Origin of the sequence: Pseudomonas sp. BRM28, from assembly GCF_002939405.1 — a bacterium.
GTDB lineage: Bacteria > Pseudomonadota > Gammaproteobacteria > Pseudomonadales > Pseudomonadaceae > Aquipseudomonas > Aquipseudomonas palmensis.
Window position 1 is genome coordinate 4,997,833 of record NZ_PEFV01000001.1, and the last position, 115,343, is coordinate 5,113,175.

97 protein-coding genes, 3 tRNA genes, 2 rRNA genes and 3 pseudogenes (1 of these 105 running past the window's edge) are annotated in these 115,343 nt (G+C 65.7%); 51 read left to right on the top strand and 54 right to left on the bottom strand.

Annotated features, from left to right (window positions below; all coding sequences use genetic code 11):
• From CR917_RS23085 to CR917_RS23140, 13 genes and pseudogenes are all read right to left on the bottom strand, one after another.
• Positions 1-710, bottom strand: the 5' portion of a protein-coding gene (locus CR917_RS23085) for a pantothenate kinase (RefSeq protein ID WP_043861943.1). 37 nt of this gene lie to the left of the window's left edge; the window shows 710 of its 747 coding nt (coding positions 1-710); it begins with the start codon at positions 708-710; its stop codon lies off the left edge, out of view.
• On the bottom strand, positions 700-1,659 hold the full coding sequence (birA, locus tag CR917_RS23090) for a bifunctional biotin--[acetyl-CoA-carboxylase] ligase/biotin operon repressor BirA (protein WP_043861944.1): 960 nt from the start codon (positions 1,657-1,659) through the stop codon (positions 700-702). The genes CR917_RS23085 and birA (CR917_RS23090) overlap by 11 nt, the downstream gene beginning before the upstream one ends.
• 167 nt (positions 1,660-1,826) lie before the next feature.
• A 5S ribosomal RNA gene (gene rrf, locus CR917_RS23095) occupies positions 1,827-1,942 on the bottom strand.
• Positions 1,943-2,050: 108 nt separating this feature from the next.
• Positions 2,051-2,218 carry a hypothetical protein gene (locus CR917_RS27330; protein ID WP_158255603.1) on the bottom strand — a complete coding sequence of 56 codons (168 nt, stop codon included), beginning with the start codon at positions 2,216-2,218 and terminating at the stop codon, positions 2,051-2,053.
• Positions 2,219-2,410: 192 nt separating this feature from the next.
• Positions 2,411-3,553 (bottom strand): annotated as a pseudogene (tuf, locus tag CR917_RS23100) (elongation factor Tu); the annotation flags it as partial.
• Positions 3,554-3,638: 85 nt separating this feature from the next.
• A tRNA-Thr gene (locus CR917_RS23105) sits at positions 3,639-3,714 on the bottom strand.
• A 26-nt stretch (positions 3,715-3,740) separates the two neighbouring features.
• Positions 3,741-3,814, bottom strand: a tRNA-Gly gene (locus CR917_RS23110).
• Positions 3,815-3,837: 23 nt separating this feature from the next.
• Positions 3,838-3,922 (bottom strand) — tRNA-Tyr (locus CR917_RS23115).
• 143 nt (positions 3,923-4,065) lie between these two features.
• Positions 4,066-4,488 carry a hypothetical protein gene (locus CR917_RS23120; protein WP_043861942.1) on the bottom strand — a complete coding sequence of 141 codons (423 nt, stop codon included), beginning with the start codon at positions 4,486-4,488 and terminating at the stop codon, positions 4,066-4,068.
• Positions 4,489-4,495: 7 nt separating this feature from the next.
• Positions 4,496-5,242, bottom strand: a complete 747-nt coding sequence (locus CR917_RS23125) for a pantothenate kinase (RefSeq protein WP_043861943.1) — start codon at positions 5,240-5,242, stop codon at positions 4,496-4,498.
• A complete protein-coding gene (gene birA / locus CR917_RS23130; RefSeq protein WP_043861944.1) occupies positions 5,232-6,191 on the bottom strand; it encodes a bifunctional biotin--[acetyl-CoA-carboxylase] ligase/biotin operon repressor BirA in 960 nt (319 codons plus the stop codon). Before birA (CR917_RS23130) ends, CR917_RS23125 begins: the two co-directional genes overlap by 11 nt.
• 167 nt (positions 6,192-6,358) lie before the next feature.
• A 5S ribosomal RNA gene (gene rrf, locus CR917_RS23135) occupies positions 6,359-6,474 on the bottom strand.
• Positions 6,475-6,826: 352 nt separating this feature from the next.
• A pseudogene (locus CR917_RS23140) lies at positions 6,827-7,682 on the bottom strand (IS5 family transposase); the annotation flags it as partial.
• A gap of 1,570 nt (positions 7,683-9,252) precedes the next feature.
• Here CR917_RS23140 and CR917_RS23150 point away from each other — a divergent pair.
• A complete protein-coding gene (locus CR917_RS23150; RefSeq protein ID WP_043861030.1) occupies positions 9,253-10,053 on the top strand; it encodes a class I SAM-dependent methyltransferase in 801 nt (266 codons plus the stop codon).
• Positions 10,054-10,918: 865 nt separating this feature from the next.
• On the opposite strand, the gene CR917_RS23160 is transcribed toward CR917_RS23150, so the two are convergent.
• The 4 genes from CR917_RS23160 to CR917_RS23175 all read right to left on the bottom strand — a co-directional run bounded on the left by CR917_RS23160 (position 10,919) and on the right by CR917_RS23175 (position 13,475).
• The gene (locus CR917_RS23160; protein ID WP_043861032.1) at positions 10,919-11,218 is read right to left on the bottom strand and encodes a hypothetical protein; all 300 of its coding nucleotides are present in this window, start codon (positions 11,216-11,218) and stop codon (positions 10,919-10,921) included.
• A gap of 300 nt (positions 11,219-11,518) precedes the next feature.
• Positions 11,519-11,797 (bottom strand): hypothetical protein, encoded by a 279-nt coding sequence (locus tag CR917_RS23165; protein WP_146095037.1) that lies wholly within the window; start codon positions 11,795-11,797, stop codon positions 11,519-11,521.
• Between the two features lie 207 nt (positions 11,798-12,004).
• The gene (locus tag CR917_RS23170) at positions 12,005-12,673 is read right to left on the bottom strand and encodes a GntR family transcriptional regulator (RefSeq protein ID WP_088515149.1); all 669 of its coding nucleotides are present in this window, start codon (positions 12,671-12,673) and stop codon (positions 12,005-12,007) included.
• A 67-nt stretch (positions 12,674-12,740) separates the two neighbouring features.
• A complete protein-coding gene (locus CR917_RS23175; protein ID WP_043861035.1) occupies positions 12,741-13,475 on the bottom strand; it encodes an SDR family NAD(P)-dependent oxidoreductase in 735 nt (244 codons plus the stop codon).
• A 185-nt stretch (positions 13,476-13,660) separates the two neighbouring features.
• Between CR917_RS23175 and CR917_RS23180 the strand changes: the two genes are divergently transcribed.
• The 3 genes from CR917_RS23180 to CR917_RS23190 are packed head-to-tail and all read left to right on the top strand — an operon-like array spanning position 13,661 to position 17,133.
• On the top strand, positions 13,661-14,692 hold the full coding sequence (locus tag CR917_RS23180; RefSeq protein ID WP_054916130.1) for an ABC transporter substrate-binding protein: 1,032 nt from the start codon (positions 13,661-13,663) through the stop codon (positions 14,690-14,692).
• Between the two features lie 57 nt (positions 14,693-14,749).
• Positions 14,750-15,817 (top strand): phosphotransferase, encoded by a 1,068-nt coding sequence (locus tag CR917_RS23185; protein WP_104573015.1) that lies wholly within the window; start codon positions 14,750-14,752, stop codon positions 15,815-15,817.
• Positions 15,814-17,133, top strand: coding sequence for an aspartate aminotransferase family protein (locus tag CR917_RS23190; RefSeq protein ID WP_104573016.1), 1,320 nt, complete (start codon positions 15,814-15,816; stop codon positions 17,131-17,133). Before CR917_RS23185 ends, CR917_RS23190 begins: the two co-directional genes overlap by 4 nt.
• 20 nt (positions 17,134-17,153) lie before the next feature.
• Here CR917_RS23190 and CR917_RS23195 read toward each other — a convergent pair whose 3' ends face one another.
• The 3 genes from CR917_RS23195 to CR917_RS23205 form a co-directional block, all read right to left on the bottom strand.
• On the bottom strand, positions 17,154-17,663 hold the full coding sequence (locus CR917_RS23195; RefSeq protein WP_054916127.1) for a flavin reductase family protein: 510 nt from the start codon (positions 17,661-17,663) through the stop codon (positions 17,154-17,156).
• Between the two features lie 85 nt (positions 17,664-17,748).
• Entirely contained in the window at positions 17,749-18,780 is a 1,032-nt protein-coding gene (locus tag CR917_RS23200) for a methionine synthase (RefSeq protein ID WP_043861040.1), read from the bottom strand.
• Positions 18,781-18,808: 28 nt separating this feature from the next.
• Entirely contained in the window at positions 18,809-19,792 is a 984-nt protein-coding gene (locus CR917_RS23205) for a DUF1852 domain-containing protein (RefSeq protein ID WP_104573017.1), read from the bottom strand.
• A 335-nt stretch (positions 19,793-20,127) separates the two neighbouring features.
• Between CR917_RS23205 and CR917_RS23210 the strand changes: the two genes are divergently transcribed.
• Positions 20,128-20,310: a hypothetical protein gene (locus CR917_RS23210; RefSeq protein WP_043861042.1), complete on the top strand. Its 183-nt coding sequence runs from the start codon at positions 20,128-20,130 to the stop codon at positions 20,308-20,310.
• A 90-nt stretch (positions 20,311-20,400) separates the two neighbouring features.
• On the opposite strand, the gene CR917_RS27830 is transcribed toward CR917_RS23210, so the two are convergent.
• Together CR917_RS27830 and CR917_RS23220 are read right to left on the bottom strand one after the other, a co-directional pair.
• Positions 20,401-20,865 carry a hypothetical protein gene (locus tag CR917_RS27830; protein ID WP_235384191.1) on the bottom strand — a complete coding sequence of 155 codons (465 nt, stop codon included), beginning with the start codon at positions 20,863-20,865 and terminating at the stop codon, positions 20,401-20,403.
• 36 nt (positions 20,866-20,901) lie between these two features.
• Positions 20,902-22,089: an MFS transporter gene (locus tag CR917_RS23220; RefSeq protein ID WP_043861043.1), complete on the bottom strand. Its 1,188-nt coding sequence runs from the start codon at positions 22,087-22,089 to the stop codon at positions 20,902-20,904.
• A 234-nt stretch (positions 22,090-22,323) separates the two neighbouring features.
• Here CR917_RS23220 and ggt point away from each other — a divergent pair, with 234 nt between their 5' ends.
• Both ggt and CR917_RS23230 read left to right on the top strand, forming a co-directional pair.
• Entirely contained in the window at positions 22,324-24,102 is a 1,779-nt protein-coding gene (gene ggt / locus CR917_RS23225) for a gamma-glutamyltransferase (RefSeq protein ID WP_104573212.1), read from the top strand.
• 76 nt (positions 24,103-24,178) lie between these two features.
• The gene (locus CR917_RS23230; protein ID WP_043861044.1) at positions 24,179-24,646 is read left to right on the top strand and encodes a YbaK/EbsC family protein; all 468 of its coding nucleotides are present in this window, start codon (positions 24,179-24,181) and stop codon (positions 24,644-24,646) included.
• Positions 24,647-24,743: 97 nt separating this feature from the next.
• On the opposite strand, the gene CR917_RS23235 is transcribed toward CR917_RS23230, so the two are convergent.
• Positions 24,744-25,058, bottom strand: a complete 315-nt coding sequence (locus CR917_RS23235) for a hypothetical protein (protein ID WP_043861086.1) — start codon at positions 25,056-25,058, stop codon at positions 24,744-24,746.
• 96 nt (positions 25,059-25,154) lie between these two features.
• Between CR917_RS23235 and CR917_RS23240 the strand changes: the two genes are divergently transcribed.
• Both CR917_RS23240 and CR917_RS23245 read left to right on the top strand, forming a co-directional pair.
• Positions 25,155-25,532, top strand: coding sequence for an SH3 domain-containing protein (locus CR917_RS23240; protein WP_104573018.1), 378 nt, complete (start codon positions 25,155-25,157; stop codon positions 25,530-25,532).
• Positions 25,533-25,649: 117 nt separating this feature from the next.
• Positions 25,650-25,955, top strand: coding sequence for an NIPSNAP family protein (locus CR917_RS23245; protein ID WP_043861047.1), 306 nt, complete (start codon positions 25,650-25,652; stop codon positions 25,953-25,955).
• Between the two features lie 78 nt (positions 25,956-26,033).
• On the opposite strand, the gene CR917_RS23250 is transcribed toward CR917_RS23245, so the two are convergent.
• A complete protein-coding gene (locus CR917_RS23250) occupies positions 26,034-27,524 on the bottom strand; it encodes an aldehyde dehydrogenase (RefSeq protein WP_043861048.1) in 1,491 nt (496 codons plus the stop codon).
• A 358-nt stretch (positions 27,525-27,882) separates the two neighbouring features.
• Here CR917_RS23250 and CR917_RS23255 point away from each other — a divergent pair, with 358 nt between their 5' ends.
• From CR917_RS23255 to CR917_RS23270, 4 genes are all read left to right on the top strand, one after another.
• Complete coding sequence (locus tag CR917_RS23255; protein WP_052504233.1) at positions 27,883-28,806, top strand: transporter; 924 nt, start codon at positions 27,883-27,885, stop codon at positions 28,804-28,806.
• A gap of 34 nt (positions 28,807-28,840) precedes the next feature.
• On the top strand, positions 28,841-30,913 hold the full coding sequence (locus CR917_RS23260; RefSeq protein ID WP_058541185.1) for a PQQ-dependent dehydrogenase, methanol/ethanol family: 2,073 nt from the start codon (positions 28,841-28,843) through the stop codon (positions 30,911-30,913).
• 149 nt (positions 30,914-31,062) lie between these two features.
• Complete coding sequence (locus tag CR917_RS23265; protein WP_104573019.1) at positions 31,063-32,898, top strand: NAD(P)/FAD-dependent oxidoreductase; 1,836 nt, start codon at positions 31,063-31,065, stop codon at positions 32,896-32,898.
• A 218-nt stretch (positions 32,899-33,116) separates the two neighbouring features.
• Entirely contained in the window at positions 33,117-34,124 is a 1,008-nt protein-coding gene (locus tag CR917_RS23270; RefSeq protein ID WP_104573020.1) for an Ldh family oxidoreductase, read from the top strand.
• Between the two features lie 58 nt (positions 34,125-34,182).
• On the opposite strand, the gene CR917_RS23275 is transcribed toward CR917_RS23270, so the two are convergent.
• The 16 genes from CR917_RS23275 to CR917_RS23350 form a co-directional block, all read right to left on the bottom strand.
• Positions 34,183-35,769 carry an aldehyde dehydrogenase (NADP(+)) gene (locus CR917_RS23275; RefSeq protein WP_104573021.1) on the bottom strand — a complete coding sequence of 529 codons (1,587 nt, stop codon included), beginning with the start codon at positions 35,767-35,769 and terminating at the stop codon, positions 34,183-34,185.
• 27 nt (positions 35,770-35,796) lie between these two features.
• Positions 35,797-37,188, bottom strand: a complete 1,392-nt coding sequence (gene abaF / locus CR917_RS23280) for a fosfomycin efflux MFS transporter AbaF (protein WP_078480790.1) — start codon at positions 37,186-37,188, stop codon at positions 35,797-35,799.
• Positions 37,189-37,269: 81 nt separating this feature from the next.
• Entirely contained in the window at positions 37,270-38,187 is a 918-nt protein-coding gene (locus CR917_RS23285) for a dihydrodipicolinate synthase family protein (protein ID WP_043861054.1), read from the bottom strand.
• A 124-nt stretch (positions 38,188-38,311) separates the two neighbouring features.
• Positions 38,312-39,340 (bottom strand): proline racemase family protein, encoded by a 1,029-nt coding sequence (locus CR917_RS23290; RefSeq protein WP_104573022.1) that lies wholly within the window; start codon positions 39,338-39,340, stop codon positions 38,312-38,314.
• Positions 39,341-39,456: 116 nt separating this feature from the next.
• Positions 39,457-40,179: an amino acid ABC transporter ATP-binding protein gene (locus tag CR917_RS23295; protein ID WP_054916116.1), complete on the bottom strand. Its 723-nt coding sequence runs from the start codon at positions 40,177-40,179 to the stop codon at positions 39,457-39,459.
• The gene (locus CR917_RS23300; protein ID WP_043861057.1) at positions 40,172-40,822 is read right to left on the bottom strand and encodes an amino acid ABC transporter permease; all 651 of its coding nucleotides are present in this window, start codon (positions 40,820-40,822) and stop codon (positions 40,172-40,174) included. The genes CR917_RS23295 and CR917_RS23300 overlap by 8 nt, the downstream gene beginning before the upstream one ends.
• Positions 40,823-40,832: 10 nt before the next feature.
• Positions 40,833-41,498, bottom strand: coding sequence for an amino acid ABC transporter permease (locus tag CR917_RS23305; RefSeq protein WP_043861058.1), 666 nt, complete (start codon positions 41,496-41,498; stop codon positions 40,833-40,835).
• Positions 41,491-43,272: an aconitase X gene (locus CR917_RS23310; RefSeq protein WP_078480793.1), complete on the bottom strand. Its 1,782-nt coding sequence runs from the start codon at positions 43,270-43,272 to the stop codon at positions 41,491-41,493. Before CR917_RS23310 ends, CR917_RS23305 begins: the two co-directional genes overlap by 8 nt.
• Before the next feature lie 10 nt (positions 43,273-43,282).
• On the bottom strand, positions 43,283-44,101 hold the full coding sequence (locus CR917_RS23315) for a transporter substrate-binding domain-containing protein (RefSeq protein WP_043861060.1): 819 nt from the start codon (positions 44,099-44,101) through the stop codon (positions 43,283-43,285).
• Between the two features lie 248 nt (positions 44,102-44,349).
• Positions 44,350-45,099, bottom strand: a complete 750-nt coding sequence (locus tag CR917_RS23320; protein ID WP_043861061.1) for an AraC family transcriptional regulator — start codon at positions 45,097-45,099, stop codon at positions 44,350-44,352.
• A gap of 74 nt (positions 45,100-45,173) precedes the next feature.
• Positions 45,174-46,430 (bottom strand): FAD/NAD(P)-binding oxidoreductase, encoded by a 1,257-nt coding sequence (locus CR917_RS23325; protein ID WP_104573023.1) that lies wholly within the window; start codon positions 46,428-46,430, stop codon positions 45,174-45,176.
• A complete protein-coding gene (locus tag CR917_RS23330; protein WP_088515459.1) occupies positions 46,427-46,663 on the bottom strand; it encodes a 2Fe-2S iron-sulfur cluster-binding protein in 237 nt (78 codons plus the stop codon). The genes CR917_RS23325 and CR917_RS23330 overlap by 4 nt, the downstream gene beginning before the upstream one ends.
• Positions 46,656-47,771, bottom strand: a complete 1,116-nt coding sequence (locus CR917_RS23335; RefSeq protein WP_104573024.1) for an FAD-binding oxidoreductase — start codon at positions 47,769-47,771, stop codon at positions 46,656-46,658. Before CR917_RS23335 ends, CR917_RS23330 begins: the two co-directional genes overlap by 8 nt.
• Complete coding sequence (locus CR917_RS23340) at positions 47,768-48,700, bottom strand: 4-hydroxyproline epimerase (protein ID WP_054916112.1); 933 nt, start codon at positions 48,698-48,700, stop codon at positions 47,768-47,770. Before CR917_RS23340 ends, CR917_RS23335 begins: the two co-directional genes overlap by 4 nt.
• Before the next feature lie 152 nt (positions 48,701-48,852).
• Entirely contained in the window at positions 48,853-49,557 is a 705-nt protein-coding gene (locus CR917_RS23345; RefSeq protein WP_058541363.1) for a GntR family transcriptional regulator, read from the bottom strand.
• Between the two features lie 42 nt (positions 49,558-49,599).
• Positions 49,600-50,577 (bottom strand): LysR family transcriptional regulator, encoded by a 978-nt coding sequence (locus CR917_RS23350; protein WP_088515457.1) that lies wholly within the window; start codon positions 50,575-50,577, stop codon positions 49,600-49,602.
• A 113-nt stretch (positions 50,578-50,690) separates the two neighbouring features.
• Here CR917_RS23350 and CR917_RS23355 point away from each other — a divergent pair, with 113 nt between their 5' ends.
• The 3 genes and pseudogenes from CR917_RS23355 (at position 50,691) to CR917_RS28250 (ending at position 53,361) form a co-directional block, all read left to right on the top strand.
• Positions 50,691-51,578, top strand: coding sequence for an SDR family oxidoreductase (locus tag CR917_RS23355; protein WP_104573025.1), 888 nt, complete (start codon positions 50,691-50,693; stop codon positions 51,576-51,578).
• A 274-nt stretch (positions 51,579-51,852) separates the two neighbouring features.
• Positions 51,853-52,497: pseudogene (locus CR917_RS28245) on the top strand (cache domain-containing protein); the annotation flags it as partial.
• A gap of 105 nt (positions 52,498-52,602) precedes the next feature.
• Positions 52,603-53,361, top strand: a complete 759-nt coding sequence (locus tag CR917_RS28250; RefSeq protein ID WP_370409121.1) for a methyl-accepting chemotaxis protein — start codon at positions 52,603-52,605, stop codon at positions 53,359-53,361.
• Between the two features lie 215 nt (positions 53,362-53,576).
• Here CR917_RS28250 and CR917_RS23365 read toward each other — a convergent pair whose 3' ends face one another.
• The 6 genes from CR917_RS23365 to CR917_RS23390 all read right to left on the bottom strand — a co-directional run bounded on the left by CR917_RS23365 (position 53,577) and on the right by CR917_RS23390 (position 60,671).
• Entirely contained in the window at positions 53,577-54,857 is a 1,281-nt protein-coding gene (locus CR917_RS23365) for an OprD family porin (protein WP_054916110.1), read from the bottom strand.
• A 32-nt stretch (positions 54,858-54,889) separates the two neighbouring features.
• Positions 54,890-56,026, bottom strand: a complete 1,137-nt coding sequence (locus tag CR917_RS23370; RefSeq protein ID WP_043861069.1) for an ABC transporter substrate-binding protein — start codon at positions 56,024-56,026, stop codon at positions 54,890-54,892.
• Between the two features lie 48 nt (positions 56,027-56,074).
• The gene (locus CR917_RS23375) at positions 56,075-56,833 is read right to left on the bottom strand and encodes an ABC transporter ATP-binding protein (RefSeq protein WP_229589366.1); all 759 of its coding nucleotides are present in this window, start codon (positions 56,831-56,833) and stop codon (positions 56,075-56,077) included.
• Positions 56,834-56,838: 5 nt separating this feature from the next.
• Complete coding sequence (locus CR917_RS23380) at positions 56,839-58,605, bottom strand: ATP-binding cassette domain-containing protein (RefSeq protein WP_052504234.1); 1,767 nt, start codon at positions 58,603-58,605, stop codon at positions 56,839-56,841.
• On the bottom strand, positions 58,605-59,642 hold the full coding sequence (locus CR917_RS23385; protein WP_043861071.1) for a branched-chain amino acid ABC transporter permease: 1,038 nt from the start codon (positions 59,640-59,642) through the stop codon (positions 58,605-58,607). Before CR917_RS23385 ends, CR917_RS23380 begins: the two co-directional genes overlap by 1 nt.
• A 447-nt stretch (positions 59,643-60,089) precedes the next feature.
• On the bottom strand, positions 60,090-60,671 hold the full coding sequence (locus CR917_RS23390; protein ID WP_043861072.1) for a TetR/AcrR family transcriptional regulator: 582 nt from the start codon (positions 60,669-60,671) through the stop codon (positions 60,090-60,092).
• A gap of 294 nt (positions 60,672-60,965) precedes the next feature.
• Here CR917_RS23390 and CR917_RS23395 point away from each other — a divergent pair, with 294 nt between their 5' ends.
• The 19 genes from CR917_RS23395 to CR917_RS23485 all read left to right on the top strand — a co-directional run bounded on the left by CR917_RS23395 (position 60,966) and on the right by CR917_RS23485 (position 79,530).
• Positions 60,966-61,781 carry an alpha/beta fold hydrolase gene (locus tag CR917_RS23395; protein WP_054916107.1) on the top strand — a complete coding sequence of 272 codons (816 nt, stop codon included), beginning with the start codon at positions 60,966-60,968 and terminating at the stop codon, positions 61,779-61,781.
• A 6-nt stretch (positions 61,782-61,787) separates the two neighbouring features.
• Positions 61,788-62,084, top strand: a complete 297-nt coding sequence (locus tag CR917_RS23400) for an extradiol ring-cleavage dioxygenase (RefSeq protein WP_104573026.1) — start codon at positions 61,788-61,790, stop codon at positions 62,082-62,084.
• A 4-nt stretch (positions 62,085-62,088) separates the two neighbouring features.
• A complete protein-coding gene (locus CR917_RS23405) occupies positions 62,089-62,940 on the top strand; it encodes a protocatechuate 3,4-dioxygenase (protein WP_104573027.1) in 852 nt (283 codons plus the stop codon).
• Positions 62,937-63,290, top strand: coding sequence for a non-heme iron oxygenase ferredoxin subunit (locus CR917_RS23410; RefSeq protein WP_043861076.1), 354 nt, complete (start codon positions 62,937-62,939; stop codon positions 63,288-63,290). The genes CR917_RS23405 and CR917_RS23410 overlap by 4 nt, the downstream gene beginning before the upstream one ends.
• 38 nt (positions 63,291-63,328) lie before the next feature.
• Positions 63,329-64,678, top strand: coding sequence for an SRPBCC family protein (locus tag CR917_RS23415; protein WP_043861077.1), 1,350 nt, complete (start codon positions 63,329-63,331; stop codon positions 64,676-64,678).
• A gap of 10 nt (positions 64,679-64,688) precedes the next feature.
• Complete coding sequence (locus tag CR917_RS23420) at positions 64,689-65,219, top strand: 3-phenylpropionate/cinnamic acid dioxygenase subunit beta (protein WP_043861078.1); 531 nt, start codon at positions 64,689-64,691, stop codon at positions 65,217-65,219.
• Positions 65,220-65,229: 10 nt separating this feature from the next.
• On the top strand, positions 65,230-66,042 hold the full coding sequence (hcaB, locus tag CR917_RS23425) for a 3-(cis-5,6-dihydroxycyclohexa-1,3-dien-1-yl)propanoate dehydrogenase (RefSeq protein ID WP_104573028.1): 813 nt from the start codon (positions 65,230-65,232) through the stop codon (positions 66,040-66,042).
• A gap of 31 nt (positions 66,043-66,073) precedes the next feature.
• On the top strand, positions 66,074-67,045 hold the full coding sequence (locus tag CR917_RS23430; RefSeq protein WP_043861080.1) for a nitronate monooxygenase family protein: 972 nt from the start codon (positions 66,074-66,076) through the stop codon (positions 67,043-67,045).
• A gap of 29 nt (positions 67,046-67,074) precedes the next feature.
• Entirely contained in the window at positions 67,075-67,857 is a 783-nt protein-coding gene (locus CR917_RS23435) for a 2-keto-4-pentenoate hydratase (RefSeq protein ID WP_058541174.1), read from the top strand.
• Between the two features lie 104 nt (positions 67,858-67,961).
• Complete coding sequence (locus CR917_RS23440) at positions 67,962-69,821, top strand: feruloyl-CoA synthase (protein WP_088515453.1); 1,860 nt, start codon at positions 67,962-67,964, stop codon at positions 69,819-69,821.
• Complete coding sequence (locus tag CR917_RS23445; protein ID WP_043859792.1) at positions 69,818-70,759, top strand: acetaldehyde dehydrogenase (acetylating); 942 nt, start codon at positions 69,818-69,820, stop codon at positions 70,757-70,759. The genes CR917_RS23440 and CR917_RS23445 overlap by 4 nt, the downstream gene beginning before the upstream one ends.
• Positions 70,760-70,769: 10 nt before the next feature.
• Complete coding sequence (gene dmpG, locus CR917_RS23450; protein ID WP_054916102.1) at positions 70,770-71,804, top strand: 4-hydroxy-2-oxovalerate aldolase; 1,035 nt, start codon at positions 70,770-70,772, stop codon at positions 71,802-71,804.
• A gap of 14 nt (positions 71,805-71,818) precedes the next feature.
• Positions 71,819-72,823 (top strand): CDP-6-deoxy-delta-3,4-glucoseen reductase, encoded by a 1,005-nt coding sequence (locus CR917_RS23455; RefSeq protein ID WP_043859794.1) that lies wholly within the window; start codon positions 71,819-71,821, stop codon positions 72,821-72,823.
• A 319-nt stretch (positions 72,824-73,142) separates the two neighbouring features.
• Positions 73,143-73,589, top strand: a complete 447-nt coding sequence (locus tag CR917_RS23460) for an HIT family protein (protein ID WP_043859795.1) — start codon at positions 73,143-73,145, stop codon at positions 73,587-73,589.
• A 335-nt stretch (positions 73,590-73,924) separates the two neighbouring features.
• The gene (locus CR917_RS23465; protein WP_229589306.1) at positions 73,925-74,554 is read left to right on the top strand and encodes a hypothetical protein; all 630 of its coding nucleotides are present in this window, start codon (positions 73,925-73,927) and stop codon (positions 74,552-74,554) included.
• Between the two features lie 38 nt (positions 74,555-74,592).
• Entirely contained in the window at positions 74,593-74,991 is a 399-nt protein-coding gene (locus tag CR917_RS23470; protein ID WP_043859797.1) for an ester cyclase, read from the top strand.
• 69 nt (positions 74,992-75,060) lie between these two features.
• A complete protein-coding gene (locus tag CR917_RS23475) occupies positions 75,061-75,723 on the top strand; it encodes an iron-containing redox enzyme family protein (RefSeq protein WP_043859798.1) in 663 nt (220 codons plus the stop codon).
• Between the two features lie 139 nt (positions 75,724-75,862).
• The gene (locus CR917_RS23480) at positions 75,863-77,695 is read left to right on the top strand and encodes a long-chain-acyl-CoA synthetase (RefSeq protein ID WP_043859799.1); all 1,833 of its coding nucleotides are present in this window, start codon (positions 75,863-75,865) and stop codon (positions 77,693-77,695) included.
• Positions 77,696-77,952: 257 nt separating this feature from the next.
• Positions 77,953-79,530: a diguanylate cyclase gene (locus CR917_RS23485; protein ID WP_104573213.1), complete on the top strand. Its 1,578-nt coding sequence runs from the start codon at positions 77,953-77,955 to the stop codon at positions 79,528-79,530.
• 63 nt (positions 79,531-79,593) lie between these two features.
• On the opposite strand, the gene mobA is transcribed toward CR917_RS23485, so the two are convergent.
• From mobA to CR917_RS23500, 3 genes are read right to left on the bottom strand one after another with little or no spacing between them, the layout of a single operon-like run.
• Positions 79,594-80,172 carry a molybdenum cofactor guanylyltransferase MobA gene (gene mobA, locus CR917_RS23490; RefSeq protein ID WP_043859686.1) on the bottom strand — a complete coding sequence of 193 codons (579 nt, stop codon included), beginning with the start codon at positions 80,170-80,172 and terminating at the stop codon, positions 79,594-79,596.
• Between the two features lie 60 nt (positions 80,173-80,232).
• On the bottom strand, positions 80,233-83,361 hold the full coding sequence (locus tag CR917_RS23495) for an efflux RND transporter permease subunit (RefSeq protein ID WP_043859687.1): 3,129 nt from the start codon (positions 83,359-83,361) through the stop codon (positions 80,233-80,235).
• Between the two features lie 11 nt (positions 83,362-83,372).
• Complete coding sequence (locus CR917_RS23500) at positions 83,373-84,551, bottom strand: efflux RND transporter periplasmic adaptor subunit (protein WP_043859688.1); 1,179 nt, start codon at positions 84,549-84,551, stop codon at positions 83,373-83,375.
• A 155-nt stretch (positions 84,552-84,706) separates the two neighbouring features.
• Between CR917_RS23500 and CR917_RS23505 the strand changes: the two genes are divergently transcribed.
• Together CR917_RS23505 and CR917_RS23510 are read left to right on the top strand one after the other, a co-directional pair.
• Positions 84,707-85,408, top strand: a complete 702-nt coding sequence (locus CR917_RS23505) for a response regulator transcription factor (RefSeq protein WP_043859689.1) — start codon at positions 84,707-84,709, stop codon at positions 85,406-85,408.
• Positions 85,409-85,423: 15 nt separating this feature from the next.
• Entirely contained in the window at positions 85,424-86,722 is a 1,299-nt protein-coding gene (locus CR917_RS23510; RefSeq protein WP_054916096.1) for an ATP-binding protein, read from the top strand.
• 359 nt (positions 86,723-87,081) lie between these two features.
• On the opposite strand, the gene CR917_RS23515 is transcribed toward CR917_RS23510, so the two are convergent.
• Complete coding sequence (locus CR917_RS23515) at positions 87,082-87,402, bottom strand: hypothetical protein (protein WP_054916095.1); 321 nt, start codon at positions 87,400-87,402, stop codon at positions 87,082-87,084.
• Between the two features lie 138 nt (positions 87,403-87,540).
• Between CR917_RS23515 and CR917_RS23520 the strand changes: the two genes are divergently transcribed.
• From CR917_RS23520 to CR917_RS23530, 3 genes are read left to right on the top strand one after another with little or no spacing between them, the layout of a single operon-like run.
• On the top strand, positions 87,541-88,170 hold the full coding sequence (locus CR917_RS23520; RefSeq protein WP_229589303.1) for an STN domain-containing protein: 630 nt from the start codon (positions 87,541-87,543) through the stop codon (positions 88,168-88,170).
• A 20-nt stretch (positions 88,171-88,190) separates the two neighbouring features.
• Positions 88,191-88,721, top strand: coding sequence for a sigma-70 family RNA polymerase sigma factor (locus tag CR917_RS23525; RefSeq protein ID WP_043860351.1), 531 nt, complete (start codon positions 88,191-88,193; stop codon positions 88,719-88,721).
• 39 nt (positions 88,722-88,760) lie between these two features.
• Positions 88,761-89,672 (top strand): DUF4880 domain-containing protein, encoded by a 912-nt coding sequence (locus CR917_RS23530; RefSeq protein WP_196932333.1) that lies wholly within the window; start codon positions 88,761-88,763, stop codon positions 89,670-89,672.
• Here the strand turns inward: CR917_RS23530 and CR917_RS23535 are convergent.
• Positions 89,665-90,276 carry a type II secretion system protein J gene (locus CR917_RS23535; RefSeq protein WP_043860349.1) on the bottom strand — a complete coding sequence of 204 codons (612 nt, stop codon included), beginning with the start codon at positions 90,274-90,276 and terminating at the stop codon, positions 89,665-89,667. The genes CR917_RS23530 and CR917_RS23535 overlap by 8 nt on opposite strands.
• Positions 90,273-90,716, bottom strand: a complete 444-nt coding sequence (locus CR917_RS23540) for a GspH/FimT family pseudopilin (protein WP_104573029.1) — start codon at positions 90,714-90,716, stop codon at positions 90,273-90,275. Before CR917_RS23540 ends, CR917_RS23535 begins: the two co-directional genes overlap by 4 nt.
• 118 nt (positions 90,717-90,834) lie before the next feature.
• Here CR917_RS23540 and CR917_RS23545 point away from each other — a divergent pair, with 118 nt between their 5' ends.
• The gene (locus CR917_RS23545; RefSeq protein WP_104573030.1) at positions 90,835-91,266 is read left to right on the top strand and encodes a type II secretion system protein N; all 432 of its coding nucleotides are present in this window, start codon (positions 90,835-90,837) and stop codon (positions 91,264-91,266) included.
• Here CR917_RS23545 and gspI read toward each other — a convergent pair.
• Positions 91,253-91,636 (bottom strand): type II secretion system minor pseudopilin GspI, encoded by a 384-nt coding sequence (gene gspI / locus CR917_RS23550; protein WP_058541165.1) that lies wholly within the window; start codon positions 91,634-91,636, stop codon positions 91,253-91,255. The genes CR917_RS23545 and gspI overlap by 14 nt on opposite strands.
• Before the next feature lie 139 nt (positions 91,637-91,775).
• Here gspI and gspG point away from each other — a divergent pair, with 139 nt between their 5' ends.
• From gspG to CR917_RS23595, 9 genes are all read left to right on the top strand, one after another.
• Complete coding sequence (gene gspG, locus CR917_RS23555) at positions 91,776-92,219, top strand: type II secretion system major pseudopilin GspG (protein WP_054916090.1); 444 nt, start codon at positions 91,776-91,778, stop codon at positions 92,217-92,219.
• 35 nt (positions 92,220-92,254) lie between these two features.
• Entirely contained in the window at positions 92,255-93,187 is a 933-nt protein-coding gene (gspK, locus tag CR917_RS23560; RefSeq protein ID WP_100633789.1) for a type II secretion system minor pseudopilin GspK, read from the top strand.
• Positions 93,184-94,131 (top strand): type II secretion system protein GspL, encoded by a 948-nt coding sequence (gene gspL / locus CR917_RS23565; RefSeq protein ID WP_104573031.1) that lies wholly within the window; start codon positions 93,184-93,186, stop codon positions 94,129-94,131. Before gspK ends, gspL begins: the two co-directional genes overlap by 4 nt.
• Positions 94,121-94,639 carry a type II secretion system protein GspM gene (gene gspM, locus CR917_RS23570; protein WP_104573128.1) on the top strand — a complete coding sequence of 173 codons (519 nt, stop codon included), beginning with the start codon at positions 94,121-94,123 and terminating at the stop codon, positions 94,637-94,639. Before gspL ends, gspM begins: the two co-directional genes overlap by 11 nt.
• Positions 94,636-96,987 (top strand): type II secretion system secretin GspD, encoded by a 2,352-nt coding sequence (gene gspD, locus CR917_RS23575; RefSeq protein ID WP_058541160.1) that lies wholly within the window; start codon positions 94,636-94,638, stop codon positions 96,985-96,987. Before gspM ends, gspD begins: the two co-directional genes overlap by 4 nt.
• Complete coding sequence (gspE, locus tag CR917_RS23580; RefSeq protein ID WP_058541159.1) at positions 96,984-98,402, top strand: type II secretion system ATPase GspE; 1,419 nt, start codon at positions 96,984-96,986, stop codon at positions 98,400-98,402. The genes gspD and gspE overlap by 4 nt, the downstream gene beginning before the upstream one ends.
• Positions 98,402-99,607, top strand: a complete 1,206-nt coding sequence (gene gspF, locus CR917_RS23585; protein WP_054916085.1) for a type II secretion system inner membrane protein GspF — start codon at positions 98,402-98,404, stop codon at positions 99,605-99,607. Before gspE ends, gspF begins: the two co-directional genes overlap by 1 nt.
• Before the next feature lie 349 nt (positions 99,608-99,956).
• Positions 99,957-101,099 (top strand): substrate-binding domain-containing protein, encoded by a 1,143-nt coding sequence (locus tag CR917_RS23590; protein WP_043860338.1) that lies wholly within the window; start codon positions 99,957-99,959, stop codon positions 101,097-101,099.
• A 205-nt stretch (positions 101,100-101,304) separates the two neighbouring features.
• Positions 101,305-113,937, top strand: a complete 12,633-nt coding sequence (locus CR917_RS23595) for a filamentous hemagglutinin family protein (protein WP_256589751.1) — start codon at positions 101,305-101,307, stop codon at positions 113,935-113,937.
• Between the two features lie 48 nt (positions 113,938-113,985).
• On the opposite strand, the gene CR917_RS23600 is transcribed toward CR917_RS23595, so the two are convergent.
• Entirely contained in the window at positions 113,986-114,483 is a 498-nt protein-coding gene (locus CR917_RS23600; protein WP_058541157.1) for an Lrp/AsnC family transcriptional regulator, read from the bottom strand.
• Positions 114,484-114,618: 135 nt separating this feature from the next.
• On the opposite strand from CR917_RS23600, the gene CR917_RS23605 reads away from it, so the two are divergent.
• A complete protein-coding gene (locus tag CR917_RS23605) occupies positions 114,619-115,245 on the top strand; it encodes a LysE family translocator (protein WP_078481895.1) in 627 nt (208 codons plus the stop codon).
• The last annotated feature ends 98 nt before the right edge of the window (positions 115,246-115,343 follow it).

Below are 115,343 nucleotides of genomic sequence, written 5' to 3' on the forward strand. Positions count from 1 at the left end.
ACCAGGTCGGGAACGATTCGGGCTTGCGGTACCACCTGGTGCAACAGGCCTGCGTCGCCACCGGTAATGAACAGGGTAAAATCCTCACCCCACAATGAGCGCGCCTGCTCGAGCTGAGTCAACACAAATCCATGCAGCATGAGCGTACAGCCGCGCTCTACCGCCTCGACGGTAGAGCGCCCAGGCTGCAGACTCGACAATGCACGCTCGGCGGACTCGTCGTCATAGCGGATACGCCGGGTATGGGTACGCAATTGATTGCGCATCAATGGCATCCCAGGGCAGATGAAACCTCCCAGGTGTTCCCCCTGCGCCGATACGAAATCCGATGTGACAGCAGTCCCCAGATCAATGACCACGCATGCCCTTCTGGCCAGATGGTACCCACCAAGCAAAGCCAGCCACCGATCGAGCCCAAGACGCTCGTAATCGTCATAGCCATTGGTAACCCCGGCCAATGCAGTTGCCGAGCGCGCGCGCACTATCGACAGCCCGAACGCCTTCACCAGGGCATCACCAAGATGATCGGTCTCTTCTTCTGTACGCACACTGACCAGGCGGCAACGGGCCGGGGTATCGCCCGCAAGCGCCTCAACAGCCTCGATCAGCGCCTGGTTGGTATCGACGATGCCGCCGCCAACAACCGATGCGTCGGTGCGGATAACCCGCCACTTGATAAAACTGTTACCGCAATCGAGCTCAAGAATCATCGCGTAACCTCAAACTGAGCTCACCACCACTAAAGCTCTTCTCAACACCTTCGACCTGAAGACGCAGCGCGCCCTGACGATCGATACCGAGCACAACGCCGTCGACCCTGGTGACGCCGGCTATCAACGATACTGCACACCCCTGCCACAGGTGCCCTTGCTCCCACTCCGCCTGCAAGTCGGTAAAACCCGACTGACGATGTCGCTCCAGGTAAACCTGCAGATTCTCATTGAGCAGCGCAACCAGCTGGTTGCGATCAACCTGCTGCCCTGTTTCGAGCCGGACGGATGTCCATGCCTGATCGACCTCGCTGTTGGTCTGCATATTCACGTTCACACCAATACCCAGCACCACATGACAGACATCAGCGGGATCCCCCACAAGCTCAAGAAGAATACCTGCGATCTTGCGACCGTTGGCCAGCACATCATTTGGCCACTTCAAGCCCGCAGCATTCACTCCGACGGACTGAAGGGTACGCATGACCGCCAAACCCACCACAAGGCTCAGGCCTTCCAGTTGCCGCATGCCACCGTCGATACGCAGCACCAGGCTGTAATAGAGATTCTGCGCAAAGGGGCTTGACCAGTTTCTGCCACGGCGACCGCGCCCTGCGCTCTGATGCTCAGCCAGAACCAGAAAGGGTGCCTGGCGACCGGCACTGATCGCGCGCAACGCTTCGGCATTTGTCGAGTCAATCTCTTCATGGATGTGCATTGGCCAGAGCCGGCCTGTACCGGCACTCTCGATGGCGCTGACGTCCAACAGCGACAAAGGCGCAGCCAGCCTGTAGCCCCGCCCTCGCACCTTGTACACCGGCAGACTCAATTCAGCCTCGAGATGCTGCAATTGCTTCCACACGGCGCTGCGGCTGATGCCCAGGGCAGCACCCAAGGCCTCGCCGGAATGGAATCGACCATCCTTGAGGAGTTTCAACAACTTCAGCATGCCAATCTCGACTCACAATGAGGCACGCATGATAGCTATGCGCTGAAGGATTGCATACCTGTTGTAGGACGCGTCCTTACGGAGAAATAGCTGCGTGATCGCAGCTTTTTCGGCCCACAAAGACAAAACCCCTACCTGCAGATGCAGATAGGGGTTTCGGAATTTAATCTTGACGATGACCTACTCTCACATGGGGAAACCCCACACTACCATCGGCGATGCATCGTTTCACTACTGAGTTCGGGATGGGATCAGGTGGTTCCAATGCTCTATGGTCGTCAAGAAATTCTGTTGCCAGAAGGGCCCGCTCCCACAGGTACAGCGCCGTTCTCGAAACCAGCGCCGTACCTGTGGGAGCGGGCTTGACCCGCGAAGTTTTTCAGGCCGGCAACTACCCCAGCAGGTACACCCGTAGCCGCTCGATACTCTCGCGCCACGCACTGCCCACCGGCCACACCAGGTAGTAGGCATCCCCCGTTGCCACCGCCTGCTCGAACGGTAACGCCAGGTCACCGATCGGAACGCCACGCGGTTCTGAGGTCGGGCTTGAGGGCCTCATCGCGGGTCAAGCCCGCTCCCACAGGTACAGCGCCGTTCTCGAAACCAGCGCCGTACCTGTGNAATTCTGTTGCCAGAAGGTCTTGTTCAGACACTCCAGCGAATCGGGTATGTGATGTTTGTGAGCTACAAATCTTCGGCTTACTGTGTCTTCACAACACCGCAATCTGGTCGTTCGACGCAAATTGCTNTCACGGATAGCGAAGCGCAGACCGTCTTCCATCGCGATGGTCTTGATCAGAGTGACAGTCATCTGGATGTTGTCACCTGGCATTACCATTTCAACGCCTTCTGGCAGCTCGCAGTTACCAGTCACGTCAGTAGTACGGAAGTAGAACTGTGGACGGTAGCCTTTGAAGAACGGAGTGTGACGGCCGCCTTCTTCCTTGCTCAGAACATAGACTTCTGCGGTGAACTTGGTGTGCGGTTTGACCGAACCCGGCTTGACCAGAACCTGGCCACGCTCAACGTCGTCACGCTTGGTGCCGCGCAGCAGCACGCCGCAGTTCTCGCCAGCACGACCTTCGTCCAGCAGCTTGCGGAACATCTCAACACCGGTGCAGGTGGTGGTGGTGGTGTCACGCAGACCAACGATTTCCAGGGCGTCTTGAACGCGGACGATGCCACGCTCGATACGACCGGTAACAACGGTACCACGACCCGAGATCGAGAATACGTCTTCGATTGGCATCAGGAACGGCTTGTCGATAGCGCGCTCAGGCTCTGGAATGTAGCTATCCAGGGTTTCGACCAGACGCTTGACAGCGGTGGTGCCCATTTCGTTATCGTCTTTGCCTTCCAGCGCCATACGAGCCGAACCAATGATGATCGGGGTATCGTCGCCTGGGAAATCATAGGTGGACAGCAGGTCGCGAACTTCCATCTCGACCAGCTCCAGCAGCTCAGCGTCGTCTACCAGGTCAGCCTTGTTCAGGAAGACCACGATGTACGGAACGCCAACCTGACGGGACAGCAGGATGTGCTCACGGGTTTGCGGCATCGGACCATCAGCGGCCGAGCAAACCAGGATAGCGCCATCCATCTGAGCAGCACCGGTAATCATGTTTTTTACATAGTCGGCGTGACCCGGGCAGTCAACGTGCGCATAGTGACGAATGTTCGAGTCATACTCGACGTGCGCAGTATTGATGGTGATGCCACGTGCTTTTTCTTCCGGGGCGCTGTCGATCTTGTCGAAGTCAACCTTGGCAGAACCGAAAACCTCGGAGCAAACGCGAGTCAGCGCGGCGGTCAACGTCGTCTTACCATGGTCAACGTGACCAATGGTGCCGACGTTCACGTGCGGCTTGTTACGTTCGAACTTTTCCTTAGCCATCGAGACTGTCCCCCGGTAGAAGTAATAAGCAGATCAAACCGACCATTAAAACAAAGGCAGATATTTTCATATCTGCCTTGTCATATGGAGCTCTTGAGCGGATTTGAACCGCTGACCTCACCCTTACCAAGGGTGTGCTCTACCAACTGAGCTACAAGAGCGTAACACTGTGCAACAACAGCAAACCTGGAGCGGGTAGCGGGAATCGAACCCGCATCATCAGCTTGGAAGGCTGAGGTTCTACCACTAAACTATACCCGCGGAGCTTGCAGCTCTCGCTAAACTGGTGGAGGGAGAAGGATTCGAACCTTCGAAGTCGTAGACGTCAGATTTACAGTCTGATCCCTTTGGCCGCTCGGGAACCCCTCCAATGTGGCCGGCATTTTCTACTCTTGCCGTCCTGCTGTCAAGCTTTTTCTCATTAAAATCTTGAGGTTAGCTACTTTGACAACTGCTTCACTGCGTTACCACCTAGTGGTCATCGCTGTGGAGCGGGCGCCATTCTATGCAAACTATTCGATAGTTGCAACGCCTTCGCACAACATTATTTTATCTTTTAAGTCTTTGAAATCATGGGAAAGTCCGGCGAGCACCGTTGCGTCCAGCAAGCGACGGCTTTCAGGCGCTATCTGCAGCCACCACCCCTGACTGTCGGGCAGCCTCCCCACTACCTTGCGCGCCCGGATATCCAGGCTGATCAGACGCTGACGAAGGCTATTCAGTAGCTCGGGGCTAGCCAATGCCCCAAGGTAGAGACACTCATCGTCCTTCTGCGATGGCGCCTCGCGAGACTCGCTGAGTAGACGAATACCCTGCTGACTTCCCTTGTAGAGCGACAGCGATGTCACCTCTTTCGCCCTCAACGGTGCCTCCTGCTGGTGCCAGACGTAGTAGACGACATTGAGGACCAGCAATAACAGAAACAACCAGCGCATACACACCTCACTCCAGCGGACAGGCCATCGCCAGGCCTACGAACACCAGGTCGGGAACGATTCGGGCTTGCGGTACCACCTGGTGCAACAGGCCTGCGTCGCCACCGGTAATGAACAGGGTAAAATCCTCACCCCACAATGAGCGCGCCTGCTCGAGCTGAGTCAACACAAATCCATGCAGCATGAGCGTACAGCCGCGCTCTACCGCCTCGACGGTAGAGCGCCCAGGCTGCAGACTCGACAATGCACGCTCGGCGGACTCGTCGTCATAGCGGATACGCCGGGTATGGGTACGCAATTGATTGCGCATCAATGGCATCCCAGGGCAGATGAAACCTCCCAGGTGTTCCCCCTGCGCCGATACGAAATCCGATGTGACAGCAGTCCCCAGATCAATGACCACGCATGCCCTTCTGGCCAGATGGTACCCACCAAGCAAAGCCAGCCACCGATCGAGCCCAAGACGCTCGTAATCGTCATAGCCATTGGTAACCCCGGCCAATGCAGTTGCCGAGCGCGCGCGCACTATCGACAGCCCGAACGCCTTCACCAGGGCATCACCAAGATGATCGGTCTCTTCTTCTGTACGCACACTGACCAGGCGGCAACGGGCCGGGGTATCGCCCGCAAGCGCCTCAACAGCCTCGATCAGCGCCTGGTTGGTATCGACGATGCCGCCGCCAACAACCGATGCGTCGGTGCGGATAACCCGCCACTTGATAAAACTGTTACCGCAATCGAGCTCAAGAATCATCGCGTAACCTCAAACTGAGCTCACCACCACTAAAGCTCTTCTCAACACCTTCGACCTGAAGACGCAGCGCGCCCTGACGATCGATACCGAGCACAACGCCGTCGACCCTGGTGACGCCGGCTATCAACGATACTGCACACCCCTGCCACAGGTGCCCTTGCTCCCACTCCGCCTGCAAGTCGGTAAAACCCGACTGACGATGTCGCTCCAGGTAAACCTGCAGATTCTCATTGAGCAGCGCAACCAGCTGGTTGCGATCAACCTGCTGCCCTGTTTCGAGCCGGACGGATGTCCATGCCTGATCGACCTCGCTGTTGGTCTGCATATTCACGTTCACACCAATACCCAGCACCACATGACAGACATCAGCGGGATCCCCCACAAGCTCAAGAAGAATACCTGCGATCTTGCGACCGTTGGCCAGCACATCATTTGGCCACTTCAAGCCCGCAGCATTCACTCCGACGGACTGAAGGGTACGCATGACCGCCAAACCCACCACAAGGCTCAGGCCTTCCAGTTGCCGCATGCCACCGTCGATACGCAGCACCAGGCTGTAATAGAGATTCTGCGCAAAGGGGCTTGACCAGTTTCTGCCACGGCGACCGCGCCCTGCGCTCTGATGCTCAGCCAGAACCAGAAAGGGTGCCTGGCGACCGGCACTGATCGCGCGCAACGCTTCGGCATTTGTCGAGTCAATCTCTTCATGGATGTGCATTGGCCAGAGCCGGCCTGTACCGGCACTCTCGATGGCGCTGACGTCCAACAGCGACAAAGGCGCAGCCAGCCTGTAGCCCCGCCCTCGCACCTTGTACACCGGCAGACTCAATTCAGCCTCGAGATGCTGCAATTGCTTCCACACGGCGCTGCGGCTGATGCCCAGGGCAGCACCCAAGGCCTCGCCGGAATGGAATCGACCATCCTTGAGGAGTTTCAACAACTTCAGCATGCCAATCTCGACTCACAATGAGGCACGCATGATAGCTATGCGCTGAAGGATTGCATACCTGTTGTAGGACGCGTCCTTACGGAGAAATAGCTGCGTGATCGCAGCTTTTTCGGCCCACAAAGACAAAACCCCTACCTGCAGATGCAGATAGGGGTTTCGGAATTTAATCTTGACGATGACCTACTCTCACATGGGGAAACCCCACACTACCATCGGCGATGCATCGTTTCACTACTGAGTTCGGGATGGGATCAGGTGGTTCCAATGCTCTATGGTCGTCAAGAAATTCTGTTGCCAGAAGGGCCCGCTCCCACAGGTACAGCGCCGTTCTCGAAACCAGCGCCGTACCTGTGGGAGCGGGCTTGACCCGCGAAGTTTTTCAGGCCGGCAACTACCCCAGCAGGTACACCCGTAGCCGCTCGATACTCTCGCGCCACGCACTGCCCACCGGCCACACCAGGTAGTAGGCATCCCCCGTTGCCACCGCCTGCTCGAACGGTAACGCCAGGTCACCGATCGGAACGCCACGCGGTTCTGAGGTCGGGCTTGAGGGCCTCATCGCGGGTCAAGCCCGCTCCCACAGGTACAGCGCCGTTCTCGAAACCAGCGCCGTACCTGTGGGAGCGGGCTTGNTAGGTTCTGTACGAAAAGAGATGTCGCAAACACCGCATGGAACAAGCCAGCGAGACCATAGCGGCATAGCTTTTCGCGAGCTTGTCGAAGTGCGTCACGATGCGTCGGTTCTCTTTCAGCCAGTCAAACATGCGCTCGATGATGTTGCGCTGTCGGTACTTGGGCCGATCAAACAGCCTTGGTAAGCCAGGCTTGGGTTTGCGCTTCATCGAGCGCAGCGGGATGACGGGTTGCATTCGATATCGGTCGCAATAACGGCGTAGCGCTTCGGCATCGTAGCCCTTGTCGGCAAGCAACCATTTACAGCGTTTACGCGGGCGGCCACGTTGGCTCAATGGAATGCTGACCTCGTCCAACAGGGGTTGGGCGTAGCTGATGTCACTGGCTTGACCGCCAGAGAGGAGGAAGCACAACGGTGTCCCGTTGGCGTCGCAGAGCATGTGGATTTTGGTTGTCAGGCCACCGCGACTGCGGCCTAGAGCGTGATCGGCAGGCTCGTCAGGCCCCCTTTTTTTTTCCGGCGCCTGATGAGGCTCGGGTTGCGCGTACAGCAGTTGAGTCGATCATCCAGGTCTGTAGATCAATCAAACCTTGCTCATTGAACCTCAGGTGCAAGCGTATGAGCATCTGATCGAACGTGCCTTGTTTTCGCCAAACCCGAAACCGTTGATACACCGTTGACCACGGGCCAAAGCGCTCCGGCATATCTCGCCACGCAGCACCTGAGCGGAGCACCCAGAGCACGCCATCGAGCATCAGGCGGTCGCTCAGGCGGGGCCGCCCCCGGCCATGGGTTTCGGTGAAGAGATCAGCAACCACAGCCCAAGCCTCATCCGAAAGTTCGTAACGCTTTGCCATCACAGGATTCCTTTCCGTAGATGGTTGGAAACCTTACAAAAAATCAGCTTCCGAGGGACGCCGATTAGGTTTCTCGGGATTTCGTACAGAGCCTAGCTTGATTTCAGCCCATGGCAGCCCCAATGAGTGCCCTGAGAGTGGGATCCTCGGCTGAGGAGGGGAGGATCTATAAGAAAGCCGTGACAAGACATCTCTCCCTGTTGTCTGGGGTGGGGGAGGGGTAGCCGGGTTGGTGGTTTAACCCCGATGGAGTCCACACTTAATGGATCGCGGCCTCAACCAACTGGGTGTAGCAGCCGAGAGCAGTACGTCTTATCGCGATGGAACGCTACTGAGAATAGATTAGGAGCGTTTCCTTTGAGAGGTGCGCGATTGGGCTGGCAACGAGGTGATGACCTGATGGGCAGATGTCCAGATGTCCAGCCAAGACCATCATCTCGCGCTCCGTTAATGCCGAGGGGCGCAGTCAAGCGTTTAGCCGTTCGGTAAGATGCAACACCCTAAGCTGCAACTAGTTGCGTCTTTCTGGGCGAGAAAATGAAAAAGCTTGAAAGGCCCGGTTTTATTGGGTTAAGCTTGTTTTCAAGGTGAGCAGTGAAAAGAGCGAACCACCCGTATAAGGGGGCTCTCCTTAGAGAAGGGTTCGAATCTCTACGCTTCCGCCACTTCTAAAGCCCTGATTATTCAGGGCTTTTTGCGTTTCTGAGGGTAGGGAAAAAGGCCTTGGAAACATACTTGGGAATTCTTTTCTTTCGCATTGTCCCCCCTATTGTTCATTCTGAGCCAGGATGATGCTGATCATGGCCACTAAACTGCGCTCTAATCCGTAACCTCAAGCAGGGCCCGCAGCTTTTTGTGTGTCTTCTGCTGCTTCACGCCCAGGGCAACGCCCTCGATGTAGTTCCTCCTCAGCACCCGCACGTCCGCAGGACGCTGTCCTGTCAGATACGCCAGATCCATGGACAGCATGGCTTGAAGCGTTATACCCAGTTTCATTCGGGCGTACTGGCTGCCAACCAATAGTCATCTGCTGCGGCGTTCGGTGAAGTGCCAATGGAGCTCTTCAAGCCAGCCGCGCTGGTAGCTACCTTCTAGCCGGTCAGCTCAGCCAGCTCGTTGTCCAGGAGTATTTCGATTTACGTGGGATAAGCCCCACGTCGCAAATGGTGGCGGAGGCGGGGAGGAGGTAGTCGCAGCTGAAGCTCGAACCGCTATCACTTGAGCTGGATGAGGTGCAGTTGGCGCTGGAGTAACCGCTGTGTGTGCGTATGATCTCGTAGCTGCCGACCTGGTTTCTATCTAGAGTCCATCTTGTATCCGAAATGTGATACTTGCATGAATCGGCTTGGGCAGTTATGTTCAAAAGTCTTCATTGAATTAATCTTGCATCGAGATTCTCCCGAAATGAATAATTAATGCGTATTTGCTTTTTGCGGATTTGCCAAAAGTCAAAGCACGTAATTGTTTGAGTTGATATGGCCTGTTACCTTGAATTGATCGATGGTGACGGCTAATAAAGCCTTCTTGCTTTACTGTTTGGCGTTGTTCTCTTCTGTAGGGATAAGTAACGATGACTGCCCGATTCTCCTCAAAAGATGTTTATGATCATAATCAGAATGTCTGGAATCGACTTGCTCGCGAAGGTTGTGATTGGTCGAAGCCAGTTTCTGCCGAAGTTATTCAAGCTGCTCGAAGAGGGGAGTGGAAAATACAACTTATCCCCGCAGAGCTCCCGACAGCGTGGCTTAACGATGTGCAAGGGAAGCGCATTTTGTGCCTAGCTGCTTCCGGAGGGCAGCAAGCCCCCGTGTTGGCGGCTGCGGGGGCTGAAGTGGTTGTGATGGATGCCTCTCGCGATCAGCTGGCATTGGATGATATGGTTGCAAAGCGAGACGATCTTTCTCTACGCACGGTCTTGGGAGATATGCAGGACTTGTCTGAATTTGATGATGAGTCATTTGACCTGATTTTTCATCCGATCTCGAATCTGTATGTGCCCGATATTCGTAAAGTATGGGCTGAATGTTATCGCGTACTCGGTAAGGGAGGAAAGCTGCTCAGCAGCTTTTACAATCCGGTAGTATTCATTTTCGACCGCTCTACTGACCTGGCTAAAAGCGGTTTGATGAAACCGCGCTTCACACTGCCTTACGCAGACATAACCGATCTGAATGCTGACGAAATTGAGGGTAAGATAGCGAGAGGTGAGGCATTCGTATTTGGTCACACGTTAGCGGAGCAAATAAGCGGGCAGCTGGAGGCGGGCTTGCTGCTAACAGGCTTCGAAGAAGCTTTTCAGCCGGTGCCCCGATTTCTGATCGACAACTACATGCCAACATTCATCGCAACGTGTTCCGTCAAGCCGGGGTAGCTTTTGTCTGGCCCCGCTAAAAGTGCGGAGCCAGCAACATCCGGTCTTTGCAATGACATTCGATACGTTCAAATCTCTCTGGCCACGCCCTTGGCCCTGATACCGAGGTCGTGGCACCTGCCTGTCTTCCGCAAGCTCCATGAGCTGCTCAGCGCACAGCGGTGCGTCGAGCATCTGGCGCGAGGCGGAATCATTGAATAGGGGTGATATGCTTTGCCGCTGACCAAACAGGGAGCGTGGCAATGGGGTGGAGAAGCAAGCTGGTAGCGCTCAGGCAGAGGTTCACGCGTCGGCAGCGGTTAGTTGTTGGTGGCGGCGTGTTTGTGGTCGCCCAAGTGGGCTCTTTCTCGTACCCGAGCCAATACTGGCTGTACCTGGTGATCTTCGGGGTTATCGTCCTGAGCAGCGCCTGGTCACCCGAACTGCACCGGAAGCGTTGATGCTCTGACGGGCAGCGTCGTCATTGAAGCACTCGCCAGCTCTTGGTAGGCCCGCTAATTGGTCTGGCTACGAGTGCCAGCCCGCCCGCACCGAACATCGCTGTCGAGGATGCTGGCCTCACTGTAAGCGATGACCCGGCGCACAACCAGTAGTGCTGCCTGGTAGATAGACACTTATTTTCTCTCTGAAAAAAGTTAGCCGCGCAAAATAATCGGGCTGTTTCGTGCACTATTTTTTCAAGGCGCTCAGGTGCGTGACGAGTGAACGACGATTGGCGGGTGGGCTGATCAGGGCCTAAAAAGAAAAACTTGCGAGCAGGCCATGGCGGCCTGCTGCAATAACAGTCAGGAGTAGCGAGTGCAATAGTGTTTTTTACTTTACAGCTTTTCTGGAGGGCTACTCTTTTTACGGTGCTTTCTGGCTTTTAAGATGCACTCCGGCAGCTTTCGCAGCGCCATCCCTTGTAACTTTCGGCTTTTTCAAGCGCTGCAACCAGATCACGACCGGCTATCGTGTTTTGGCAGTTGTTGTGTTTTTCGTTTGGTTTTCTCATCCCCTCGCATTGTTTCTTCAGGAAGGGGCTCACCACCGCCTGCTGCCTTGACGTAAGCGCTCTGAACCCCTTGTCTACGGCTAGCTGGGCGTAGCTTTGTACGCTCGGCTTTTCACCTTGGAATGCGTTCTGCGCGATAAGGGCCGAGAAAATCTCTCGCTCGATAGTCATTCGTTAATCCTTTATTCAACCAACAAGTTTGCTCATGTTTTTTATTATTCTGAGCAATGCGAAAGCATACGTTACCATCGGGTGAGGTTTTATTGAACTGGGTTTCCATCCAGCTATAAAAACGCACGGCTTCACATTTTTTGGTCAATAAAGGTTGGGTTCCTGGTATTTAAAATATTTCAATAGGTCATTGTTACAATTTATTTCTTGTTCAAAAAAAGTTTCGCTCTCACTTTAATGGGTTCGTGCACCGTGTAAGTTTCCTGCCTTTCCCGCTAAGTTTTACGGTGACGACACGCCTTATGAGTTTTTATGAAGTTCCGCGATTTCCTGTGCCGGGCTGCCACTGAGTGCGCAGCTCGTGGGGAGCACTCGCCCTGTCGATTTCAGTTGCAGGTCGTGCAGGTCCTTCGTCAGCCCCTGGTTCATCGCCACAAGCTTGGCAATGTTCCTGCGCGCCTTGCCCAGCTCTCGGGTCAGGTATTCGGCCTCATTCGTAATGAGCACCACCTGGTGCTTCCACATCTCCAGCTCAGTGGGCGCTCCGAAGCCGTCAAAGTCTTCAATGTCTTGGGTCATTTCCGCCACCATATGGGTACTGTTTGTATATACAGTAATCCAGTCGAGCGAGCGCGGCGAGCCGAGGCGACGAATTGCACGGGGAGGGGGATTTTTTCGGTCGGCAGGACGCCGGAACAGGGGTGAGAATCGGTTTCAGAACGCCAGCGGCGCCACTTGCAGCATGCGGCCTGTCGCATGCCGAGTTATCGCCAGCACCACGCCCCTTCAGTCATGCTCCATCTGAACATACTCCAGCATCTTCTGGCTCCCATCCAAAATGTCACTGCAGATCGCCAGGCGAGCCGCCGCACCATCGCGCTGCTTCAACGCCTCCAGCACATCCCAGTGATGATCAATCGCCATGCGCTCGTTGAACCCGCCGTAGGCCCGGGCAATCAGCGGCCCGGTACGCATCCACAACCCATCCAGCAGGCTGACCAGCACCGGCATATCGGCGATTTCCGCCAAACTGAAGTGAAACTCGTGGTTGAAGGTCAGCGCGGACCTCAAGTCATTGTCCTTGATCGCCACCAGGTTGTTCTGAATGCAGGTTTGCAGCCGCGCCACTTGCTCCTCGGTCGCCAGCGATGCAGCTGTTTCGGCCGCCAACCCCTCGAGCGAGAGCCGGATGCTCCTGATCTCCAGGTACTGCTTGGAAGTCAGTACCGGCACACGAATGTCCCGCGGTGTCTTCAGAACCAGCGCCTGCTCCTTTGCCAGTTGAAGAATCGCGTCCCGCACTGGTGTGACACTCGTACCCAGCTGTTCGGCAAGGTCGCGTATGCGCAGCCGGTCGTTAGGCTGGAAGCGCCCTGTAATCAGGGCTTCGCGCAGCAGGCCATAGATACCGCTGCCAAGGTAGGAGTGTTTCAGGTGCTCAATCGGATAATTCATCGCGTACTCGTGTGCGGCGCAGGCCCGGCGGGAGAGGGGAGGCTACCGGCAGCGATTATCGAGTAACTCAAACATGTTGCCCACCGTTTACATGGATTTCTGCGCCATTGACGTACGAAGCGCCCTGCGTGCAGAGAAAATGCACCAACGCCGCGACTTCCTCGGGCTTGCCCATGCGTTTCATCGGGATCGATCGCTCCACGATCAGCTCGGTGCCAGCGGACAGGATGGAGGTGTCGATCTCCCCCGGGGCGATCGCGTTCACCCGAACCCCATAGGGCCCGAAGTCGTGCGCCATCTCGCGCGTCAGCGCCGACAGCGCCGCTTTGGAGCAGGCATACGCCACCCCTGCGAACGGGTGCACCCGCGAACCGGCAATGGAGGTGACGTTGATCACCGAGCCCTTTGCCGCCTTGAGCTCCTCGAACAACCCCCGCGCCAGCAGGGCCGTCGAGAAGATGTTCACGTTGAACACGTTCAGCCAGGTCGAGTAGTCGGACTCCAGCACCCCCAGTCGCTCCCCATCCGGGCCTTTGGGTGAAACGCCGGCGTTGTTGACCAACGCATCCAGCCGCCCCCCGAGTTTTTCCCGGATTTCCGGAAGCCTGCGCTGTATGTCCTCCACGCTCCCCAGGTCGAGGTGAATGTGGTTGGCGATGCCTTCGGCCCAGGGGCAGCCTTCGCCCAGGTCCTGCCTCGAGGCGGTAAACACGCGCCAACCCGCAGCACTGAAATGTTTCACGGTGGCGTGGCCGATGCCCCGGCTGGCACCGGTGAGAAGCAGCGTACGTTGATCGGTCATGGCGGGTTCCCTGTTCATTGGTGAGGGCAAGTGTAGCGTAAAATATGATGCATCATATTTATTATGTGTTTTAATGCGTCCCGTCCCCACCGGGGAAGCGTCACGTTCGATCGATTGCTGCCACTACAAGAAAACTGCCATCCCTTTAAAGCTGCCCACGACCCGTAGCTGACCTGGAGAGACGCATGAATAAGAAAATCGCAGCTGTACTTTTGCTCGCAACCATCGCAAGCCCGCTGTATGCCGCTGAAAAGCTGACCGTGGTGTCCTTCGGCGGCAACAACCGCCAGGCGCAGGAGAAGGCGTTCTACAAACCCTTCACCGCCCAGACCGGCGTGGCCATCACCGCCGACGACTACAACGGCGAAATGGCCAAGATCAAGGTGATGGCCGACACCGGCAAAACCAGCTGGGATGTGGTGGAGGTCGAATCGCCCGAGCTCATCCGTGGTTGCAGCGAAGGGGTGTTCGAACCGCTGGACTGGAGCCGGATAGGCAACAAGGAAGACTTCATTCCTGCGGCCGTCAGCGACTGTGGTGTCGGCATCTTCATCTGGTCCACCGTGCTGACCTACGACCCCAAGAAGCTCGCCTCCAGCCCGCAAGGCTGGGCCGACTTCTGGGACCTGAAGAAGTACCCCGGCAAGCGCGGCCTGCGCCGCGGCGCGAAGTTCACGCTGGAGTTCGCGCTGCTCGCCGATGGGGTAGACAACAAGGACCTCTACACGCTGCTGGGTACTGAAGAGGGTGTCAAACGTGCGTTCAAGAAGCTCGATGAAATCAAGTCCAGCATCCAGTGGTGGGACTCCGGCGCGCAGCCGCTGCAATGGCTGATCGCCGGTGACGTGGTCATGACCTCCGCCTACAACGGCCGTGTCACCTCTGCCCAGGAGGAAGGCCAGTCGTTTGCGATGCAATGGAATGGCAGCCTCTACGATCTCGATCACTGGGCCATCGTGAAAGGGGCGCCGAAAAAGGAACTGGCCGAGCGCTTCATCGCGTTCGCCAGCGAGCCCATGCAACAGAAGAACTTCGTCGAGGCCATCCCCTACGGGCCCAGCAACACCGGCGCGATGGACCTGCTGGACAAGCGCGTGGGCGAAAAACTGCCCACCGCCCCGCAAAACCTGAAAAACGCCCGTGCCACCGACGCCGAGTTCTGGATCGACCACGGTGAGGATCTGGAGGAACGCTTCAACGCCTGGGTCAACAAGTGATGCATGGCGCCCCTGAAACCGGGGGCGCCATTCAAAGGCCGTATAAGGATGCGAGTCATGCCCCTTGAAAATCTGGCTGTCGATGACAGCCTGCTCGAAGCTGCTCCGGCACGGGTCACCGATGCGCAGGCGTGTGCAGTGCTGCGCCAGCAATTCGGTTTGAGCGGCACGCTCGAAAAACTGGGCGGCGAGCGCGACCTCAATTTCCGCGTGATGCTCGAAGACGGCTCATCCCGGTTGTTCAAGCTCTCCCACCCGCTTGAAAACCCCGATGTGGTCGACTTCCACAACCAGGCGATGCGAAGAATCGAGCTTCGCGATCCCGGGCTTGCGGTTCAGCGCGTGCACCCCTCGCTTGAGGGCCAGTACGCCACCTTCGTCGAGATCGACGGGCAGCGCATGCTGGCGCGGCTGCTGTCCTTCGAAGATGGCATGCCCCTTCACTGCGTGAGTCACCCCACACCGACGTTTCGCCGGGTCATCGGGCAGTCCATCGCCCGGCTTGACGTGGCGCTGCAAGGGTTTGCCCACCCCGCCGCCGGGCATGCGCTGCTGTGGGACATGCAGCACGCCGCGCACCTTCGACCGCTGCTGGTGCACATCGAACCCGGCCCCGGACGAAGCCTGGTGCAGCGCAGCCTCGAACAGTATGCGTCGGTGGTGGTGCCCAGCATCCCCGGGCTGCGCAAGCAGGTCATTCACAATGACACCAACCCGCACAACATCATCGTGGATGCCCACAACCCCGATGTGCTGCGCAGCATCCTCGATTTCGGTGACATGGTGCATGCGCCCCTGGTCAACGAGGTCGCGGTTGCCGCTTCCTACCACCTTGGGCAGGTAGGCGATGTACTGGAGCCGGCCCTGGATGTGATTGTCGGCTACCACCAGTGCAACCCCCTGAACCAGCAGGAGCTGGCGCTGCTGCCCGAGCTGCTGGCCACGCGCCTGGCGTTGGCCCTGTGCATCAACTCCTGGCGCGCCGAACTGCATCCGGACAATCGCCAGTACATCCTTCGAAACACCCAGCGTGCCTGGGCAAACCTGAAGGCACTGTCGGCGCTGCCTCGCGCTGAAACAGAAGACCGAATTGCTTCGGCCTGCCTGCGAGCAAATCGAGCATGAGCATGATCAACGGCTTCACGTCAGCTGACGCCACCCGGCTTTCGGCATCGCAGCGACGCCTGATCGAGCGCCGCGAGCGGCTACTGGGCCCGGCATACCGCCTGTTCTACGAGCGACCGCTGCACACCGTTCGAGGGGAGGGCGTATGGCTCTTCGACGAGCAGGGCCGTCGTTACCTGGACGCCTACAACAACGTTGCCTCCATCGGTCACTGCCATCCCCGGGTGGTCGAGGCGATGCATCGGCAGTCGCAGGTGCTGAACACGCACACCCGTTACCTGCAGGAGGGCATTCTCGACTATGCCGAGCAGTTGCTCGGTACCTTCACCGATGACCTGGATCGCGTCATGTTCACCTGCTCCGGGAGCGAGGCGAATGATCTGGCGCTGCGTATCGCCAGGCACTGCACCGGTGGCACCGGCGTCATCATCACCCGGTTCGCCTACCACGGCGTCACCGCAGACATCGCCGAGCTTTCACCATCGCTTGGCAGCGCCATGGTGCTCCCGGTGCATGTGCGCACCGTTCGCGCACCTGACGCTTACCGTCTGGGGGCCGAAAACGTGGCGTCGATGTTCGCCGCAGAAGTGCGCGCCGCAATCGATGACCTCAAGGCGCACGGCATCCGCCCGGCGGCAATCCTGCTGGATGGCATCTTCTCCAGCGACGGCGTGCTGCCCGGGCCGGCGGGCTGTATCGCCGAGGGTGTGGCGCTGGCCCAGGCCGAAGGCCTGCTGTACATCGCCGATGAGGTACAGCCGGGTTTTGCGCGTACCGGCCTTAACATGTGGGGGTATACCAGGCACAACGTGCGCCCGGACCTCGTCACCCTCGGCAAGCCCATGGGCAATGGCCAGCCCATTGCCGGCATCGTCGGGCGCTCCCAGGTGGTCGATCACTTCGGCAGGAGCATGCGCTACTTCAATACCTTTGGCGGCAACCCGGTCTCGTGCGCGGCAGGCCAGGCGGTGCTGGACGTCATCCGCGAAGAACACCTGCAGCAGAGGGCCCATCACATTGGCAGCTATCTGCTGGACGGCCTGACACGGCTTGCCCGGCGCCATGAACTGATCGGCGACGTCAGGGGGGCCGGCATGTTCCTTGGGGTTGAGCTGGTCACCGACCGCGCCACCAGGGCACCCGCAGCCAGGCAGGCCCGCCAGGTGGTCAACGCGATGCGCGAGCAGGGCGTACTGATCAGCGCCGCTGGTCCGCACCAGAACGTGCTCAAAATCCGTCCGCTGCTGGCGTTTACCGAAGAGCATGCGCAGATGCTTGTGGAAGCGGTCGATACCGCGATGCAAGGGGCTTGTTGAGAAGGCCAGGCCCCTGTTCCTCAGCCTGCACCGTGGGCGGCGAGGTTGCAGTATTGCCCCTTGAAGTACAGCAAGGGCTGTGTGGCGGCAGTTTGCTGCAGGTTCAGCGCCTTCACTTCGCCAATCACGATCAGGTGATCACCGGCGACGTGTTCGGCGTGGATCTCGCAATCGAGCCAGTGCAGGCTGCCGGCAATGATCGGGTTGCCCAGTGGCGATGCCTGCCATTGCACGCCCTGCCACTTGTCGGTACCTCGTCGGGCGAACTGGTTGGAGATCCCGACCTGTTCACCGGACAGGATATTGACCGCGAAGCGGCCTGCCTGGCGGATCCTGGGGTAGCTGGCCGAACCGGCCATCACGCTGAACGACACCAGCGGCGGGCTCATCGACACGCTATAGAACGACTGGCAGGTAAAGCCGACCGGCTCCTCCTCGATCTGCGACGTGATCACCGTGATACCGGATGCGTAGTGCCCGAGCGCTTCGCGAAAGCGCAATGGCTCGATGGCAGTACTGGAACGTGACATGGTAGGTCCTGGCTGAAGGGGCGGATCCAAAGGCGGTGGGGAGGGGGCAAGCCGCTCGATCAGCGCTGCAACCCCTCCTGCACCCTTATCGGTTCAAGAGCTCTCTGCGCACGATGTCCGCGCCGGCGCTCAAGGCGTTCAGCTTGCCGCGCGCCACCTCGCGGGGCAGAGGGGCCATGCCGCAGTTGGTGCACGGGTAGAGCTTGTCGGCGTCCACGAACTGCAGCGCTTTGCGCAGGGTGTTGGCCACTTCCTCGGGGGTTTCGATGGCGTGGTTCGCCACATCGATGGCCCCCACCATCACTTTCTTGCCGCGAATCAGCTCGATCAGGTCCATCGGGACATGGGAGTTGTGGCACTCCAGCGAGATGATATCGATGCCGGATTTCTGCAGCTTGGGGAAGGCTTCCTCATACTGGCGCCACTCCGAACCAAGCGTCTTTTTCCAGTCGGTATTGGCCTTGATGCCGTAGCCGTAGCAAATATGCACGGCCGTTTCACATTTGAGCCCTTCGATCGCCCGTTCCAGGGTGGCCACGCCCCAGTCATTCACCTCGTCGAAGAACACGTTGAAGGCAGGCTCGTCGAACTGGATGATGTCCACGCCCGCCGCCTCCAGCTCTCGGGCTTCCTGATTGAGGATCTTGGCAAATTCCCAAGCCAGCTTTTCCCGGCTTTTGTAGTGGCTGTCATACAGCGTGTCGATCATGGTCATGGGGCCGGGCAGGGCCCATTTGATGGGCTGGCTGGTCTGCTGGCGCAGAAACCTGGCATCTTCGACAAACACCGGTTTTTGCCTGGCAACAGCACCCACAACGGTCGGCACGCTTGCGTCATAGCGGTCACGAATTCTGACGGTTTCGCGCTTTTCGAAATCCACTCCGCTCAGGTGCTCGATAAAGGTGGTAACGAAATGCTGGCGGGTCTGTTCGCCGTCGCTGACGATATCAATGCCTGCGTGTTGCTGTTCCTGCAGGGCCAGGCGCAAGGCGTCCTGCTTGCCTTCGAGCAGCTCCTCGCCGTGCAGCTTCCAGGGCGACCAGAGCGTCTCGGGTTGTGCAAGCCAGGACGGTTTGGGCAGGCTGCCAGCAGTGGAGGTGGGTAGCAGTTTTTTCACGATAGATGACCTTGTATGTTCTGAATGATCAAAGCGCGTATTGGGCGGACCACTGCTCAAGCACGGTCTGGTAGGGCTTGATGAAGTGCTCTTCAACAAACCTGCCCTGTTCGATGGCCAAGTGACTGCGCTCTTCTCGATCGTAGACAATGCGGGTCAACGAGTAATCCTGGTGATTCAAGCTCGGCTGATAGGATCGACCTGCTGCTGAATTCGCGTTGTAGATTTCAGGGCGATAGATCTTCTGGAAGGTATCCATCGTGCTGATGGTGCTGATCAGTTCAAGGTTGGTGTAATCCCCAAGCAGGTCCCCCGCAAAGTAGAACGCCAGCGGTGCCACGCTGTTGGCAGGCATGAAGTAGCGAACCTTCAGGCCCATCTTCCGGAAGTACTCATCGGTCAGGGAATATTCGTCCTGCTGGTATTCGGTGCCCAATACCGGGTGCTGGTTTTCGGTGCGCTGATAAGTCTTGCTGCTTGAAACACTCAGGCAGATGACCGGTGGTTTTTTGAAGTGTTCTTTATAAGTGCTCGAGTTTACAAAATGCTTGAACAGCTTGCCGTGCAGCTCGCCGAAATCATCCGGCGTGCTGAACCCCTGCTGGTTCTTGTTGTGCCCCAGCAACAGCACGCTGAAGTCATAATCGCGCACGTACGAGGAGAAGTTGTTGCCTACGATACCCTCGATGCGTTCGCGTGTTTTGCGATCCACAATGGTGGTCTGCAGTATTTCAATCAGCGGCAGGGCGGTGTCCCTGTGCTCGACATCCATGTTCATTTCCACGGAAATGATTTCAAGTTCGACGCTGTAGCGGTCGCCTTTCGGGTTGTCCCAGTGCGCCAGGGCATTGAAACGATTGTCGATCATCGTCAGGGTGTTGCGCAGGTTTTCCTGGCGACGCTGCCCCCTCGCCAGGTTTGCGAAGTTGGTGGTCGTGCGGGTGTTTTCAGCGGGGCGATAATGTTCGTCGAAACGAATACGCTTGATCGAGAATGTAAATGCTGTGCTCATTTTAATCGGGTGCCCTGATGGTCCGAGATAAAAACCGAATCTACATTTGCCCTCTTCGGCAAGTTTGATTCGTTGTAGGTTTTTTTGCTCGGGCGTCTTGAAGTGTTCCTTAATTGGGGCGTATTTTATGTCCGGGCATCGAACGAGTTAAATTGAATTGATTTCATGGGAACGTTAGCCACCCTCATGATGCTCATCTGCAGGGCTTTTGATTATTATTTTCCACCTTGGCCAATAAGCGGCAGGTTCGCTTTTTCAAGATGCGCGCAGGCCATGGTGACCATTGAGGCCTCAAGGCGCTGAAGGCCACGGCGTCACTTGTTGCGGATATATAAATGAAACCACTGATCACGGCCCTTGCGCTGTTCATCCTCGCCGGCTGTACCTCCAGCGGCGCTCCCACGGCTGAGCAGCAAACCCGGGAATGCATGAACTATCACGCCATGGTGACCGCGCCCATGGCGCCCGATGCCATGCAGCGCCTCAAGGCTGCATGCGAACAGTCCAGGCTTCGATAGCGGCCTAGGCTCTGTACGAAAAGCCTTGATACTCGATGATGCTGCGTTGAAAACAGCCTGACCTTCGTCTCAAGACTTTTCATACAGACCCTAGTCCCAGGCCATCACCACGCCTTCCAGCCGGCGAAATTCATCCAGTGTGCGGTGGAATTCGGCGCGTTCAAAGGTGGCGGTGCAAGCGGCCTCGAACCAGCTGACGCGGGGCTGCTCCAGGGTGATCACCTCGTGCAGCAGGCCGAAGCGCCGCCAGTGGATGTGGTCCTCATGGGCGTGTTGCTCCACGACGATGACCGTGCAGCTAAGGTCCAGGTCATCGGAGCACACCAGCAGCGGCACCAGGGTGGTCCACCCAGGGGCAGTGGAGTAGCTGCGGTCCCACACCAGTTCATTATCGTCTTCGCCGTAGAGGCCGGCATGCGCTGCCACCAGATGAAGCTGTGCAGCGGGGTCTCGTGTTGGCAGCCAGACTTCCAGCGGCGCGCCATCGATGGCGAAGGTCGAGTAGAAGCCCTGGCTGTACTTCGATTTGAAGCTGGCGATTGAAAGCTGGTTCACGTTGGTTTCTTTCCTTTGGCAAAACCTGGCAGGCCCTCAGTGCCCGCCCTTCATCCGCCGCGCTACCAGGTAGATCCCCAACCCCACCAGCGCAGTCGCCGCGCCAATGTAGCCGGTACTGGTCCAGCCGAACCCCGCAGTAATCGCCATGCCGCCAAACCATGGCCCCAGCGCATTGGCCAGGTTGAACGCCGCATGGTTCGATGCCGCCGCCAGGCTCGGCGCTTCATGTGCAATGTCCATCAGGCGAATCTGCAAGGGGGCGGCCAGTGCGATCATGGTGCCGACCAGCCCGCAGCCCAGCAGCACGCCCCACGGCGAACTGGCCGCGAAGGGGAACAGGCTCAGCACGAGAATCGACCATACCAGCACCAACCCCACCGCGCGAAACTGCAGGCGGTCGAACAGCTTGCCGCCCGCGATGTTGCCGATGATGCCGCCCACCCCGAACGCCGCCAGCCCGAATGGAATCCACTGTGGCGACACCTTGGTCACCTGCAGCATGGTCGGCGCCAGGTAACTGAACACGCAGAACATGCCGGCAAAACCGATCGAGGCGATAGCCAGCGCCATCCACACCTGCGGCAGGCGAAACGCCTGGAGCTCCTTGCGCGGGTCGCTGCGTACTTCATCGTGACGCTGCGGCACGTAGCGCCACACCAGCCCGATGGTGCACAGCGCAATCGCGCCCACCAGCACGAACGCCGCACGCCAGCCGAAGAACTGCCCCAGGAAGGTCGCCACCGGGTTGCCCAGCAGCATCGCCAGGGTGAGCCCCATCATCACCCGTGCCACCGCGCCCGCGCGCTGGTCGGTGGCCACCATGCTCGAGGCCACCACCGCCGCGATGCCGAAGTAGGCGCCGTGGGGCAGGCCGCTGATAAAGCGAAACGCCACCAGCCCGGCGAAGGAGGGCGTGAAGGCCGTGGCCAGGTTGCCGATCGCATACAGCGCCATCAGCAACAGCAGCATGTGCTTGCGCAGCAGCTTGGCGCCCAGAATCGCCAGGGCCGGCGCACCCACCATCACGCCCAGGGCATAAGCGCTGATGGCATGGCCCACCTGGGGCTCGCTCAGGTGCAGGTTGCTGGCGATGTCGGGCATCAGCCCCATGATCGCGAACTCGCCGGTACCGATGGCAAAACTTCCCAGGGCCATGGCGGCTTCCATCTTGCCGACGGTGGCTCTGGAATAGGCGAGTGGCGGCGCTTGCTGAATGGTCATCTGAATCCTTGAAACAAACTGAAACGTTAAAGCGGGAAGCTTAATCAATCTGCACCCTACGCGTCGAGAATCAGGGCACGCGCATTGGAATCGCCGCACAAGCCGCGGTGAGTACCGGGCCTGCTCGCGTCAATCACGCTACCATTGCCCGCGTTCCCCAAACGCTCAATGGAGTTGGTCTTGACCGGTTACCCAACCACCCGCAAACACCTGATGCACGCCCTCGGCTTCTCGATGGCAGCGTTGCTGCTCGGCGCCTGTACCAGCGCAACCCCGCCTGCGCCATCCAGCACCGCCTTGCCCGCCGCCCCGGAAGTCGCCTCGGGCTACCGCACAGGCATGGCCCCGGTACAGGCACAGCACCACATGGCCGCGGCAGCCAACCCCCTGGCAAGCGCCGCCGGCCAGGCGATGTTGCGCAAGGGCGGGTCTGCGATCGATGCCGCCATTGCCATGCAGGCGGTGTTGACCCTGGTGGAGCCGCAGTCCAGCGGCATCGGCGGCGGCGCCTTCATCCTGTACTGGGATGGCAAGCAGGTGCAGGCGTTCGATGGGCGGGAGACGGCGCCCCAAGGGGCCGACAGCCGCCTGTTCCTGAAGCCGGACGGTACGCCGATGGGATTCAAGGACGCCCAGATCGGCGGTCGCTCGGTGGGCGTGCCCGGTGTACTCAGGGCTCTGGAGATGGCGCACCAGCAACACGGCAAGCTGCCCTGGCGCGCGCTTTTCCAGCCGGCCATCGACCTGGCCCGCGACGGCTTCCCCGTGTCTGCGCGGCTGCACGCCCTGATTGCCGCCTCCACCTCGATACCGCAGTCGCCTGCACTGGCCCGCTACCTGCTCACGCCCCAGGGCCAGCCCTTGCCCGTGGGCACGCTGCTGAAGAACCCCGAGCTGGCGCAAACCCTGGAGGCCATCGCCAACCAGGGCCCGGACGCCTTCTACCACGGGCCCATCGCCGAGGCGATGGTGCAGCAGGTCAATACCCACAGTAACCCCGGCACGTTGTCGCTGAGCGACATTGCAGGCTATCGGGCCAAGGTGCGCGCGCCGGTATGCGGGCCGTACAAGCAGTGGACGGTATGCGGCATGCCGCCACCGTCGTCCGGTGGCGTCGCGGTACTGCAGACGCTGGGCATTCTGGAGGCGCTGCAGCGCCAGAAACCGGCACTGGACCTGGCCGCGATGGCGCCCGAAAAAGCTCGCCCCGGGGGCGTCATGCAACCCTCCGCCCAGGCCGTGCACCTGATTGCCGAAGCCGAGCGCCTGGCCTATGCCGACCGCGCCCTGTACCTGGCCGACAGCGACCAGGTGCCGGTCAATGTGCCAGGGCTCACCAGCAAGGCTTACCTGGCCCAGCGCGCCACGCTGATCGGTGATCGGAGCATGGGCGTCGCCACTGCCGGTGTGCCGCCCGGCATGCCCCTGGCGTGGGCGCCTGACCGCTCGCCATTGCGCATTTCCACCTCGCAGATCGTCGCGGTGGACGATCAGGGCGGCGCGCTGTCGATGACCACCTCGGTCGAGGCGGCGTTCGGCTCTCATGTGCTGGTCAAGGGCTTTCTGCTCAACAACCAGATGACCGACTTTTCGTTCATCCCCGAGGAGAACGGCAAGCCGGTGGCCAACCGCATCGCACCGGGCAAGCGGCCGCGCTCCTCGATGGCGCCGACCCTGGTGTTCGACCAGGCCAGCGGCCAGTTGGTGGCTGCCCTCGGCTCGCCCGGCGGCTCGCAGATCATCGAGTACGTGAACAAGGCGCTGATCGGCTTGCTGGACTGGAAGCTCGACCCGCAGCAGGCCGTCGACCTGCCCAACTTCGGCAGCCGCAACGTCGGCACCGAAGTGGAGGCCGGGCTGGTCGGCCCTGCCCTGATCGAGCAGCTCAAGGCCCGCGGGCATGCGGTATCGCCCATCGAGATGACCAGCGGCACGCAGGTCATCGTGCGTGATGGGCAGGGCTGGTCGGCCGGTGCCGACCCACGTCGCGAGGGCGTAGCGTTGGGCGACTGAGTTTTTTGCCTGCCCAAGCTGGTAGGGTACGCAACGGTATCCCGCCAGGGCTGTTTTTTCAGAGGATCAAGCGAAGATGAGTCTGCAGTCAGTCAAAGCGTTTTTCTCCCACCATTCACCCGACCTGCAGGTGCTGGAACTGGCGTCCAGCACCGCCACCGTCGCCCTGGCCGCCGAGGCGCTGGCGGTCGAGCCGGGGCAGATCGCCAAGTCGCTCTCGCTGCGCGTGGGCGAGGAGGTGATCGTGCTGGTGGTACGCGGCGATGCGCGCCTGTGCAACCGCAAGTACAAGCAGCAGTTCGGCGTCAAGGCACGCATGCTCGAGGCCGAGCAGGTCGAGCAGCACACCGGCCACCCCATCGGCGGCGTGTGCCCCTTCGGCCTGAGCCAGCCGCTGCGGGTGTACTGCGACGAGTCGCTGAAGGACTTCGAGGTGGTCTTCCCCGCCGGCGGTGCGGTCAATGCGGCGGTGCGCATCGAGCCCGAGCGCCTGGCCACCCTGGTCAACGCGCAGTGGGTCGACGTGATCCAGCCACTGGCCTGAAGTCGTCAGGCGCGCGGTTATGAAAACCGCTCGATTATCCGTTGCAGGGCAGCGGCGGGCAGGCCGACTTGCCACAGCAAGCCGGCCTGCCCGGGGGTCACACGCAGATCTGCTTGCGCGCACCGCGTGGCAGGCGGCAACGGTCGGCCTGGCTGCTCAGGCGGGCCTGCCAGCTGGCCTTGACGCTGAACGCGGGCACCGGCGCCGGCGCGGCCTGTTGCTGGCGCTGCTTGCGCAGTTCGGCCAGCGAAGGGGTCTTGGCCTTGGCGGCCACGGCTGCCGAGTCGGGGGCAGCCAGCGAGCGCAGGCAGGACTTGCACGACACCTGATCCGCTGCCTGAGTGCTGTTGAGGGTCTGACTGGTACGCCCGCAGGCGGCATTGGCGCCGTTCGCCGAATAGTGTGTAACCAAACCGTACATCTCCAACCTGTTGATAACAAAGGCGCTATTTTCGCACAGCCGCGCCGCTGGGTGGGCACCGGCTTCAGTTCACCAAGGAGAAGACACATGCAATACCGCGTGATTAAAGCGCACCGCAGCGAATTCCCTCAGCCCATCACCTTTGCCAAGGGGGCCGTGCTGGAGGTGGGGGAGGTGTACCAGGGCGATGAAGGATGGAACAACTGGTACTTCTGCACCACGCCCGGCCAGCAGGGTGGCTGGGTGCCGGCGCAGGTGATCGAAAGGCTGGGCGAGCAGGCAGGCCGCGCGCGCGAGGACTACACCGCCAGGGAGCTGGACGTGGACATTGGCGATGAAGTGCTCTGCGTGAGGTCGCTCAACGGCTGGTCCTGGTGCACAAGGCCGCGCGACGCGCAGGCCGGCTGGGTGCCTTCAAGCCATCTGCGCCACATCGAACAGGCGCCGGCGGCACCGACCCGCTGAAGGGCTGCACGCGGGTTCAACGGTGCGAGCGCTGATGCTCGCTGCACCTGTCGCGTATTGACGCCCGCCCGTGACGCCCACTAGGCTCGCTGCCGGTCCCTTTCATGGAGTGCTGCAATGGTTACCTGCTACCTGCGCTACATCGTCGATGCCTACAAGCTGCAAGAGTTCGAAGCCTACGGGCGCATGTGGATACCGTTGGTAGAGAAATTCGGCGGCCAGCACCATGGCTACTTCCTGCCCAGCGAAGGCGCCAACAACGTCGCCCTGGCGATGTTCTCGTTCCCGAGCCTGGCAGCGTACGAACGTTACCGCGAACAATCGAAAACCGACGCCGAGTGCATCGCCGCGTTCAAGTACGCCGAAGACACCCGGTGCATCATCAGCTACGAGCGCAGTTTCTTCCGCCCTGTACTGGGCTGACCCCATCACGGCGCAAGCCCCCTCCTGTGGGAGCGGGCTTGACCCGCGATCGGGCCGCAGAGCGGCCCCAACTGCCGCCTACAGCTTCATTACCACCGACTTCAGCTCGGTGTAATGCTCGATGGCCGCCGCGCCCATCTCGCGCCCCACGCCCGACAGCTTGTAGCCGCCAAACGGCAGCGCCGGGTCCAGCGCACTGTGACAGTTGACCCACACCGAGCCCGACTTGATGCGCGGCACCATGCGGTGCACCTGCGCCAGGTCGTTGGACCAGATGCTCGCGCCCAGGCCATAGGCACTGTCGTTGGCCAGGCGAATCGCCTCGTCCATGTCGTCGAACGGAATCGCCACCAGCACCGGCCCGAAAATCTCCTCCTGCACCAGCGGGCACTGCTGGTCGACGTCGGCAATCACCGTCGGCTGCACGAAATACCCTGGCCCGTAGTACTCGCCGCCACACGCCACCTTGGCACCCAGCTCGCGGCCCATGTCGATGTAGCGGCCCACCCGTGCCTGCTGCTTGGCCGAGATCAACGGGCCCATGTCGATGCTCGGGTCCAGGCCATTGCCCAGCTTCATGCCGTTGGCGATGCCGGCAATATCGGCCACCACGCGGTCGAAATGCTTGCGGTGCACATACAGGCGCGACCCCGCGCAGCACACTTGCCCCTGGTTGAAGAAGATCGCGCTGGCGGCACCGGCAGCGGCCACCTCAAGGTCGGCGTCGGCCAGGATGATGGTCGGCGATTTGCCGCCCAGCTCCAGCGTCACCCGCGTCATCGAATCCATCGCCGCCTTGCCGATCAGCTTGCCCACCTCGGTCGAGCCGGTGAAGGTCACCTTGTCCAGCAGCGGGTGCGCCGACAGCGCCGCACCGGCCACCGCGCCCACGCCGGTGACCACGTTGAACACGCCCGCCGGGTAGCCGGCCTCCAGTACCAGTTCGGCCAGCTTGAGCGCACTCAGCGGGGTCTCGTCCGCCGGCTTGAGCACCACGCTGCACCCGGTGGCCAGCGCCGGCCCCAGCTTCCAGCAGGCCAGCAGCAGGGGGAAGTTCCACGCCACGATGGCACCCACCACACCCACCGCCTCGCGGCGCACATAGGCATGGAACTCGCCGTCGAACAGCGGCAGCGACGGGTCGACCGTGGTGCCTTCGATCTTGGTTGCCCAGCCGGCCATGTAGCGCAGCGAGTCGATGGCCATCTGCACGTCCATCACCCGCGCCACCTGCGCGCTCTTGCCGTTGTTCAGGCATTCGAGCTCGGCGAACACCTGGGCATCGCGCTCGATCAGGTCGGCCAGCTTCCACAGCAGGTTCTGGCGCTCGCGCGGGCGCATGCGGCTCCAGGGCGAGTCATCGAACGCCTGGCGCGCGGCACGTACCGCCTGGTCGACATCCTCGACCGTGGCGGCAGGCACCTGGGCCAGCGCCTGGCCGTTGGCCGGGTTGAGCAGTTGCAGCGTGGCGCCATCGCTGGCGCCGCGCCAGTCGGCACCGATCAGCATGCGGTGCTGGCGCTGCACGAACGCCTGGGTATCACTGTGAACCGGGAAGGCATGGGTCATGGGTGTGGCTCTCTTGTTATTGAAAGGAACCCGAGGCATTCAGCAACCCTTGTGCCAGCTTTTTTCTACTACCAAAGTACTTGTTTTTCAGGGGTTTGGAGGGCTTTCGCCGGTTCTGTGCGTATTAGGTCGAGACAAACGGTGAGACACATGAGACGCCCCTGAGAAATCCCGCAAAGCCTTGCAAACCGGGCCTGCAACGGGGCAGGTGGCAGCCGGGCACTTCACCGCAGGTTGACGCCCTCAAAGCGCAACCAATTGATATCAATGGATTAATTTCGTTGGCACGAAGCCTGCTACGGCCTGTGTGCCGCCCATTGGGTGGCTCATCCGACAAAAACAATAAACAGGTGACTCGATGAGCAAGACCGTACTGTCAAGCGTGCCGGCACACCGCCGTCGTACTGCATTGGGCTGGGCACAGGCCTGGACGCTGGGCCTCGCCGGCTGCCTGGGCAGCCAGGCGCACGCCGTGGATGTGGACGCCGGGGACTACACCGCGTTGCCCGAAGGCACCAACCTGGGCATGGTCTACTACCAGCATGCCGAACGTCGCTCGCTGTACTCCGGTGGCCACAAGCAGCCGGTGCGTGCCGGGCTGAACTCCGACATCGGCATTCTCAGGGGCGTGCACTTCATGAAGCTGGGCGGGTTCACCATCGACCCGCAGTTCCTGCTGCCCTTCGGCCAGCTCGAAGGCAAGCGCGACACCTCGGGCCTGGGCAAGAGCGATGGCGGCATCGGCGACCTGATCCTGGCCTCCACCGTGTGGCTGGTGGAGCGCCCGGAAGAAAAGACCTATTTCGGCATCACCCCGTTCCTCTACGTGCCCACCGGCCGCTACGACCGCGACGACGCGCTCAACATCGGCGAGAACCGCTGGAAGTTCGCGCTGCAGGCCGGCTACATCCAGGGCCTGGGCGACAAGTGGTGGCTGGACCTGATCGGCGACGTCACCTGGTTCGGCAAGAACGACGACGCCACCTCCGCCGGCCTGACCCTGCGCCAGTCCGCGCTGTACCAGGGCCAGGCGTTCCTGCGCTACCAGCTCACCCCGAGCCTGGACCTGCGCGTGGGCTACTCCAGGTTGTGGGGCGGCGAAACCCGCCTGGACGGCGTCGACCAGCACGACAAACCCGACACCGCCAAGTTTCTGGTGGGCGCAGGCTGGTTCGTCACGCCCAAGACCCAGCTGCTGTTCAACTATGGCCGTGACCAGTCGGTGGAAAACGGTTTCAAGGAAGGCGACCGCTTCAACGTACGCCTGATGCAGGTGTTCTGACCCGCACCTGCAGCCATCACCGAGGACACCGAACATGAAAAAACCTTTGCGTACTTCATTGCTGATGCTGTGCCTGGCCACCCCGCTGGCAGCCCTTGCCGCCGGGGTGGACGAGGCCGCCATCCGCGCCACCGAACAGGCCGGCGGCGAGTGGCTCAGCCACGGCCGCACCTATGCCGAACAACGCTTCAGCCCGCTCAAACAGATCGACGCCAGCAACGTCAGGTCACTGGGCCTGGCCTGGTACATGGACCTGGACAACACCCGCGGCCTGGAGGCGACGCCGCTGTTCCACGACGGGGTGATCTACACCTCGATGTCCTGGAGCCGGGTGATCGCGGTCGACGCCGCCAGCGGCAAGGAGCTGTGGCGCTACGACCCCGAGGTGGCCAAGGTCAAGGCCCGTACCTCGTGCTGCGACGCGGTCAACCGCGGCGTGGCCCTGTGGGGCGACAAGGTCTACGTCGGCACCCTGGACGGGCGTCTGATCGCCCTCGACGCCAAGACCGGCAAGGCCATCTGGAGCCAGCAGACCACCGACCCGGCCAAGCCCTACAGCATCACCGGCGCGCCACGGGTGGTCAAAGGCAAGGTCATCATCGGCAACGGCGGCGCCGAATACGGCGTGCGCGGCTTCGTCTCGGCCTATGACGCCGACACCGGCAAACTGGCCTGGCGCTTCTACACCGTACCGGGCGACCCGGCGCTGCCCTACGAGCACCCCGAACTGCGCGAAGCGGCCAAGACCTGGCAGGGCGACCAGTACTGGAAGCTCGGCGGTGGCGGCACGGTGTGGGACAGCATGGCCTACGACCCCGAGCTGGACCTGCTCTACGTCGGCACCGGCAACGGTTCGCCGTGGAACCGCGAGGTGCGCAGCCCGGGCGGTGGCGACAACCTGTACCTGTCGTCGATCCTCGCCATCCGCCCCGACACCGGCAAGCTGGCCTGGCACTACCAGGTCACCCCGGGCGACAGCTGGGACTTCACCGCCACCCAGCAGATCACCCTGGCCGAGCTGAACATCGACGGCAAACCGCGCAAGGTCCTGATGCAGGCGCCTAAAAACGGCTTCTTCTACGTGCTCGACCGCACCAACGGCAAGCTGATCTCGGCCGAGAAGTTCGGCAAGGTCACCTGGGCCGAGAAGGTCGACCTCGCCACCGGCCGGCCGGTCGAGGCCCCTGGGGTGCGCTACGAAAAAGAGCCCATCGTGATGTGGCCCAGCCCCTTCGGCGCGCACAACTGGCATTCGATGTCGTTCAACCCCGGCACCGGCCTGGTGTACATCCCCTACCAGGAAGTGCCCGGTGTGTACCGCAACGAAGGCAAGGACTTCGTCACCCGCAAGGCATTCAACACCGCCGCCGGCTTTGCCGACGCCACCGACGTGCCGGCCGCCGTGGTCAGCGGCGCCTTGCTGGCCTGGGACCCGGTCAAACAGAAGGCCGCCTGGAAGGTGCCATACCCCACGCACTGGAACGGCGGCACCCTGAGCACCGCCGGCAACCTGGTGTTCCAGGGCACTGCGGCGGGGCAGATGCATGCCTATTCCGCCGACAAGGGCGAGGCGCTGTGGCAGTTCGAGGCGCAAAGCGGCATCGTTGCCGCGCCCATGACCTTCGAACTGGCCGGGCGTCAGTACGTGGCGATCATGGCCGGCTGGGGCGGCGTGGCCACCCTGACCGGCGGCGAGTCGATGAACCTGCCGGGCATGAAGAACCGCAGCCGCCTGCTGGTGTTCGCCCTCGATGGCAAGGCGCAGTTGCCGCCACCGGCCCCGGCGCCCGCCAAGGTCGAGCGCGTGCCCCAGCCCGTCACCGCAGCACCCGAGCAGGTGCAGGCCGGCAAGCAGTTGTATGGCCAGTTCTGCAGCGTGTGCCACGGCATGGGCACCATCAGCGGCGGTTTGATCCCCGACCTGCGCCAGTCCAGCGACGCCACCCGCGAGCACTTCCAGCAGATCGTCCTGCAGGGCGCGCTCAAGCCACTGGGCATGCCGTCGTTCGACGATTCGCTCAAGCCCGAGGAGGTCGAGCAGATCAAGCTCTACGTGATGTCGCGCGAGTACGAGGACTACATGGCGCGCCACAAAGCCGCACCTTGAATCGCGCCGGCGGCCTGTGTACGTCACAGGCCGCCGGTCGGGTGCGTGTTGGTGCTCCGGGTCGATCTGGTCTTTTCTGAAAGTAGTCACATCGCTGGCAGTCTTTGTGACTTCAACGGAAGAACCCGACTACCTCAGGAGCCACTGCCATGTCCGCCATCCCTTCGCGCAGCCCCCGCAGGACGCCACTTGCCCGCAACAAGGACGTGACCGCGCTGGTCCCGGACTTCCCGTTCCACTACGCCGACTACCTCGCCGCCGCTCGTGCCGCCGGCCAGCCGCTGTGCCGCGTGCCGCCCGAGTGCTGGGGCCGCAAGGTGCTGGTGGTCGGCGCCGGTATCGCCGGCCTGGTGGCGGCCTACGAACTGCTGAAGATGGGCCTGCACCCGGTGGTGCTGGAGGCCGGCGAGCGCATCGGCGGGCGGCTGTATTCCAGGGTCATGGGCGACCCCGGCGCCGAGGTTATCTGCGAGCTGGGCGCCATGCGCTTTCCGGTATCCGGCAAGGCGCTGTTCCACTACTTCGACAAGGTGGGCATGACCGCGCAGTCGGCGGACTTTCCCAACCCCGGCACAGCGGCCGCAGTCAGCACCGTGGTCGACTACCAGGGCCGCGTGAAGTACTACGAGCACGACAGCCCGGTGTTCCCCGTGCCACCGGAGTACCTGCAGCTCGAAGAGCAGTTCTTCGACACCTTTCTGGCGGGCGCGCCGTTCCACTTCCATGAACTGGAAACCGCCATGACCGAAGGCAGCATCGACCAGAAAGCCATCAAGCGCCTGTGGAATGCCATCGTCCACTGCGGCGCCGGCCGCAGCTGGGACGACGTCAGTTTCTATCAGGCGCTGCTGCAGGAGTCGGGGTGGAGCCGCGAGCAGATCAACCTGTTCGGCCAGATCGGCTTCGGCACCGGTGGCTGGAACACCGACTACCCCAACAGCATCCTCGAAGTGCTGCGGGTGCTGTACACCGGGCTGGATGCCAGCCACCGGCTCATGTACCAGGGCGCCGATGCACTGCCCAGGGCGCTGTGGACGCAATCGCCCACTGCGTTGGGCGACCCCTGCGCCAACGGCCAGGGCGACAGCAGCGTCGAGTCGATGACCCGCCAGGTATTCGCCGAGCCGTTCAACCAGGAAGTCCGGCATATCAGCCCGCTGGCGAACGGTGAGTTCTCGGTACTGGTCCACGACCTCAAGCGCGATACCAGTGCCTGGCTGACCATCGGCCACGTGGTCTACACCCCGCACCTGCGGGTGCTCGACAAGCTGCGCGCCAGCGGCAACGTGCAACAACTTAAGGCCATGGACGCGCTGCTGCCCAGCGCGACCTGGGAGGCCGTCAAATACACTCACTACATGCAGTCGGCAAAGATCTTCGCGGCCACCCGGCGGCCCTTCTGGCACGAACGACCGGGGCCGATGCAGGAACGCACGCTGAGCGTGACGCTGTCCGATGGCCTCACCCGTGGCACCTACCTGGTCGATTACGCGCAGGCGCCAAGCGGCTACCGCGGCAGCGGCATCTTCCTGTCGTACACCTGGAACGACGATGCGCTGAAGTTCCTGGGCGACCGCGCCAGGCCGGCGCCGCAGCATGCCCAGCTGTGCACCACGTTGCTGCAGGCCATCTACCCCAACGTGGACCTCGCCGCGCACTACAGTGCCAGCAACACCTTCGTCGAGTTCAACTGGGAGGACCAGCCGCACTATCTGGGCGCCTTCAAGATGAACCTGCCCGGGCAGTACGCCTACCAGCGCAGGCTCTTCGCGCAGTTCATGACCGGGGTGGGCGATGCCACGCCCTACGGCTTCGTGCTGGCCGGCGACGACGTGTCCTGGACCGGTGGCTGGGCCGAGGGCGCGGTCACCAGCGCACTCAATGCCGTGAACAAGATTGCCGTGTGCCTGGGCGGCGCGAGCGACCCGCGCAACCCCGGCCCGGTGGAATCCTGGGCCGACCTGCAACCGGTCGAACTGCGCTGAAGCTATCCACAAAAAAAGTGGGTAGCTCTGTGGATAAAGCGCTACACGCTGCGTACCACAAGGGCTGCGTCAGTTTGATTACAAACTGAACAGCTTCCCTGGGTATGCGTCGGGGGCTGTTGGCCACTGTGCCAAGTTCGTCATGCCCGTGGTCCGAATCGATCAAGCCCGGCCCCGGTCGATGGGGCACGATGGACGGTCTGTCCAAGGAGCTGACCATGATTCGACTGACCCTTACCCAAGCCCATGAACTGGCAGAGTCGATCCTGCTGCACAACGGTTTCAACGCGGCGCACGCCGCAGCGGTGACGGCCACGGTGGTCGCCGGGGAGCGCGATGGCTGCGCCTCCCATGGGCTGTACCGGGTGATCGGCTGTGTGAACTCGCTCAAGGCCGGCAAGGTGTCGGCGGCGGCCGAGCCGCAGGTGATCGACCAGGTGCCCTCGATCGTGCGTGTGGATGCTGCTGGCGGCTTCTCGCAGCTGGCGTTCCAGGCCGGCTTGCCGATGCTGCAGGCCAAGGCCCGCAGCAACGGCATCGCGGCCCTGGCCATCAACCACTGCGTGCACTTTTCGGCGTTGTGGGTCGAGATCGAACAACTGACCGAGGCCGGCCTGGTGGCGCTGGCGTGCAACCCCAGCCATGCCTGGGTGGCGCCGGCCGGGGGCAGCCAGCCGGTGTTTGGCACCAACCCCATCGCGTTCGGCTGGCCGCGTGCGGGCACCAACCCGTTCGTGTTCGACTTTGCCACCAGCGCGATTGCGCGCGGCGACATCGAGCTGCATCGGCGCGCCGGCAAGGCCATCCCCGAAGGCTGGGGCGTGGATGCCCAGGGGCAGCCGAGCACCGACCCGAACGTGGTGCTCGACAGTGGCGCCATGCTGACCTTTGGCGGGCACAAGGGCTCGGCGCTGGCGGCGATGGTCGAGCTGATTGCCGGGCCGCTGATCGGCGACCTGACCAGTGCCGAGTCGCTGGCCTATGACGCGGGCAGCAAGTCCTCGCCGTACCATGGCGAGCTGATCCTCGCGCTGGACCCGCAGCGGTTTCTGGGGGCGGGCGCCGAGGCGCACCTGGCGCGGGCGGAGGCGGTGTTTGCGGGCATCGAGGGGCAGGGTGCGCGGCTGCCGTCACAGCGCCGCTTCGAGGCGCGCAAGCGCAGCCTGGAGGAGGGCGTGCAGATCCCCGAGGCGCTGTACAACGACCTCAAGGCATTGCTGAACTGATCCTTTCGCCGGCAACGCCAGCTCCTGTAGGAGCCGGCGTTGCCGGCGAAGAGGCCCGTCAGCCTGCCACTGCCTCCCGGCTCTGCACCCCCTCCACCAACCGCACAATCCCCAACGGGTTGCCATCCTGCAACGCCGCCGGCAGCAGATCATCCGGGCAGTTCTGGTAACACACCGGCCGCAGGAACCGATCGATCGCCAGGCTCCCCACCGATGTCCCCCGCGCATCCGAGGTGGCCGGGTAGGGCCCGCCATGCACCATCGCATCGCACACTTCAACACCGGTCGGGTAGCCGTTGAACAGCACCCGCCCAACCTTCTGCTCCAGCAGCGGCAGCACCTGGGCAAACTGCGCCAGGTCGTCGGCTTCTGCAATCAGGGTGGCGGTCAACTGCCCATGCAGGCTCGCCAGCGCGCTGTGCAACTGGTCCGCATCGGCCACTTCCACCACCACCGTGGTCGGCCCGAACACCTCCTCCTGCAACAGCGCATCACCGTCGAGCAGCAAGCTCACTTCTGCCTTGAACAGCTGCGGCTGCGCCTGGTTGCCCTGTTGTTCACTGCCCGCCAGATGGCTCACCCCAGGGTGCGCCTGCAACGCCTGTACGCCCTTGGCATAACTGCGCAGGGTGCCGGCATTGAGCATGGTCTGCGCCGGCTGCTCGCCCAGCGTCGCCGCCAATTGCGCCACAAACGCCGAAAACTGCGGCGAGCGCAGCCCGATCACCAGCCCGGGGTTGGTACAGAACTGCCCGCAGCCCATCACCACCGACGCCGCCAGCTCCGTGGCGATTTTCTCGCTGCGCACCTGCAGCGCCTGCGGCAGCACCAGCACCGGGTTGATGCTGCTCATTTCGGCAAACACCGGGATCGGCTGCGCCCGCGCCGCCGCCATGTCGCACAGCGCGCGCCCGCCCTTGAGCGAACCGGTAAAGCCCACGGCCTGGATCGCCGGGTGCTTGACCAGCGCCTCGCCCACCCCGGCGCCATAGATCATGTTGAACACGCCCTCGGGCATGCCGGTGCGCTCGGCGGCGCGAATGATCGCGTTGGCCACGTGCTCGGCCGTGGCCATGTGCCCGCTGTGGGCCTTGAACACCACCGGGCAGCCGGCCGCCAGCGCCGCTGCGGTATCGCCCCCGGCGGTGGAGAACGCCAGCGGAAAGTTGCTGGCGCCGAACACCGCCACCGGCCCCACGCCGATACGGTACTGGCGCAGGTCCACCCGTGGCAGCGGCTGGCGCTCGGGCAATGCGCGGTCGATGCGCGCACCGTAGAAGTCGCCCCGGCGCAGCACCTGGGCAAACAGGCGCATCTGCCCGCTGGTGCGGCCGCGCTCGCCCTTGATCCGTGCCGTGGGCAAGGCTGTTTCGCGGGTTACCAGCGCGACGAAGTCATCGTCCAGCGCGTCCAGCTGCTCGGCTATGGCCTCCAGAAACTCCGCCCGGCGCCCGGCCGGCAGGTTGCGAAACGTCGGGTAGGCCGCCGCTGCGGCGCGGGCGGCAGCGTCCACTTCCTCGGCGGTGGCCTGGGTGAAACGGTACGGCAGGGCGTCGCCGGTGGTGGCGTCATGGCTGTGCAGGGTGATGCTGCCGGCCGCGCTGCGCGCACCGCCGATGTAGTTGTGGCCGATGATCTCGGTCATGCAGACCTCCTGTTGAAAGGGTTGGGCTCAGGCCAGCGAGTTGCCGCGAGCGCTGGCGGTGTCGGTGCTGGCGGCAACCCGCTCGGCCGACTCGGCGTCGACCAGGTGCAGCGACTTGCCACGGGTTTCACGGGTCAGGCCGACGGCGACGATGGAGATCGCCGCGGCGCCCACCAGGTACCAGGCAATCGGCGTCGAGCTGTTGTACTTGTTGAGCAGGGTGATGGCGATCAGCGGTGCCAGGGAGCCGGCGAAAATCGGCGCCACCTGATAGCACAGCGACAAGGCGGTGTAGCGCACATGGGTGGGGAACATCTCGGCCATCAGCGCCGAGTAGGGCGCATAGGTCATCGACTCGATGGCCAGGCCCAGGGTGATCGCCGCCATGATCAGCCAGTTGTTGCCGGTGTCCATCATCGGGAAGCCGACGAAGCCCCAGAACGCGGTCAGCACCGCACCGGTCAGGTACACCGGCTTGCGCCCCACCAGGTCCGACAGGTAGCCCATCAGCGGGATCAGGAAGAAGTGCAGCAGGTGCGCGCCGAACATCAGCAGCAGAATCTGCGAGGTGTCCTTGTGCACCACCAGCTTGAGGTAGGTGATCGAGAAGGTCACCACGGTGTAGTACAGGATGTTCTCGGCAAACCGGGCGCCGATGCCCACCAGTACCGAACGCCAGTGATGGCGCAGCACTTCCACCACACCCAGCTGCTGCACCTTGTGCTGCGCCTGGCGGGCCTGGGCCTGCTTGAAGATCGGGGCATCATCCACGCTGGTGCGGATCCAGTAGCCGATCAGCACCACCAGTGCCGACAGCCAGAACGCCACGCGCCAGCCCCAGGCCAGGAACTGCTCCTCGTTCAGGGTGCTCGACAGCGCCAGCAGCGCCACCGTGGCCAGCAGGTTGCCGGCCGGTACGCCGGCCTGCGGCCAGCTGGCCCAGAAGCCGCGACGGTTGTCCGGGCAGTGCTCGGACACCAGCAGGATCGCGCCGCCCCATTCGCCGCCAAAGGCGAACCCCTGGATCAGGCGCAGCAGCACCAGCAGGATGGGCGCGGCGTAGCCGATGCTGTCGAAACCGGGCAGGCAGCCCATCAGAAAGGTGGTGATGCCGACCACCACCAGGCTCAGTTGCAGCAGGCGCTTGCGCCCGAACTTGTCGCCATAGTGGCCGAACACCAGGCCGCCCAGCGGGCGGGCCAGAAAACCTACGGCGTAAAGGGCGAAGGCGGCGATGATGCCGTCGATGGGGCTGTCGGTCTGGCGAAAGAACAACTGGCCGAACACCAGTGCCGAGGCCGTACCGTAGAGAAAGAATTCATACCATTCGGCGACGGTACCGGCCATGGCGGCCGCTACCACACGCTTGAGGCCCGCCGGGGCGGTGGTTGCGCGGGGAGAGGGGTGTGCAGTGCTCATGCTGGCGTTTCCTGTGCAGGCGCAAGACAGAAAAACAGGCGCGCCGGGTGGGCCCCGCAGAGAGGCCCGCCCGGCACTCACTCAGAGGCCGACATCCGGCAGTTCAGGGCGGTTGGCCAGGGCCTTGGCCATGATCTGCTCGACGAACTCGCGGTCGTCCTTTGGCAGGGCCAGGCGCGGTGGACGGGTCAGCGCGCTGCCGCGACCGGCAATGGCTTCACACAGCTTGATGCACTGCACCAGGTCGGCGCGGGCATCCAGGTGCAGGATCGGCATCAGCCACTCGTAGATCGGCATGGCCTCGGCAAAGCGTCCGGCCTTGGCCAGGCGGAAGATCGTCTCGCCCTCCTTGGGGAACACGTTGGACATGCCCGACACCCAGCCCTCGGCGCCCACCGCGATGCTTTCGAGCACCACGTCGTCGAGGCCGGCGAACAGCACGAAGCGGTCACCCACCTCGTTGCGCACGTCGATGAAGCGGCGGGTGTCGCCGGAGGAATCCTTGAAGCACACCACGTTGTCGCAGTCGGCCAGGGAAATCAGGATGTCCGGGGTCACGTCGTTTTTGTAGATCGGCGGGTTGTTGTAGACCATCAGCGGCACGTCGGCATGCTTGGCCACGTAACGGTAGTGCTCGGCGGTCTCGAACGGCTTGGAGCCGTACACCAGCGCCGGCATCAGCATCACCCCGTCCACGCCCACCTTGCGCACCGCGTTGGCCACCTTGGCGGCCTGCACGCTGGTGAACTCGGCCACGCCGCAGATCACCGGCACACGCCCACGCGAGGCATCCACCGCCACTTCGGTCACGGCAATCTTTTCTTCGGCCGTCAGCGAGGTGTTCTCGCCCACCGAGCCGCACACCACCAGGCCCGACACGCCGTCGCGGATCACGTTGGAAATCACCTGGTGGGTTTTTTCCAGGTTGATGGAGAAGTCGTCGTTGAATTGGGTGGTGACCGCAGGGAACACGCCACTCCAGTTGATGCGCTTGCTCATTGGTTGTCTCCGGTGGTTGTTAGTATTTCGTATACGATATTTTATGTGTGTGAAGCAGACCAGCGTTATTTCGGGGTTTTTGCTGGTCTTTTTGCTTAGGGTTTGTGAATCAAGGGCTTAGCGATCAGGCGCCGGGCCAGGTGTCCGACAGTCGGTAGCCTTGTGGCCACGGGTCGGCGGGGTCGAGCAGCAACTGATGGGTACCGGTGATCCAGGCACGCCCCGAAATGCACGGGTAGATGGCGGCGCGCCCGGCCACTTCGGTCAGCGAATCGATGCGACAGTGGAACTCCGAGCCCAGGATCGAGCGGCCGATGAAGCGTTCGCCCACCTGCATCAGGCCCTTGGCCTGCAACACGGCCATGCGCGCCGAACAGCCGGTGCCGGTGGGGGAGCGGTCGATCTTGCCGGGCTGGATCACCACCGCGTTGGCACCGGTGGCCACGCCATTCTCCATCACGACGGGCGCGGCGATCTGGCAGAACGAGATATGCGACCAGCCGGGGTTGAGCGGGTGCACAAAACCCAGTTGTTCGTTGGCGGCGCGGGTGATCTTCAGGCCCACCTCCACCAGGTCGGCGGCCTCGTCGGGGCGAATGGCGAAGCCCAGGCGCTGGGCATCGACAATCGCGAAACTGTCGCCGCCATAGGCGGTGTCGACCTGCAGCGAGCCCACGCCCTCGACCTCGATCCAGGCGTCCAGGCGGTCGGCGAAGGAGGGCACGTTCCTGACCTCCACGCGCTGCACCTTGCCGTCCCGGCATTCGGCCACGGCCTCGATCAGGCCGCCGGGGGCTTCGAGCACCAGGCGGGTCTGCGGCTCGGTCATCGGCAGGATGCCGCTGTCGAGCAGCACCGTGGCCACGCACAGCGAGTTGGAGCCGGACATCGGCGGGGTGTCGGCCGGCTCCATGATGATCCAGCCCATCTGCGCGGCCGGGTTCTTGGGCGGCACCAGCAGGTTGACGTGACGGAACACGCCGCCACGCGGTTCGTTGAGCACGAAATTGCGCAGGGTGTCGTCCTGCGCGATCCAGCGCGACTGTTCCCACAGGGTGTCGCCCGGTGGCGGCGCGACGCCACCGACAATCACATCGCCGACCTCGCCTTCGGCGTGGCAGCTGATTACATGTATCACCTTTGATGAACGCATTGCCTGGCTCCTGATTGATTGGGGCTGCTGCGCAGCCCATCGCGGGTCAAGCCCGCTCCCACAGGGTATGGGCTGATCTGTGTGGGAGCGGGCTTGACCCGCGATGAGGCCCCTGGTTACTTCACTGACTTGAGAAACGCCGCCGTCTCCGGCTGCTGCGGGTTGCCGATCACCTGGTCCGGCGAGCCGATCTCGTGCACCAGCCCGTTGCGAAAGAACGCCACCCGGTCCGACACATCCCGCGCAAAGCGGATCTCGTGGGTCACCAGCACCATGGTCATGCCGTCTTCGGCAAGCATGCGCATGGTGTCCAGCACTTCACCCACCAGTTGCGGATCGAGCGCCGAGGTGGCCTCGTCGAACAGCATGTAGTCCGGCGACATCGCCAGCGCCCGGGCAATCGCCATGCGCTGCTGCTGGCCACCGGACAACTTGCCGGGGAAGGTCTTGAACTTGTCGCCCAGCCCCACGTGGGTCAGCTGCTGGATCGCCAGAGCCTCGGCTTCCTCGCGGCTCTTGCCCAGTACCTTGCGCGGCGCCAGCATCACGTTCTCCAGCACCGTCAGGTGCGGGAAGGCATTCCACTGCTGGAACACGATGCCGATCTTCTGGCGCAGGCGGTTGAGGTCGGTGGCGCGGTTGTGCACTTCGATGCCATCCACGCGAATGCTGCCCTTCTGGATCGGCTCCAGGCCGTTGATGCACATCAGCAGGGTCGACTTGCCCGAGCCCGAACCGCCGATGATCGACACCACCTCGCCCTTGTTCACCGTCAGGCTCACGCCCTTGACCACTTCCAGGTCGCCGAAGGATTTGTGTACGTTGTCGATCTCAATCATTTTCTTGCCACCTTCTTTCCAGTCGGGCGCCCAGGCGTGCGACCACCAGGCTCATGACGTAATAGATGAGGCCCGCGATGCACAGCACCAGCAGGGGTTCCTGAATCCGTGTGACGATGGTCTGGGAGGCGCGCAGCAATTCGACGATGCCGATCCACATCACCAGCGCGGTGTCCTTCATCACGCTCAGCACCAGGTTCAGCCAGCCCGGAAAGGCCACCCGCGAGGCCATCGGCAGCACGATCCAGCGCAGGTCCTGCAGGTAGCTCAGGCCCAGCGACCGACTGGCCCGGCGCACGCTGGGCGGTACCGCCAGCACACCGCTGCGCACGATCTCGGTGAAGTACGCCGCGGCGTACACCCCCAGCACGATGCAGCCCACGCTGAAGGCGCTGATGTTCAGGCCCACGATGCTCTTGAACGAGTTGAACAGCACGAACTGGATCAGCAGTGGCACGCTGCGAAACACATCCAGCACCCAGGCCAGCGGCAGGCTGGCGCGTGGCAGCAGCGCACGCAGCAGGCCGAACACCAGCCCGGCCACCGAGCCCAGCATGATCGACCAGAAGGTCAGTTGCAGGGTGACCCAGGCCCCGTCGAGCAGGAACAGCATGTCGTTCCAGGTAAAGCTTGTAGAAAACATGGACAGCTCCTCAGTAACGGAACAGCCGCCAGGCCATCAGCCGGGCCACCGCGACGATCAGCTTGGCGATCAGGTAATACAGCACCGCTGCAATGGCGAAGTACTCGAAGGTGCGGAAGGTCTTGACGTTGTAGTCCTGGGTCACGCCGGTGAGGTCGTTGTTGAGCCCCACGATCACCCCCAGCGAGGTCATCAGCACCGCCCACACCATCTGGTTGCTCAAGGGGTAGAACACCACCCGCAGCAGCTGCGGCACGATGATCATGCGGTAGGCCTGGAACGCGCTCATGCCCAGCGAGCGTGCCGCGCGCATCTGCGTGGTCGGCACTGCCTTGAGCCCGCCGCGAAAGTTCTCCGCCAGGTACCCGGCGTTGTTGAAGGTGATGCCGGCCAGCAGCGCGAACCACGAACTCACGTGCAGCCCCAGCGAGCCAAGCCCGAAGTACAGGATGTAGATCTGGAACAGCGAAGGGGTGTTGCGCGCAATCGATACCCAGGCATTGCCGATGCCGCGCAACACCGGCTGCTGCGCTTCACGCATCACGGTCAAGGCCAGGGCGATCAGCACGCCGAAGATCATCGACAGCGCGGCGGTCTCGAAGGTGACCCAGGCGCCGGCCAGCATGTCGGGCAGGGCGCGCAGGGCCGAGCGCCATTGGAAGGTGTAGTCAAACATGCGCGGGGCTCTCCTGTGGGGCGGCCGGCTGCAGCCAGGCCGGCAGGCGACCGCTGGCGCTGCCGGTGCAGGCGGCCTCGACGCACTCGCCAAGGCTGGCGAAATGCACCGCCCGGCCCGCCAGCCCGGGGGCGTAGTGGGCGTATTTGCCCGAGTTGGTCATCAGTGTGCGGGCGGCGGGCGGGATCACCGGCTCGCCGAGCATGCACCAGCAGGTGTCGGTCACCAGCACCGCGCCGAAGGCTTCGATCGGGGCAAGGTGGCCGGCGTCACGGGCCTGCTCCAGCACCGCACGGCCGCAGGTGATCACCAGGCTGACCGCCGGGTTGCGCGTGCGCCCGCGGCACAGCTGTGCCAGGTGCGCGAACTCGCCCAGGGAGAAGTGCGGGTTGCCCAGCGACACCAGGTCCACCTGGCTGTCACGGGCACTGTTCAGCTCGCGCCAGCTCACCAGCAGGTCGGCCAGGGCAATGCGTTTTACCGGCAGCACCTCGCCCGCGCTGACCGCCTGGGCTGGGTCCAGCGCTTCGGGTGTGACCCCGGCGATATGGAACAGCGGCGCCGCCGAGGTGGTGGCGAACGCGGCGCCGAAGGCCTTGAGGTCGTCGTGGGTCGGGGCAAAACGCTCCAGGCCTGTCACCAGCGGGATCCGGCTGCCGACCATGGCGCCGATGTGATAGCCCAGCAGCGGGTAGAACGCATCGTCCAGGTGGGTCAGCGCCGGCAGGTCGATCTGCACCCGCGCCTTGCGCTGGGCCTCCAGGTGGCAGCCGATCAGCGGCGCGCGGCCGGTCAGGGCGATGCAGATATCCAGGTAGTCGGGGTACTTCAGGGTACGCGCGCCGAGCACGCTGTTGGCGTACACCACGGCGTTGGACTCGGCCCACACGATCTGCTCGCCGAGCTTCGGCGCGCTGTCTAGCAGGTAGGGGGCGCAGGTAAAGCTCATCTGCGCGCCCATCGCCATGTAGGCATCGCCCAGCGCACTGGCAGGTTCGCCCAGCGCCGCGTCGATACCCAGTTCGCGCCAGCGGCGCTGGTCCACGGAAATCGAGTTGAGGGTGGTCGGCACCCGCACCCTGGCGCCCCACTGCACCAGCTGCTGCGCAAAGCGCAGGCTGGCGGGGCCGGTGTAGATGCAGCCGTCGATATGCGCCTGGCTGATGTCCACCAGGCTGTGTGCGCCCTGCAGCTCGGCCATGCGCAGCACGATCTGCATCGCCACCTGCGCGGCCTTGCCCAGGTCGCCCGCGAGCAAGGCCTGGTCGTGGTCGGTAAGGGTGAGGGTGGTCGGGCGCGTCGCCGCCGGCGGGCTGGCGGGGGCTGCCGGCAGCGCCTCGGCGGGGGCCTGGTCGAACAGCACCAGGCGCTCGCCCTGCACCTGCGCAAAGGCCTTGCCGCGCAGGGCGGCAAAGGCCTGCTGGCCGATGCACAGCACCGGCAGCGAGCGCCCGAACAGCAACTGCGCCACCAGCACGCCCAGGGTCAGGATCTCATCCGGCTCGGCCAGCACCAGTGCCGCCGGTGCATGGCCGTTGCTGATCAGCTCCATCATCACACTGCTGCCGGTACACGAGCCGCGCCCGCTGGGAATGGCCAGCACGCGGCCGGCCAGGTGTGCGCCGCTGAGCGGGTGATGGCGGTCGATGACCTCGCCGCTGAAGGCGTCGACACCGCCCCAGAAACTCAGGCCGATGTCGGCGAACAGCAACTCGCCACTGGCCGCGCCATCGACCAGGCTACGCCCGTTCAGGGCAGTGGAAGGGCTGGGCATGCCGGGCACCTCAGTAGTAGACCTTCGGCACGGTCAGGTCGGTCGGCGGGATATCGGTGCCTACCCATTTGACGAACAGCTCGTTGTAGCGGCCGCTACGTACCTGCTGGTTGACGAACAGGTTGAGGTAGTTGAGCAGGCCGTACTCGTTGCGCTTGGCTCCCAGCGACACGTAGTCGATCACGTAGGGTGCGTTGCCGGCGATCTTCAGGTTCTTGTACTTGCCCGACTTGAGCGTGGCGGCGGCCACGGTGTTGGTCACCACGGTGGCATCGATGTGCCCCTGGGCCACGGCCAGGATGGTGTCGTTCTGCGACTGGTAGGCGCGGAAACTGCCGCTGCCCCACTGCTTCACGTCCTTCTCCAGCGCGATGGCTTCATAGGTGCCGCTGGTGTTGCCCAGGGCCTTGCCCTTGATGTCGTCGAAGCTGTTGATGCCGGTGTTGTCGCGGGTCAGCACGACCATCTGGAAGGCAAAGTAGGGCACCGTGAGGCCGACCGTCTTGGCCCGCTCCAGGGTGTCGGAGGTGGACGCCACGATCACGTCGGCCCGCCCCGAGACCAGCGCCGGGATACGGTCCGGGAACGGCGTCTCGACGATCTCGGCATCAACCCCGAGGACCTTCGCCAGGTCGTTGCAGTAGTCGACGTCGAAGCCGGCCGGCTTGTTGGCGTCGTCGCGAAAGCCCATGGGCGGGAAGTCCAGGGTCACGGCGCAGCGCAGCTTGCCGGAGCCGATGATGTCATCGAGCTTGTCGGCCTGGGCGGTGGCGATGAAGGAGGTACTGAGCACAGCGCTGAGAGCTACAACAAAAGCGGGGTTTTTCATGGAAGCCTCGTTTGTCGGAAGGTGCTGGTAGCGGGCGTATTGTGAATTTCGTATACGATATTTTTATAGCAATGCGCGTGCCTGTTTTTGCCCGGGCGATGCAATTGCTTTGCGGCCCTTGAGCCAGAGGACTTGCGTTGAATCCGGCAGGGCAGGCGGGCGGTGCGCAGGAAACGCTGCCCGGTGCCGGCGGTGTTACATATGGGAGCAGTGGGCGCGGCGGCGCACCCTAAAGGAACACACTGCGTCTAGCGGCGGGTATCGCGGTACTGGCTTGGCGACAGGCTGGTGAGGGCGCGGAACTGGCGGCTGAACGCGCTGTGGTCGGTGTAGCCGCAGCGCAGGGCGATCTCGGTGATCGGCAGGTCGCTGTGGTGCAGCAGCCGCGAGGCTTCTTCAAGGCGCACCTTGTGGATCATCTGGCGCGGGGTGAGCTGGAACACGCGCTTGCAGTTGCGCTCCAGCTGCGCGGCAGACAACCCGGCAATCGCGGTCAGCTCGGCCAGGCTCACGGGCCGTGCGAAGTGCTCGCGAATGTGCGCATCCACCGCCGCCAGGCGATCGAAGCCGGGGTGGCTGGCCTGGGGCGCCTGCAGGTCGCGGGAGATGCCGGCCAGGCCGACGATCTGGCCCTGGGTGTCGAACAGTGCCAGCTTGTGGGTCAGGCACCACACCGGCTGGTTGCCGAAGTACAGGTGCAGTTCGAGCTGGTCGGCCAGCTCGCGGCCGCTGTCGAGCACGCGGCGGTCCTGCGCGGTGTACAGCGGGCCGAAGCGCTCGGGGAACACGCTGTCGGCGGTCAGCCCCAGCAGCTCGTGGCTGTGCCTGAAGCCGCAGCGCCGCGCCAGGGTGTGGTTGACGAAGGCGTAGCGGGCCTGGGTGTCCTTGATGAAGAACACCACGTCGCTCAGCGTATCGAGCAGCGGCGCGATCGGCTGCAGGCTGCTCAGCAGGCTGGGCAGGTCGCAGGGCTGGAAGCTGTTGAGCGATACGTACATGGCGCTGGCGGTCTGGTGGGCACCTTCGGGATCATAGAGATCCGGCGCCCGCCTCGAAAGCCCCGGGCTGCGTTTCATGCGGGCGGGGTGTCGTCCAGGCACAGCAGGGTCTCGATGCGTGCCGGGCTGAACGGCGGGCGCGGCGCCGAGGGCTGCCAGCCGAACAGGTGCTGCGCTGCGGCGCCGCACACCCGGCCCTGGCAGGCGCCCATGCCGCAGCGGCTGCTCAGCTTGGCCTCGCGCCAGTCACGCTGGCCGGCGAGCTTGCTGTAGGGCACGTCCTCGCAGCGGCATACCAGGGTGTCGGGGCGCGCCAGTTGCTTGAGCTGCGGGGCAAGGGCGAAGGCGTGGTTGAGCGCCTTGGCGAAGCCCTGCCAGCGCGCTCGCTGCGGCCAGTGGCGGGCGGCGCCCTGGCGGTCGCCCACGGCCGCCAGCCCGGCAATGGTGCCTTCCACCAGCGCCAGTTCGCTGCCCCCAAAACCGGTGCATTCCCCCGCCGCGAACAGGCCCGGCGCGCTGGTGGCCTGCCACGCATCCACGGCCAGCGCCTGGCCGTGGAGTGTGCAGCCCAGGGCCTGGCCGAGCTGGCTGTTGGGAATCAGGCCGAAGCCGCAGGCCAGGCGCTCGCAGGCCAGCTCGACCAGCTTGCCGTGCTGGCGCAGGCGCACGCCTTCGAGGCGCTCGCTGCCGAGTGCCTCCACCACATGGCTGTCGGTGCGGTAGTGGCGGTCGAACAGGCCGAACGCTTGCAGCAGCTTGTTTGGCCAGCGCGGCAGTTGTGCGGCAAAACCCGCCACCGCGCCGCGGGTTGCCTGTTCGGCGACGCCTACCACCTGCGCGCCGTTGTGCCGCGCCGTGGCAGCGCTGGCTAGCAGCAGCGGGCCGCTGCCGGCGATCACCACGCGCTGGTCGCGTACCGGCAGGCCGCCCTTGATCAGTGCCTGCAGGCCACCGGCACCGGTCACGCCGGGCAGGGTCCAGCCGGGGAAGGGCAGCAGCAGTTCGCGTGCGCCGGTGCACAGGATCAGCGTGTCGTAGTCGATCACCCAGCCGCGCTCGGCGTCTTCCACCAGCAACTGGCGCGGGCCGGTGGCGGCGATCACGCGGGTCTGCAGGTGGTGCTGCACATTGTTCAAGGCGCCCACGTGCTCGCGCAGGCGCTGTGCCTGCGTCGGCACGCTGGCCTGCGGGCCGTCGCGCCAGATCTGCCCGCCGGGCCATGGGTTGTCGTCCAGCAGCACGATGCGTGCACCGCTGGGGGCAGCGGCCAGTGCGGCATTGAGGCCGGCCGGGCCGGCGCCGATGATCAGTACGTCGGCATGGGCGCTCATGCGTGGGTCTCCACCTGCATGCCGTCGCGGCACAGGGTCTGGCAGGCCAGGCGGCGCCGGCCGTCGATGCTCACCCGGCATTCCTGGCAGATGCCCATGCCGCACAGCGGTGCGCGGCGCTGGCCGCTCACCGAGGTACGCGTGCAGCCGTCGCCAGCCAGGGCCAGTGCAGCGGCCACGCTGGTGCCTTCGGCCACGCGCAGGGCACGTCCGTCCAGGGTCAGTTCAGGCATGGGTCGGTTCTCCGAGAAAACGCTGTGGCAGGTAGGCCTGTGCGGCCAGGGGCGGGTGTTCGTCGAACAGTTGCGCCACCAGCAGGTCGGCGGTGGCCGGGGCCGTGGTCACGCCCAGCCCTTCATGCCCCACCGCCAGCCACAGGCCGGGGCGTTGCGGGTGCTGGCCCACCAGCGGCAGGCCGTCGGGGCTGGCGGCGCGAAAGCCGGTCCAGGCGCGAATCGCATTGAGCTGGGCCAGCGCCGGCACGTATTCGGTGGCGCGCTTGAGCATCCTGGCAAGCATCCAGCCTTCCACCTGCGGGTCGGTGGTGCCGAACTGGCGTGAGGCACCGATGAACAGCTGGCCGGTAGGGCGCGGCTGGATATTGCACGCGGCCGACGGGCCGCTGGCGTTGTGCGCACTGGTCACGTAGCCCAGTTCCACCAGGGTGTGGGTGACCTGGCCGGGGTAGCGGTCGGTGATCAGCAGGTGGCCCTTCTTGGGTTGTATCGGCAGTTCGGGGCACAGTTCGGTGGCCTGGATACCGTTGGCCAGCACCACGGCCGTGGCGGCCAGCCACTGGCCGTCGTCCAGGCGCACGCGGGCGTCATCCACCTCGGCGACCCGTGCCTGGCGCTGGCGAATGCGCGGCTGGTCGAGCATCCAGCGTGCGGTGGCCGGGGCATACAGAATGCCGTCGTCCTCGATCAGCAGGCCGCCCTCCAGCCCTTCGCGCAGCAGCGGTTCGCGTTCGCGCAATCGAGGTGCGCCGACCAGCTGGCAGATCACCCCATGGGCGCGCAGGTTGGCATGCTTGTGCTCGGCCACGGCCATTTCTTCAGCGTTGGCGGCCAGCCACAGGGTGCCGTTGCTGCGGTAGGCGCAGCCTTCTGGCAGGTTGCGCGCAATGTCGCGCCAGCGTTGCAGCGAGTATTGGCTCAGGGCCAGTTCGGCGGGGTTGTCGTCCAGCACCAGCAGGTGGCCCATGCCGGCGGCGGTGGCGCCGGGCAGCCCGGCATCCAGCACCAGCACGTCGAGGCCGCGCCGGGCCAGGGCCTGGGCGCAGGCCGCGCCGATGATGCCGGCGCCCACCACGATCACATCGGCGGCCAGGCCCTGGGTCACAGGCGGATGCCCCAGGCGAACGGGTCGTCCTGCTCGATGATCAGCGTGGCTTCGGCGCTGATATGCGCGCGGCCGCGAATGGTCGGCACGATGCGATCGCCGGCGGTTTCGAACGAGCCTTCGAACTGGCTGCCGATCACGCTGGCCTGGCGCCAGATCTGGCCCGGTTGCAGCTTGCCGTCGGCGGCCAGGCACGCCAGCTTGGCGCTGGTGCCGGTGCCGCAGGGCGAGCGGTCATAGGCCTTGCCGGGGCACAGCACGAAGTTGCGGCTGTCGGCGTCGGGGTCGTCGGCGAACAGCTCGACGTGATCGATCAGGCCGCCGTCCTCGCCGCGCAGGCCCTGATCTTCCAGGGCCTGCTGCACGGCCACGGTGTAGGCGGTGAGCGCGTCGAGGTTGTCGCCGCTGATACGCAGGCCGTGCTCGGCCACCAGGAAGAACCAGTTGCCGCCCCAGGCGATATCGCCGGTCACTTCGCCGATGCCGGGCACCTGCACGCTGACGGCGTGACGATAGCGGTAGGCGGGTACATTGCGCACGCTGACCGAGTGGTCGTCGTGCAGGGTGGCTTGCACGTTGCCCACGGGGGTTTCGAGGGTGTGGGTGCCGGGGCCGATCCTGCCCAGGTGGGCCAGCGAGATCACCAGGCCGATGGTGCCGTGGCCGCACATGCCCAGGTAGCCGGTGTTGTTGAAGAAGATCACCCCGGCGCAGGCGCTGGGGTCGACCGGTTCGCAGAGCAGTGCGCCCACCAGCACATCATTGCCGCGGGGTTCGAGCATGCAGGCGGCGCGCCACTGATCGTGGTGTTCGGCCAGCTGTTGCCTGCGTTCGGCCATGCTGCCGTGGCCCAGGTCGGGGAAGCCTGCGGTGACCAGGCGCGTGGGTTCGCCGCCGGTGTGGGAGTCGATCACGGTGATGCGTTTCATGGGGCGCGTCCGTTGGGGGTATGGACGCAAGGGTGGCGGTTGGTGGGGGGTGGCGTCTTGATGGAATTGCGCGGTGTGGATGACGAAATCGGCATAGGGCCATGACATGTCCGAACTGTTGCAACGCGCCATGGCCTGGGGGTTTTGAGAGGTCAGCCCTGTTGGCCCGGCTCCAGACCGGGGTGGGGCTTGGCCATCGGCAAGTGCTCCAGCAAGGTCTCGCACACCCCCGCAATATGCTCATCCAGCAAGCCCACCGCGCGCTCCACATCACCCGCCCGGCATGCATCGAGGATCTCGCGGTGTTCGTGGTCGGCACGCTCCTTGCCCGCCGACAGGCTCATCTGCATGCGCAGGTACCGCTCCAGCTTGTCGTTCACCGAACGGATCATGCTCACCAGAAACGGTCGCTGCGCCGGCTCGTACAGGCACGCATGCAACTCCCAGTTCAACTGCGCCCAGCGCCCCACGTCGTTCTCGCCAATGAACTCCTGGCAGATGCGCTCGGCCTGTTCGAACGTGGCCTCGGTCATGTTCGGGATGGCCAGGCGCAACACCTTGTCCTCCAGCAACATGCGCACCTCGAACATCTGCGCCAACTCGAAGTCCGACAAGCGCGTGACCATCGCCCCCCGGTTGCGCTGGAACATCACCAACCCCTCGGCCTCAAGCCGCTTGAGCGCCTCGCGCACCGGGATCTTGCTGACGTTGAACTGACGCGCGATGTCGTCCTGGCGAATCGGCTCGTCTTCGTCGAAGTGCCCGGCCACGATGGCATCGCGCAGGTGCCGGGTGATGATCTCGGACGTGGAGGGCGTGTTGCCCAGGTCCGGCGCGTTGAGTTTGGGTAGGTTCACGGTGGCAATCATTCGAGGGGATTTAGGGATATGGTATACGAATTATCTGGAAACGTTCGCCCGGGAGCGCGACGCGTTGCCACACGATGACGGCGACGGCGGCTCGAAACCGTCCCCCGACAGGCACTGGCGCAGGTGCGTCAGCAGCGTCGCGACCTTGGGCTGCGCCTGCCGGCTCTTGAGCCACGCCAGGTGAATCGGCAGGCCGTCGGTGGCCAGCGGCGCCAGCACCTGCACCAGGCTGCCGTCTTCCAGCTGACGACGAATCAGCCAGGTCGGCAGCTGTGCGATGCCATGCCCGGCCAGCACTGCGGCCACCTGGCCCTCGGCATCGCCCACCGCCATGCGTGCCGGCATGATCCGACGCTCGGTATGCCCGGGGCGGGCGGTAGGGAAGTGCCACGGGCCGACCATGCCGTCATTGAGCCCGTACACGATGCAGCTGTGGCGTTCCAGTTCGAGCTCGTTGCCGGGCTCGCCATGACGCTCCAGGTACGCGGGGGCGGCGCAGAACACCACGCGCTGCGAGCCCAGGTAATGGTGCCCCACCGCCGCCGGCCAGCTTTGCGGCCCGCCGATGCGCACGAACAGGTCGATGCCGGCCTCGACCGGGTCCACGAAGCGGTCGGAGAAGGTCACGTGCGGCATCAGCAGCGCATGCTCGCGCACGCAGGCCAGAATCGCCGGCAGCCCGTGCAGGCGCCCGAAGGCCGCCGGCAGGTCGATGCGTACCCGGCCGCGTGGCTCGGCGTCTTGGGTGCTCAGCGCCAGCTCCGCCTCTTCCAGCTCGGCCAGCACGCCGGTGCAGGTGCGATAGAACGCCGCCCCGGCTTCGGTCAGCGCCACGCGCCGTGTTGTGCGTGCCAACAGGCGCGTGTGCAGCCGCGCCTCGAGCCGCGCGACGCTCTTGCTGACTGCCGAGCCGGTCAGGTTAAGGCGCTCGGCCGCGGCCTTGAAGCTGCCCAGGTCGGCCACGCAGACGAACACGTCGATGCCCTTGAGGCGTTCCGAAGAATACATGTGCCCACCCCATTGATGAATTGCAGTCACTTTACCCGGTAAAACATATCGCCAATACGCCGTTTGTTCCCGAGTAGCCTGATTCAACCTCTACTGCACAACAGGTTGCGACCATGCACGACACCAAGCCCACCGTCCTCATCACCGGCGCCACCGGCCAGATCGGCGGCGACACCCTGCGCTTTCTGCAAGGCGACGACACCATCGAACTGGTGGCCGCCGTGCGTTCGCCGGCCAAGGCGCAGCCCTTCGAGGCCCGTGGCATCCGCACGGTGATCATGGACTTCGACCACGAGCACACCCTGGCGCCGGCCCTGCAGGGTGTCGACCGGGTGCTGCTGGTGACCGGCTACAGCGTCGACATGCTGCGCCAGAGCAAGGCCTTTCTCGACCGCGCACGCCACGCCGGGGTGCAGCACGTGGTGCACCTGGGGGCCTGTGGCGACGACCACGCCACCATCGGCCACTGGGCCTGGCACCAGTTCGTGGAGCGCTATGTGCAATGGTGCGGCTTCAGCTTCACCCACCTGCGCCCGGAGTGCTTCATGCAGAACCTGCTCAGCTACGACGGCACCCAGGCCGTGCGCAACGGCGTGATCGAACAGTACACCGGCCACACGCGGTTCAGCTGGGTCGACGGCGAAGACGTGGCGCGGGTGGCGGCGCAGGCCCTGCTGCACCCGCAGCGCCATGCCGGGCAGACCTACCGCCTGGGCTACGACGTGAAGTCCTACGACGAGGTGGCACAGGTGATGAGCGAGGTACTCGGCCAGCCGTTTCGCTATGACGCGCAATCACCCGACGTGTTTCTCGAAAACATGCGCGCCGCCGGCGCCGAGATGGCCTACATGAGCTGCGTGCACGACAACTTCACGCGCATGGCCGCCGGCACCATCCCCGGGGTCGACCAGGTGTTCGACAACTTCCAGGCCATCACCGGCCGCGAGCCGGTGCGCTGGGTGGATTTCGTGCGCAAGCACCGGGCTGCATTCGCCTACTGATAGAATACATTTCTGAATCTTTTTGTAAGAGGTAAATGCCAGATTAGAGGCGGGTCAATCTTCATTTTAAAATACAATAGTGTATGTTTGTGCGCGGTGCGCCTTGCGCCGTCGTGCATAACAATAAAATGAGGTATTGCCCCCTATGATCGGGTTGAGACATCTGCGTATCAGCACCCGCATCACCGTGCTGGTGATCGGTATCACCCTGTTTGTCGTGTTGCTCAGTGGCTGGCTGGGGCTGACCCTGCAACGCAGCCTGCTGCAGGAGAAGATGGCCGGTGTCGGCACTGCGCTGGACACCGCATCCACCCTGCTGGCGCATTATGAGAAGCAGGCCGAGGAAGGCCACCTGAGCCGCGCCGAGGCGCAGCGCCAGGCGGCAGAAATGGTCAGCCGCATTCGCTACCTGGGCGACAACTACCTGCTGATTCTCGACCTGCAGCACCGCATGCTCATGCACCCCAAGGCACCCGCCCTGGTGGGCAAGTCGCAGGCCGATTTCAAGGACGTCAACGGCAAGCCGTTCGCCCGTGAAATGATCGACCGGGCCGTGGCCCAGGGGCGCGGCACGGTCGAGTACTGGTTCCCGCGGGCAGCCGGGCAGGCGCCGGAATTCAAGGTGTCCGAGGTGGTGCTGTTCAAGCCCTGGGGCTGGGTGCTGGCCAGCGGCATCCACCCGCAGGACGTGCGCCACGAAGTGAACACGGTGCTGCGCATGCCGGCGTTGCTGGTGCTGGTGGCGTTGCTCGGCATGGCGCTGTGCGCCTGGCTGCTGATTCGCAGCATCACTCGGCCGCTCAACCACACCGTGCAGGCGCTGGCCCGCGCCACCGATGGCCACACCGACCTGACCTTGCGCCTGCCCACCGACGGCTTCGACGAGCTGACCCAGGTGGCGCACAGCTTCAACCGCCTGGTGGAGGCTGCGCACCGCGTCACCCGCAGCATGGCCAAGGCCAGCCAGCGCATCTCCAGCACCAGCGACAGCCTGGGGCAGATCACCGAGGCGGCGCAGCGCAGCATGCAGGCCCAGCAACTGGAGACCGACAGCGTGGTCACGGCCATGAGCGAGATGGTCAGCACCGTGCAGGACGTGGCGCACAACGCCAGCGTCGCCGCCAGCGCCACCCGCGATGCCGAGCAACAGGCCACGGCCGGCAGCGCCACGGTGCGCGATGCCGGTGAGGCGATTGGTGCGCTGGCCGAGGCGCTGGAGCACAGCCGCAGCGTGGTGGACCAACTGGCCACCGACTCGGGCAGTGTCGGGCGCGTACTGGACGTGATCACCGCGATTGCCGAGCAGACCAACCTGCTGGCGTTGAATGCTGCCATCGAGGCGGCGCGTGCAGGTGAGCACGGGCGTGGCTTTGCGGTGGTGGCGGACGAGGTGCGCACGTTGGCGCGGCGTACGCAGCAGTCGACGCTGGAGATCCAGCAGATCATCAACCGCGTGCAGGCCGGTGCCAGCCAGGCGGCGGCGCAGATCGGCGCCAACGTCGAGTCGGCGCAGCAGCCGGTGGCCGCCTCGGCGCGGGCCGGGCAGGCGCTGGCGTTGATCGATGCGTCGGCGTCCACGGTGAGCCAGATGACCTTGCAGATTGCCAGTGCGGCGGAGCAGCAGGCGGCCACGGCAGACGGTATCAACCGCAGCGTCACGCGCATCCACGACGCCTCGACGGTGAGCGCGCGCACCATCGAGCAGACGCGCCAGTCGTGTGATGAGCTGAGGGCGTTGGCGCAGCAGCTGGAGGAGCAGGTGGGGCAGGTGGTTACGGGGTAGGGCGCGGCAACGGACGTGTAGGAGCGGGCCTTGCCCCGCGAACTGGTGCGAAGCACCAGCAGGACCGGCACAGGCGGCCTGACTGCCCCGCGAGCGCAGCGCGCCCGTTCGCCGGCAAGGCCGGCTCCTACAGGTACCGCGGTGATTCGACGCTGCCAACGCAAAACGCCCCGGCAAGCCGGGGCGTTTGTTCATCTACACACGATGCCAGCGCGTTACCAAAGCGCCACGGTGTAATCCACGTTCACCCGCAGCTCGTTGTCATCCCTGAACGCCGCAGTCGAGGCAAAGTCATTGCGGTACCACGCATGGCGCAACCGCAATGCAACGTTCTTGAACGTGCCGCTCTGCACCACGTACGACAACTCGATGTCCTTCTCGCTCTCGCTGCGCCCGCTGCCGCCCAGCGCATTCGGCAATTCGATGCGGCTGCCGTCCAGGTAACGCAGCATGCCCTTGAGCCCCGGTACGCCCAGGGCGACGAAGTCGTAGTCATAGCGCACCTGCCAGGTACGCTCCTTGGGGTTGAGGAACTCGCTGCTCAATGCGCCCTCGCTCACCACCATCGGCTCGGACCCGGCGATGTACGGCATCGCCGTATCGCCGCTCAATTGCATGTAGCCCAGCCCCAGGCTGTGTGCGCCCAGGCTGTAGGTGCTCATCACGCCGAAGGTACGGTTGTCGACCTTGCCGGCCCTGGCCGGGCCGTCCTCGCCGCTGATGTGGTAACGCACATCGGTCTTCAGGCGCCCGTTCGCCACCGCACGGTTGTCGACGAAGCCGACGTAGTCCTGGCGATAGATGTCCTCCAGCTGCGCATGGTAGTACTTGAGCACCAGCTGCTCGGACCACTGATAGTCGCCGCCGCCATAGGTGAAGCTGTCCGACTCGGCCGCACCATTGAAGCGCCGGTTGGGCGCGGCGACGGTGATCTTCTGGTAGTTGGTGGAATCGCGCTGGTTCATGCGGTCCAGGCGCCCGCCGCTGAGGGTCAGGTTGTCGATGTCCTGGGACTTGAACTGCACCCCGCGAAAGGTCTGCGGCAGCAGGCGCGTGGGGCTGGCGAACAGTATCGGCGAAAACGGTGCCAGGGTGCCGGCCTGCAGTTCGGTCCTGGAGACCTTGACCTTGCCGGTCAGGCCCAGCTCCGAATAATCGTCGCGCGGGTCGCGGTCCCTGGGGTCGAACGGCAGCAGCCCGGTGCCGGTGCGCGCGGGGCTGGAGTCCAGTTTCAGGCCCAGCATGGCCTGGGCATCCAGGCCGAAGCCGACAGTGCCCGGAGTGTAGCCGGAAGTGAAGCGCAGGATGAAGCCCTGGGCCCATTCGCGCGTCGCCGACTGCGCCGATTCGCCCTTGTAGTCACGGTCGAAGTAGTAGTTGCGCGCGGTCAGGGTGGCCTTGCTGTCTTCGATGAAACCCTGGGCCAGCAGTGCCGGGCTGAGCCCGCACAGGGTGCCGAGGGCGAGGGTGGTGTTGACCCGTTTCAGAGTGCTCATGGATCTACCTTTTTTATTATTGTTGTGGGGGTTTATTCAGGGGCATGCAGCAGGACCCATTGCTGGTCCTGCACGCTCACCAGTGCACGCGCGCGCTGGTCATGGCCGAAATGGTCGGTGGCGCTGAGGTTGTACACGCCATGGGTGCCGACCACGTCGCGGGTCTGCTCCAGCTGGTCGCGCAGTTGCTGGCGAAATTGCGCGGTGCCGGGCTCGGCACCCTTGAGCGCCGCCGGGGTGGCCGCCTGCACCAGCAGCATGGCGTCGTACAGGTAGGCGCCGAACGGCGACAGGCTGTTGTCGCCGTACTTGGCCTGGTAGTCCTGCGCGTACTGGCTGGCGATGGCCTTGGAGGGGTGGCTGGCGGGCAGCTTGTCCCACACCACCACCGGGCCCACCGGCAGTATCGCACCGTTGAGCGCCTTGTCGCCGATGCGCAGGAACGCGCTGTTGGCCGCGCCGTGGGTGTGGTACACGGTGCCCTTGTAGCCCAGCCGGCGCAGCTCGGTATGCGGCAGCGCCGCCGGGGTGCCGGTGGCGCCGATCAGCACCGCGTCGGGCTTGCTGCTCATCACCTTCAGCGCCTGGCCGCTGACCGACGAGTCGGTGCGGTTGAAGCGCTCGTCGCGCACCAGCGTGATGCCTGCCGCCGGCGCCATTTCGCTGAGCACCTTGTGCCAGTCTTCGCCCCACACATCGTTGTAGCCGATGTAGGCGAGGGTCTTCACACCGTTCTGCTGCATGTGCTCGATCAGCGCCTGGGCCATCAGGGTGTTGGTCTGGGCGATGGTGAAGATCCAGCTCTGCTCGCCGCTGGCGGGGCTGAACGGTGCCAGGGCGATCTGCGCGGTCTGGCTCTCCTTGGCGATCTGCGCGACTGCTGCCGAGGTGGGCACGGTGGTCGAGCCGATCAGCAGGTCGACCTTGTGCTCGCTGACCAGCTTGCGCGCGTTCTTGGCCGCGGCGGTACTGTCGCTGGCATCGTCCAGTACCACGTATTTCACGGCCTGCCCGGCAATCTCCCTGGGCAGCAGCGCCACGGTATTGCGCTCGGGGATGCCCAGCGAGGCCCCCGGGCCGGTGGTGGAGAGAATCACGCCGACGGTCATGTCGGCCTGTGCAGCGGTCGACAGCGTGGCCAGCAACAGCAAGGGAAGAATAGGTTTCATGCAAGCTCCTGATATTGTTTTTATGGGTGTGGCAAGTGCTGCGGGGCGCTACGTGCCGGTAGCGCTGATCACCTCCGTGGTGGCGGTGGGCGCGGGTGCGCGGCCCAGGTAGCTTTCGACCACCCGGGGGTTGCTGGCCAACGCCTGGGCGTCGCCTTCAAGCACGATCTCGCCGACCTCCAGCACGTAGCCGTAGTCGGAAATCTTCAGCGCAGCGCGGGCGTTCTGCTCCACCAGCAGGATCGACACGCCGCTCTGGCGCAGGGTGTCGAAGATGGTGAAGATCTCGCCGATCACCCGCGGCGCCAGGCCCAGGCTCGGTTCGTCGAGCATCAGCAGGCGCGGTTTGGCCATCAGCGCGCGGCCGATGGCGAGCATCTGGCGCTCGCCGCCCGACAGCGTGCAGGCGGCCTGCTGGCGCCGTTCGAGCAGGCGCGGGAACAGCCCGAACACCTCGTCGAGGGTCTGCTGATGGTCGCGAAAACCGCGCCGGTGGCGGCTGAAGGCGCCCAGGCGCAGGTTGTCCTCCACGCTCATCAGGCCGAACAGCTCGCGGCTCTCGGGCACCAGCACCATGCCCTGGTCGATGCGCTGGGCCACGTCGTGGTGGCCCAGCAACGCCTGGCCGGCGTAGGTCACCTGGCCCTGGCAGGGCAGCAGGCCGATCAGCGCCGCCATCAGGGTGGTCTTGCCGGCGCCATTGGGGCCGATCAGGCTGACGATCTGGCCTTCCTCCAGGTGCAGGTCGAGGTTGCGTACCGCCTCGACCTTGCCGTGGTTGATCGACAGGTTGCGCACATCCAGCAGGCGACTCATTCGACACCTCCGAGGTAGGCGGCCAGCACCGCAGGGTTCTGCTGGATCTGCAGCGGGGTGCCGCTGGCCAGGGGCTGGCCGAATTCCATCACCACGATGTGGTCGGCCAGGCCCATCACGAACTCCATGTCGTGCTCCACCAGCAGCACGCCCAGGCCCTCGCCACGCAACTGCTCGAGCAGTTGCGCCAGCGCCTGTTTCTCGCCATGGCGCAGGCCGGCGGCGGGTTCGTCGAGCAGCAACAGCAACGGGTCGCTGCACAGCGCGCGGGCGATCTCGACGATGCGCTGCTGGCCCAGCGGCAGGCTGCCGGCCGGGGTGTGCAGGTATTCGCCCAGGCCCACCCGCTGGATCTGACGCGTGGCCTCGGCGAGCAGGGCGGCTTCTTCCTTGCGTTCCAGGTGCAGCATCGAGCGCAGCAACCCGGCCTTGCCCCGGGCATGGGCGCCAAGGGCGACGTTCTCCAGCACGCTCATCTCGCCCAGCAGGCGCACGTGCTGGAAGGTGCGGCTCACGCCCAGGTGGGCAATGGCGCGCGGCGACAGGCCTTCGATGCGCTGGCCGTTGAAGGTGATCTGCCCGGCATTGGGCGTCAGCACCCCCGACAGCAGGTTGAACAGGGTCGACTTGCCGGCGCCGTTGGGGCCGATCAGCGCGGTCACCTCGGCGGCATTCACCGACAGGCCCATGTTCTTGTTGGCCACCAGCCCGCCGAACTGCTTGAGCAGCCCCTGGGCCACCATCAGCGGCTTGCCGGCCGCCGGCATGCTGCGCCGGGGCAGGGCCGGCGCGTCATCCAGCGCCAGGGTGCGCGGGCGGCTGGCCGGCAGCACGCTGCGCAGCACCGGCAGCAGGCCGCCGCGGGCGTACTGCAGCACCAGGATCACCAGCACGCCGAAGAAGATCATCTCGACGTTGTCGGCGTGCCCGAACAGCTGCGGCAGCACGTCCTGCAGCACCTGCTTGATCAGGGTCAGCAACGCTGCGCCCAGCAGCGCGCCCCACAGGCTGGCGACGCCGCCCAGCACGATCATGAACAGGTACTCGATGCCCATCACCACCGAGAACGGCGTGGGGTTGACCACCCGCTGCAGGTGCGCGTACAGCCAGCCCGACAGGGCCGCCAGCAGGGCGGCGATGATGAACACCTGCAGGCGGCTGCGTGCGGTATCGATGCCCATCGCCTCGGCCATCCCGGCCGATTCCTTGAGGGTGCGGATGGCACGGCCCTGGCGGCTGTGCAGCAGGTTGTCGAGCAGCCACAGGCTGGCCGCCAGCAACAACCCGATCAGCACGGCGAAATCGGCCGAGCCGCTGATCTGCCAGCCCAGCAGCTCGATGTTCGGCAGGTTCTGCAGGCCGCCGAAGCCGCCCAGGCCCGGCAGGTTGCCGAACAGGTAGAACAGCGCCAGGCCCCAGGCCAGGGTGCCGATGGGCAGGTAGTGCCCGGCCAGGCGCAGGGTCAGCAGGCCCAGGCTGGTGGCCACCACCAGGGTGATCGCCAGCCCCGCCAGCAGGCCCAGCCACGGCGACAGGCCGTACTGGGTGGTGAGCACCGCGCTGGCGTAGGCGCCAATGCCCACGAATGCGGCCTGGCCGAACGAGGTCATGCCGCCGATGCCGGTCAGCAGCACCAGGCCCAGGGCCACCAGGCTGTACAGGCCGATGTAGTTGAGCAGGGTCACGTGAAACGCGGGCAGCACCAGCGGCGCCAGGCCCGCCACCAGCAGCAGGGCCAACAGGGGGATCAGTCGCAGGGCCATCAGTGTTGCTCCTCCAGGTGCGGGTTTTTCAGCGACAGCCACAGCAGCACCGGGATCACCACGGTGAACACGATGACCTCCTTGTAGGCCGAGGCGCCGAAGTTGGCGAAGCTCTCCAGCACGCCGACGAAAAACGCACTGGCCGCGGCTATCGGGTAACTGGCCAGGCCGCCGAAGATCGCCGCCACAAAGCCCTTGAGGCTGATCAGAAAGCCCGAGTCGTAATACAGCGTGGTCAGCGGGCCGATCAGTACCCCGGAGATCGCGCCGATCAGCGCGGCCAGGCCGAACGCGGCCTTGCCGGCCAGCTGGGTGGGGATGCCCACCAGCTGCGCGCCGGTACGGTTGAGCGCAGTGGCACGCAGCGCCTTGCCGTACAGGCTGTGGCCGAAGAAGGCATACAGCAGGCCGATCAGCAGCAGCGCGCTGCCGATCACCAGCAGGCTCTGCAGGCCCACCGGCAGCTCGCCGAGCATGAACACCGACTCGGCCAGGGCTTCGGTGCGCACGCCCTCGGCGCCGAACATCAGCAGGCTCACGCCCACCAGCGCGATATGCACCGCCACCGACACGATCAACAGCAACAGCACCGAGGTCTCGGCCACCCGCTGGTACACCAGGCGGTACAGCAACGGCCCCAGCGGCGTGACCAGGGCCAGGGTCAGCAGAATCTGCAGCAGCGCCGGCAGGCTCGCCAGGTCGAGGTTGCCCAGCACCGCCCACAACAGCAGCGGCAGGCTCAGGTAGCGCGCCAGCAGGCCCGGCAGCCGGCGCCATTGACGGCGCCGTGCGGCGTCGGTGCAGTCCAGTGCGCAGGCGGCCAGCGAGCAGCCCAGCAGCAGCCACACGGTGCCGGGCATCAGGCCCAGCTGCAGGGTGGCCAGGGTCAGGGCGCTGTAGGTGACGAAGTCGCCCTGGCACACCAGGATGGTGCGCGTCACCGAGAACACCAGCACCAGGGCCAGCGCCACCAGTGCGTAGATCGCGCCCGTGGTCAGGCCGTCCTGGGCAAGAAACGCCAGTATCGAGAAATCCATGGGCAGGCCTCAGCGAGCAGTGGGCAAGGGGGAGGTGGGATGCCGGTCGCAGAGGGCGGTCGGCGTCGGTGCGGCGGTGCCGTACCGGGGGCGTGACGGGTCGGGCGCGCAGGGCGGGACCCGGCGAGAGCGTGCAGGCGCGTGCATAGTGAAGTACTCGTTTTCTATTCTTATTGTGGTGCGCCCCTGCCCGGGGCAGGGCAACATGCAAGGCGTTTAAATACACATGTGCATGTGTATGTATAGACTACGCGGGAAGGTGGGCGGCTTGTCAACAGGCGCCGCAGCGGCGCGCCTGCATTCGCCGATTTATTCGATTATCTATTTGAATTTATTGAATAAATATTTTTCAAGACGAGCGTGCCAATACCCGCTGGATGGCGGGTATTGGATATACAAAGATACATTTGTGTATTTGCAATGTGCCGAACGGGTCGGCACAGGCGCTCAGGCCGGGGCGTGGCTGCACGCGGGGAGGAGGATGCCGGCCATGCGCTGGCTGCGCGCCAGGCGTTGTTGCGGGGTGTCTTCGCTGTGCAGCAGCGACAGGCTGATCTGGTAGGCGTAGATCAGGTAGGCGCGGTCCTGGGCTTCGTCGCTGGGCACGCCGGCCTGAATCAGCAGCCCCTCGATGTAGTTCAGGCGATGGCTGTCCACCTCGTCGATGGCCTGGCGCGCCTGCTTGTCGCGCCGCGCCCAGCCGCGGATGCCCAGTTCGATCGAGGCGGCGTCCTTGGCGGTCTGGCCGTGGGAAGGCAGCTCCAGCAGGCGCTGCAACTGCTGCAGCGGCGAGCTGTGGGCCGTGCGCAGGTTGAGGATCACATCCTCGGTGGCGCGTGCGCGCCAGTTGCCCAGGATGCCTTCGAGCAGTTCGCCGCGGCTTTTGAAGTGGTAGTAGAAACTGCCACGGGTGATCTTCAGTTCCTTGGCCAGGGTGTCGACGCGCACGGCGTCGACGCCGCTGGTGACAAGCACTTCCTGTGCCGCATGAATCCAATCTTCCCGCGTGAGGTTGGTGCGTGATGACATTGTGTAGGGCCTTGTCCAACAAGCTGGATAAGCGCCAGGGCAGCGCAGGGTTCGACGCTTGGCCTTGGCAGCAAACCGTCATTCTAACGCCCGCCGCAACGGCGAAGCTATTGCCGGCATTGGCCACAAGGCCAGTGCCGGGTGTCCGCATCCTGCCATACATGACAGTACATAGGTGTAGGTACGGTTGCTCATTATTTGAAAATAGTCATGTTTTTTCATTGACTCAGGTCAAAACGGTAAATAGCATGCAGATACACAACTGTATGTTAAGAATAAAAACCGGAGGCCGACATGAGCGCAACTGCAAAGACTCTGCTCGCAGCAGGGCACCACACCCACTACCACGAGGCCGGCCAGGGCGAGCCGCTGTTCCTGCTGCACGGCTCGGGCCCGGGTGTTTCGGGTTGGGCCAACTGGGCCGCCAGCGTGCCGGTGTTCGCCGACCGCTGGCGGGTGATCGTGCCGGACATCGCCGGCTTCGGTTTCACCGAGTTCAAGGATGACGCCCGGTACGACATCAAGCTGTGGGTCAGCCACCTGATCGGCATCATGGATGCCCTGGATATCCAGAAGGCCTCCTTCATCGGCAACTCGTTCGGCGGCGCCCTGGCCATCGGCCTGGCGGTGTTCGCCCCCGAGCGCGTCAACAAGCTGGTGCTGCTCGGCACCCCGGCCGGCGAGTTCGTGCAGACCCCCGGCCTGCGCGGTGCCTGGGAGTACGAGCCGTCGCTGGCCAACATGCGTCAGCTGATGGAGCTGTTCCCCTACGACAAGGCGCTGATCACCGACGCCATGGTGCAGGCCCGCTACGAGGCCAGTGCCCGGCCCGGTGCCCAGGCCGCCTTGCGCAAGCTGATCCCGCAGCCCGCCGCCGAAGGCCAGACGATGGTCAAGGGCTTCCCCGCCGCCGCGCTGGCCAAGATCGTGGCGCCGACGCTGGTGGTACACGGTCGTGAAGACCGTGTGGTGCCGCCGGAGTGCGGGCTGCTGATCGCCAACAGCATTGCCGACGCCGACCTGCACCTGTTCGGGCGCTGCGGTCACTGGGTCCAGAGCGAACAGCCACGGCGCTTTGCCGCGCTGGTTCGCGACTTTCTCGGCGAGTAGTCCGGCATGAGCAGAAACGTGATGGAGCGGGTGCTGTGGCAGCTGTGCGTGGAGCGCGCGGCCAAGCAGCGCTTTCGTGAAGACGCCGCAGGCTTCGTGCAGCGCTTTGCCCTGGCCCCCGACGAGGCGCAGATGATCCTCGACTTCGACGTGGCCGGCCTGCAGGCGGCCGGGGTCAACCCGATGCTGACCATGGGCTTCTGGCAGGAGCTTTCGCCGCAATGCAGCATGCGCGTCTACAAGCAGCGCCTGGGCTGTACCGATGAACAAGGCGCGGGGTTTTCCGCCGCGCTCAAGGGGTGAACCGATGGGCAAGATAGTGGGCGGCTTCTGGATGCCGCATGACCCGGTGATGTTCGTGGCGCCCGAAGCGCCACCGGCCGCACAACGCGATGCCGTATGGGGCGCCTATGCCCAATGCGCCGAGCGCCTGGCCGCCTTGCAGCCCACGGCGGTGATCATCGTCGGCTGCGATCACTACATCCTGTTCGGCCCCCATTGCCTGCCGCGCTACGTGATCGGCACCGGCGACGTGGACGGCCCCATCGACCGCCTGCCGGGCCTGGACCGGGGCGTGGTGCGCAACCACCAGGCGCTGGCCGAGCACATCGTCCATCACGGTGAAGGGCAGGGCGTGGACTGGACCGTGGCGCGCAGCTTCACCGTCGACCATTCGTTCTCGATCCCGCACCAGCTGGTGGTCAAGCCGGCCGAGGCCCTGCTGGGCCGTGAGCTGCCGAGCATCCCGGTGTACCTGGCGTGCGGCGTCGACCCGTACATCTCGCTGGAGCGCTCGGCCGACCTGGGCCGGCAACTGCGCGCGGCAGTCGAGACGTTCGACGCCGACGAGCGCGTGGTGATCATCGGCAGCGGCGGCATCAGCCACTGGGTAGGCACCGTCGAGATGGGCCAGGTGGCCGAGGACTTCGACCGCGAAATCCTTGCCCACGGGGTCAACGGCGACCTGCAGGCACTGTGCGCCTACCGCGACGAAGACATCCTGCGTCGGGCCGGCAACGGCGCGATGGAAATCCGCAACTTCGCCTGCGCCATGGCCGCCCTGGAGCGTCCGCGCGGTGAAGTGATCGCCTATGAAGCCGTGCCCGCCTGGGTCACCGGCCTGGGCTTTGTGCAACTCAACAACGAGGAGCCGGCATGAGCCGCGTACTGCTTTGCCAGCGTGACGAGCTGGCGCCGGGCGAACTGAAGAAGGTCGCCAACGGCGATGGCGATGCCCTGTGCGTCTACAACCTGGGCGGCACCTTCTACGCCACCACCGACATGTGCACCCACGCCACCGCCTCGCTGGCCGAAGGCGACATGGAAGACGACCTGATCACCTGCCCGGTGCACTGGGGCCAGTTCCATATCCCCAGCGGCAAGGCCGTGACCTTCCCCTGCGAACGGCACCTGCGCACCTACAAGGTCATTGTCACCGACCGCGAGGTGTATGCCGACACGGCCCTGGAAGCCGACGAGGCGCTGGCCGACGCCGACAGCCCGGTCTGACCGGGCGCCGTCCAACCGCATACCTGTGAGTCTGAACCATGGATAACAACAAGCACATACCGCTCAGAACCCTCGAAAGCACGCCCGCCCTGGGCAACCTCGACCGCCTCTGCGACATGCAGGAGGGGCGCCTGTCGGGCAAGGTGTTCTGGGACGAGGCGATCTACGAGCAGGAGCTGGAGAAGATCTTCGCGCGCTGCTGGCTGTTCGTCGCCCACGAATCCCAGCTGCCCAGGTCCGGCGACTACCTGACCACCTCGATGGGTGAAGACGAAGTGCTGGTGGTACGCCAGAAGGACGCCTCGATCAAGGTGTTCCTCAATGCCTGCCCGCACCGCGGCAACAAGGTGTGCTTTGCCGAGGCCGGCAACGCCCGCGGTTTCATCTGCAACTACCACGGCTGGTCGTTCGGCGCCGATGGCGGGCGCCTGATGGGCATGCACGAATCCAAGTGCTACGAAGAAAGCCAGTTCGACAAGTCCAGGCATGGCCTGCGCGAAGCCCGCGTGGCCAGCTACAAGGGCCTGGTGTTCGCCACCTTTGCCAGCGATGCGCCGACCCTGGAGGAGTACCTCGGGCCGATGACCTGGTACATGGACGTGATGCTCGACATGGACGAGGGCGGCAGCGAGTTCCTGGGCGGCTGCATCCGCTCCACCATCGAGTGCAACTGGAAGATCGCCGCCGAAAACTTCGTCGGCGACATCCTGCACGGCGGCTGGACCCACGACTCGGCGGCCAAGGCCATGCTCGGCGGCCCGGTGGCCAATGTCGGCGAACTGCCCGAATCCTACTCGGTGAACTGGAACGGCCACGGCTACGAGTTCGCCACCGACGTGGTCGGCAACGCCGCCACCCTGGGCGAAAAGGACATCAACAAGTACCTGCATGTGCTGCGCCCCAAGGTCGCCGAGCGCCTGGGCGAGTTCCGCTCAAAGCTGATCGGCGCGATCTCCTCGTTCACCGTGTTCCCCAACTTCTCGTTCCTGCCGGGGCAGAACACCGTGCGCATCTGGCAGCCGCGTGGCCCGCACAAGATCGAGCTGTTCACCTGGGTCATCGTCAACAAGAACGCCCCGCAGGACATCAAGGACAAATGGCGCCGTGGCGCGATGATGACCTTCTCGCCCACCGGCGTGTTCGAGATGGACGACGGCGAGAACTGGGAGTACTGCACCAAGACCAGCCGGGGCGTGGTCACGCGCTACCAGGACTTGTACGTGGGCCTGGGCATGCACACCCGCCTGGACGACAGCGAGCTGCCGGGCAACGTGTTCAAGGGCCAGCTCAACGAATGCAACGCGCGGGCGTTCTACCAACGCTGGAAAGACCTGCTGCAGGCACCGACCTGGGCCGACGTACCAGACCGCAACGGCACGCTGCGCTGAGGGGGGCGAGATGACACACCAACTGCAGGACACCCCGGTGTCCATCGACGAGGCCCGCCGGGTCGAACAGTTTCTGCTGCGCGAGGCGCGCCTGCTCGACAACGAGTGCTGGGACCAATGGCTGCTGAGCCTGAGCGAAGCCATCCACTACTGGATGCCCGGCATCGAGAACCGTCGCCGCGAAGACAAGTCCGGGCCCTACCGCCTGGAGCACATGGCCTTCTTCGATGACGGCATGCGCGAGCTCAAGCGCCGCGTGGCGCGCTTCAAGCAGCCCTCGGCCTGGGCCGAGAACCCGCCCACGCGCAACGTGCACCTGGTCAGCAACATTGAGGTGTATGCCGGCGCCGAGCCGGGCGAGTACCTGGCGTACTCGTGCTTCGTCAACGTGCGCAGCCGCGGCCTGGACGAACACGCCCAGCTGGCCGGGCGGCGCGAGGACGTGCTGCGCCTGGAGGCCGAGGGCCTCAAGCTGCTCAAGCGCAAGATTCTGATCCCCAACGCGATGTTGCTGTGCAAGAACATCAACACGTTCCTATGAGGGCCTGCACATGGCTTGGTTGAAAGGGCAGGTGGCACTGGTCACCGGCGGTACCGGCGGCATCGGCAGCGCCATCGTGCGCCGCTACGTGGCCGAAGGCGCCAGGGTCGCGGTAATGGGCCGCGACACGGCGCAACTGGCGGCGCTGGCTGCCGAGCTGGGCGATGCGGTGATCACCGTGCAGGGCGACGTGGCGCGCTATCAGGATAACCAGCGCGCCGTGGCCGCCACCCTGGAGGCGTTCGGCAGGCTCGACACCTTCGTCGGCAACGCCGCGGTGTTCGACTATTTCACCCGCCTGGACCGCATCGCCCCGCCTGATTTCGAGGGTGCGTTCCAGAAACTCTTCGCCACCAACGTGCAGGGCTACCTGCTCGGCGCGCAGGCGTCGATCGAGGCGTTGCGCCAAACCCGTGGCAGCATGATCTTTACCTTGTCCAACAGTGCCTTTTATGCCGGCGGTGGTGGCATTCTGTACGTCACCGCCAAGCATGCGCTGGTGGGCATGATCCGCCAGCTGGCCTACGAGCTGGCGCCGGACATCCGGGTCAACGGCGTGGCGCCGGGGGCGACCAACACGCCGATGAAAAGCCTGGATGGCCTGAACAGCCGCAGCGTACCGCTCAACCAGATCCCCGGGTTCGAGGCCGGTGCCGCGCAGGCTGTGCCCCTGCAACGGATTGCCGAGCCCGAGGACCACACCGGGCACTACGTGCTGCTGGCCTCGCGCGAGAATGCCGGGTTGACCACCGCCAACATCATCCACAGCGATGGCGGCTGGGAGATTCGCAGCGCCGGCCCCACGCGGTCGCGCAAGGCCTGAGCCTTGATAACCAGAACAAGAGAGATGCGTGATGACAACAACAAGCCTGAGTGCACCGCAACAGCAACTCCTGAACCTGTTCGCCGGGCTCGACCTGCCGGTGCTGGCCGCGCCGATGTTCCTGGTGTCGGGCCCGCGCCTGCTCGCCGCCAGCTGCCAGGCCGGCATCGTCGGCAGCCTGCCGGCGCCCAATGCGCGCACCGTCGAGCAACTGCAGCAATGGCTGGAACAGATCGTCGGCGAGCGTGACGCCGCGCAGCAGCGTGGCGAGCAGTGGGCGCCGTGGATGCTCAACATGATCGTGCACAGCACCTACGACCGCTTCGAGGCCGAGCTTGAACTGGTGCGCCGTTACCAGCCGCCGATCGTCTCCACCGCCCTGGGCAGCCCCAAGCGCGTGCTCGACACCGTGCACGCCTATGGCGGGGTGGTGATCGCCGACGTGATCAGCCCGGCCCTGGCACGCAAGGCCGTGGCCGCCGGCGTCGATGGCCTGGTGCTGGTGTGCAACGGCGCCGGCGGGCATACAGGCAACTACAATCCGTTCGCCTTCGTCGCCGAAGTGCGCGAGTTCTGGGACGGCCCGCTGGGCCTGGCCGGGGCGATCTCCAACGGGCGCGACATCCATGCCGCGCAGGTGCTGGGCTGCGACTTCTCGCTGGTGGGCACGCGCCTGATCGCCACCCACGAAAGCCTGGTCGAGGACGCCTACCGCGACATGCTGGTGGAGTGCTCGCTGGACCAGGTGACCACCACCAAGGCGGTCAGCGGTGTGCTGGCCAACTGGATGCAGCCGTCGCTGGACAAGGCCGGCATCGACCCGCGCAGCGAAACCCGCCCCAGCATCGACTTCTCCGGCGACATCGCCACCGCCAACAAGGCGTGGAAACACGTGTGGTCGGCGGGGCAGGGCGTGGGCCAGATCACCCGCACCTGCAGCGTGGCCGAGCTGGTCGACGAACTGCACCAGGGCTATCGCCAGAGTCGCGCGCGCGCGTTGTAAGCCAACCGGACCCGTTCAGGAGCAACCCCATGACCCACCCCAACCTTCAGGCCGCCGCCGCAGCGCTGGCCCAGGCCCGCTCGACCCGCACCCCGTGCGGGCGCATTTCCGAGCGTTTCGACATCCAGTCGCTGCACGACGCCTACGCCGTGCAGGAACTCGCCACCCAGGCCGCGCTGGCCGCCGGCCGGCGCCTGAGCGGGCGCAAGGTCGGCCTCACCTCGCTGGCGGTGCAGCAGCAACTGGGCGTCGACCAGCCCGACTTCGGCATGCTGTTCGCCGACATGGAATGCCACGATGGCCAGGCCATCGACAGCACGCGGCTGATCCAGCCCAAGGCCGAGGGCGAGATCGCGTTCGTGCTGGGGCGCGACCTGCCCGACCCCGACACCACCCTGGGCGAGCTGCTGCGCGCGGTCGACCATGTGCTGCCGGCGCTGGAGATCGTCGACTCGGCCATCGAGGACTGGAAGATCACCCTGGTCGACACCGTGGCCGACAACGCCTCCTCGGGCCTCTACGTGCTGGGCAAGACCCCGGTCAGCCTGCACGGCCTGGACCTGGCCCTGGAAGGCATGCTGCTGGAGAAGAACGGTGCCCAGGCCGCCATCGGCGTGGGCGCCGCTTGCATGGGCAACCCCCTGGATGCCTGCCTGTGGCTGGCGCGCACCATGGCCCTGGCCGGGCGCCCGCTGCAGGCCGGTGACGTGCTGCTGTCCGGCGCGCTGGGGCCGATGGTGCCGGTGGTGGCGGGCGACAGCCTGCGCCTGCGCCTGACCCGCCTGGGCGAAGTGAGCTGTCGCTTCACCTGAGCCGTGCCGGCTTGAACCCGGCGGCCTGACCGACCGCCGGTACCTACAACAATAAAACCAGTGAGCAGCGGGCCGACGGCCTGCCGCGCTCACGAGGGCGTGCAATGTACGACTTCTTCAACGACCCCACCCAGCTGGCCCCCGCCCAGGTGCTGTACGAACCGCGTGCCGACGGCAGCTTCGTGCTCAGCTCGCCCGAGCCGCTGCAACCCTATGCGCGCTGCATCGGCCAGTGGCTGGAACACTGGGCCGAGCAGGCGCCGCAGCGTGCCTACCTGGCCGAACGGCGCGGCGCGGGCTGGTTCAGCCTGACCTACGAGCAGGTGCGCCAGCGCGTCGGCGCCCTGGCCCAGGGCCTGCTGGAACTGGACATCGCAGCCGGCCGGCCGCTGCTGATGCTCTCGGAAAACGACCTGGACCAGGCGCTGCTGACCCTGGCGGCGATGCACGTGGGCATCCCGGTGTCGACCATCTCGGTGGCCTACTCGCGCAATACCGGCAGCGGCTGCGCCAAGCTCAAGGCGATTGTCGAGGTGCTCAAGCCGGGGCTGATATTCGTCAACGACGGCGATGCCTATGGCCGCGCCATCGCCCTGGTCGACCCGGACTGCCCGGTGGTGGCGGCGCGCAACGCCCAGGAAATCCCCGGTGCGCTGGCCCTGCCGCACCTGTACAAGGCCGAGACCCCGGCGGTGATGGCCGCCTTCGCGCGCCTGGATGGCGACACCCCGGCGCGCTACCTGATGACCTCCGGCTCCACCGGTGCGCCCAAGGCCGTGGTCAACACCCACGGCATGCTCTGCGCCAACCAGCAGGCGATTGCCCAGTGCTGGCGCTTTCTGGAGCAGGGCGAACTGATCGTGCTCGACTGGCTGCCCTGGAGCCACGTGTTCGGCGCCAACCACAACTTCAACCTGGTGCTGCGCAACGGCGGCACCCTGTACATCGACGACGGCCTGCCGGTGCCGGGGCAGATCGACCGTACGCTGGAGAACATCCGCTCGGTCAGGCCCACGCTGTTCTTCAACGTGCCGCGCGGCTACGAGATGCTGCTGCCTCACCTGGAGCGCGACCCGGCGCTGGCCCAGGCCCTGTTCGGGCGCCTGCGCATGCTGTTCTATGCCGCTGCCGCCCTGCCGCAAAGCAGCTGGAGCCGGCTGGTGGCGTGTGCCGGGAAGGTGCGCGACACGCCGCTGTTCTTCGCCACCGAATGGGGCTCCACCGAAACCTCGCCGGTGGTCACCAGCGTGCATTTTGCCGCCGACAAGGCCGGCATCATCGGCCTGCCGGTACCGGGCACCGAGCTCAAGTTCGTGCCGGCCGGCGACAAGCTGGAGATGCGCGTGCGCGGCCCCTCGGTGTTCCCGCGCTACCTGGGCGACCCGGCCAGCACCCTGGCGGCGTTCGATGAAGAGGGCTTCTACCGTATCGGCGACGCCGGGCGCCTGGTCGACCCGGCGCGCCCCGAGCTGGGCGTGCAGTTCGACGGCCGCGTGACCGAGGACTTCAAGCTCAGCAGCGGCACCTGGGTGTCGGTGGGCACGCTGCGCCCACGCCTGGTCAGCGCGCTGGCGCCGTATGCCAGCGACTGCGTGATCGGCGGGCATGACCGCGACATGATCGGCGCGCTGGTCTACCCGTCCCAGGCCCTGCGCGACCTGCTCGGCGCCGAGGGCCAGCACATGAGCGGTGCACAGCTGGCGCTGCAGCCCGAGGTGCGCCTGGCGCTGTGCGCGGGCCTGCAGGCACTGGCCCGGGAATACCCGGCCTCGTCCCAGCATGCCGTGCGCCTGGTGATCCTCGATTCGCCGCCCAGCCTCAACGACGGCGAGATCACCGACAAGGGCTACATCAACCAGCGCACCGCCTTGAGCCTGCGCGCCGAGGCCGTGCAGCGCCTGTACGCCGACAGCCTCGACCCGAGCGTCATCCTCCTCGCCGAAGTCTACGGAGAAGCCGTATGAACCCTGCAAAATTCAATGTCGCCATCATCGGCTCCGGCAATATCGGCACCGACCTGATGATCAAGCTGCTGCGCCACGGCAAGCACCTGAAAATGGCCGTGATGGTCGGCATCGACCCGGCCTCCGACGGCCTGGAACGCGCCCGCCGCCTGGGCGTGGCCACCACCCACGAAGGGGTCGAGGGCCTGGCGCGCATGCCCGAGTTCGCCGATATCGACTTCGTGTTCGATGCCACCTCGGCCGGCGCCCATGTACGCAACGACGCCTACCTGCGCGCACGCAAGCCCGGCATCCGCCTGATCGACCTGACCCCGGCAGCCATCGGCCCGTACTGCGTGCCGGTGGTGAACCTGGAGCAGAACCTGGCGCAGTTGAACGTCAACATGGTCACCTGCGGCGGCCAGGCGACCATCCCGATGGTGGCCGCGGTGTCGCGGGTGGCCAAGGTGCACTACGCCGAAATCGTCGCCTCGATTGCCAGCAAGTCCGCCGGCCCCGGCACCCGCGCCAACATCGACGAGTTCACCGAAACCACCTCCAAGGCCATCGAAGCCATCGGCGGTGCAGCCAGGGGCAAGGCGATCATCGTGATGAACCCGGCCGAGCCGCCGCTGATCATGCGCGACACCGTGTTCGTGCTCTCCGAAGCCTGCGAGCAGGCCCGCGTGCAGGCCTCCATCCACGAGATGGCCCAGGCGGTGCAGGCCTACGTGCCGGGCTACCGGCTCAAGCAGCAGGTGCAGTTCGAGGTGATCGAGCCCCAGGCGCCGCTGCTGATCCCGGGCCTGGGCCGCTTCAGCGGGCTCAAGACCTCGGTGTTTCTCGAAGTCGAAGGCGCCGCCCACTACCTGCCGGCCTACGCCGGCAATCTCGACATCATGACGTCCGCCGCGATGGCGACCGCCGAGCGCATGGCCCAGGCCATGGCGCACAACTGAGGATGCCCGCATGACGTTCAATCCCGCCAAGAAGCTCTACATCAGCGACGTGACCCTGCGCGACGGCAGCCACGCGGTGCGCCACCAGTACTCGCTGCAGAACGTGCAGGACATCGCCCGTGCGCTGGACAAGGCCAGGGTCGATTCCATCGAAGTGGCCCACGGCGATGGCCTGCAGGGCTCCAGCTTCAACTACGGGTTTGCCGCCCACACCGACCTGGAGTGGATCGAGGCCGTGGCCGACGTGATCAGCCACGCCAGGATCACCACCCTGCTGCTGCCCGGCATCGGCACGGTGCACGACCTCAAGGCCGCATATGACGCCGGCGCCCGCGTGGTGCGCGTGGCCACCCACTGCACCGAGGCCGACGTGGCCCGCCAGCACATCGAATATGCGCGCGGGCTGGGCATGGACACCGTGGGCTTTCTGATGATGAGCCACATGATCCCGGCCGAGCAGCTGGCCGCCCAGGCCAAGCTGATGGAAAGCTACGGCGCCACCTGCGTGTACATGGCCGACTCCGGTGGGGCGATGAACATGCAGGACGTGCGTGATCGCTTTCGCGCGTTCAAGGCCGTGCTCAAGCCCGAGACCGAAACCGGCATGCATGCCCACCACAACCTCAGCCTCGGGGTCGCCAACTCGATCACCGCGGTGGAGGAGGGGTGCGATCGCATCGATGCGAGCCTGGCCGGCATGGGCGCGGGCGCCGGCAACGCGCCCCTGGAAGTGTTCATCGCCGCCGCCGAGCGCCTGGGCTGGAACCACGGCACCGACCTCTACACGCTGATGGATGCAGCCGACGACATCGTGCGCCCGTTGCAGGACCGTCCTGTGCGGGTCGACCGCGAATCGCTGGCGCTGGGCTATGCCGGGGTCTACTCCAGCTTCCTGCGCCACGCCGAAATCGCCGCGGCGCGCTATGGCCTGAAAACCGTCGACATCCTGGTCGAGCTGGGCAAGCGGCGCATGGTCGGCGGCCAGGAGGACATGATCGTCGACGTGGCGCTGGACCTGCTGGCCGCCGCCGGACGCGCGCAGTGACGGAGGGTACGCACATGAGCTTCACCCTGCAGATCCAGCCGGTCGGCCTGAGCTGCCCGGTCAACGCCGGGCAGAGCGTGCTCGACGCTGCCCTGGCCGATGGCCTGATGCTCAAGCACAGCTGCCGCACCGGCACCTGTGGCAGTTGCAAGGGCCAGGTGCTCAGCGGCGAGGTGGACCACGCCGACAGCCCGCTGGCAGTGCTCAGCGAAGCCGAGCGGGCCCAGGGCCTGGCGCTGTTCTGCTGCGCCAGGGCACGTTCCGACCTGGTCATCGACGCGCCGGAAGTCACCGAGCTGCGCGGCATCGGCATCCAGCAGATGGGCGTGCGCGTGGCCAGCCTCGACAAGGTCAGCCACGACGTGGCGGTGCTGCGCCTGATGCTCGCGCCGGGCGCCGCATTCGCCTACCTGCCGGGGCAGTACGTGCAGGTGCTGCTCAAGGACGGCAGCCGGCGCAGCTACTCGATGGCCACCGCAGCGGCGCGCGACAACCAGCTTGAGCTGCACATCCGGCACATGCCGGGCGGGGTGTTCAGCGGGCATGTGTTCAATGCGTTGCAGCCCAGGGCGATCCTGCGCATGGAGGGGCCGTTCGGTTCGTTCTACCTGCGCGACAGCCAACGGCCGATAGTATTGCTGGCCAGCGGCACCGGCTTTGCCCCGGTGCAGGCGCTGCTCGAGCAACTGCGCGAGCGCGGCGACAACCGCCGCCCGGTGTACCTGTACTGGGGCGGGCGGCGCCGTGAGGACCTCTACCGGCATGAACAGCTGCTGGCCTGGGAGGCGCAGTTGCCGTGGCTGCGCTACACCCCGGTGCTGTCCGAGCCGGGCCCGGCCTGCGACTGGCAGGGTGCCACCGGCTTCGTGCACCGCCAGGTGCTGCAGGACTTCCATAGCCTCAAGGACTTCGAGGTCTATGCCTGCGGTGCGCCGATCGTGGTCGACTCGGCGCGACGCGATTTCGTCGAGCAGCGGGGGCTGGAGCCCGCACATTTTCATGCCGATGCGTTCGTGTAGCTCAGGCCGGGCGAGCCCACGCACAGCGGGTGGGTGATGGCGTCACCGTCCTCGGCCCTCATGGCCCTGGCCGGTGACGCACCCATGCAGCCCGGATACAAAAAGTTACCTTGGGAAAACCCATTCAAATCAAACCATTAGGAAATTTACGGGATTCAGATACAAAAAATTTCAAAACTCCCGTGTACAGCTGAGGAAGGCCAGGGGTAATTTCTCCTACAAGCTGCGCGGTCAACTCTGCAATGGAATGCAGCCTGTAGCATCCCGGATCTTCATGCCTCCACCGGGGTTGCACCTACAACAATAGAGGGAGCTATCCGTGAACTGCATTTTCTGTGCAATCGCCAAGAAAGAAGCACCGGCTGCCGTTGTCTACGAAGACGAGCAGTGCCTGGCCTTTCTCTCGATTCAGCCGATCACTCCTGGCCATGTCCTGGTCATTCCCAAGGCCCACGCAAGCGGCCTGGGTGATATCCCTCCTCAAACCTGTGGCCACATGATGCGTGTGGGTCAACGGATGGCGGCCGCCCTGCGTGAAAGCGGCCTGAGCCTCGAAGAACAGCCCTGTGAAGGTATCAACCTGCTGCTGTGCGATGGCGCAGTGGCCGGGCAGACCGTAGGTCACGCGCACCTGCATGTGCTGGCCCGCTTTGTCGGTGACGGTTTCAACCTGGGTCATGCGGACCTCCCGATCGCCACGCCACAGGTGCTGGGCGAGCGCGCCGAGCAGATCCGCCGAGCCTTGGCCTCGCTACCACCGAACTGACTGTACCTCGCTCTGGTTCAACGGCACGCCCGCCACTAGCGGGTGAGTGTCTGGCTGTGCGCAGCCCGTAAATCAACAACCTATGGCTATCTACGCAAGGAGGCGAAGCTATGTATTGTCCTGTGGAAACTTAAGTCGTGCGCTGGGCTGAGTTGAATACTACAGATCACAATAAGAAGGGATTTCTCATGCCGTCACTCGCCAGTAACAAGGCTGACTTGCCTTCGGCAAGTATGCAGTTGGTCAAGGATGATTCCGCCGGTTCGGCCATCTACAGTTTCTATGATTCAGTCCTCCAGGAGTTGTGCCAGTCTGACAAGGTAAAGGTCAGGCAGGTGGTAACGCCTGCGCAATTCATCGAACTTTCTCGTGCCCGTAGCCGGTTGTATGGGCAGCGCAAGATCTATTACAAGACGCTGTTTGGTAACTCGGTCGACAATACCGTGTGCCTGGATGAATACGACCCGCGTTCCTATGTGTTTGCCTTTTATCATGATGGTGAAATCATCGGCACTCAGCGTATTACGCCGTTCCCTCACGAGTCGGGTGAGTTCATCAGCCATGAACAACTGGTGCAGTTCTCCGGGCCCAACTACGAGCACGAGTGCGTCGAACTTTCACGCCTGATCGTCGACAAGCATGCCCCGGTCAAGAACGTGGTCAACGGGCTGGCCATGACCGGTGCCTCGCTGGTGGCCCTGCAAGGCGGCTACAAGACGTTCATCACCTATGTGAAGCCACGGCTGGCGCCGAAGTTCGACAGCTTCGTGTTCGATCAGGACGGCATCTTCTTCCAGATCAAGGCCCGTGGCGATCATTACTACGCCCTGTACAAAGGCGATCTGATGCCCTCGGTGACGCCCTTCTTCGGCCTGCCCAGCTGCCCGGCAGACCTGAAGGACGTCGATGACCTGATTCGCCATACCTTGGCCGCCCGTCACGCGAGGCAGTCACTGGCGGGATAAGCATCACACAATAACGACAACATTGAGGTTGATCCAAGATGGAAGCCAGGAACAAAGAAGTGGTCATCGAGTTTTACGAGCGCATGTTTGGTCAGCGTGAACTGGCGGTTGCCGATACCTTGATTGCCGAGGACTACGTGCAGCACAACAACGTGTTCATTCCCCCGCGCCGCGAAGGCTTCAAGACCTACTTCACGCAGTTCTTCAAAACGTTCCCCGAGTCGGGTACCAGTATCGAGCGGGTCTGCGCCGAAGGCGATTATGTCTTCCTGTATGCCAAGCACTGGGCCAAGCACAGGTTCTTCACGGTGAACTACAAGGTGATCGATATCTACCGTGTTGAAAATGGTGTGCTGATGGAACACTGGGACACTATCGAAGGCCTGGGCTTCTTTTCCAAGTTCATCTACATCATCAAGTCCGTGCTGCGCCTGTAACGCCGTATTCGCCTGACCGTATAACACGTGTCATGAACGATTTATCAACACGCCAAGGAAGAGAGTGAAATGACTGAAGTGACCGCGTTTCGCAAAGAGCTCAAAGCCATCTGTGACGCCGAATGGGAAAAGATCAAGGCCGGCCGTTTCTTCCAGATGATGAAGCGTCCCGAACTGCAGCGTGAGCTGTACATCAAGTCGATTGTCCAGGTGTACCACTACACCAAGAACAACGCGATCAACCAGGCGGTGGCGTGCTGGAACCAGGACCACAAGAAGGTCGGCCTGCTGCGTTTCGCGATGAAGCATGCGCTGGAAGAGCTGGGCCACGAAAACATGGCGTACAACGACCTGATCGCCATTGGCGTGGACCCGTCGGAGTTCGAGAAACCGATGCTGCCGGCCACCGAGGCGTTCTACGGCTACCTGGACTTCGTTTCCGTATGCCGCGGCATCATTCCGCGCCTGGGCTACAGCTTCTGGGCCGAGGACTGCTATGAGCACCTCGAACCCCTGATGGACGTGTGCAAGAACCATCTCAAGCTGACCGATCAGCAACTGACCTTCTTCGTCGCCCACGCGATCATCGACGAGAAGCACTCCGAGCAGGTCAACGCCGCCATCGACCGCTGGGTCGTGACCGATGAAGAAAAAGAGGCGGTCAAGCAAGTGGCCCGCACCACGGTCTACCTGATGGGCAAGATCCTCGAGTCGGTCGCCGACGAGTTCTGATTGTTCGGCACCAGGCGTCCTCGCGCACCCCGCTGCGCGAGGACTTTTTCACATGGCGTGCACAACAATAAAAACGATTGGCTGGTCATGGCGTTTGTCGAACCGCCTGGCGGCCACGGTCAATCCACCAGGAGGTGCCATGAGTAGTAATAGCGACATGATTACCTGGGGCATGATGCTGCGCAAAATTCCCTCGATCACTCGGGCCATTCCTCGGCTCGTCAGGGGCCTCAAGGTTTCCAAACTCAAGGCCGATCAGCCCTGTGGCCTGGGTTGGGCCTTCGAACAGGCGGTTGCGCGCAACCCTCAAGGGCCGGCGCTGCTCTACAAGGACACGCGCTTCAGTTACGAACAGGTCAACCAGTGGGCCAACCGTTTCGCCCACTACCTGCTGGCCCGTGGCCTGAAAAAAGGCGATGTGGTAGGCATCTTCATCGAGAACCGCCCCGAATTGCTGGTCAGCGTACTGGCCGTGAGCAAGATCGGCGGCATCTGCGCCATGCTCAACACCTCGCAGACCAACAACGTGCTGATCCACAGCCTGGGCCTGGTCAACCCGTCGGCGATCATCGTCGGCCAGGAGCTGGTGCCATCGTTCGAGGCGGTGCGCGACGAGGTGGCCATCGACAGGCAGCGCACCTTTTTCCTGGCCGACACCGACACCACGCGCGATGCCGGCACCGCCCCCGAGGGCTACGTCAACCTGACCCTTGCCAGTCAGGGGCACGCTACGGCCAATCCGGCGACTACCCAGCAGGTCTACCTCGACGACGCCTGCTTCTACATCTACACCTCCGGTACCACCGGCCTGCCCAAGGCCGGGGTGTTCAAGCATGGGCGCTGGATGAAGGTCTACGGCAGCTTCGGCATGATCGCCCTGGACATGCGCCCCGATGACATCGTCTATTGCACCTTGCCGCTGTATCACGGCACCGGCCTGTGCGTGAGCTGGGGTTCGGCATTGGCCGGTGCCTCGGGCTTCGCCATCCGCCGCAAGTTCAGCGCCAGCCAGTTCTGGGAAGACACGCGAAAATTCAAGGCCACCACCATCTGCTACGTCGGTGAACTGTGCCGCTACCTGATCGATCAGCCTGCGGCCGGCAACGATGGCGACAACCCGGTGGTGAAGATGATCGGCAACGGCCTGCGTCCGGGCGTGTGGCTCGACTTCAAGAAACGCTTCAACATCGAGCGGGTCTGCGAGTTCTACGCCGCCAGTGACGGCAACATCGGCTTTACCAACATCCTCAATTTCGAGAACACCATCGGCTTTGCCATCAACGCCTGGTCGCTGGTGGAGTACGAACACGACACCGGCGAACCACGGCGCAACGCCGACGGATTCATGCAGAAGGTCGGCAAGGGCGGTCAGGGCCTGTTGCTGGCCAAGATCGACGACGACGCCCCGTTCGATGGCTACACCGACCCGGAGAAGAGCAAGAAGGTGGTGCTCTACGACGTGTTCGAAAAGGGCGACCGCTACTTCAACAGCGGCGACCTGATTCGCGATATCGGCTTTGGCCATGCCCAGTTCGTCGACCGCCTGGGGGACACCTTCCGCTGGAAGGGCGAGAACGTCTCCACCACCGAAGTCGAGAACATCATGGTGCAGCACCCCCACATTGCCGAAGCCGTGGCCTACGGGGTGGAAATCAAGAACACCAACGGTCGCGCCGGGATGGCCGCCATCACCCCGTCGGCGCCGCTGGAGCAGCTGGATTTCTGCGACCTGCTGCGCTTCGTCAAGAGCCAGATGCCTCACTACGCGGTGCCGATGTTCCTGCGCGTCAAGACCTGCATGGAAACCACCGGCACCTTCAAGTACCAGAAGACCAAGCTCAGAAGCGAAGCCTTCGACCCCAGCCAGACCGGCGAAGACCCGGTGTATGCCTGGCTGCCGGGCACCGAAACCTACGTGCGGGTGACCGATCAGGTGCTGCAGGACATTCATGGCGGCAAGTTCCGCTACTGAAGGGCAACCGCGCCAGCGGCGCACCGCAAGGCCTGCCTGCATGCATGCGCAAGGCTGCTCACTGGAGCGGGCGGCCTTGCGTCCCACTTTCAGCTTCACTGCCCTGCAACTTCTGCCTGCCGGATTCTGCAGCAGCCCGTCGTGACCCCCACCGCTTGATTGCGCGCCTGATGCTCTGCCCCTTGCGGTACAGGGCATTCCGGAGTACAGCTGATGGCAGGATGCCTTCAGTTGTGGCATCGCAGGAGCGTTTCATGATGTCGACCCCCTTACTGCCGGTGCCGCTGCCGCACAAGCGTGACGTGCGCCTGGCCGTGCTGCTGTTGCTGGTGATCTGCGTATCGCTGGCATCGCTGACGGCCTGGAAGATATGGGCTGCACGTCAGCGCGCGCTGAACGAGGTTCAGGTACACAGCCTCAACCTGACCCAGGCACTGGACACCTATGCTGAGGGCATCATCCGCCAGAGTTCGATGATGCTGCTGGGCCTGAGCGAGCGGCTCGAAGTCGATGGCGGCGGGCCGCAGCAACTGGCGCGCCTGGCCGGGCTGGTGGAGGAGCAGAACGAACTGCTGACGCAACTGCATGGGCTGACCATCTATGGCCCGACGGGCGAATGGCTGATGTCGACCAACGGCCCGATTCCGGACGGTGCGAACAGCGCCGACCGCGAGTTCTTCATCCACCATCGCGACAACCCGTCCCGCGAGGTGTTCATCGGCCCGCCGATCCGCAGCCGCTCCACCCAGGACTGGGTGATCACCGTCAGCCGGCGTTTCGAGCAGCCCGGGGGGCAGTTCGCCGGGGTGATCGCGGTGACCCTGGGGGTGGAGAACTTTCTGCGCCTGTTCGGCAAGATCGACGTGGGCAAGGACGGTGCGATCGCGCTCACCTACACCAGTGGGCGCATCCTGGTGCGCTACCCGTTTCGCGAGCAGGACATGGGCCGCGACTTTTCCCGGTCGCCGATCTACACCCGTTACCTGGTGGAAAACTCGGTGGGCACGGCTTCGTTTGCCTCGAGCCTGGATGGGGTGGAGCGCCTGTATGCGTTTCGCAAGAACGAGCACCTGCCACTGGTGACCACCGTGGCCATCGGCAAGCGCGAGGCCCTGGACGCCTGGCGCATGGAAGCGTGGCTGACGGTGGGGCTGGTGCTGGCGTTGCAGGGGGTGATCGCGGTGATTGGCCGGCTGCTGATCCGTGACATGCGCCATCGTGCCGAGATGGATGCGCAGCTGCTGGTGGCGCGCGAAGAACTGCTGGCCACCAACCGGCAGCTGGCGGTGCTGGCCACCCACGACACGCTCACCGGGCTGGCCAACCGCCGGCGTTTCGACGAGGTGCTGGCCAGCGAAGTTCGGCGTGCCCAGCGCGAGGCCCAGCCGCTGGCGTTGCTGCTGATCGATATCGATCATTTCAAACGCTTCAATGACGCCTACGGGCACATTGGCGGTGATGAATGCCTCAAGGCGGTGAGCGCCTTGCTGCGCGAGTGCGTGCGCCGCCCGACGGATGTGGTGGCGCGTTATGGCGGGGAAGAGCTGGCGATGGTGCTGCCCAATACCGAGGTGGCGGGCGCGGTAGTGGTGGCCGAGACGGTGCTGGCGCGGTTGGCCGAGCTGAACATCGTGCATGCTGGCAGCCCGTTCGGGCGGGTGTCGGTGAGTATCGGCGTGGCAGGCATGGCGGGGCAGGGCGAAACGCCCCTGACGCTGGTGGCGGCGGCCGATCAGGCGCTGTATGCGGCCAAGGCGGCGGGGCGTAATCGGTGTGTGGTGTTCGAGGGGGGCGGTGCCGCCCATCGCGGGTCAAGCCCGCTCCCACAGGGGTAGAGCAAGCCTCTGTAGGAGCGGGCTTGGCCCGCGAAGAGGCCCTCACAGACGACACAAAAAGCCTTATTGCCCCAACCACTGCGGCGTATTGAAGTTGCTCAGGCGCCGGTCCTCCTCTGCACACTCCACTGCCTGCAACGGATGCTCCAGCAACGCCCGCAGCAGGCTGCGCTCACCGGCCTGCCATGCCGCCTGCAAGCTCGCCTGCTGGCGCACCGGGATCACGCAGAACATCGGCTGCCACTGCTGGCCCTGGCGCACCATCGCCGCGCAGTCCCCGGTCACCGCCACGCTCAGCAGCTGCTCGAGCAACCCGCGCTCGATCAGCGGTGCATCACACGCCAGCACCACCAGCCAGGCATGCCGCGCCACCGCGAGCCCGGCCAGCACCCCGGCCAGCGGCCCGGGAAACCCAGGCTCGGCATCGCCCACCAACTGGTCGGCAAACGCCCGATAGGCGTGCTGGTTGCGATTGCAGGAAAGGATCAGGTCATCGCTCAGGTCACGTACAACGGCGTGCACGTGCGCGATCAGCGGGCGGCCCTGCCAGGACAGCAGGCCCTTGTCCTGCCCGCCCATGCGCTGGCCACGGCCGCCGGCCAGCAAAAGAATGGAGCAGGGGGGAAGTACGGCGGCGGTCATTGCAGGGTTCCAGTCCATAAGCGGGCTAGCACCATCCCATGACCGCCGCGCGGCTGTCCATCAGCTTTGTTCGACCACCGCAGTGTCGGCCTGGGCGTCACGCCGGCGCCAGCCGGTCACGCGCATCACCACCACGAAGAACACCGGCACGAACACGATCGCCAGCGTGGCGCTGAGCATGCCGCCGATCACCCCGGTGCCGATGGCCTGCTGACTCGCCGAGCTGGCGCCGGTGGCAATCGCCAGCGGCACCACGCCCAGGATGAACGCCAGCGAGGTCATCACGATGGGCCGCAGGCGCAGGCGCGCGGCCTGTACGGTGGCCTCGACCAGGTCATGCCCTTCGTCCACCAGGCTCTTGGCGAACTCGATGATCAGGATCGCGTTCTTCGCCGACAGGCCGATCAGGGTGATCAGGCCGACCTTGAAGAACACATCGTTGGGCATGTCGCGCAGGGTCACCGCCAGCACCGCACCGAGCACGCCCAGCGGCACCACCAGCAGCACCGAGGTAGGGATCGACCAGCTTTCGTACAGCGCCGCCAGGCACAGGAACACCACCAGCAGCGACAGCGCCATCAGCATCGGTGCCTGCGCCCCGGACAACTGCTCCTGCAGCGACAGCCCGGTCCATTCCAGGCCAAAGCCCAGCGGCAGGGCATCGACCAGGCGCTGCACCTCGGCCATCGCCGCGCCCGAGCTGTAGCCCGGTGCCGGCTCGCCCGACACGGCAATGGCCGGGTAGCCGTTGTAGCGGGTCAGTTGCACCGGCCCCGATACCCACTGCGCCTGGGCGAAGGCCGACAACGGCACCATCTTGCCGCTGGTGTTGCGCACGTGGATCTTGAGCAGGTCCTCGACCTGGCTGCGCTGGTCGCCCTCGGCCTGCACCACCACCCGCTGCATGCGGCCCTGGTTGGGGAAGTCGTTGACGTAGGTCGAGCCGATGGCCGTGTTGAGCACCGTGCCGATGTCGTCGAACGACACGCCCAGCGCGTTGGCCTGCTTGCGGTCGATCAGCAACTGCACCTGCGGGCTTTCGGCCAGGGCGCTCTCGCGCACGTTGGCCAGCACCGGGCTTTTCGCGGCCTCGGCCAGCAACTGGTCACGCGCCGCCATCAGCCCGGCATGGCCCACGCCGGCACGGTCCTGCAGGCGGAACTCGAAACCGGTCGAGGTGCCCAGGCCATCCACCGAGGGCGGCAGCACCGCATAGGCCACCGCGTTCTTGAACTGGCTGAAGGCGATGTTGGCGCGCTCGGCGATGGCCTCGGCGCTGTCCTTGGCGGTGCGCTCGGACCAGTCCTTGAGCGTGGTGAACACCAGCGCCGCGTTCTGCCCGCTGCCCGAGAAACTGAAGCCCAGGATCACCGTGGTGTTGCCCACGCCAGGTTCGCCTGCGCTGTGCGCCTCGATCTGCTCGGCCACCTGCACGGTACGGTTGCGGCTGGCGCCGGGCGGCAGCTGCACGTCGGTGATGGTGTAGCCTTGGTCTTCGGTAGGCAGGAACGAGGAGGGCAGCTGGCTGAAGGTCCAGCCCAGCGCCACCAGCAGCAGGCCATACACCACCAGGTAGCGGCCGCTGCGCTGGATCGCGTGCATCACCCAGCGCTGGTAGCCGTTGCTCATGCCTTCGAACTTGCGGTTGAACCAGCCGAAGAAACCGCGCTTGACGTGGTGTTCGCCCTTGGCGATCGGCTTGAGCAGGGTGGCGCACAACGCCGGGGTCAGGCTCAGGGCAAGGAACGCCGAGAACAGGATCGATACCGCCATCGACGCCGAGAACTGCTGGTAGATCACCCCCACCGAGCCCTGCATGAACGCCATCGGCACGAACACCGCCACCAGCACCACGGTGATGCCGACGATGGCGCCGCTGATCTGCTGCATGGCCTTGCGCGTGGCTTGCTTGGGCGGCAGGCCTTCCTCGGCCATGATCCGCTCGACGTTCTCCACCACCACGATGGCGTCGTCCACCAGGATGCCGATGGCCAGCACCATGCCGAACAGGGTCAGCACGTTGATCGAGAAGCCCAGCGTCAGCATCACCGCGAAGGTGCCCATCAGCGCCACCGGCACCACGAGGGTCGGGATCAGCGTGTAGCGGATGTTCTGCAGGAACAGGAACATCACCAGGAACACCAGCACCATGGCCTCGATCAGGGTGTTGATCACCTGTTCGATCGACACCTTGACGAACGGCGAGGTGTCATACGGGATGTCGTACACCGCCCCGGGCGGGAAGTAGCGCGACAGCTCGTCCATCTTGGCCTTGACCAGGGTCGCGGTCTGCATGGCGTTGGCACCGGGCGCCAGCTGCACGCTGAAGGCGGTGGACGGCTTGCCGTTCAGGCGCGTGCCGTACTGGTACTCCTGGGCGCCGATCTCGACCCGCGCCACATCACCCACGGTGACCCGCGAGCCATCCGGGTTGGCACGCAGCACGATGTCGGCGAACTCCTGGGGCGTCGACAGCTGGCCCTTGATCAGCACGTTGGCAGTGATTTCCTGGGTCGGGCTGCCGGGCAGGTCGCCGATGCTGCCAGGGGCCACCTGGGCGTTCTGCGCGGCAATCGCAAGGTTCACATCCTCGGGGGTGAGGTTGAAGCCGATCAGCTTCTGCGGGTCGAGCCAGATACGCATGGCGCGTTCCGAGCCATAGAGCTGCGCCTTGCCCACACCCGGTACGCGGCGCACCTCGTTCATCACGTTGCGCGCCAGAAAGTCGCTCAGCGCGGTTTCGTCTAGGCGGTCATCGTCGGCGGTCAGGGTCACCAGCATCAGGAACCCGGTGGAGATCTTCTCCACCTGCAGGCCCTGCTGGGTCACCGCCCGCGGCAGGCGCGACTCGACGATCTTCAGGCGGTTCTGCACATCGACCTGGGCCAGTTCCGGGTTGGTGCCCGGCTGGAAGGTCGCCGTTACCGTGGCGCTGCCCAGGCTGCTGGTGGACTGGAAGTACAGCAGGTGATCGGCGCCGTTGAGCTCCTGCTCGATCAGGCTGACCACGCTCTCGTCCATGGTCTGCGCCGAGGCACCGGGGTATACCGCGTACACCTCGATCTGTGGCGGCGCCACGTTGGGGTACTGGGCCACCGGCAACTGCGGGATGGCCAGCGCACCGCCGAGCAGGATGAACAGCGCGACCACCCAGGCGAACACCGGGCGGTCAATAAAGAACTGCGGCATGGATCAGGGCCTCACTGGGCGGTGGTCTGGGCGATGGGGGCAGCCGTGTCGGTGGCGGGGGTCACGCTCACCTGGTCACCCACCTTCACGTGCTGCAGGCCTTCGGTGACGATGCGATCGCCCGGGGCCAGGCCCTCGGTGACGATCCAGCGGTCCTGCTGCACGCTGCCCAGCACCACGGCGCGCTCGCTCACGCGCTGCTCGGCGTCCACCAGCAGCACCCGCGGCAGGCCCGCGCTGTCACGCAGGATGGCCTGCTGCGGCACGCTGATGCCCTTGGGCTGCACCGCCTGTTCCAGGCGCACGCGGATGAAGCTGCCGGGCAGCAGGTCCAGGTCGGGGTTGGGGAACTCGCTGCGCAGGGTGATCTGGCCGGTGCTCGGGTCCACGCTGATGTCGGAGAACAGCAGCTTGCCCGCCAGCGGGTAAGGGGTGCCGTCATCCTGGATCAGCGTGGCGCGGGCCTGGTCCTGGCCCACCTGCTTGAGCTCGCCGGCACGCAGGGCACGGCGCAGGGCGTTGATCTCGCGGGTCGACTGGGTCAGGTCGGCATGGATCGGGTCGAGCTGCTGAATGATCGCCAGCGGGGTCGATTCGTTCTGCCCCACCAGCGCGCCCTCGGTCACCAGGGCACGGCCCACGCGCCCGGAAATCGGCGCGGTCACGGTGGCATAGCCCAGGTTCAGGCGCGCACGCTCGAGCGCGGCCTTGGCCGCTGCCACTTCGGCGTCGGCCTGCATGGCGGCGGCGCGCGCGTTGTCGTGCTCCTGGCGGCTGATCGCGTCGATCGAAATCAGCTCGGCGTAGCGCTGGTCCTGCAGGCGCGCCTGAAAGCGCGTGGCCTCGGCCTTGGCCAGGTTGGCGCGGGCGCTGTCGTAGTCGGCCTTGAATGGTGCCGGGTCGATGCGAAACAGCACGTCGCCCTGTTTCACGTCGCTGCCCTCACGGTACACCCGCTTGAGCACCACCCCGGCCACCCGCGCGCGCACCTCGGCGATGCGTGGCGCCAGGATGCGCCCCGACAGCTCGGTGCTGATGGCCAGGGGTTGCTCGCGCACGGTTTCGACGCTGACGGCGGGCTTGGGGGCTTGTTCTTCGGCGGGCGGCTTGCTGTCGCAGCCGGCCAGGGCCAGGCTCAGCAGCAACAGGGGCGCCAGGGTACGCAGACGGACGGGGCTTGAACTGGGCATGCGGATCTTCCATAAATGACCCGGCAATGCTAAGGCAGCCGCGCTACAGGCAGTTGTTAAGCTATGTAGGGCGAGTGTGAAAAAGTGTGAAGAATTTCGCGACCTGCGAATAAGCGCTATATCCTGCCTGACTTTCCCGGCCTTTCAAACTACCCATGCCCACTATCCTTCTGGTCGAAGACGACTGCGCCCTGAGCGAACTGATCGCCAGCTACCTGCAACGCAATGGTTTCAGCGTCAGCGTGATTGCGCGGGGGGACCACGTGCTGGAAGAGGCGCGGCGCAGCAAACCCGACCTGGTGATCCTCGACCTGATGCTGCCGGGCCTGGACGGCCTGCAGGTGTGCCGGCAGCTGCGCGCCGAATCGCTGCTGCTGCCGATCCTCATGCTCACCGCCCGCGACGACAGCCACGACCAGGTGCTGGGCCTGGAGATGGGCGCCGACGACTATGTCAGCAAGCCGTGCGAGCCGCGCGTGCTGCTGGCGCGGGTGCGTACCCTGCTGCGGCGCAGCAGCATCAACGAGCCGCATCTCGAGAGCGACCTGATCGTGATCGGCGGGCTGCGCATCGACCTGGCCGAACGCACCGTGCTGTGGCGCGACCAGACGGTGGAGTTGTCCAGCGGCGAGTTCAACCTGCTGGTGGTGCTGGCGCGCAATGCCGGCAGCGTGCTCAGCCGCGACTGCATCCTGCAGCAGTTGCGCGGCATCGAGTTCAACGGCACCGACCGCTCGGTGGACGTGGCCATATCCAAGCTGCGGCGCAAGTTCGACGACAGCGCCGGCGAGGCGCGCAAGATCAAGACGGTGTGGGGCAAGGGCTACCTGTTCAGCCGAGTCGAGTGGGAATTCTGAGGAGCGGCCACGGCCATGCTGAAAATTCTGGTACGCCTGTATCTGGTGACCATCGTCGCGTATGCCGGGTCGATCTTCCTGATCCCCGAACTCATCCTGCATGTGTTCCATGACCGCTACATCGCCTACAACCAGGACCAGGCGCGGGGCGTGCAGCGCCTGATCGTCAACCAGTTCCACCTCAAGCACCGCGACAGCTGGCCCCAGGTGGCCGAGGCGCTGAATACCGATTTCGCCCCCCTCAGCATCGAGCTGCGCCGGCGCGCCGACCTGGACCTGAACGCCGAGGAGCAGGCGCACCTGCAGGCCGGCCAGTACGTGGTGCGCCTGGGGGAGTGGGGCTATTACGAAACCGCCCTGGCGCCGCTGGACAGCGAGTGGATGGTGGTGCTGCGCAACCCGCCGGACCCGGCGGACATCTACCTGCTGTCGTGGGGCATCACCGTGCTGATCGGTGCGGCGCTGCTGGGCTGCCTGCTGTTCTGGGTGCGCCCGCACTGGCGTGACCTGCAGCGGCTCAAGGCCACGGCGCAGCGCCTGGGCGAAGGCAACCTGGCGGAGCGCACGCTGATCTCGCCACGCTCGAACATCGGCGCGTTGGCCAAGGTGTTCGACACCATGGCGGCGGATATCGAATGCCTGCTGACCCAGCAGCGCGAGTTGCTCAATGCGGTGTCGCATGAGCTGCGCACGCCGCTGACCCGCCTGGATTTCGGCCTGGTGCTGCTGTACGACGAAATGCCCCCGGCCAGTCGCAAGCGCCTGCTGGAACTGGTGGGGCACGTGCGCGAGCTGGATGCGCTTGTGCTTGAGCTGCTGTCGTACAACCGCTTGCAGAATGGCCAGGGTGGCGAGCGGGTGGAGGTGGCGCTGCCCGAGTTCGTCGACAGCATCCTGGGCAGCTATGCCGAAGAGCTGGATGGGCGCGGGGTGAGCCTGGAGGTGCGTGCCGAGCCGGATCTGCCGCGCTTTGTGCTGGACCCGCGGTTGACGGCGCGGGCGGTGCAGAACCTGATCCGCAACGCCATGCGTTATTGCGGGCAGCGCATCCTGCTGCGCCTGAGCGTGGATGCCAAGGGCGCGTGCGTGCTGACCGTCGAGGATGACGGCATTGGCATTCCGCAGGAGGAGCGCGAGCGCATCTTCCAGCCGTTCTACCGCCTGGATCGCAGTCGGGACCGTGCCACGGGCGGGTTTGGCCTGGGGTTGGCGATCAGCCGTCGGGTGATCGAGGGGCAGGGTGGCACCCTGACGGTGGGGCAGTCGGCGTTGGGGGGGGCGCAGTTTCGCATCTGCTTGCCGCGGGGGCGGTAGGGGCGACAAGTCTGATGTCAGGTGGATTCACTGCAATCGGGTGTCGAACACACCGAGGCTGGCAATACCGCCCCGTGTAGGAGCCGGCCTTGCCGGCGAAGCGCCGCGCTTGCGGCGCTCGATCCTGAGAGCGCTGCAAGGGCATCGGTTGGCACTAGTCGTCCACCGCCATTGCTGGCTGGTTTTCTCGCTCACCCCTTCAATCATCAGCCTTGAAATTCATTCGGGCTGGAAGGTGCCTGTCTTGAATCCACCGGTGCTCCCAAAACCGAGCGCCGCCCGCGCGGCGCTTCGCCGGCAACGCCGGCTCCTACATTGGTTGCAACGAACCATGGCCTGCAGGAATGCAACTGCGCCGATCACGGCCCCGGCCGCTGCGGCCGCACCGACACCCCGAACGCATTGCCCATGCGCTGCCCCGTGGCCGACTGGTTGAACAACCCCAGCTGGTTCGGCGCGCGCCGGCTCACATCCACCTCCATCGCCTTGCGGTTGGCCTGCGCCGCGCGCTGCCCGTTGCCGTTCTGCAACTGGCGCGTCAGGCAGTCGTACGCCAGCGCCCGCGCCTGGCCCACCTGCACGTCGATGCAACCCTCGTCCTGACCCGCCTGCACCACGCCACTCGACAGGCCACTCAGCAGACCGGCAACCAGCCACAACCCCGCGATTCGACAGCCCATGTCCATGCCCTCCCTGAAGCGGTTTCCCCCAGTCTAGCCCCAGGCGACTTCCCACATCGTTAAGGTTTTTTGCCTACCGCTGTCACATCAGATTCATACACAGGCCCCACGATGGCGACTTTCGGGGGAGACACCGGTTTGCGCCACTGCCTTGCCAGAATCGCCGTGCTGCTGTTGGCCGTGCTGGCGATGCCGGTGCACGGCGCAGGCCCGATCCGTTTCGACATACCGGCCCAGCCACTGGACGAGGCGCTGCACGCCTTCGGCCAGCAGAGCGGCATGGCGGTACTGGTGGACCGGGAGCTGACCGCACGCCAGCGCTCGATGCCGCTGAGCGGCGCGTTCAGCGCCCGCGACGGCCTGCGCAGGCTGCTCGAAGGCACCGGGCTGATGGCCCGCTACAGCGGCGCCGAGGCCTTCACCGTGCAGCGCGTGGCACTGCCGGCAGCCGCGCCTAACCCGCGTGCCACAGGCGGGGCCGGCGCGGCCGGCAATTATGCGCGCACGCTGCAACGCGCCGTGGAACAGGCGCTGTGTGCCAGCGCGCTGGCACGCCCAGGCCATTACCGGGCCGCGGTGCAGGTATGGATCGACGCCCGCGGGGTGCTGGCCCAGAGCCGCCTGCTGGCCTCCACCGGCGATCACCGGCGTGACAGCGCGCTGGTCGAAAGCCTGCGTGCCCTGCGCCTGGAGCGGCCACCGCCCTCGGCGCTGGCGCAACCGGTGACGCTGCTGCTGTTGCCCGATACACGCATGGACTGCCCTTAATCGCATGGAGGCTAGGCAGTATGAATACACCTCTGGTCACGTTGTTCCTGACCTCTTACGACGAGTTCAAGGTGCGCCTCAAACGCCGCCTGGGTTCGGACGACCTGGCCTGCGACGTGCTCCAGGAAACCTACCTGCGGGTCGACCGCATGCAGGCCACCCACGCGCTGCACAAGCCCAACGCCTACCTGTACCGCATGGCCCTGAACATCGCCGCCGACCGGCGCCAGGCCGACGCCCGGCTGCTCACCGGCGCCGAGGTCGAAGACCTGCTGCAGGTGGCCGAAGACCAGGACCCGGCGCGCATCGTCGGCGGCCAGCAGGAAATCCAGTGCCTGCTCGGCGCACTCTACGAACTGCCGGCACGGCGCCGGCGTATCTTCATTGCCGCGCGCCTGGAGGAAGCCTCGCACCTGGAAATCGCCCAGCGCTTCGGCATCTCCACGCGCATGGTCGAGAAGGAGCTCAAGGCCGCACTGGGTTACTGCGCCACGCGGCTGGAAAGAAAAGTGTTCCAGCGGTTCGGTCCCGGTGCGGGAAAACCGTCTTGAACAATACACAGCGCCATTTTGATGCAGGCCCCTCAGACCATGACACCCCAGACTTCGGCTGAACCCAGCCTGCACAGCCAGGCCCAGGACTGGTTGCTGCTGCTTACCTCCGGGCGCGCCACCGTCGCCGACGCACGCGCCCTGCGCCAGTGGTGCGCACAGAGCCCGGCGCACGCCCAGGCCTTCGAGCAGGCCCGCCAGCTGTGGCAGCAGCTGGAGCCGGCGGCGCGCCAGGCCGAGCGCGTGGTGCCCCTGCGTACCCTGGGGCGCCGCGCGTTCCTGGGTGGCGCGCTGGCGGCCTCGGCAGCCTTCGTGCTGCTGCGCAGCAACCTGGTGGACGGGCTCGGCACGCCAGCGGCAGACTTTCACACCGGCGTTGGCGAGCAGCGTCGCATCGACCTGACCCAGGGCATCGCGCTGGAGCTCAACACCCAGACCCGCATCAACCGCAGCGGCGAAGCGATCGCCCTGCTCGAAGGCGAGGTCGAGGTGCTGGCCCAGGCCCCGGTGCAGGTGCAGGCCGGGCAGGCCTGGGTGTCGGCCCAGGCCGGGCGCTTCAATGTGCGCCACACCGATTCGGCCGTGTGCGTCACCTGCCTGCAGGGCCAGGTGCAGATTCTCTGGCAGGGCCGCAGCTTGCCCGTGCCCGCCGGCCAGCAGCTGCGTTACGACGCCCGCAGCGCCGGCAGCGCGCAGCCGTTCGATGCCGAACAGGTAATGGCCTGGCGCGAGCAGCGGCTGGTGTTCCATGACGCGCCGCTGAGCCAGGTGATCGACGAAATCAACCGCTACCGCCCCGGCATGCTGGTGCTGCTCAACCCCAGCCTGGGACGACGCAAGGTGCAGGCGCGCTTCAGCCTGGCGCAACTGCCAGGGGTGGCGCAGCTGATCCGCGACGCCTACGGCGCACGCTGCACCGAACTGCCCGGTGGCGTGGTGCTGCTCAGTTGAGCGGCCCCAGTACCTGGCGGTAACGCTGCGGGCCCTGCGCGCTCTGGCGCAGCAGTTCGATCTCGAGCCCCGGCGGATTGTCCCGGGCCTCGCCGGTCAGGTGCCGCCAGCCCTTGCCCGGCTCCCACACCCGCAGGTTGAATTCAGCCACATCCTCCAGTACCGCCACCCGGCCGGCAGGCGCCGGTAGCGGGAAGCGATCGCGTGCCGGCGCCGCGGCGCGGTACAGCGTGCCACCCTGCAACCACCAGCGCACGCGCATCAGGCCGTCGTCGGCGGCGCTGCTGCGAATCAGCTCCAGGCGCGCCGGGCGCCCGTCGCTGGCCTGCACCCGCACCGCAGGCAGCGGTTTTTCGCTGGGCGGGTCCATGCCCGCCAGCACCGGCTCGACCAGTTCGCTGCTGGCACGCAACGCCAGGTCGCGCTCCAGCTGGTTGAACACCCGCAGCAGGGCGCGGGCCTGTTCGGTGCTGTCCTTGACGTGGCGGTCGGCGCGGCTGACGCTGTCCAGCCCGCGCCAGGCCACCAGGCTGACGATGGCCATCAACAGGATCGCCACCATCACCTCGATCAGGGTGAACCCGCCTTGCGGGTGGCGCCTCATGGCTGGTGCACCTCGACGCGGCCGGCGGCATCGCGGCGCACCTCGATCTGCTGCTGGCCGCTGACCAGGCGCAGGGTCAGCGGCTCGCCGATCCATTCCGGGTCGATGCGCACGGCCCGCTGCGGGGTGCGCTGCACCGTCACCGGCGCGGCCTGCCAGGGGCGCGGGCGCAGCAGCGGGTCGCCGTCCAGCGCCGCGCCGGCCCGCACAAAACGGTAGCCGTCGCGGTCGGCCTGCCAGACCAGGGCGCGGCCATCGGCCTGCACCTCGCTCTGGGCCACCAGCAGCAATTGCGCCAGGCGCTCGGCGTCTTCGCGCAGCGCCCTGGCCGGGTCGGGGCGGATGTTCAGGCTGATGGCGGCGCTGGCGATGCCGACGATCACCAGCACCACCATCAGTTCGATCAGGGTAAAGCCCTGTTGTGGATGGCTGCATTGCATGGGGCGATGCCTCCTTGGCTGGTGACAGCGTGCACGGCGAAGATGATCGTCGTGTGAAACAAAAGCGTGAGAATCGGCGCGTATGCTCGGGCCAGGAACCACACGGAGACCGTTCCCCATGGCACTAGCATTCAAACCCGTGGCTGCCCCGCAACTGGTCCAGGGCGCGGCGCTGCTCGCGGCGCTGGCCGGGCTCGCGACCTGGGCCACGTTGCTCTGGACGCCCACCCCCCAACCGGTGCCGGCTGCCATGGAGCAGACCCTATCGGCACCCCCGGCCGCCGCCGGGCAGTGGTTCGCCAACCTGCCGGCGCAGGTCGACATCAGCCTCAGCGGGCTGCTGGCCGGCAGTGCCGGTGCAGTGGCCATCGTCTCGCTCAACGGCGGCGCGCCACAGGCCGTGCGGGTGGGCGAGCAACTGGCGCAGGGGGGGCAACTGGTGGCCATAGAAGCCGATGCGCTGGTGATCGAACGCGCCGGGGAGCGCAGCCGCATCGGCATCGCCCGACTGCCCGAAGGCCCTGCGCTGCCGCGCCTCATTCGGCCCTAGGCGCCTGGCCCAGCCAGCTCTCCAGGCGCGCCAGCGGCGGGCCTTCACGGTCACGCTCGAACACCTCCAGGCGCACCTGCAGCAGCCCACCGGGGCGGCTGTCGACCTGCTGCTCGCAGCGCAGGCGCAGGCGCCCCTGGTCGCACTCCAAGCGGCGCAGGCCCGGGGTTGCCTGGCCTTCCAGGCGCAGTTCGGCAAGGCGCGCCTGGGCCGAGAGCAGGGCCAGCGACTTGTCGCGCAGCAGGCCATTGCCCTGGGTCATCAGCCCGGCCGCGCGCACTGCAGCGGCCATCGCCACGGCCACGATGGCCAGCGCCACCAGCACTTCGATCAGGGTAAAACCGGCCTGTTGCGGGCGGCGTCTGCGCATGGGCATCTCGGTGTGGGCAAAGCTGCATCCTAGGGGGTCTGTCTGACCGATTGGCGACCGGAACTCCCGAGGATTTTCAATACCACTGACATATGCCCTTGCCACAATCGGCCCCCGAATCCCGCCAAGGAATGCCGAGATGTCGCTTACCTGCCCACGCCGTTCTGCCCCCCGTCGCCAACGCGGTTTCACCCTGATCGAGATCATGGTGGTGGTGGTCATCCTCGGGATCCTGGCAGCGATGGTGGTGCCCAAGGTGCTCGACCGCCCCGACCAGGCGCGTGCCACCGCCGCCCGCCAGGACATCGCCGGGCTGATGCAGGCGCTCAAGCTCTACCGCCTGGACAACGGCAGCTACCCCAGCGCCGCCCAGGGCCTCAAGGTACTGGTGGAAAAACCCGCCTCGGCCAAGCCCGGCACCTGGCGCGCCTACCTGGAGCGCCTGCCCAACGACCCCTGGGGCCGTCCCTACCACTACCTCAACCCCGGTGCCAACGGCGAGATCGACGTGTTCTCGCTGGGCGCCGATGGCGAGCCTGACGGCGACGGCGTGAACGCCGATATCGGCTCCTGGCAGCTGTAGGCGCCGTGATGAGACCGTCCGCGCAGCAACGCGGAATGGCGATCATCAGTGCCTTGCTGATAGCCGCCGTGGTGGCGGTGATCGCAGCGGGCATGATCAGCCGCCAGAGCGTATTCACCCGTGAGCTGGAAAGCCTGCAGCAGCGTGCCCAGGGGCAGGGCGTGCTGCAGGCGGGCCTGGCCTGGAGCCGTGAGGTACTGGCCGAGCAGCGCCGCGTCGACCCGCTGGTACGCCTCGACCAGGGCTGGGCGCGCCCCATCGCCGGCCTGCCGGTGGGCGAGCACGGCGCGGTGTTTCAGGGCCGGCTGGAAGACGAGCAGGGCAAGTTCAACCTGCGCAACCTGGTGGTCGAAGAGCAACCCGACGCGCAGGCCCTGGCCACCTTCGAGCGCCTGTGTGCACTGATCGGCCTGGCCGCGCCGGTGGCGCAGGCGATCGCGGCGCGGGTGATCGACGGCTACCCGCGCCGGCAGGCGCCCGTGGCCGAGGCGGTGCACGGCTTCGACAGTGGCCGCGCAACCTCGCCGGGTGCCGCCTCGCGCCCGGTGCCGGCACGCCGGCCGATGCTGCGCAGCCTCGACCAGCTGGCCGTGCCGGGGCTGGATGCCGAAGGGCTGGCGCGCCTGCGCCGAGTGGCCACGGTGCTGCCGGCCAACACCTGGATCAATGGCAACACCGCGTCGGCCGAGGTGCTGGCGGCGCAGGTGCCGGGCTTGAGCGTAGACAAGGCGCGCCAGCTGATCGCCGAGCGCGACGGCGGGCGCTGGTTCGTCAACCGCGGGGATTTCGTCAACCGCCTGCAGATGCCCCACGTGGTGCTCGAAAGCGTGCCGGTGGGCATTACCAGCGACTGGTTCCGCCTGCACGGCGTGGCCCGCAGCGGCTCGCGCGAGGTGCGCCTGGAGGCGCTGCTGCTGCGCGGGCAGGCGCCCCTGGCACAGGTTGTCTGGGCACGGGTGGGCGCATGAAGGCACAACTGCACATGGCATTGCCGCGGCTGGCGGCGCTTGAGGACGGGGCGCGGGTCGGCTATCGGCAACTGGACCGCCAGGGCCGGACCGAGGCCGAGGGCGAGGCGGCGCAGGCGCAGCTCAAGAGCCTGGCGCGGGGCCGCGAGGTGCTGGCGTGGCTGCACCCGGACGACAGCCTGTGCACCGAGCTGGTACTGCCGCCGTTGCCGGCAGCGCGCCTGGGGGCGGCGGTGCAGTGCGCGGCGCAGGGCCTGATACTGGGCGATGTGCGCGCCGTGCATATCGCCCACGGGCCACGGGCAGCGGACGGGAAGGTGGCGGTGGCATGGCTGGGGCAGGCGGCATTGCAGGGCCTGGCGCAGTGGCTGTCGAATGCCGGCCTCAAACCCCGGGGCCTGTACCCGACCCCGGCAAGGGCCGGCGCATGCCCGGTGGCGAGCCTGCACAGCGGCCTGCGCGCCCCTGGCGCCGCACAGCACGGCTGGCCACGGGCACTCGCCCTGTGCGCCAGCGCCGCCATGATCTGGACCCTGGGCCTGAACCTCTACGCCGCGCGGCTGGCCGACACCGGCCAGCAACTGCGCCAGCACATGCACCAGCAGGTACGCGCTGCCTACCCGCAGTTGCAGGTGATCCTCAACCCGCTGCAACAGGTACGCCAGCAGCTCGCCGCCGGCGACAATGGCGCGGTCGCACCCTTCAACCACCTGCTGCAGGCCGCCGGCAGCGCCATGCCGTTTCTGGCCGGCGCAGTCGAGCAACTGACCTACCACGACGGCGTGCTCGACCTGCAGCCACTGCCCGGCGCCGCACGGCCCCCGGCCGACAACGCCTGGCAAACCCGGCTGGCGGCACAGGGCATCGAGGCCAGCAGCAGCGACCACGGCTGGACCCTGCGCCCGGCGACCGCCACGGGCGAGGAGGTGGCCAATGTTGAGTAAGGCACGGCACCCCCTGCGCCGCCTGCGCCCCTGGTGGCACGGCCTGAGTGCGCGCGAGCGCCGCGCCGTGGCCCTGACCGCACTGCTGCTGGGCACCACGCTGTGGTGGCTGGTGCTGGTGCAGCCGGCACTGGCGCGCATCGCCCACTGGGAGGCCGAAACGCCCAGGCTGCGCAGCCAGGCGCAAACCCTCGACGGCCTGCTCGCCCACGCCCCCTCACTGCCGGGCGCCGCGCAACAGGCGCCGGCCCTGCGCCAGAGCCTGGAGCACGCCGGGCTCAGCGGCCATTACCAGCTTCAGGCGGTGGAGGGCGGCTGGCAGCTCGATCTTGCCCAGGCCCCCGCCGAGGCCGCCACCGCCTGGCTGCTGCAGGCCCCCGCACAACTGGGCCTGACGGTGGTGCACAGCCGCCTGCAACGCGACCCGCTGGCCGACCCCTCGGCCACGGCGTCGTTCTCCGGAATCGTTCGCTTGGACCAGGCGCAAGGCGCTAAGGAATCGTCATGATGTGCACCCAACTGCCGCGCCGACTGGCCGGCCTGGCTCCCCTGGTACTGGCACTGGCCCTGGCCGGTTGCAGCCAGCAGCCTGCGCAGCCACTGGCCAGCAGCGAGCTGGGCCGACCGCTGGCCAACGTGCAGCCCGGGCCGACCAGCCTGGAACGCCACGGCCTGCAGGCGCGGGTCGAGCCACAGCGCCCGACCCCGCGTGCCCCCGCCCACCGCGCCAGGCCCCACAGCGATGGCAGCGCCAGTGCCGCACCGGGCAACCCGCTGGGCGACCAGCCGGTGCAGCTGAACTTCGTCGACGCCGACATCCAGGCCGTGGTGCGCGCCCTGTCGCGGGCCACCGGGCGCCAGTTTCTGGTCGACCCGCGGGTCAAGGGCCAGCTGACCCTGGTGTCCGAAGGCGAGGTGCCGGCCACACGTGCCTACGCCATGCTGCTGGCAGCCCTGCGCATGCAGGGCTTCAGCGTGGTCGACGTGGGCGGGGTCAGCCAGGTGGTGCCCGAGGCCGACGCCAAGCTGCTGGGCGGGCCGATCAACAGCAAGGATGCCGGCACCGGCATGCTCACCCGCACCTTCCGCCTGCAATACGAGAACGCGGTCAACGTGATCCCGGTGCTGCGCCCCATCGTGTCGCCCAACAACCCGATCAACGCCTACCCCGGCAACAACACCGTGGTGGTCACCGACTATGCCGAGAACCTCGAGCGTGTGGCCCGGCTGCTCGACAGCATCGACATCCCCAGCGCCATCGACACCGACGTGGTGGCGATCCAGAACGGCATCGCCAGCGACATCGCGGCCATGGTCTCGGAGCTGCTCGAAACCCAGGGCAACGATCCCACCCAGAAGATCAGCGTGATCGGCGACCCACGCTCCAACAGCGTGGTGATCCGCGCCGGCAGCCCCGAGCGCACGCAACTGGCCCGCGACCTGATCTACAAGCTCGACAACGCACAGAACAACCCCAGCAACCTGCACGTGGTGTACCTGCGCAACGCCCAGGCCGGCAAGCTGGCCCAGGCCCTGCGCGGGCTGCTCACCGGCGAGAGCGACAGCAGCAGCGGTGACGACGCCCGCGCCAGGCTCAGCGGCGGTGGCCTGCTGGCAGGCAAGCAGAACGGCAGCGGCGCGGCGGCGAACACCGCGCAGACCACCAGCGCCACCCCGCCAGCCGCCACCTACGGGGCCAGCCTCGGCCAGGCCGGCAACGCCTATGGCAACGGTTCGCAGGGCAGCGAGCAGAACACCGCGTTTTCCGCCGGCGGGGTGACCATCCAGGCCGACGCCACCACCAACACCCTGCTGATTTCGGCACCCGACCCGCTGTACCGCAACCTGCGCGAGGTGATCGACCTGCTCGACCAGCGCCGCGCCCAGGTGGTGATCGAAAGCCTGATCGTCGAGGTCAGCGAAGACGACGCCAACGAATTCGGCATCCAGTGGCAGGCCGGCAACCTGGGCAAGAACGGCGTGTTCGGCGGCGCCAACCTGGGCGGTGCCGGGTTCAATCGCGGTGCCAGGAACAGCATCGACGCGCTGCCCCCCGGCCTGAGCGTGGGCGTGGTGGACGGCACGGTGAACATCCCCGGCATCGGCGAGGTGCTCGACCTCAAGGTGCTGGCCCGCGCCCTGACCAGCAAGGGCGGCAGCAACGTGTTGTCCACGCCCAACCTGCTGACCCTGGACAACGAGGCGGCGAGCATCTTCGTCGGCCAGACCATCCCCTTTGTCAGCGGCCAGTACGTCACCGATGGCGGCGGCACCAGCAACAACCCGTTCCAGACCATCCAGCGCGAAGAGGTGGGGCTCAAGCTCAACGTGCGCCCGCAGATCTCCGAAGGCGGCACGGTCAAGCTCGACATCTACCAGGAGGTCAGCAGCGTCGACGAACGCGCCTCCAGTGCCGCCGGCACGGTCACCAACAAGCGCGCCATCGACACCAGCATCCTGCTCGACGACGGCCAGATCATGGTGCTCGGCGGCCTGCTGCAGGACGGCTACACCCAGGCCAACGACGGCATTCCGTTTCTTTCCAGCCTGCCGGGGGTGGGCGTGCTGTTTCGCAACGAGCGCCGCGCCACCAGCAAGACCAACCTGATGGTGTTCCTGCGCCCCTACATCATTCGCGATGCCGAGGTGGGGCGCAGCATCACCCTCAACCGCTACGATTTCATCCGCCGTGCCCAGGGCGGGCTCAAGCCGGCCCATTCCTGGGCACTGCCGGACGCGCAGATGCCGCTGCTGCCCAGCGCCGAGCAGGGCGTACCGCGCGCGGGCGCGGCCATCGGCACCCCGCGTGCGGCGATCCGCGCCGTGCCGCTGGATGAAGTCGGGGTTGCCCGGTGAGCCGCCTGCCGTACGCCTGGGCCAAGGCCCAGCGTGTGGTGCTGCTGGCCGGCGAGCACGCCGCGCCGCTGCGCCTGTGCCCCTCGACCCCGGCCTGGGCGTTGGGCGAGGTGCGCCGCCAGTTCGGCGAGCAGGCCGCCGAGCAGGTCAGCGAAGACGAGCTCGACCGCCTGCTGACCAGCGCCTACAGCGACAACGGCGGCGCCGCAGCGGCGGTCGGCGCGGCCGAGAACGATGTCGACCTCGACCGCCTGATGCAGGACATGCCCGAGATCACCGACCTGCTCGACACCCAGGACGGCGCGCCGGTGATCCGCATGATCAACGCGCTGCTGACCCAGGCTGCCGGCGACGAGGCCAGCGACATCCACATCGAACCCTTCGAGACCCACTCGGTGGTGCGCTACCGGGTCGACGGCACCCTGCGCGACGTGGTCTCGCCGCGCAAGGCGCTGCACGCGGCGCTGGTGTCGCGGATCAAGATCATGGCACAGCTGGACATCGCCGAAAAACGCCTGCCCCAGGACGGGCGCATCGCCCTGCGCGTGGCTGGCCGGCCCATCGATATCCGTGTGTCCACCGTGCCCACCGGGCATGGCGAGCGGGTGGTGATGCGCCTGCTGGACAAGCAGGCCGGGCGTCTGCAACTGGAAACCCTGGGCATGGCCCCGGCGCTGCTGGCCCGCCTGGACGTGCTGATTCGCCAGCCGCACGGCATCGTGCTGGTCACCGGGCCCACCGGCAGCGGCAAGACCACCAGCCTGTACGCGGCGCTGGCGCGGCTCGATGCCAGCGTCAGCAACATCCTCACCGTCGAGGACCCGGTGGAATACGACCTGCCGGGTATCAGCCAGATCCAGGTGAATGCGCGCATCGACATGACCTTTGCCGTGGCCCTGCGCGCGATCCTGCGCCAGGACCCGGACATCATCATGATCGGCGAGATCCGCGACCTGGAGACTGCGCAGATCGCGGTGCAGGCCTCGCTCACCGGGCACCTGGTGCTGGCCACGCTGCACACCAACGACGCCGTGTCGGCGGTCAACCGCCTGCTCGACATGGGCGTGGAACCCTTTCTGCTGGCCTCGGCGCTGCTCGGCGTGCTGGCCCAGCGCCTGGTACGGCGGCTGTGCCCGCACTGCCGTCAGCCCGACCCGAATGCCCCCGGCCAGTTTCGCCCCCATGGCTGCGCCAACTGCAACCACACCGGCTACAGCGGGCGTACCGGGATCCACGAGCTGTTCTGCATCGATGACCCGATTCGCGGCCTGATCCACCAGGGCGCCGACGAACAGGCCCTGCGCGCCGCAGCGCGCCAGGCCGGCATGCTGAGCATGCGCGAGGACGGCCAGCGCTGGGTCGACAGCGGCAGTACCGCCGTGGAAGAAATCCTGCGTGTGACCCGGGACGCCTGATGAGCCGATACCGTTATGAAGCCGCCGATGCCCAGGGGCGCATCAGCCGTGGCCAGCTGGAGGCCGACAGCCCGGCGGCGGTGATCGGGCAATTGCGCGGGCTGGGCCTGAGCGCCTTGCAGGTCGAGCCGGAGCCTGCCGCCAGTGCCGGCGGCGGGTTGTTCGCCAGCAAGCTGTCGGATGCGGACCTGGCCTGGACCACGCGCCAGCTGGCCAGCCTGCTGGCCGCCGGGCTGCCGCTGGAGGGCGCCCTGAGCGCGACCCTGGAGCAGGCCGAACGCAAGCACATCGCCCAGGTGCTGGGCGCGGTGCGCGGCGACGTGCGCAGCGGCATGCGCCTGGCCGACGCACTGGCGGCGCGCCCGCGGGACTTTCCCGAGATCTACCGCGCACTGATCGCGGCGGGGGAGGAGTCCGGCGACCTGGCCCAGGTGATGGAGCGCCTGGCCGACTACATCGAAGACCGCAACACCCTGCGCGGCAAGATCCTCACCGCGTTCATCTACCCCGGCGTGGTCGGGCTGGTGTCGATCGGCATCGTGATCTTTCTGCTCAGCTACGTGGTGCCGCAGGTGGTCAGCGCCTTCACCCAGGCGCGCCAGGACCTGCCGGGGCTGACCCTGGCGATGCTCAACGCCAGCGACTTCATCCGGGCCTGGGGCTGGCTGTGTTTCATCGTGCTGGTGGCCGGGGCATGGGGCTGGCGTGTGTACCTGCGCGGCGCGTCGGCACGCCTGGCCTGGCACAGCCGGGTGCTGCGCCTGCCGTTGCTGGGGCGCTTCGTGCTGGGCCTGAACACCGCACGCTTCGCCTCGACCCTGGCGATTCTGGGCAGTGCCGGGGTGCCGTTGCTGCGGGCCCTGGAGGCGGCGCGCCAGACCCTGGCCAACGACCGCCTCGACCAGTGCGTGAGCGAGGCCACGGCGCGGGTGCGCGAAGGCGTGGGGCTGGCGTCGGCGCTGGCGGTGGAGAAGGTGTTCCCGCCCTTGCTGATCCACCTGATCGCCAGCGGCGAGAAGACCGGCAACCTGCCGCCGATGCTCGACCGCGCGGCGCAGAGCCTGGCCAAGGACATCGAGCGCCGAGCGATGGGCATGACCGCATTGCTGGAGCCGCTGATGATCGTGGTGATGGGTGCGGTGGTGCTGCTGATCGTGATGGCGGTGCTGCTGCCGATCATCGAGATCAACCAGCTGGTGCAGTGAATTGTTTCTTGCGCGGGGTGAACACCCGAGTCGGCCGGGTGGTGAATCCGGGAGGTTGCTGCGGTGTTGCGGCTGACGCCTTCGCCGGCAAGGCCGGCTCCTACAGGATCACACCAACCCCTGTAGGAGCCGGCCTTGCCGGCGAAGGACCGCACTGCGGCCTTGAAAACACCCGAGAAATCCCCCGCCAAGCTCCCGATGTTTTTTCCTCTGACTGTCACCGCGCACTGCCAACCTAAGCCTCGTGGATCGGCCAGCAAGCCCTCTGGATCAAGGCGCTGCGCCACGCCATCGTGACATGCAAGCGCGACTCACCTCAACGTACGAACACGACGAAAGGAGCTTCTTCATGTTTAAGCGCACTATGATCGCAGCCTCGCTGGCTGTTGCCGCACTGGCTTCGGCTCAATCGATGGCAGCGGTTGTCGGTGGCGGTGCCACCCTGCCACAAGGCCTGTACACCACCCCAGGCGTACTGGGCGCCGGTTTCGACACCTACACCGGTGTTGGCAGCGGTAAAGGCAAGTCGGCTTTCCTGTTCAACCGTGCCGCCGATATCAACAAGCCCGCCGGTGTGACCGTCGATTTCGCAGGCAGCGACTCGATCCTTTCCGATGCGGAAATCAACACCTACAACCTGGACCACAACAGCGCCGGCAACGACGTCGCCAACAAGTGGGGCCCGCTGATCCAGGTTCCGTCGGCAGCCACCTCGGTCACCATCCCGTACAACCTCAAGCTGGCCAACGGCACTGCCGTCAACGACCTGAACCTGACCAGCGCCCAGCTGTGCGGGATCTTCTCGGGTTCGATCAGCAACTGGAACCAGATCGACGCCAGCTACCCGAACAAGGCCATCAAGGTGTTCTACCGCAGCGGCAGCAGCGGCACCTCCGAGATCTTCACCCGTCACCTGAACAGCCAGTGCCCGACCCAGTTCGGCGTCAGCAGCACCTTCACCACCGCTCAGGTCGGTGCAGAGCCTGCCACGTTCCAGGGTGTTGCCCTGAGCGGCGATATCGTGACCTCGGTGTACGGCACCGAAGACGCCATCGGCTATGTAGGCCCTGAAGACGTGGATGCCACCAACAACGCGAAGGTCGCTCGCGTCAACAACCTGCTGCCAACCGTCGGCAACGTGCAGACTGCACTGGCCAACGCCGCGCCACCGGCCACCGCCGCCGCACGCGCGATTCCGCAGAACTGGGCCCCGGTGCTGGCCAACCCGGCCACCGGCTACTCCATCGTTGCCTACACCAACCTGATCTTCGGTCAGTGCTACAAGGACGCCGCAGACGGCACCGCCGTCGTCGCCTTCCTGAACCGTCATTACGGCGCCACCACCAACAACGATGCGGCCATCATCGCGCAGAAGCTGATCCCGTTGAGCCCAGCCTGGAAAAACGCCGTTCGCCTGCAGTTCGCCAACCAGTCCGGCGCACTGGGCGTGAACAACCTCAGCGTGTGCAACACCCAGGGTCGCCCGGCCTAAGCCGCGCCGACGCCTGTCGCTGTACCCCGTCGGTAACGGCTCGCGCCGTTACCGGCTTTTGCGTTTCAGAACGCCACCGATCACATGAACTTTGCGTGACAAAGGTTCGGTCTGCCGCCCGTGCAACCGCCTATGTCATAGGTCACCGGCCGCACCGGCGTGTGGCATCCCATTACCGCGATGGACCAGAAAAGGATTGATTGCAATGCGCCTTGGCACTGCTGCTTCGCCCTCCCACCGTACCCACCGTCAGGCCGATATGCCCCTGCTGCGGCTCAAGCCGCTGGCCCAGGTGATTGCGCTGCTGGCCCTGGCCGGCAGCGTGCAGGCGGCGCCTGCGGCGTTCAGTTCGGCCTGGTTCGCGGCCAAGGGCAGCGCGCCGCAGGCCGGCGGTACGGGCGGGCAGGGCGGTGCGGTGCAGTTGCCGGGGCTGCCACCGCCGCTGGCCCAGCAGCAGCGTGCCAATGCCCAGTTGCAGCGTTCGCTGCAAAACCTCAACAACACCGTGGCCGCCATCGCCGCGCAACAGGCTGCCCAGGCGGCCGGCCGCGCCGCCGCGCTGGCGGCGCCCTCGAGCATCCACAACGGCCTGGGCGGCAATGGCCTGAACCCGCTGCTCGATGCCAATGGCAAGCCGTTGTTCACCAACGCCGAGGCTCCGGTACAGACGCAGAAGGGCGGCACCACCCAGGTGACGATCAAGCAGACCGCCGACAAGGCGATTCTCAACTGGGAAACCTTCAACGTCGGCCGCGACACCCAGCTGACCTTCCAGCAGGACGCCAACTGGGCACTGCTCAACCGCGTCGGCAACAGCGTCGCGCCCAGCCAGATCCAGGGCACGATCAAGGCCGACGGTACGCTGATGATCGTCAACCGCAATGGCATCGTGTTCAGCGGCAGCAGCCAGATCAACGTGCGCAACCTGACGGCGGCCGCCGCCACCATCAGCGACCAGCAGTTCACCGAGCGCGGCCTGTACGTGGACAGCCTGGGCAGCCAGCCGACCTTCACCGATGCCGCCGGCAAGGTCATGGTCGAGCGCGGCGCGCTGATCCAGACCCACGCCCCGGCCAGCTCCACCCAGGGCGGTGGCTACACCCTGCTGCTGGGCCACGAGGTGGAGAACGCCGGCCAGTTGATCAACGCCAAGGGCCAGGCGACCCTGGCGGCGGGCGATACCTTCTACATCCGCAAGGGCGTCGGCACGGCGGGCAACCCGTACTCCACCACCCGCGGCAACGAGGTAGCCACCACGCTGAAGGCCGGCAGCACGGCCGGCACGGTGAGCAACAGCGGGCTGATCCAGGCCAGCCAGGGCGACATCACCCTGACCGGGCATCAGGTGCGCCAGCAGGGCGTGGCCGTGGCCACCAGCTCGATCGACAACCGCGGCACCATCCACCTGCTCAACGCGGCCAGCGACCGCACCGGCAACGTGACCCTGGCCGCCGGCAGCACCACTGCCATCGTCATCGACGCCAACCCCGGCAGCGCACTGGACAGCCAGCGCGAGGCGGTGCGCAAGGACCTGGGCGGGCAGGTCAACCAGCGCAACGGCGCGTTCGACAACCTCAGCGCGGTGGCCGATGACCGCAGCCTGTCGCGGGTGGAGATCGTCAGTGGCGGCACGGTGGACTTCCAGGGCGGCTCGCTGACCCTGGCCACCGGCGGCCAGGTGGCGGTGAGTGCCGGCCAGCGCAGCCTGCTGCGCGACGGCGCGGTGCTGGACGTGGCGGGCGCGGTCGGGGTCAAGCTGGCCATGGACAGCAACAGCATCAAGGTCAACATCCAGGGCAACGAGCAGCGCGACGCGGCGGGCAACCGCGACAGCGGCGCGCTCAACAGCACCGATGTGTGGGTCGACATCCGCGAGCTGGTGCACGTGGCCGCCGGCACCAACGGCTACGAGGGCGAGCGCTGGTACACCGCCGGCGGCCTGCTGGAAGTGGGCGGCTACCTCGGCACGCGCAGCCACGGGCTGGGCGAGTGGCTGGCCCAGGGCGGCACGGTGAGCTTCACCGGGGGTGACCTGGTGACCCAGGCCGGCTCGCTGGTCAACCTCTCGGGCGGCACGCTGGACGTGGCCACCGGCTACCTCAAGCAGACCTGGCTCAAGGGCGCCGACGGGCGCCTGTACAACCTCTCGCGTGCCCCTGGCGACGTGCTGTACCAGGGCGTGTACAAGGGCTACGAGCAGCACAGCGCACGCTGGGGCCAGACCCGCTACTTCTACAGCCCGCTGATCGCCCCGCGCGAGCGCCTGGAGAACGGCTACACCGTTGGCCGCGATGCCGGGCGGCTGGTGGTCGGCACCGCCAATGCGCAGCTGGGCGGTGAGATCCTGGGCGAAACCTTCAAGGGCGACCACCAGCTGCAGGCCCCGCAGGCCGGCCTCGACGGCTACCGGCAAAGCCAGCTGAGCCAGGCCCGCGGCGCACAGCTGATCGTTGGCGACTACCGGCCCACCGCCACGGGCAGCGTGCTCAACGCCGGCGCGGGCAACCTGCACCAGGTGGTGATCGGCTCGCAGGTGCAGGGCGGCTCACTGACCCTCGACGCCCCGGTCGAGGCCGAGCGCGAAGGCGTCCTGCGCCTGGAGGCCGAGCGCCTGCGCGAGCTTGGCGGCCTGCAGGTGGCCGCGTATGAGAGCATCCGCCTGGAGCAGGCGCTGAACCTGGCCGACGGCGCCGGCCTGAGCCTGCTGGCGCCACAGGTGCAGATAAACGCCGACCTGGTCAGCCACGGCGGCGACCTGCTGCTGGGCAACCTGCAACGCGGCTCGGACAGCCTGCGGGTCGGCAATGCCGGCCTGGCCGCGCGTATCGAGGTGGCCGACGGGGTTCGCGTGGAGGCCAGCGGCCGGCGCCAGGACGGCGTCAATGCGCAGCCCGCCGACCTGTCGGCCTGGCTGGACGGCGGTTCGCTGGCCCTGCGTGGCACCGGCGACATTCGCCTGGGCCAGGGCAGTGTGCTGAGTGTGGAAAGCGGCGCGGCGCGCACCCCCGACGGCAACTGGCGCGGGGGTGCCGGTGGCGACCTGAGCCTGGCCAGCCTGACCTCGGGCGGGGCCGGTGGGCAGTTGCTGCTGGGCGGCGAGCTGCGCGGGTACGGCACCACGGGTGCCGGCACGCTGGCCCTGCGCGGCGACACCGTGAGCATCGGCGCCGACACCCCGGCGGCCAGCCTGAACCTGGGTAGCGATTTCTTCGCCAAGGGCTTTGCCCGCTACGAGGTGGTGGGCAACCAGCGCCTGGAGGTGGCGGCCGACAGCCAGGTGCAGGTGACGCGGCCGGTGTACCGCCTGCGTGGCGATGCCCGTTCGGCGGCCGAGGCGCTGGAGCTGTGGACGCCACCGCAGTATCTGGAGAACGCCGCCAAGGGCGTTCTGACCCAGCGCGCCGGTGCCAGCCTGCTGCTGCAGGCGGGCAGCGAGTTGGACCAGTCGGCCCAGCAGGTGGCGTCACGCTGGCTGCAGGTAGCCAGCGGCAGCCGTATCCAGGTCGATGACGGGCAATCCATCACGTTGCGCAGCCCCGGTGGCCTGCAGGTTGACGGCAGCCTGGTGGCACACGGCGGGCAGATCACCCTGGCTGACACTGTTGTGCAGGAGGCCTTGACCAGTGCGGTGCGGTTCGAGCCGCATCAACGGGCGATCCGGGTCGGCGCCGGGGCGCTGCTCGACGTATCGGCCCGTGCCGTCACCGCCGTGGACGCGCGTGGCGAGCGCTATGGCGAACTGCGCCAGGGCGGCAGTATCGTCATCGGCAGCACCTTCGACCCCAACCTGGGTGGCGCGCTGGCCCCCGACCTGTTCGTGGTGGTCGAGCGCGGCGCTGTACTGGATGCGTCCGGCAGCCAGATGAGCGTCGATGTACCCGGGGTTGGCGCGACTCGGCTGGCCAGCCAAGGCGGCAGCATCAGCCTGAGTTCGATCAATGGCCTGTACGTGGACGGCGAGCTGCGCGCAGCGGCGGGTGGCGCTGGCGTGGCGGGCGGCAGCCTGACCCTTGCGCTGGAGAGCGGTACCTACCCGATCACCCCGGCCTATGCCGAGGCCATCCGCCAGCGCGAGCTGCGTATCAGCCCGCGCGGGGAAGCCTTCGCCAACCAGGCCGGTAAGCTGGAACATGGCCATGGCCACCTCAGCGTGGCCCAGGTGGCGCAGGGCGGGTTCGATGCACTGACGCTGTTCAGTCGCGGCGTGATCAGCTTTACCGACGACGTGACGCTGCAACCGGCGCGCAGCCTGCACCTGTATGCCGGTGCACTGGGGCTGGCCGAAGGGGCTCGCGCCGATACCCGGGTGCGCCTGTCGGCTGCGCATGTGCGTCTGGCCGGGTACACCAGCCTGCCGCCGGCCGGGCCGGGCCTCACCAACAATCAGATCGGTATCGCGCTTTCGTCGCAAGCCGATCAGGCCATGCTGCAGGTGGATGCGGCGCTGATCGACGTACGCAATACCCTGAAGTTCGGCACGGGGGTGAGTGAAGCGCTGAGCATCGATCGACGCGGCTTCCATCAGGTCAGCCTGAACAGCAGCGGCGATCTGCGCCTGCTCAAGACACTGGGCGGTAACGACACGCGGCTGGTGGCGCCGGGCACGCTGACCCTGAGCGCGGCGCAGATCTACCCTGGCACCAATGCCGTGGCAGTGATCAAGGCCGAGCATGTGAAGATTGCGCGCAGCAGCGCGGCCACGCCTGCCCAGCCCTATTCGCTGTTTGGCGCGCTGTCGATACAGGCCGACACCATCGACCAGCAGGGCGTGCTGCGCGCGCCCCTCGGCGCCCTGGTACTGGGCACCGCCAGCACCCGCGAAGTGACCCTGCGCCCTGGCAGCCTGACTTCGGTCAGTGCCGCCGGCCTGGTGATGCCTTATGGCGGCACCGTAGATGGCCTGGTGTACAACTTCGCCGGCCAGTCGCTGAACAGCACGGTGCTGGGCCAGAGCCTGCCCAACGGCTGGCTCAACGTGACCCTGGGCGGTGGCAGCATCGCGGTCGAACCCGGTGCGGTAATCGACCTGTCCGGCGGTGGCGATGTGCGCGGCGCCGGCTTCATCTCCGGGCGCGGCGGCTCCACCGATGCCCGCTATCACCCGCTGGTGCGCAACAACCCCGATGGCAGCTTCAGCCTGCCGGGCCTGGCGAACAACCCGGTGTACGCCATCGTGCCCGGTGTGCAGGCCAGCGTGGCGCCCGAAGCGGTGGCGGGCGAGCCATCGGGTTCGATGCCGTTGGTGGGCCAGCAGATCACCCTGGACGCCGGGGTACCGGGCCTGCCCGCCGGCACCTACACCTTGCTGCCGGCCAGTTATGCGCTGTTGCCGGGGGCCTACCGTGTCGAGGTCAACGGCCAGGCCAGCGTCGGCGCGCCGCAGGCAGGTGCCACGGCGCTGCGCAATGGCTCATGGGGCCTGACCGGCAAGCGCTCGATCGCCGGCAGCGGGCTGGGCGATGCCCTGTCGCAGCACCTGATACTGACCGGTGCCGACACCTTGCGTCGGTACTCGCAGTACAACGAAACCAGTTTCAGCCAGTTCCTGCTCGACGATGCCGCACGCCTGGGTATCCCGCGTGCCGCGCTGCCCATCGATGCCAAGGGCCTGACCCTGGACCTGGGCCATAACGACACCACGCGGCCCGGCTTCAGCATGCAGGGCGTGCTGTTGAACAAACCGGCGGACAAGGGCCACGGCAGCATCGCCACGGTGCTGTTCGGCGACACCCTGGTGATCCACGGCGACAACGCGCCCGCCACACCGGGTGCCGGCGAAACCGCCATTGCCGCGTCGCAGCTCAACGCCCTGGGTGCCAGCAGCCTGCGCATCGGCCATGCCGGGCAGCGGGTGTACGGGCAGGGTGGCAACCAGCTGCTGTTCGGTGATGCCAGGGGCACCAGCATCGTGCTCAAGGGTGGCGCCCACCTGAAGGCCGCCGAAGTGCTGATGGTTACCGGGCGCATCGCCGGCGCCATCAACATAGAGCAAGGCGCGAGCATCGATACGCTCGGGCAGGGCGCACCCGCCTACGACAGCCGCGACGGCTACCTCTACAACCCGCACAACAGCAGCCTGCTGATCGTGTCCAATGGCTGGGTCGACGTGCTGGCGCCGCAAGCGCCCAGCGGGACGATCACCGGGCCGGGCAGCATCCTGATCGGCGGCTGCCTGACGCGGTGCAGCGGCCAGACCGAGCTGTATTCCGAAGGCACCATTGCCGCCGCCACCAACAACCGCTTCAGCCTCGACGACCAGGTGCGCTTCGGCACCCGCAACCTGACCCTGGCGGTGGGCGCGATCAACGTCGGCAGTGCGCAAAGCCTGGCCGCCGCCGCTGCGGCGGGCTACCTGCCCAGCGGCCTGACCCTCAACCAGCAGGTGCTCGACCGCCTGCTGCAGGGCGATACCCGCCGTGGCGCGCCGGCCCTGGAAACCTTGACGCTGACCGTGCAGGACAGCCTCAACTTCTTCGGCACCACCGCGCTCGACACCCTCGACCCGGCGACCGGCAAGTCGCGCCTGAGCAACCTGGTGCTGGGCACCCCGGCGATCTACGGGCATGGCGCGGCCACTGACGTGGCCAGCATTCGTACCGGCAACCTGATCTGGAGTGGCGCCACCCAGGCCGCGCCGGCCCTGCTCGGCAACGGTGCCGGCACCGGCAGCGGGCGGCTGCAGATCGAAGCCCGGCGCATCGAACTGGGGTATGGCCCGCAGGCGCAGAGCAGCAGCCAGCCGGCGTTCGAGCGCCTGGCGCTGGGCTTCAGCGACGTGGCGCTGCTGGCCAGCGAACGCCTGACTGCCAACCACCGTGGCAGCCTGTCGGTGTATCAGTCACGCGGCGAGTATGTGACCGGTGAAGGCTACCGCTACAGCGGCGGCAACCTGCTGGTGCGCACCCCGCTGGTGACCGGTGAAGCCGGTTCGGTCAACCAGGTGCGCGTCGGTGGTGCCCTGCAGATGCTCGCGGGGGCGGCGCCGAGCACCGCCGACGCGCAGCTCAAGGCCGGGGCGCTGGGCGCCGAATGGTCGTTCAGCGCGCAGCGCATCGACCTCGACACCCGCGTGGCACTGCCCAGCGGCAAGCTGACCCTCGACAGCCAGGGCGACCTGCGCCTGGGCCAGGCGGCGCAACTGGACCTGGCCGGGCGCAAGGTCAGCCTCAACGACCTGGACAAGTACAGCTGGGGCGGTGACGTGATCCTGCGCAGCCAGCACGGCAACATCCACCAGGCGGCCGGCTCGATCATCGACCTGCACGCCGAACACAACCAGGCCGGCAGCCTGGAGGTGGTGGCGCTGGACGCCAGTGCCGGCCAGGTCGACCTGCAAGGCCGCCTCCTGGGCGCAAGCTCCGGCCACTACGATGCCGGGGGCACCCAGGTGCCCTACGCGGGTGCGGGTTTCACCCTGCGTGCCCAGGGGCTGGCCGGTGACCTGAGCAGTGCCTTCGCCACGCTCAACCAGCGCCTGAACGACGGCGGCGTGCATGGCAGCCGGCGCTTCCAGTTCAAGCAGGGCGACCTGCAGATCGGCAACGGGGTGCGCGCCAACCAGGTGCAGGTGTCGCTGGACAACGGCCATCTGCGTGTCAACGGCCTGATCGATGCCAGCGGCGAGCGTGTCGGCAGCATTCGCCTGGCCGCCGGCAATGGCCTGACCCTGGCCCAGGGCGCGGTGCTCGATGCACATGGCAGCGTGCTGCGCGTGGACAGCTACGGCAAGATCATCGACAGCCCCAACCGGGCTACGGTGGAGCTGAATGCCGGTGCCGGGCAACTGACCCTGGCGCGTGGCGTGCGTATCGACCTGCGCCATGGCACCGACGCACCACTGGGCGGCGCCGCCGGCCAGCACGATGGCCGCGAGCGCGGCACCCTGGCGCTGTATGCGCCGCGGCTGCGGGCCGACGACCCGACCCATGGCGACATCGCCATCGACGCCTCGCAGGCGCTGTCGATTCTTGGTGCGCAGCGCATCGACCTGTTCGCCATGGCGCGCGATCATGCGGCCCCGCAGGGCGTCGACCCGCATGTCAGCGGCAAGCCCTATGTCCAGATCGACCAGGCCTACCTCGACGCACGCCACGCGCAAAGCGTGCAGTTCATCGACAGCGCCCTGGCCAACACGGCGCTGGTCAATGGCAAGCTCGCCGGCCTGGTCAAGGGTTACGCCCAGCAGTTCCACCTGCGCCCGGGGCTTGAAGTGATCACCGACGGCGACCTGGTGGTCAGCGGCGACCTCGACCTGTCGCGCTACCGCTATGCCAGCCTCAACCCCAACGTGCACAAGACCGGCGCGGTGTACGGCTCGGGCGAGGCCGGCAGCCTGAGCCTGCGTGCCGGTGGCGACGTGGAGGTGCTGGGCAGCATCAACGACGGCTTTGCGCCGCCACCCGAGACCCAGGACGACGGCGGCTGGGTGCTGCTGGAAGGGCGCCTGGCCTATGGCGCCCAGGTGGTGGTGCCCAACGGCGGGGTCGAGCTGCACGAGGGCACCGGTTTTCTGGCCGGCCAGGTGCTCAACTACGACCTGCCGATACAGGCGCGCGTGCTGGCCTCGGGCGCTGTGCTGCCAGTGCGTGCAACCCTTTCGGCCGCGATCGAGCTGCCGGCTGGCACCGTGCTCTCGGCGGCGCTCTACAACGCCGACGGCAGCCAGGCACTGGCGGCGGGCACCCGCCTGGAGGCCCCGCTGCGCCTGGAAGCGGGCATGCAACTGGGTGCCGGCACGCGGCTGGTGGTCAACACGCCTGTCACGGCCATGACCTGGCCAAAAGGCGTGGCACTGCCGTCCGATCCGGGCCACCTGCTGAACGGTGGCGCCGATGACCTGGTGCTGCTGGCGGGCAACCTGGTGCTGCAACGCGGCGCGATCATTCCGCCGCGCACCGATATCAAGCTGGGGGGCGTGGGCTCGGTGGCGCTGCGCAGCGAGGGCAAGGGCACCAACTGGGCGGTCGCCAGCATGCTGCCGGCCGGTTCGCAGTCGTGGAACCTACGCGTGGTGGCCGGTGCCGATACCACGGCGGCCGACCCGCGCCTGGCCGACCCGAACGCCAGCGGGCGCCTGCGCCTGGCCGACCACCACGTGGGCATGCTGGCGGTAGGCGCCAGTGCCGGCTGGGTGTGGACCCAGGAAGGCATCGATGGGTTTGGTGTGGACGCCAAGCCCGGCGACCCGATCGACTTCGATGCCATCGGCTACCCCACGCTGTGCGACGAGTTCCCCACCTGGTGCGCCCGGGCACCGGCTGCCGGCGGCGGCCTGGTGTGGACCCAGGAAGGCATCGACGGCTTTGGCGTGGACGCCAGGCCCGGTGACCTGATCGATTTCGACGCCATCGGCTACCCCACGCTGTGCGACGAGTTCCCCACCTGGTGCGCCAGGGCACCGGCCGCCGGCGGTGGCCTGGCCTGGACCCAGGAAGGCATCGACGGGTTTGGCGCAGATGCCAGGCCGGGCGATCTGATCGACTTCGATGCGATTGGCTACCCCACCCTGTGCGATGAGTTCCCCACCTGGTGCGTGATGACCGCGCCGGGCAACACCGAGCACGACACGGTGCCCGGCGGCGCCTCGCGTTACAGCGTGCTGCGTACCGGTACCGGTGACCTGGACCTGATCGCCGCCGGCAACCTGGACATGACCACGCTGTTCGGCGTGTACACCGCCGGTACGGCGACCCCGGTGCCAGCCGCCTATCAACTGGCACGCGGGCAGGCCAATGACGGGCAGGTGCTGCCGGAGTTTCTCGGCGGCTACGAGGCGCTGGTCGATGGCGGCGCGCAGAGCCTGTATCAGGCCTGGTACCCGGAGCAGGGTGGCAACCTGCTGTTGACGGTGGGGGACAACCTGACGGGCAACTCCCTCAGCCGCGAATATGGCAGCCTGACCCGCCTGGCCTACCAGTTGCCCACTGCACAGGTCGGCAACTGGCTGTGGCGCCAGGGCAGTGGCAACGCGCTGGCGGCAGACGAGCAGATACCCACGGCCTGGTGGATCAACTTTGGCACCTATGTGCGCTACCAGCGCAACAGTGTGGTGGCCGGCTTCACCGGCTTCGGCACCCTGGGCGGGGGCAACCTCGATGTCACGGTGGGCGGGCAGGCCGGCACCCTCGATGTGATCGGCAATACCGCTGACCAGTACCGCACGCAGTGGGACGACAGCGCACGTACCCAGGCCCTGCAGCTGGCAGTGGGCAGCACCGGCCGCGTGGGCCGCGATGGCAGCCTGACGCTGGGCGGTGGCGGCGACCTGAACCTGAAGGTCGGCGGCGCCGTCAACCCGACCCAGGCGGCCCTGGGGCGTGGCGACAACGCCGATGTACTGGGCGTGGCCGCCCATGACCTGCAGGGTACCCTGGTCAACCTGCGCGGCAACCTGCAGGTGTCGGCAGCGGCCCTGGGCGGTATCGACCGTGCCTACGGCGCGCTCGGGATACAGCAGGACAGCCACGAAACCCGCGCCTACGACCCGTTCCAGGCCACCCTGGCCAGCGCCAAAGGCGGCCTGGTGGTGGTGCCCGGCGACGCCACGGTGCAACTGAGCACCCGGGGCGACCTGGTGCTGGGGGCGGCGGCCGACCCGGGCCGTGTGCCCACGCTCAACACCACGCCGTTCGGCACGGCGGCGGGGGGCGGCAACAGCTGGTTCAGCCTGTGGACGGCCAACACTGCCATCGACCTGTTCTCGGCGGGCGGTGACCTGACCCCCAGCACCCAACTGATCGAATTGACCCAGCCGGTCAGCGGTGATGCGCTGTCCGGCCTGGATACCTCGCCCACCGACGGGCGCTTTGTCTACCCGTCGATCCTGCGTGCGGTGGCGGCCTCCGGCAACCTGTACTACGGGAACTCCGCGCAGTACCGGGAGAAGAACCGGCTGCAGGGCGCGAGTGGCTACTCGTTGCTGCTGGCACCTTCGGCCAATGCCCAGTTGCAGCTTGTGGCGCAGGGTTCGATCTACGCCGGTGGCTATGCGATCAACCAGTCCGGCGCCGCACCGTCGGCCCTGGCCACGCCGTTCAACCCGGGTTTCATCGGCAGCTACAACGGCCACAGCGTCAGCAACCAGAGGCCAGACGGGATTGCGGCAGACCTGGAAGCGGGTCGCTTCCCGCTGTTCGCCTTTGGCAGCACCAGCACCGCCAATGCCTACGGGCAGTTGCAGCCGGCGCGCATCTACGCCGTGAGCGGCGACCTGGTGGGGGTGCGCTCGGGCGAGGTCCTGAACTTCGGCAATGCGCGCAATGGGGCCGTCTGGTACGAGGGCGCCGCACCGGTGTGGATGATGGCGGGGCGCGACATCGTGTACAGCGGTACCGGCCTTGGCGAGACCACCTACGTGCCGGCGATGATGTCGGACATCGTCGGTGCGCTGGCGCTGTCCAGCGGCAACCTGTTCGTGCACAACCACGCCACCGATCATTCGCAGGTGGTAGCTGGGCGCGACATCCTGTTCAGTGGCCTGAACGTGGCCGGCCCCGGCACGCTCACCGTCAGTGCCGGGCGTGACCTGCGCCAGGAGGACCGCGCGGCCATCACCAGCCTGGGCGCCATCGTCACCGGCGACAACCGCCCCGGCGCAAGCCTGGTGTTGCAGGCCGGTGTGGGCGCCCAGGGGCCAGGGTATGCGCGCTTTGCCGAGCTGTACCTGAACCCGGCCAACCTTGCCGACAGCAACCAGAGCCTGGCGGCGCAGCCGGGCAAGGTGGCCAAGACCTACGCCGAGGAGTTGCGTCAATGGCTGGCCGAGCGCTACGCCTTCGAGGGCGATGCGGCCCAGGCGCGGGCGCGGTTCGCCAGCCTGCCGGCGACCGAGCAGGCGGTGTTTGCGCGCCAGGTGTACTTTGCCGAGCTGCGTGCCGGCGGCCTGGAGTACAACACCGTGGGCGGGCCGCGCCAGGGCAGCTACCTGCGCGGGCGCAATGCGATCGCGGCGCTGTTCCCCGAGCAGGACGTGGCCGGCAACCCGATCCGCTACGACGGCGACATCCTGATGTTCGGCGGGGCCGGGGTGCGTACCCAGGTGGGGGGCGCGATCCAGATGCTCACCCCCGGTGGCCAGCAGGTGTTCGGCGTGGAGGGCGAGGCGCCGCCGGCCGGCGCCGGGGTGATCACCCAGGGCAACGGCGATATCCAGCTGTACGCGCGTGGCAGCATCCTGCTGGGGCAGAGCCGCATCATGACCACCTTTGGCGGGTCGATTCTGGGCTGGTCGGCCGAGGGCGACATCAACGCCGGGCGTGGTTCCAAGACCACGGTGGTCTACACCCCGCCGCGCCGGCTGTACGACACCTGGGGCAACAGCAGCCTGTCGCCCACGGTGCCGAGTACCGGTGCGGGTATCGCCACCCTGGCGCCGGTGGTGGAAGTGCCGCCGGGGGACATCGACCTGATTGCGCCGCTGGGCACCATCGATGCGGGGGAGGCGGGCATCCGGGTGTCGGGCAACGTCAACATTGCCGCGTTGCAGGTGGTGAACGCGGCCAACATCCAGGTGCAGGGTGATGCCAAGGGCATGCCGGTGGTGGCGGCGGTGAACACCGGCGCGATCTCGTCGGCGAGTGCGGCGGCGTCGTCGGCGACCCAGGCCGCCGAAGATGCGGTGCGCCAGCAGCAGGCCGCGGCCCGCCAGCGTCAGCCGTCGGTGATCACCGTGCAGGTGCTGGGGTTTGGTACCGAGCGCCTGGTGCCGGGCAAGGAGGGCGCGAGCCTGGGGCCGCAGTACAACCCGCAGAGCCCGGTGCAGGTGCTGGGGGCCGGGGCGCTGGATGAGCAGGCGCGGGGGCGGTTGACGGAGGAGGAGCGCGGGAATCTGGTGCTGTAGGGTTGCCAGGTTCGGTTCGGGGCGGGTGGGCCGGTCGTTGCTACCCGCTTACCGCCCCAGGTGCCCCAGCGGCAGCGCCCCCTGCGGCTTGATCGTCTTGATTGCGAAGTTGCTGCGGATATCCCGGATCCCCGGCAGCTTGAGCAGCGTGTCGGTCAGGAACCGCTCATAGCCGCGCAGATCCGGCACCACCACATGCAACAGGAAATCCGACTCGCCCGACACCAGAAAGGCGCTGACCACCTCGGGCAGGGCCAGCACGGCCAGGCGGAAGTTTTCCGCTTCGACCTCATGGTGCCGCTCGACCTTCACCCCCACGAACACCGTCAACCCCAGGCCGACTGCCTCGGCTTCGAGACTGGCATGGTAGCCGCGGATCACCCCGGCTTCTTCCAGCAGCCTCACCCGTCGCAGGCACGGCGAAGCCGACAGCCCGATTTCTTCAGCCAGTTGCACGTTGGTGAGGCGCCCGTCGCGCTGCAGTGCGCCAAGGATGCGTTGGTCGTAACCGTCCAGCTTGGGGTAGGTTGGGTCGTGGTTTGGCATAAGTGGCCTGTGGCTAGGTATCGAATTGGTACATCCTGCCAATAATAGCCCCGTTGCGGGCGCATAACGCAAGCACCTGCCTCGACCTTCCGGCATAGAATTTTCACTCTGTTGCCCCAGCCTGAGGTCGTTGAAATGGACGAAAAACTGCTCTACCTGACTGCCCTGACGATGATCTACCTGATGCCGGGCCCGGACATGATCCTGCTGCTGCAGACCGGTGCGCGCCAGGGGCGCCGCGCGGCGCTGGCGACCGTGCTGGGGCTGGCGGTTGCCCGTGCGTGCCACGTGACCCTGGCCGCCGTCGGGCTGGCGACGCTGTTCAAGGTACTGCCCTGGACGTTCGAGGTGGTCAAGTACACCGGGGCGGCCTACCTGCTGTGGCTGGGGGTGAAGATGTTCAGGCCCGTGGCGGGTGCAGTGCAGGGCCCGGGGGGTGCAGCGGTGCGGGGCACGTGGAGGGCGGCGATAGCGCAGGGCTTTCTGACCAACCTGCTCAACCCCAAGGCCTTGCTGTTCTGCTCGGTGCTGTTGCCGCAGTTCATCCACCCCGCACAGGGGGCGGTGGGTGAGCAGTTCGCGCTGCTGGGGCTGGTGCTGGTGGTGATGGGGATGATGTTCGATGGGGTGTATGCACTGGCCGGCGGGTGGGTCGGGCGCCAACTGGAGCAGCGCGCGCTGGCGCAGAAGGTTCAGCAGTGGGTGTTTGGTGGGCTGCTGGTGGGGTTTGCGGTTCGGTTGGTCTGGGTGCAGCAGGGGTGAGGGGCGGGCGGTTGGGGCGGGCCCGGCAGGCGCCAGTCGATGAAGTTGTGGCGCTCTTCAAACCGAGCGCCGCGCAGGCGGCGCACGACCCTGAGGGC

Excerpts from the sequence above, each read along its gene's own strand:
- dmpG (WP_054916102.1), top strand. The coding sequence starts at position 70,770 with ATGACGTTCAATCCCGCCAAGAAGCTCTACATCAGCGACGTGACCCTG.
- CR917_RS23340 (WP_054916112.1), bottom strand. The coding sequence starts at position 48,700 with ATGAAACGCATCACCGTGATCGACTCCCACACCGGCGGCGAACCCACG.
- CR917_RS23190 (WP_104573016.1), top strand. The coding sequence starts at position 15,814 with ATGAGCATGATCAACGGCTTCACGTCAGCTGACGCCACCCGGCTTTCG.
- CR917_RS23440 (WP_088515453.1), top strand. The coding sequence starts at position 67,962 with ATGTACGACTTCTTCAACGACCCCACCCAGCTGGCCCCCGCCCAGGTG.
- CR917_RS23150 (WP_043861030.1), top strand. The coding sequence starts at position 9,253 with ATGACTGCCCGATTCTCCTCAAAAGATGTTTATGATCATAATCAGAAT.
- CR917_RS23380 (WP_052504234.1), bottom strand. The coding sequence starts at position 58,605 with ATGGCCCTGCGACTGATCCCCCTGTTGGCCCTGCTGCTGGTGGCGGGC.
- CR917_RS27330 (WP_158255603.1), bottom strand. The coding sequence starts at position 2,218 with ATGAGGCCCTCAAGCCCGACCTCAGAACCGCGTGGCGTTCCGATCGGT.
- CR917_RS23595 (WP_256589751.1), top strand. The coding sequence starts at position 101,305 with ATGCGCCTTGGCACTGCTGCTTCGCCCTCCCACCGTACCCACCGTCAG.
- CR917_RS23325 (WP_104573023.1), bottom strand. The coding sequence starts at position 46,430 with ATGAGCGCCCATGCCGACGTACTGATCATCGGCGCCGGCCCGGCCGGC.
- gspI (WP_058541165.1), bottom strand. The coding sequence starts at position 91,636 with ATGCGCAGACGCCGCCCGCAACAGGCCGGTTTTACCCTGATCGAAGTG.
- CR917_RS23430 (WP_043861080.1), top strand. The coding sequence starts at position 66,074 with ATGACAACAACAAGCCTGAGTGCACCGCAACAGCAACTCCTGAACCTG.
- hcaB (WP_104573028.1), top strand. The coding sequence starts at position 65,230 with ATGGCTTGGTTGAAAGGGCAGGTGGCACTGGTCACCGGCGGTACCGGC.
- CR917_RS23300 (WP_043861057.1), bottom strand. The coding sequence starts at position 40,822 with ATGTTTTCTACAAGCTTTACCTGGAACGACATGCTGTTCCTGCTCGAC.
- CR917_RS23445 (WP_043859792.1), top strand. The coding sequence starts at position 69,818 with ATGAACCCTGCAAAATTCAATGTCGCCATCATCGGCTCCGGCAATATC.
- CR917_RS23160 (WP_043861032.1), bottom strand. The coding sequence starts at position 11,218 with ATGACTATCGAGCGAGAGATTTTCTCGGCCCTTATCGCGCAGAACGCA.
- CR917_RS23485 (WP_104573213.1), top strand. The coding sequence starts at position 77,953 with ATGTCGACCCCCTTACTGCCGGTGCCGCTGCCGCACAAGCGTGACGTG.
- CR917_RS23185 (WP_104573015.1), top strand. The coding sequence starts at position 14,750 with ATGCCCCTTGAAAATCTGGCTGTCGATGACAGCCTGCTCGAAGCTGCT.
- CR917_RS23435 (WP_058541174.1), top strand. The coding sequence starts at position 67,075 with ATGACCCACCCCAACCTTCAGGCCGCCGCCGCAGCGCTGGCCCAGGCC.
- ggt (WP_104573212.1), top strand. The coding sequence starts at position 22,324 with ATGGCAGCGTTGCTGCTCGGCGCCTGTACCAGCGCAACCCCGCCTGCG.
- gspL (WP_104573031.1), top strand. The coding sequence starts at position 93,184 with ATGAAGGCACAACTGCACATGGCATTGCCGCGGCTGGCGGCGCTTGAG.
- CR917_RS23310 (WP_078480793.1), bottom strand. The coding sequence starts at position 43,272 with ATGCCCAGCCCTTCCACTGCCCTGAACGGGCGTAGCCTGGTCGATGGC.
- abaF (WP_078480790.1), bottom strand. The coding sequence starts at position 37,188 with ATGAGCACTGCACACCCCTCTCCCCGCGCAACCACCGCCCCGGCGGGC.
- CR917_RS23525 (WP_043860351.1), top strand. The coding sequence starts at position 88,191 with ATGAATACACCTCTGGTCACGTTGTTCCTGACCTCTTACGACGAGTTC.
- CR917_RS23545 (WP_104573030.1), top strand. The coding sequence starts at position 90,835 with ATGGCACTAGCATTCAAACCCGTGGCTGCCCCGCAACTGGTCCAGGGC.
- CR917_RS23285 (WP_043861054.1), bottom strand. The coding sequence starts at position 38,187 with ATGAGCAAGCGCATCAACTGGAGTGGCGTGTTCCCTGCGGTCACCACC.
- birA (WP_043861944.1), bottom strand. The coding sequence starts at position 1,659 with ATGCTGAAGTTGTTGAAACTCCTCAAGGATGGTCGATTCCATTCCGGC.
- CR917_RS23255 (WP_052504233.1), top strand. The coding sequence starts at position 27,883 with ATGAGCAAGACCGTACTGTCAAGCGTGCCGGCACACCGCCGTCGTACT.
- CR917_RS23530 (WP_196932333.1), top strand. The coding sequence starts at position 88,761 with ATGACACCCCAGACTTCGGCTGAACCCAGCCTGCACAGCCAGGCCCAG.
- CR917_RS23175 (WP_043861035.1), bottom strand. The coding sequence starts at position 13,475 with ATGACCGATCAACGTACGCTGCTTCTCACCGGTGCCAGCCGGGGCATC.
- CR917_RS23295 (WP_054916116.1), bottom strand. The coding sequence starts at position 40,179 with ATGATTGAGATCGACAACGTACACAAATCCTTCGGCGACCTGGAAGTG.
- gspM (WP_104573128.1), top strand. The coding sequence starts at position 94,121 with ATGTTGAGTAAGGCACGGCACCCCCTGCGCCGCCTGCGCCCCTGGTGG.
- mobA (WP_043859686.1), bottom strand. The coding sequence starts at position 80,172 with ATGACCGCCGCCGTACTTCCCCCCTGCTCCATTCTTTTGCTGGCCGGC.
- CR917_RS23600 (WP_058541157.1), bottom strand. The coding sequence starts at position 114,483 with ATGCCAAACCACGACCCAACCTACCCCAAGCTGGACGGTTACGACCAA.
- CR917_RS23515 (WP_054916095.1), bottom strand. The coding sequence starts at position 87,402 with ATGGGCTGTCGAATCGCGGGGTTGTGGCTGGTTGCCGGTCTGCTGAGT.
- CR917_RS23590 (WP_043860338.1), top strand. The coding sequence starts at position 99,957 with ATGTTTAAGCGCACTATGATCGCAGCCTCGCTGGCTGTTGCCGCACTG.
- gspG (WP_054916090.1), top strand. The coding sequence starts at position 91,776 with ATGTCGCTTACCTGCCCACGCCGTTCTGCCCCCCGTCGCCAACGCGGT.
- CR917_RS23305 (WP_043861058.1), bottom strand. The coding sequence starts at position 41,498 with ATGTTTGACTACACCTTCCAATGGCGCTCGGCCCTGCGCGCCCTGCCC.
- CR917_RS23365 (WP_054916110.1), bottom strand. The coding sequence starts at position 54,857 with ATGAGCACTCTGAAACGGGTCAACACCACCCTCGCCCTCGGCACCCTG.
- CR917_RS23505 (WP_043859689.1), top strand. The coding sequence starts at position 84,707 with ATGCCCACTATCCTTCTGGTCGAAGACGACTGCGCCCTGAGCGAACTG.
- CR917_RS23260 (WP_058541185.1), top strand. The coding sequence starts at position 28,841 with ATGAAAAAACCTTTGCGTACTTCATTGCTGATGCTGTGCCTGGCCACC.
- CR917_RS23170 (WP_088515149.1), bottom strand. The coding sequence starts at position 12,673 with ATGAATTATCCGATTGAGCACCTGAAACACTCCTACCTTGGCAGCGGT.
- CR917_RS23120 (WP_043861942.1), bottom strand. The coding sequence starts at position 4,488 with ATGCGCTGGTTGTTTCTGTTATTGCTGGTCCTCAATGTCGTCTACTAC.
- CR917_RS23320 (WP_043861061.1), bottom strand. The coding sequence starts at position 45,099 with ATGTACGTATCGCTCAACAGCTTCCAGCCCTGCGACCTGCCCAGCCTG.
- CR917_RS23510 (WP_054916096.1), top strand. The coding sequence starts at position 85,424 with ATGCTGAAAATTCTGGTACGCCTGTATCTGGTGACCATCGTCGCGTAT.
- CR917_RS23265 (WP_104573019.1), top strand. The coding sequence starts at position 31,063 with ATGTCCGCCATCCCTTCGCGCAGCCCCCGCAGGACGCCACTTGCCCGC.
- CR917_RS23370 (WP_043861069.1), bottom strand. The coding sequence starts at position 56,026 with ATGAAACCTATTCTTCCCTTGCTGTTGCTGGCCACGCTGTCGACCGCT.
- CR917_RS23205 (WP_104573017.1), bottom strand. The coding sequence starts at position 19,792 with ATGAGCACAGCATTTACATTCTCGATCAAGCGTATTCGTTTCGACGAA.
- CR917_RS23500 (WP_043859688.1), bottom strand. The coding sequence starts at position 84,551 with ATGCCCAGTTCAAGCCCCGTCCGTCTGCGTACCCTGGCGCCCCTGTTG.
- CR917_RS23355 (WP_104573025.1), top strand. The coding sequence starts at position 50,691 with ATGCACGACACCAAGCCCACCGTCCTCATCACCGGCGCCACCGGCCAG.
- CR917_RS23475 (WP_043859798.1), top strand. The coding sequence starts at position 75,061 with ATGACTGAAGTGACCGCGTTTCGCAAAGAGCTCAAAGCCATCTGTGAC.
- CR917_RS23165 (WP_146095037.1), bottom strand. The coding sequence starts at position 11,797 with ATGACCCAAGACATTGAAGACTTTGACGGCTTCGGAGCGCCCACTGAG.
- CR917_RS23220 (WP_043861043.1), bottom strand. The coding sequence starts at position 22,089 with ATGACCATTCAGCAAGCGCCGCCACTCGCCTATTCCAGAGCCACCGTC.
- CR917_RS23125 (WP_043861943.1), bottom strand. The coding sequence starts at position 5,242 with ATGATTCTTGAGCTCGATTGCGGTAACAGTTTTATCAAGTGGCGGGTT.
- CR917_RS23350 (WP_088515457.1), bottom strand. The coding sequence starts at position 50,577 with ATGTATTCTTCGGAACGCCTCAAGGGCATCGACGTGTTCGTCTGCGTG.
- CR917_RS23315 (WP_043861060.1), bottom strand. The coding sequence starts at position 44,101 with ATGAAAAACCCCGCTTTTGTTGTAGCTCTCAGCGCTGTGCTCAGTACC.
- CR917_RS23250 (WP_043861048.1), bottom strand. The coding sequence starts at position 27,524 with ATGACCCATGCCTTCCCGGTTCACAGTGATACCCAGGCGTTCGTGCAG.
- gspD (WP_058541160.1), top strand. The coding sequence starts at position 94,636 with ATGATGTGCACCCAACTGCCGCGCCGACTGGCCGGCCTGGCTCCCCTG.
- CR917_RS23540 (WP_104573029.1), bottom strand. The coding sequence starts at position 90,716 with ATGCAATGCAGCCATCCACAACAGGGCTTTACCCTGATCGAACTGATG.
- CR917_RS23230 (WP_043861044.1), top strand. The coding sequence starts at position 24,179 with ATGAGTCTGCAGTCAGTCAAAGCGTTTTTCTCCCACCATTCACCCGAC.
- CR917_RS23210 (WP_043861042.1), top strand. The coding sequence starts at position 20,128 with ATGAAACCACTGATCACGGCCCTTGCGCTGTTCATCCTCGCCGGCTGT.
- CR917_RS23180 (WP_054916130.1), top strand. The coding sequence starts at position 13,661 with ATGAATAAGAAAATCGCAGCTGTACTTTTGCTCGCAACCATCGCAAGC.
- CR917_RS23395 (WP_054916107.1), top strand. The coding sequence starts at position 60,966 with ATGAGCGCAACTGCAAAGACTCTGCTCGCAGCAGGGCACCACACCCAC.
- CR917_RS23400 (WP_104573026.1), top strand. The coding sequence starts at position 61,788 with ATGAGCAGAAACGTGATGGAGCGGGTGCTGTGGCAGCTGTGCGTGGAG.
- CR917_RS23420 (WP_043861078.1), top strand. The coding sequence starts at position 64,689 with ATGACACACCAACTGCAGGACACCCCGGTGTCCATCGACGAGGCCCGC.
- gspF (WP_054916085.1), top strand. The coding sequence starts at position 98,402 with ATGAGCCGATACCGTTATGAAGCCGCCGATGCCCAGGGGCGCATCAGC.
- CR917_RS23415 (WP_043861077.1), top strand. The coding sequence starts at position 63,329 with ATGGATAACAACAAGCACATACCGCTCAGAACCCTCGAAAGCACGCCC.
- CR917_RS23275 (WP_104573021.1), bottom strand. The coding sequence starts at position 35,769 with ATGACCGAGATCATCGGCCACAACTACATCGGCGGTGCGCGCAGCGCG.
- CR917_RS23410 (WP_043861076.1), top strand. The coding sequence starts at position 62,937 with ATGAGCCGCGTACTGCTTTGCCAGCGTGACGAGCTGGCGCCGGGCGAA.
- CR917_RS23605 (WP_078481895.1), top strand. The coding sequence starts at position 114,619 with ATGGACGAAAAACTGCTCTACCTGACTGCCCTGACGATGATCTACCTG.
- CR917_RS23390 (WP_043861072.1), bottom strand. The coding sequence starts at position 60,671 with ATGTCATCACGCACCAACCTCACGCGGGAAGATTGGATTCATGCGGCA.
- CR917_RS23470 (WP_043859797.1), top strand. The coding sequence starts at position 74,593 with ATGGAAGCCAGGAACAAAGAAGTGGTCATCGAGTTTTACGAGCGCATG.
- gspK (WP_100633789.1), top strand. The coding sequence starts at position 92,255 with ATGGCGATCATCAGTGCCTTGCTGATAGCCGCCGTGGTGGCGGTGATC.
- CR917_RS23385 (WP_043861071.1), bottom strand. The coding sequence starts at position 59,642 with ATGGATTTCTCGATACTGGCGTTTCTTGCCCAGGACGGCCTGACCACG.
- CR917_RS23245 (WP_043861047.1), top strand. The coding sequence starts at position 25,650 with ATGGTTACCTGCTACCTGCGCTACATCGTCGATGCCTACAAGCTGCAA.
- CR917_RS23240 (WP_104573018.1), top strand. The coding sequence starts at position 25,155 with ATGCAATACCGCGTGATTAAAGCGCACCGCAGCGAATTCCCTCAGCCC.
- CR917_RS23330 (WP_088515459.1), bottom strand. The coding sequence starts at position 46,663 with ATGCCTGAACTGACCCTGGACGGACGTGCCCTGCGCGTGGCCGAAGGC.
- CR917_RS23290 (WP_104573022.1), bottom strand. The coding sequence starts at position 39,340 with ATGCGTTCATCAAAGGTGATACATGTAATCAGCTGCCACGCCGAAGGC.
- CR917_RS23495 (WP_043859687.1), bottom strand. The coding sequence starts at position 83,361 with ATGCCGCAGTTCTTTATTGACCGCCCGGTGTTCGCCTGGGTGGTCGCG.
- CR917_RS28250 (WP_370409121.1), top strand. The coding sequence starts at position 52,603 with ATGCAGGCCCAGCAACTGGAGACCGACAGCGTGGTCACGGCCATGAGC.
- birA (WP_043861944.1), bottom strand. The coding sequence starts at position 6,191 with ATGCTGAAGTTGTTGAAACTCCTCAAGGATGGTCGATTCCATTCCGGC.
- CR917_RS23195 (WP_054916127.1), bottom strand. The coding sequence starts at position 17,663 with ATGTCACGTTCCAGTACTGCCATCGAGCCATTGCGCTTTCGCGAAGCG.
- CR917_RS23270 (WP_104573020.1), top strand. The coding sequence starts at position 33,117 with ATGATTCGACTGACCCTTACCCAAGCCCATGAACTGGCAGAGTCGATC.
- CR917_RS23480 (WP_043859799.1), top strand. The coding sequence starts at position 75,863 with ATGAGTAGTAATAGCGACATGATTACCTGGGGCATGATGCTGCGCAAA.
- CR917_RS23405 (WP_104573027.1), top strand. The coding sequence starts at position 62,089 with ATGGGCAAGATAGTGGGCGGCTTCTGGATGCCGCATGACCCGGTGATG.
- CR917_RS23535 (WP_043860349.1), bottom strand. The coding sequence starts at position 90,276 with ATGAGGCGCCACCCGCAAGGCGGGTTCACCCTGATCGAGGTGATGGTG.
- CR917_RS23455 (WP_043859794.1), top strand. The coding sequence starts at position 71,819 with ATGAGCTTCACCCTGCAGATCCAGCCGGTCGGCCTGAGCTGCCCGGTC.